The following is a 93,170-nucleotide window of genomic DNA, read 5'->3' as shown; positions in this document are numbered from 1 at the left end:
GTTCGAAGGTCTGGTTGCCCGGTGCGGGCAGCGAGCCCGCCCAGTGGCGCCAGGCATCGAGCGGGGAGCCGTCGGACGGGTGGTTGAACCAGCCCTGATACCCCGCGTAGACGTGGCCCTTGAGGGTGGGGGGTGCGGCGGTGGGGCTCGCCGCTCCCGCCTGGGTGCCGAGTGCGGTGGCCAGGAGAGTGAGAGTCGCCGCGGTGGCGAGGGAGAGACGGGTACGGCGTCTGGGCATGGGGGGTCCTCGGTTCCGTAGAGGTCCTGAGGCGTCCGGGGACGCCGGGAGAGGGAGCTTCGGGGACGTGCGCGGCACCGGTGGGGTGCCGCCATGAAAATCCCTCGGATGTACCTCGTCAACCGGTAGGACGAAAGCGATTTCCGTGCGGGGCAAGGGAGATGGGGCGGCGTACGCGCCACATCCTTCCCGCCTGGCCGGTTAGTTCTTTGCCCGCCTGCCGGTCTTCAGGCTGGGCGTGAAGGTGGCGTGGAAGACGCTCGAAGCGGCGCCGACAGCGGCCGCCTCCTCGCCGAGGTGCGAGGGCGCGACGTGGACCGTGCGGACGTGGTGGGCGAGCGGGAAGGTGTTGACGGCCGCGGTGAGGAGGTCGAGGTAGCGGCCGCGGACGCCGGGGAGCACCGCGGGGCCGCCGACGATGAGGAGTTCGGTGTCGAAGAGCCCGACGAGCCCTGCGGCGCCCCTGGCGAGGACGCGCGCGACGCCGTCGACGACCTCGCACACGACGGGATCGCCCTCGGCCGCACGGGCGCAGACCCACGGGTAGGCGTCCTCGCCCGGCGGCACGGGGAGCCCGGCAGCGCGGACGCGGGCGAGGGTCGTGGAGATGGGGGCGCACTCCTCGGCGGAGCGCGGGACGTCGTCCTCGCCGGGGGTACGGGGGCGCGCGCACAGCTCGCCCAGCTCGCCCGCGTTGCCCGTGGCGCCCCGGTGCACGTCACCGCCGAGGAAGGCGCCGCTGCCCGCGCCCGCGCCGAGGTAGAGGTAGACGAAGTCCTCGGCGCGTTCGGCGGCGCCGAGCCAGCGTTCGCCGATCGCCGCCGCTGTCGCGTCCTTCTCGACGACGACGGCGCTGCCGAGCAGGGCGCTGAGCCCGGCGCCGACCTCGACGCGTTCCCAGCCGTCGAAGAGCGGCGGGTCGAGCAGGACGCCCGCGCGCCGGTCGAGCGGTCCCGGCAGGGCGACTCCGTACCCCAGCACCGGTCCCCCGTCCGGGACTTCGGCCGCCGCCTCGCGGGCGAGCGCGGCCATCTCGGCGAGGCACCAGGCGGGGTCGCGGGGGGCTTCGAGCGGCATCCTGCGGCGGGCGACGACCTGCCCGCACAGGTCTACCGCGACGGCCGTGATCATCCACGGGTCGAGGTGGACGCCGACCGCGTATCCGGCGTCGGGCCGCAGGCGCAGCGGGATGCGGGGCTTGCCCGCGCCCGCCGAACGGCCCTCGTCCTGCACGATGAGGCCCGAGGTCAGCAGGTTGCGGGTGATGCGCGAGACGGCTTGCGGGGTGAGCCCGGTCGACGTGGCGATCTCGACGCGGCTGAGGGTGCCCGCCTCGCGGATGCTCTCGATGACGAGCTTCTCGTTGTACGAGCCGAGCGCGAGCTGGTTGAAGGCGCGCGGGGCGGGACGGGGCGCCGAGCGCGCGGTGGGCGGCGCCGCGGGACGTATCCAGCGCAGGGAACCTTCCGCCCGCGCGCCGGGGGCGGGGAGTTCCGCCAGCGCGGCCGCCAACGCGACCGGGTCGCGGGCGAGTTCGGCGAGGAGGAGAACGCGCAGGAGGGAGGTCGCGCGGGTCGCGGCGGGGAGCGTGTGGGGCTCGGCGCCTTCGAGGTCGGGGGCGGGGCCGAGGGTCAGGGCGTGGAGGGTGCGGCCGGGGTGGCGGGCGCGTACGGCTTCGTACAGCTCCCGGTACGGGAGCGGGGCGGGCTCCTGCCGGGAGCCGGGCGCTTCGGGGGCCGTTCGCCCGGGGGCGGGCGCTTCGGCGGGGTCCGTGCCGAGCGCGTCGAGCGCCCCGTACACGTACGCCGTCGCGTCGCGGACGAGAGCGGTGGCGCGGCGCGAGGGGCGGGGGCGGCCTTCGAGGGGTGCGCCGAGGAGGAAGAGGGCGCGTTCGCCCCCCTCGTGGACCGGGCTCGCGTGGACGGCGAGGAGGTCCAGGTCGCGCAGGGGGCAGGGCGGGTCGGCGGGGACGGTGAGACCGGCGACGCCTGGGCCCGCGCCGAGGCCCCAGCGGCGGCGGACGGCGGCGAGGGTCGTGTGCGAGACGCCGGTGCGGGCGGCGAGCGCGCGGACCGAGAGGGGGGCCTCGCCGTCGGGGGCCGGGAGGAGCGAGCGGGCGACGAGCGCGGCTTCGTCGACGCGTGAGGGGCGGCCGCTGCGGGGGCGGTGTTCGAGTCCGGCGAGCCCTTCGGCCGCGTAGCGGCGGCGCCAGGTGGTGACGGTGGGCCGGGAGACGCCGAGGCGGCGGGCGCTGTCGACGACGCCGGTACCCGCCGCCGCGTCGAGGACGATCTGCGCGCGCAGGGCGCGGGCGCCCGAGCCGCGTGCCCAGCCACGCAGGCGGGTGCGGTCGGCGGGGGTGAGGGCGAAGGCGGCTCCCGCTGCCCGGCCCGGCGTCGTATACGTACGTTGCCCGCTCATCGTGCTCCTGCCTCCGTACCGTCACGATCCGCGCCCGGCAGCCGTAAAAGAACTTTGCTGCCATCATCGGCCCCCGTACACCCTCCAGCCAAGGGATGCGGCGCGTGTGCCGTCGAAAATCCCTTGCGGCAGTGGACAGAAAGCGCTGTCGGACGCATTGACTCCACGCAATCCATTGATTTTACATAGCGGCCCGAGGGGCCCACTCAGCGAAGGCCGGGCCCGCCCTCCGCCGTTGAAGGGCTTCGCCCATGTCCCAGCTCACAGGACCACGGAAGAAACGCCGCGTCGACCGCGGCCTCTTCTGGTTCACCGTGCCCGGCATCGCCGTGGTGCTGCTCTTCCACTACGTGCCGCTGCTCGGCAACGTCATCGCCTTCCAGGACTACCAGCCGTTCATCGGCATCATGCACAGCCGCTGGTCGGGCCTGGACAACTTCTCGGTCCTCTTCAACGGGGACTCCGCGTTCCTGCACGCGCTCTCGAACACCTTCCAACTCCTCATCATCCAGGTGGTATTCGTCTTCCCGGCGCCGATCCTGCTGGCGCTCGCGCTCAACAGCCTGGTGAGCGAGCGGGTCAAGAAGGCCGTGCAGAACGTGCTCTACCTGCCGCACTTCCTGTCGTGGGTCGTGGTGGTCGCGCTCTTCCAGCAGATGCTGGGCAGCGGCGGGCTCATCAACGTCTTCCTGCGCGCGCAGGACATGGGCACCTGGAACATCATCGGCGACCCCGATCTCTTCAAGGCCCTGCTGACCTCGCAGGTCATCTGGAAGGACACGGGGTGGGGCACGATCCTCTTCCTCGCCGCGCTCTCGCGCGTCGACACGGATCTGTACGAGGCGGCGGCGATGGACGGCGCCGGACGGCTGCGGCAGACGTGGCACGTCACGCTGCCCGCGCTGCGCGGGCTCGTCGTCCTGCTCCTGATCCTGCGGCTCGGTGACGCGCTGAGCGTCGGCTTCGAGCAGATCATCCTGCAACAGGCCGGGGTGGGGCTGCCGGCGAGCGAAGTGCTCGACACGTACGTCTACAACAACGGCCTGCTGTCCGGGCAGTGGGGTGTCTCGGCGGCCGTGGGGCTCGTCAAGGGCCTGGTGGGCGTGGTCCTGGTGCTGGGCGCGAACAAGCTCGCGCACTTCTTCGGCGAGGAAGGGATCTACCGCTCATGAGTACCGCGCGACTGCCCACGACGCCCGCTGCCGCGGAGGTGCCGGGACCCAGGGACCGGCGTCCGGCGCGCCCGCCGCGCGCGCCGGTGCGGCGCCGCATCGACGCGGGGATACCGGGGCAGACCCCGGCCTCGCCGCCGTGGCGCGTCCTCAAGTCCCTCGTCATCCTGCTGTGCTGCCTCACCGTGATCCTGCCGTTCCTCACGGTGCTCTCGACCTCGCTCGCCGACACGGCGCAGGTCAACGAGGCGGGCGGCTTCGTCCTGTGGCCGGACCATCCCTCCCTCGACTCCTACGAGGCGATCCTGCGCGGCGGGCTCGTGACCCGGGCGATGGCGGTGAGCATCGGGGTCACGGTCGTCGGTACGGCGCTGAGCCTGCTCTCCAGCGTCACGCTCGCGTACGGGCTGAGCAGGCCCGGTTCCTTCGGGCACAAGCCGGTGCTGATGATCCTGCTCTTCTCGATGCTCTTCGCGCCCGGCGTCATCCCCAGCTACCTGCTGATCAAGCAGCTCCATCTCATCAACAGCTACTGGGCGTTGATCCTGCCGACGATGGTGAACGCCTTCAACGTCATCGTCCTGCGCTCCTTCTTCCAGAGCATTCCGCGTGAACTCCTCGACGCGGCGCGGATCGACGGGGCGAACGAGCTGAACATCCTGACGAAGGTCGTGATGCCGCTCTCGCGCGCCTCCGTCGCCGTCGTCGGGCTCTTCTACGCGGTCTCGTACTGGAACGCCTTCTTCAACGCGCTGCTGTACATGAACGAATCGGCGAAGTGGCCCATGCAGCTCGTGCTGCGCACGTACGTGGTGAACAACGCGGCGATCGGCGCGGGCGAGGCCTCGGCCGCCGGGGCGCCGCTGCCGCCCTCGCAGGCGCTCCAGGCGGCGATCATCGTGCTCTCCATCGTGCCCATCGTGCTCGTGTACCCGTTCCTGCAACGGCACATGAACAAGGGCGTGATGATCGGCGCCGTCAAGGGCTGAGACCCCGGCGCCCCTCCGCACCACCCCGATTCCCCGGACACCACGAACCGGACCACCACGAGCCGGACCACCACGAAGGAGCAGCCCTATGGGACCCCTCATCTCGCGCAGGGGACTGCTGCGCGCATCGGCGGGAGCGGCGGCCGGTCTCGCGCTCGCGAGCTGCGGCGACGGCGGTCCCGCGATCCCGCTCACCGGCGGGGCGAAGGCCGACCTGCCCGACTACGTCCCGTACCAGGGCGTCGCGCCCGACCTCGCCGGTACGAAGAGCGGCGTGCTCAACGGGTACCGGCACTACCCCGCGGAGCCGGCCCCCGCCTTCCCCGACGGGCCGCCCGCGAAGGGGCCCGGGGTCAGCGTCATGACGCTGACCTTCAACCCCGTACCGCCACCGCCCGGCCGCAACCCGTACTGGCGGGCGCTCAACGAGCAGCTCGGCACGGACCTCGACATCGAGATCGTGCCCGTGGCCGACTACCCCAGCAAGTTCTCGGTCGTCGTCGCGGGCGGGGACCTGCCCGACGCGATGCTCGTGCTGCCGACGGCGAGCCAGCAGCCCGCGATGTTCAACGCGCTCTTCGAGGACCTCACCGAGCACCTGTCGGGCGCGGCGATCCGCGAGTACCCGTATCTCGCCAACATCCCCACCGACGCCTGGCGCTGGACGGTCCGCAACGGCGGGATCTACGCCCTTCCGATGCCGCGCGCGAACGCGGGCAGCATCATGTTCTACCGCTCCGACCGGTTCAAGGAGCGCCGGCTCGACCCGCACCCTGCGGACTTCAAGGAGTTCAGACAGCTGTGCAAGGACGTCTCCGACCCCAGGCACAGCAGGTACGCGCTCGGTGACCCGCTCACGACCTGCTACTTCGTGATGGAGATGCTGGGCGGGGCGAACATGTGGCGCGAGGAGAACGGCAGGTTCACGTACTGGCTGGAGACCGAGGAGGTGCGCGAGGCGCTCGACGCCGTGCGCACGCTCACCAAGGAGCAGCTGCTCCACCCGGACGCGTACAGCGTGGTCGGCAAGTTCAAGGACTGGTTCGGCAACGGGCAGATCGCGCTGCACTACGACGGCAACGCGGGCTGGAACGACTTCTACCGGCAGTACGCGCGGAACAACAAGGGCCTGGAGATCGACGGGATGCTCGCGCCCGGCTTCGGCGGCGGCGAGGGCAGCCACTGGGCCGGGTACTCCAGCTTCGCGGTGCTCGCGCTCAAGAAGGCGCCCGCGTCCCGTATCCGGCAGATACTCCGGCTCGCGAACGCGATGGCGGCGCCCTTCGGCACCGACGCGTACAAGCTGCGCAAGTACGGGCTGAAGGGGCACGACCACACGCTCCGGGGCACCGACCCGATCCTCACCCCGGACGGCACGACCGAGACCGCGCTGCCCACCGGCTTCGTCACCGACGCGCCGCTCTCGCTCTACTTCCCCGAGCGCCCCGACGTCGTGGACCGCCAGCACTCCTTCCAGCGGCGCGCCGCCGACGTCCTCGTGCGCAACCCCACCGAGGGCATCTACTCGGAGACCGCGGCCAAGGCCTCCGGGGGCCTCCAGCTCAAGACCGACGACGCCATCAAGGGCATCATGCAGGGCCGCAACCCGCTCTCCTCGCTCGACGAGACCGTCCGCTTGTGGCGGCGCGAGGGCGGCGACCGGATGCGCGCCGAGTACGAGAAGGCATGGGCCGCCGGCCCGCGCGCCTGAACCCCGCGCCGCCCGACGGCCGCCCGGCGCCCCGGACCCTGCCGGGGCCTCCCCACTCCCCCACCCCGCACCACCACCCGAGGAGCACCCTCACCATGCACGACGACCGGACAGCGACCGAGGACCGCATCGCACGGTTCGTCTCCGGCAGGCTGCGGCCCGCCCTCCACTCCGAACCGCTGCCGCTCGCCCTGGAGGTGTGGCGGGTGCCCGGCGAGCCGGTGCCCGTCGCGGAGGCGCTGCGGGCGGCGTACGAGCCCTTCGCCGCCGGGGAGTACTGGGGCTCGCCCTGGGGGACGACCTGGCTGCGTGCGAAGGGGACCGTGCCCGCGCACTGGGCGGGCAGGCGCGTCGAGGCCGTCTTCGACCTCGACTTCGACCTGACGCAGGGCCCCGGCGGACAGGCCGAGGGCTTCGTGCACACCGCCGAAGGGGAACCCCTCCAGGGCCTGCACCCCTACCACCGCACGGTACGGCTCGCGGAGCCTGCGACCGGCGGCGAGGAGATCAGCCTCCTCGTCGAACTCGCCGCCAACCCGAAGATCGCGGGCAGCGCCGCGATCGGGATGCGGTACAGCTCGCCGCGGACCGCGGGCAACGATCCCCTCTACCGGCTGCTCGCCGCCGATCTCGCGGTCCGCGAGGAGGACGTGTGGCACCTGCTCCAGGACATGACCGTCCTCGACGAACTCATGCGCCAGCTCCCGGAGTCGGCGCCCCGGCGCTGGGAGATCCTGCGGGCGCTCGACAAGGTCGTGGACGTCGTCGACCCCTGGGACGTGGCGGCGACGGCCGCGCGGGGGCGCGAGGTCCTGTCCGGCGTCCTCGCGCGGCCCGCGCACGCCTCGGCGCACACCGTGCACGCGGTCGGGCACGCGCACATCGACTCGGCGTGGCTGTGGCCGCTGCGCGAGACCGTCCGCAAGTGCGCCCGTACGTTCACGAACGTCACCGCGCTCGCCGAGGAGTACCCGGAACTCGTCTTCGCCTGCTCGTCCGCGCAGCAGTACGCGTGGATGAAGGAGCAGCGCCCGGACGTCTACGCGCGGATCAAGAAGGCTGTGGCGGACGGGAGTTTCGTGCCGGTCGGCGGCATGTGGGTGGAGGCGGACGGGAATCTCCCGGGCGGTGAGGCCCTCGCCCGTCAACTCGTCCACGGGCGGCGGTTCTTCGCCGAGGAGTTCGGCGTCGAGCAGGACGGCGTGTGGCTCCCGGACTCCTTCGGCTACAGCGCCGCGTACCCGCAGCTCGCGAAGCTCGCGGGCGCGCGCTGGTTCCTCACGCAGAAGCTCTCGTGGAACGCGGTGAACAGGCTGCCGCACCACACCTTCGACTGGGAGGGCATCGACGGGACGCGCATCCTCACCCACTTCCCGCCCGTCGACACCTACAACTGCGAGCTGACCGGGCGCGAACTCGCCCACGCCGAGGCGAACTTCGCGGAGAAGGGTGTCGCGGGGCGCTCGCTCGCGCCGTTCGGTTTCGGGGACGGGGGCGGCGGGCCCACGCGCGAGATGATGGAGCGGGCCAGGCGGCTGCGGGACCTGGAGGGCTCGCCGCGCGTCGAGGTCACGAGGCCGTCCGACTTCTTCGCGGTCGCGGACCGCGAGTACCCGCGACGGCCCGTGTGGCGCGGCGAGCTGTACCTGGAGAACCACCGCGGCACGTACACGAGTCAGGCCCGTACGAAGCGCGGCAACCGGCGTGCGGAGGCGCTGCTGCGCGAGGCCGAGCTGTGGGCGGCGACGGCGGCGGTGCGCGGCGGGCACGCGTACCCGTACGAGGAGCTGGAGGCCCTGTGGCGGCGGGTGCTGCTCCACCAGTTCCACGACATCCTGCCCGGCACGTCGATCGCCTGGGTGCACGAGCAGGCCGAGGAGATGTACCGCGCGACGCACGCGGAGCTGGAGGGGATCATCGGGGCGGCGGCGCGTGAACTCGGCACCGGTGGTAGGGGGTTCACGGTGCTGAACGCGGCCCCGCAGGAGCGTACGGAGGTCGTCGTGGTGCCCGGGGGCTGCGGTGCGGACGGGCAGGAGCTGGCGGACGGTTCGCGCGCGGTGCTCGCGCACGCCCCCGCGCTCGGCGCGGGCGCACTCGTCGCGCGCGAGGACGGCCCGCGGCCGGTCACGGCGGGCGAGGAGGGCGGGGACCTCGTCCTCGACAACGGGCTCGTACGCGTGCGGATCGACCGGGCCCACGGGCTCGTGCGCTCGGTCAGGGACCTGGGCGCCGAGCGCGAGACGCTCGCCCCGGACGAGCCCGGCAACCTGCTCCAACTGCACCACGACGACCCGACGTTGTGGAGCGCGTGGAACCTGGACGCCGCCTACCGCAACACCGTCAGCGACCTCACGGCGGCCGAATCGGTCGAGCTGGCCGCACCGGGACCGCTGCTCGCACGGGTCCGCGTGACGCGCGTCTTCGGCGCTTCGCGACTCGTACAGGATCTCGAACTGACCGCAGGCAGCAGGCGGTTGGTGGTACGGACCGATATCGACTGGCAGGAGCGGGACGCCGTGCTCAAGGCGGCGTGGCCGCTCGACGTGCACGCGGGGCACGAGAGCGCGGAGGTGCAGTTCGGGCACGTCGAGCGGCCGACGCACGAGAACACGAGCTGGGACGCGGCCCGCTTCGAGGTCTGGCAGCACCGGTGGGTGCACGTCGGCGAGCACGGTTTCGGCGCCGCGCTGCTCACGGACTCGACGTACGGGCACGACGTGCGGCGGCACACGCGGGCGGACGGCGGTACGACGACGACGCTGCGGCTCTCGCTCCTGCGCGCCCCGCACAGCCCCGACCCGGAGGCGGACAGGGGACGGCACGCCTTCGCGTACGCGCTGGAGGCGGGCGCGGACATCGGGGAAGCAGCGGCGGGCGGGTACGCGCTCAACCTGCCGCTGCGGGTCGTGCCGGGCGGCGGGGCCCGGGACGGGGCGGGGGACGGGACAGCGGCGCCGGCCGGGGCGGCTCCGCTGGTGACCGTCTCGCACCCGGACGTGCTCGTGGAGGCGGTGAAGCTCGCCGACGACCGCTCGGGGGACGTGGTCGTGCGGCTCTACGAGTCGCGGGGCGGTTCCGCGCGGGCCTCGCTGGGCGCGGGCTTCACGGTGGGCTCGGCGGCGGTGACGGATCTGCTGGAGGAGCCGGTGACGGAGCTGGACGTGGTGGAGGGGCGGGTGGCGCTCGCGCTGCGGCCGTTCCAGATCCTGACGGTGAGGCTGCGCAGGGGCTGACCGGCGGGTGACGAGGGGGCGGCCGTGCGCGGGCCGTCCCCTTTCGTCATTCCCCGGGCTCCGGCGGGAACTCGTTCGGCGGGGACTCCAGGTCCTCCAGCTCGATCCCGGGGGCGGCGAGTACGACGTCCCCGGCCACGTGGACCTCGTGCCTGTCGCCCGTCTCCAGGTCGCTGACCTGGTACGAGTCCACGCGCAGGGGCCCGTTGTCAGTGGCGTGTGTTTGGGTGTCCGTCAGTTGCCAGGACTGGTCGGCCGTCCTGGCGGCGAGCACCGGTGCGCCGAAGGAGACCAGCCGGATACGGGTGGGGGGTGATTGCGGGGTGAGGCGGAGGAGTCGCGCGGTGGCGACGTAGAAGGCGGGGGACGTGCCGCCGAAGGCGTGGGCGCGCACGTTGCCCTCGGTGGCGTGGTTCCCCTCCGGGTCCGACCTGACCCAGGTGAGCCCTTCGAGAGCGCCACCGCGGACCTGCCAGCCGCCCGCGCGCAGTTCGAGTCGCAGGGGACGCCCGCGCGAGTCGAGCGTGAGGTCGACGGTGCCGGCGTCCGGCTCGCCCACGGGGGTGGTGAGCCGGGCGACGTACCGCCAGCCGGAGGGCCCGGGCGCGCACTGGAAGTGCTCCTCAGCGAGGAGGCTGCCGTCATGCGGGTCGTGGAGGGAGTAGCGGCCTCGGGGCATCGGGGGGTGTCCTGATGGGTTGCTGCCGGAAGGGGGGAAGCGGGACGGCCCGGAAGCGCGGGGGCTTCCGGGCCGTCACACCGTCACGTCGCCACGTCGTCGTACGCGTCACCCACCCGCGTACGGGCTACGGAGCGTACGGGCTACGGGGGCTCAGTAGCGGTAGTGGTCCGACTTGTACGGGCCCTCGACCTTGACGCCGATGTACTCGGCCTGCTCCGGCCGGAGCGTCGTGAGCTTCACGCCGAGCGCGGCGAGGTGGAGCCGGGCGACCTTCTCGTCGAGCGCCTTCGGCAGCACGTACACGCCCACCGGGTACTCCTCCGGCTTCGTGAACAGCTCGATCTGCGCGATCGTCTGGTCCGCGAAGCTGTTCGACATCACGAACGACGGGTGCCCGGTCGCGTTGCCGAGGTTCAGCAGACGGCCCTCGGACAGCACGATGATCTTCTTGCCGTCCGGGAACGTCCACGTGTGGACCTGCGGCTTGACCTCGTCCTTCACGATCCCGGGGATCTTCGCGAGCCCGGCCATGTCGATCTCGTTGTCGAAGTGGCCGATGTTCCCGACGATCGCCTGGTGCTTCATCCTGGCCATGTCCCCGGCCATGATGATGTCCTTGTTGCCGGTCGTCGTGACGAAGATGTCGCCCTTGTCGATGACCTCGTCGAGCGTCGTGACCTGGTAGCCGTCCATCGCCGCCTGGAGGGCGCAGATGGGGTCGATCTCGGTGATGATGACGCGGGCGCCCTGGCCGCGCAGCGACTCCGCGCACCCCTTGCCGACATCGCCGTAGCCGCAGACCACGGCCGTCTTGCCGCCGATGAGGACGTCGGTGGCGCGGTTGATCCCGTCGATCAGCGAGTGGCGGCAGCCGTACTTGTTGTCGAACTTCGACTTCGTCACGGCGTCGTTCACGTTCATCGCCGGGAAGAGGAGCGAGCCCTCGCGCTGCATCTCGTAGAGGCGGTGGACACCCGTCGTGGTCTCCTCCGTCACCCCGCGGATCTCCGAAGCGAGCTTCGTCCACTTCTGCGAGCCCGCGGCGATCGTGCGCGTGAGGAGTTCGAGGATGACCCGGTGCTCGTCGTTCTCGGCCTCGGTCGCCGGGTCGGGAACGCGCCCCTCCTTCTCGTAGCGCACCCCCTGGTGCACGAGCAGCGTCGCGTCACCGCCATCGTCGAGGATCATGTTCGGGCCGCCCGTGGGGGCATCGGCCCAGGTGAGCGCCTGCTCGGTGCACCACCAGTACTCCTCCAGGCTCTCGCCCTTCCAGGCGTAGACCGGAACACCCTGCGGGTTGTCCGGGGTGCCGTGCGGGCCCACCGCGATCGCCGCAGCCGCGTGGTCCTGCGTGGAGAAGATGTTGCACGAGGCCCACCGCACTCGCGCACCGAGCGCGACGAGGGTCTCGATCAGGACGGCGGTCTGCACCGTCATGTGCAGGGACCCGGTGATCCGGGCGCCCTTCAGCGGCTGCGACTCGGCGTACTCGGCGCGCAACGCCATCAGGCCGGGCATCTCGTGCTCGGCCAGCGTGATCTCCTTGCGGCCGAAATCGGCGAGGGAGAGGTCGGCGACCTTGAAGTCCTGCGGAGTGGTTGCGGACGTCATGCTCTGCTGCTCCTCGGGTTGGGGCGAGGTGTACGGGTGTGCTGGCCGCGCGTGAGCGGGTACGGGGCGCCCGCCCGTACCGGCCCGTGGCCTCGTACTCGTACGCGTACGAGACGTGCCGGACCGGACGCGGGCACACGTGTCCCGTTCCCTTGCGCGGCGCAGTCCGTCGGAGGCCCTCTCTCCCTCGGCCGGTCCCCTCGCGGAGCCCGCCCGACCGCCATCAGCAGCGACGTCTGGCTGTCCCCAAGCTACCAGTACCGCCCGGAAGAGACAGGGGCCCCGGGAGGGATGGTGCCTCTCCGGGGCCCCCGCGCGGCGCGGTGCCGTGACGGTCAGTGATCCTCGCCGTGCCGCGGTACGGGGCCGCCCGGGGTGGCCTCGGGGTGCGGGCCCGCCGCCGCCTCCGCGTCGGTGTAGATGTCCGGCTCCAGGTAGATCACGCGGGCGATGGGGACGGCCTCGCGGACGCGGGACTCGCCCCCGTCGATGGCCTCGGTGATCTCCGTACCGGTCGCGTCGGGGCGGACGGCGATCTTCGCGGCGACCAGGAGTTCCTCCGGGCCGAGGTGGAGCGTGCGCATGTGGATGACGCGCGTGACCTGCGTCCCGTCGACGAGCGAGGCGGCGATGGTCTCCTCGATCTCGGGACCGGCGGCCTCGCCGACGAGGAGCGACTTCGTCTCGGCTGCCAGGACGAGCGCGATGAGGATGAGCAGGACGCCGATGCACAGCGTGCCGATGCCGTCCCACACGCCGTCGTCCGTGGCGAGCGAGAGGCCGACGCCGCCGAGCGCGAGGACGAGACCGATGAGCGCGCCGAAGTCCTCCAGGAGGACGACGGGCAGTTCGGGGGCCTTGGCCCGGCGGATGTACTCGACCCACGACATCGTGCCGCGCGTCGTGTTCGACTCCTTCACGGCGGTGCGGAAGGACATGCCCTCCGCGATGATCGCGAAGACGAGGACCCCGACCGGCCAGTACCAGTGCTCCAGCGCGTGCGGGTGCTTGATCTTCTCGTAGCCCTCGTACAGCGCGAACATGCCACCGACCGAGAACAGGACGATGGAGACGAGGAAGGCGTAGAGGAAGCGCTCGCGGCCGTAGCCGAAGGGGTGCTGGGGCGTGGCGGCGCGCTCCGAGCGCTTCTTGCCGAGGAGGAGCAGGGCCTGGTTGCCCGAGTCAGCGACGGAGTGCACGCCTTCGGCGAGCATGGACGAGGAACCGCTGAAGGCGAAGGCCACGAATTTCGACACGGCGATGGCGAGGTTGGCGGACAGGGCCGCCACGATCGCCTTGGTGCCGCCTGACGCACTCATCTCTGCTCGTCTCCCCTGTGGGTGGGCTGGTCGTCCGGTTCGTCCCGGTCGTCGGTCCCGGCCGGTGTTCCGGGACGCGTCATTCTCCCGTACGGGGGGACGGGTGCCCCGGCGCGGGAGGCGGAATCCCGCGCCGGGCGCGGCCTCAGACCCGTACCCCCGCGCGGAACAGCGTGCCGTCGCCGCGCGCCGTGACGCGCTCACCCGCGGGGACGAAGACCGCCTCGCCCGGGCGGAGCGTCTCGCTGCCCGCCGTGACCTGCCCGGCCGTGCACAGGAGGAGCTGCGGGCCGGGTGAGGTGAGGTCAGGGGTCGTGGCGTCGGGGACGAGGACGTAGCGCGAGAGGCGGAACTCGTCGATGGGGGTCGCGTAGACCTCCTCGCCGTCGGGCGCCGCCTCGGGGCGCTGGACGCCGGGGTCCGTCGCGGCGAAGCGGACGACGCGCAGGAGTTCGGGGACGTCGACGTGCTTGGGCGTGAGACCGCAGCGCAGGACGTTGTCCGAGTTGGCCATGATCTCGACGCCGAGGCCGCTGAGGTAGGCGTGCGGGACGCCTGCGCCGAGGTAGAGGGCCTGACCCGGCTGGAGGCGGACGAAGTTGAGGAGCATCGCCGCGAGGACACCGGGGTCGCCCGGGTAGTCGCGGGCGATCCGCGCGTAGGGCTCGTACGGGCCGCCCGCGCGCTCGCAGGCGAGCGCGGTCTCCTCGACGGTCGCGGCCACGGCCTGCGGCTCGGCGGTGAGGATCGCGGTGAGGACCTCGCGCAGCGCGGCCTCCTCGGGGTGGGCGCGCAGCAGGTCCACGTACGGCTTGAGGCTGTCGACGTCGAGCCCGGCGAGGAGCGCCGCTGCCGCGGTCGGCTCGCGGAAGCCGCACAGGCCGTCGAAGGGCGTGAGCGCGCAGATGAGTTCGGGCTTGTGGTTGGCGTCCTTGTAGTTGCGCGCGGGCGCGTCGATCGGCACGCCGCGCCGCTCCTCGTCGGCGAAACCCGCCTCGGCCTGCGCGCGGTCGGGGTGGACCTGGAGCGAGAGCGGCGATCCTGCGGCGAGGATCTTGAGGAGGAAGGGGAGGCGCGGGCCGAACTTCTCGACGGCGGGGGCACCCAGTTCGCGTACCGGGTCGGCGTCGACGACGGCGGAGAGCGCCGTGCCGCCCTGCCCGCGGTCGAGGTGCGAGGGGGCCCCGGGGTGCGCGCCGATCCACATCTCGGCCTGCGGTTCCCCGCTGGGCTCGACGCCGAGAAGCTCGGGAATGGCGGTGAGCGAGCCCCAGGCGTAGGGGCGGATGGTGTTGCTGAGGCGGTCCATGATTCCTTCAACGGGCGGACGGACGGGTGGAGGTCGGCGGCCGGTGTCGAGCGTACGGGCCCTGCCGCGCTCCCCCTGCTCAGGTCCGTCCGCGCGCCTTCCCCGGGCTGTGCTCAGCCCCGGCCCGCCAGGGACAGGTAGGCGGCCGTGTACTCGGTGAGGGCGAGGAGTTCGGCCAGGACGTCGAGGTCCTGGCCTTCGGGGAGGGCCAGTTCGGTGAGCGGGACCCGGTGGGCGTGGGCGAGTTCGCGCACGGCGGGGCCCGCGGTGAGGCCCTCGGGGGTGCGGGTGCGGAGCAGGACGAGGCGGGGGCGCGGGCCCGTGGTGTCCTCGACGCGGTCGCGGAAGAAGTCGTCGATGTCGTCGTCGCCGCTGTCCGTCTCGGCGGGGCGGCTGAGCAGCGCCGCGTGCGCGGTGAGGGCCTCGGGGAGCGCCGCGGTGAGCGCGGCGCGGCCGGCGCGGGCGGCGAGGAGCCGTACGAGGCGGCGCGCGACGGCGTCCGCGGCGGGGCCCTCGGTCCACAGGAGCGGCAGCGACTCGTCGAGTTCGAGTGCGAGGGACTTGGCCGGGTTCGCGCCGGTCGGCGTGACGGGGCCGCAGCGCTCGGCGGTCGCGTCGAGACGGTCGGCGATGCGATGGATCGCCTCCTCGTCGGCGGCGACGAGGCCCGTACGGTCCAGGAGGCCGAGCAGCGGGACGAGGAAGGGCCAGGGCGAGACCGTGCCTTGCTGCTCGGGCGGGGTCGCGAGCGGGAGCGGCAGTCCGCGCGAGCCGTCCACGATCTCGCCGAGCGCGCTGCGGCGCGGCAGCACGGCGACGACGGTGAGGCCGCGCCGGTACGCCTGCTCGGCGAGGAGGCGCAGGCCGGGCTCGGAGCCGTCGGGTGTGGCGATGAGCAGCAGGTCGACAGGGCCCGCCCAGCCGGGGAGCGCCCAGCGCAGGGCGCCGGGCGCCGCGGCGACGCCCGTGGGGGCGAGGCGGACCACGGGGCAGCCGGGGGCGGCGAGCGCGCGCGTGACGTCGGCGGCGGTCTCGGCGGCGGGCCCCGAGGTCGCGAGCAGGATCGAGCGGGGCCGTCCCTCGGGCTTGAGCGAGGTGAGCCCGGCCTCGGCGGCGAGCCGCTGGGCGGTGCGGACCAGGGCTCCGGCCGCCGCGGCCCCCGGCAGGAGTCCGTACGGGTCCGCCTGCGCGAGCGCGGCGGGGTCGTCGAGCAGGAGATCGTCGAGCATGGCGGCAACTCCGGGGTCCGGGGGCGGGGGGTGGCGGGCCGGGGGCGTGGGCCTCGCGCTCACCGGGGCGGGCGCTCGCGGGGCTCCGCCCCGGGCCGGGCCCTCGGACGCCGGACGGGCCGGACGGGGTGCGGGCTTGGTCCGGCGGGAGGGTGCGAGGGGAGCGCCCCGTTCGTCACGCCGGCTTGCGGGCCTCGTCGACGAGGAGCACGGGGATGCTGTCGCGGACCGGGTAGATCAGGCCGCAGTCGCTGCCGGTGCAGACGAGTTCCTCGGCGTCCTCGGTCGTGCGCTCCTCCAGCGGGGAGTGGCAGGCGGGGCAGGCGAGGATCTCCAGGAGGCCGGATTCGAGGGGCATGAGGGGTCCTTTCGCGGGCGGTGGCGGGTACGGCGCAAGCCTAGCCCGCCCGGGTCGGGGGCGGACGGGGCGGACGCGGGCGGGCGCGGGCGGGCGCGGCCGGTGAGCGGCGAGGGCGGGCGGTGAGCGGCGAGGGCGGGCGGTGAGCGGCCGGGGGAACGGGAGGGGCTGGACGAACGGGAGGAACAGGGACGCCTGGCGCTCGCGGGGCCGGCGTCACGGGACCCGTACGAGTGCGAGCACCTCGTCCCGTACCTTCGCCATCGTCCCCGCGTCCCTGGCCTCCACGTTGAGCCGCAGCAGGGGCTCCGTGTTGGAGGGGCGGAGGTTGAACCACCAGTCGGCGGCGGTGACGGTGAGGCCGTCGAGGGTGTCGATCGTGACGTCGGGGGACGCGAAGGCCCCGCGGACGCGTGCGGTCACCCCGGCCTGGTCCTCGACCGTCGAGTTGACCTCGCCGGAGCCCACGTACCTGTCGTACTGCGCGGTCAGCGCCGAGAGCGGCCCCGGCTGCTCGCCGAGCGCGGCGAGGACGTGGAGGGCCGCGAGCATCCCCGTATCGGCGTTCCAGAAGTCGCGGAAGTAGTAGTGCGCCGAGTGCTCGCCGCCGAAGATCGCGCCGGTGCGCGCCATCTCGGCCTTGATGAAGGAGTGCCCGACGCGCGTGCGCACGGGGGTGCCCCCGTGCTCGCGGACGACCTCGGGGACGGACCAGGAGGTGATCAGGTTGTGGATCACGGTGCCTTCGCCACCGTTGCGCGCGAGTTCGCGGGCCGCGACGAGCGCGGTGATCGCGGACGGCGGGACCGGTGCGCCGCGCTCGTCGACGACGAAGCAGCGGTCGGCGTCGCCGTCGAAGGCGAGCCCGATGTCGGCGTGCTCGGCCCGTACCCGGTCCTGGAGGTCCACGAGGTTCGCCGGGTCCAGCGGATTGGCCTCGTGGTTGGGGAAGGAGCCGTCCAGCTCGAAGTACATCGGCACGAGGTCGAGCGGGAGCCCCGCGAGGACGGTGGGCACGGTGTGGCCCCCCATGCCGTTGCCCGCGTCGACGACGACCTTGAGGGGGCGGAGGGAGCCGAGGTCGACGAGGGTGCGCAGGTGGCGCGCGTAGTCGCCCAGCGTGTCCCGCGTGGACAGCGTGCCGGTACGGGCCACGGGGGCGGGCGCGCCCTCCTCCATCCAGCTCTCGACGAGGGCGCGGACGTCGGCGAGCCCGGTGTCCTGCCCGACGGGCGCGGCGCCCGCGCGGCACAGCTTGATGCCGTTGTACTGGGCCGGGTTGTGCGAGGCGGTGAACATCGCGCCGGGCAGGTGGAGCGCGCCCGACGCGTAGTAGAGCTGGTCGGTCGAGCAGAGCCCGATCGCGGTGACGGAGGCGCCGCGCCCGCGCGCGCCCGCGCCGAAGGCGGCGGCGAGCCCCGGCGACGAGGGCCGCATGTCGTGTCCGACGACGAGCGCTTCGGCGCCCGTCACCTCGGCGAAGGCGGCGCCGAACAGCTCGGCGAGGTGTTCGTCCCACTGCCCGGGGACGGTCCCGCGGATGTCGTACGCCTTCACGATCTGCGACAGATCGGCCACAGCCTGCCTCCCGATGCCTGGTTCCCGATTGCCGGCCCCGCGCCCACCGTCCGCCGGTCCCCCGGGCAGGTACGCGGTCGCTCCGGTACGCACCACAACCTACCCGGCCACGCCCCCGCCCCACGGCCACGGACGGCCGTCCCCGGGCCGCCACAGCCTTTCGCGGCGCGCGGCGAGTCCCGGAGGCGGTGACACCGCTCACGGCCCGTCACCCGTCACGGGGAGGTACGAGGACGTGATCGCCACGGCGCCCGAAGGGGCCTGCCGCCCCGGTCGAGGCCGTCTCGCCCGCCCCGGCCTGCCGGGACGGTGGGGCGGCCGCTGTCCTCCTCCGGGGCACGGCCTCAAGGGGGCATCCGCTCAAGGAAGCATCCACTCCAGGACCGTGCTCTGCCCGACGACGATGAGGCACATGACCAGCAGCAGGCCGAGGCTCCAGGGCAGGACGCGCCGCAGCAGGTCGCCCTCGCGCCCCGCGAGCCCGACGGCGGCGCAGGCGATCGTGAGGTTCTGCGGGGAGATCATCTTGCCGAGGACTCCCCCTGAGGAGTTGGCGGCGGCCAGGAGTTGGGGCGAGAGCCCGGATTCACCCGCCGCGGTGACCTGGAGTGCGCCGAAGAGGGCGTTCGCCGAGGTGTCGGACCCGGTGACGGCGACGCCGAACCAGCCGAGCACGGGCGAGAGGAAGGCGAGTCCGGCCCCGGCGGCGGCCACGAAGTAGCCGATGGTCGCCGCCTGCCCGGACAGGTTCATGACATAGGCGAGGGCGAGTACGGAGACGACGGTGAGGATCGCGTACCTCAACTCGTGGACCGTGGCGCCCCATTCGCGTACCACCGCGCCGGCGCGCACCCGCAGCACGACGGCGGTGAGCACCCCGGCGACGAGGACGAGCGTGCCGCCCGTGGAGACGAGCGGCAGCGAGAAGACGTTCGCCGATACGGCCTTGCCCGCCGGGTTCGCGACGTCGAGGAACGGCCAGTCGAAGACGCGGGTCGCGCGGTCGAAGAGGTCCTTGACCGGGGGTATCTGCGCGATCGAGAACACGGCGACGATGAGGGCGTACGGGGCGTAGGCGCGGACGACGTCGGGGCGCGGGTCGGCCTGGTCGAGGTCGGCCGAGCGGGCACCGGTGAGGACCGAGGCCCGTACGTCCTCGGCGGCCGGCCTGCGCGCGGTGGGCAGCGCGACCAGGACGGCGGCGCCGACGAGCGCCGCGATGATGTCGGCGAGCTGGACGGTGAGGAAGTTCGACGCGGCGAACTGCGCGATGCCGAAGCCGAGTCCGCAGGCGAGCGCGGGCACCCACGTCTCGCGCAGGCCGCGCCGCCCGTCGACGAGCACGACGAGCAGGAGCGGTACGACGACGGCGAGCAGCGGGGTCTGGCGGCCCACGACCGAGGCGACGTCGTCGAGCGGGACGCCCGTGACGTTGGCGAGGGTCACGACCGGCGTGCCCATCGCGCCGAAGGCGACGGGCGCGGTGTTGGCGACGAGCGCGACGACGGCGGCGCGCACCGGGTCGAAGCCGAGCGCGACGAGCATGACCGAGCAGATCGCGACGGGCGCGCCGAAACCGGCGAGCGCTTCGAGGAGCGCGCCGAAGCAGAAGGCGATGACGAGCGCCTGGATGCGCGGGTCGTCGGAGAGCCGTCCGAAGGAGCGGCGCAGCACGTCGAAGTGCCGCGTGCGGACCGTCATCCGGTACACCCACAGCGCGTTGACGACGATCCACATGATCGGGAAAAGACCGAAAAGCGCGCCTTGGGCGGCGCTGGAGAGCGTCTGCCCGACGGGCATCCCGTACGCGGCGACCGCGACGACGGCGGCGGCGAGCAGCCCGATGAGCCCGGCGATGTGCGCTTTCATCCGGACGACGCCGAGCAGCACGAGCACGGCGAGAAGGGGGAGAGCGGCGACAAGGGCGGAGAGGCCGAGCGAGTCGGCTACGGGCCGCAGGTCCTGGACGTACACGTGGGTCCTCCTTGAGCCGGGGGCCGGGGCACGGCGGGGCTACAGGGAGGCACGGCGGGGAGGCGGAGGCGGTTCAGGCCGGGTGGCTCGGGGGGGCGGGGGGCGGGGGGCTCCGCCCGGGTGGTGCGGCGCGCGTGCTCCGGCGCGCATGGTCCGGCGCGGGTCAGTTGTCCGGGGAGCGGAGGATGCGGAGGTGGCCCCTGCGGGCGACCTCCATCGGGTCGGCGGCGCGCGGTGCCTCGCGTTCGGCGGGGCGGTCCTGGGGGCGGGCGGCCTCGCGGACCGCGTTGGCGAGCGCTTCGAGGTCGTCGCCGGAGGGGCGCGGGGGCGCGGAGGCGTCGGCGAGGCGGACGACCTCCCAGCCGCGCGGCGCGGTGAGCCGTTCCGAGTGCTCGGCGCACAGGTCGTAGCAGTGCGGTTCGGCGTAGGTGGCGAGAGGCCCGAGAACGGCCGTCGAGTCGGCGTAGACGTACGTCAGCGTGGCGACGGCAGGGCTGCCGCACGCGGTGCGAGAACAACGACGTACAGGGCTCACGGTCCTGGACGGTACCGCACTCTTGAACGGGCCGCGACGACGCCCATCAGCCGGTACGCGCCGTGTCGTGGCCGGAAATCGCCGCTTCGTCCCAAGCCGGGCAGACGGACGGAAACCCCCTTCAGGTCCCCGCTCGTGCCCGTTTGGCACCGCTCGGGGGCAGACCGGTCGTCGTATGTCCGCCGAAGTCGGTACGGTCCGGACAGCGAGCGGTGCGGGGCCCGCGCGGCGGACCGGGGTGCCCGAGAAGCCCGGGCGTCCGAAAAACCTCCCCAGGGGTGTCCGGAAACGGATGCCGAATGCGCCTGTCGCATACGTGTGCCGCATGTGTCGGGGGCGGCCGCCGGAGCGCGGCCGCGGGGCGCGGGGCGGGCCCGTACGGTCCGGTGGGGAGCACAGGTACCCGCCCCGTCCGGCCCGCCTACGCATCCCGTCCGCGTCACCGCCCCCGCACGGAGCGTGCCGCCGCATCCTCTCGGCGGGCCCCGAGGACTACCCTTCACGCGTGATGGACAGCTCTTTTCCGCCCTCGCCCGCCCCCCGGGGCCCGCGCCGCCGTGATCGCCACGGGCGGGGGATGCGCGGTCCCGTCGCGCCGCCGCAGGTGCCGATCTCGGCGAGCAGGGCGGAGAGCTTCGCCGACCTCGTCCAGGACTCGGTGGACCGCCTCGAACGCCGCTGGCCGCAGCTCGCCGACGTCGATTTCATGGTCCTGGACGTCCCCGGGGCCGGTCCCGAATCCTGGCAGGACGAGCCGGTCCCGCTCGGCACCGCGGTGAGCGCGAAGGACGGCCGCCCGCCGGTCGTCGTCGTCTACCGCCGCCCGGTCGAGATCCGCAGCAAGGGCCGCGAGGAGCGCGCCCTCCTCGTCCACGAGGTCGTCGTCGAACAGGTCGCCGAGCTGCTCGGCCTCACCCCGGAATCGGTGGACCCGAGGTACGGGGAGGAGTGAGGGGCGGGCCCCCGGGCGGGCCGGTGGACGTGCCCCGAGCGGCGGGACCGCGTGGGCCGCGACAGGGCGAGCCCGGGGACGCCCCCGTAGCGTCGTGGGCCGCGCGACAGGGCGCCGCGGGGACGTCCCCGCAGGGCCCCCGTTCGCTGGCTCCGCTCCCCCGCCCCGCCCCCTCAGTCCTCCGTCACGCGCAGGTCCTCCACCGTTCTCGGTACCCGGACCATGCCCTTGTCGTCCTCCAGGGGCTGGATGGTGAAGAGGGACGTGCCCGAGTCGGACTCGGCCGTCAGCTGGCGGGTGGCGTGGACGGGGCCGCTGCCCTGCCGGGGGGTGAGGGTCAGGGACCACTCGCCCTTCGTGCCCTTGCCTGGCGTGATGTCGAGCGCCTGCGAGGTGGCCTTGGCGACGGTGTACGTCTTCGTGGCCGGGCTGCCGCCCTTCGTGCCCGCCGAGGTCGTGACCTCGACCTTGGCCGCGGCCTCGGGCGCGGAGAGGGTCAGCCGGACGCTCTTGCCCGTGTTGCCCGTGACCGAGGCGCGCTGGCCGACGGGGGACGTCGCGGGGATGAAGGCCGTCTCCTGGTTCGCGCCCTTGCCGCGCGTGACGGCGAGCGCGGCGACGACCGGGGTCGCCGCCTTGGGGTCCTCGGGGCTCAGCACGAGGCTGCCCGGTTCGCCGTGTGTGATGCCGTCGAGGTCGAGCGAGGCGGTCATCCCGGACTTGACCAGCAGGTTCTCGTGCCCGGCCGGGACGATCGTGCTCGTCTTCTGCGCGAACTGCACCTTCAGGCTCGCGTCGTCGGAGCCGGGCGCGAAGGCGACGAGCCGGAGCTTCGTGGCGTCCCCGGGGATGCCGGGGAGCACGAGCCGCGCGGCCGGGTCGGTGGCGGGGACGAGCCAGTCGCCGCCCGCGTCCTGCGTGCTCGCGTCCACGGCCGCCGCGATCCGGCCCGTGGTCGCGGTGACGTGCGCGGTGAGGTCGCTCTCGGGGGAGCCGCTGAGCGTCGAGAGCAGGACGGGCACGGTCGAGAGCGGCGGGATCTGGATGCCCTCGCCGACCTCGGACTTCAGCTCGCCCTTCGGCCCGTACAGCGCGATGTCCACGACGGCGGCGGTGTCGTCGGGGTTGGTCAGGTGCACGTAGTCGGAGCGGTCCTTCGCCGTGCTCACGCCGGGCAGCCAGAAATCCGTGTCCGGCGCGCCGCAGGAGATCCCGCGCAGCGCGCGGTCGCCGCCCGCGTCGACGAGGGTCGTCTGCTGCACGGTCCACCCGGGCGCGAGCGGCCCACTGGCCTCGCCGACGAGCGAGGGCGTCTTCGACGAGTCGGGTTCCTCGGTCACCGGGGTGCCCTGCTTCTTCGCCGTGAGCAGCGGCTTGCCCGCCTTCGGCGCCTGCTCGGCGTTCTTGCCGTCGCGCACCTCGGTGGGCGAGGGCCGCAGAACCGCCTCGCCGCCGCCGCTCGTGCCGCTCGTCGTCGGCGTGTAGGACGTGTACGTGGTCTCGGCGAGCGCCGAGTCGCCCGGCGCCGGGCACAGCAGGCTCGACCGCTGGACGGGCTGCGCGGCGGCCCGCGCGGGCTTCGCCTCCGTACCGGAGCCGGGCGCCGTCGCGGTCGCGACGCCGGTGAGGACGGCGAGCGCGCCGACGGCGCCGAGCAGGGACATCGTGCTGCGGTTCACTGGTCGCTCCCGTGCTCGCGCCCGTCACGGCCCGGCTGCGGACCGTAGGGGCCGGTCTCGTCCTCGTAGGGCTGCTGCTGGTACGGCTGCGGGGGTGGGTACGGGCTGTCGTAGCCGCCGTCCCGCGCGTAGCCGTCCCCGTCCCGCGCGGGCGGGTAGCCGTAGCCGTAGTCCTGCCCCTGCCCCTGCCCCTGGTACGGCGGGAACTGCCCGGTGTCGGGGCCGCTCGGGTCGTACGGGGGAAGCTGCCCCGTGTCCGGGCCGCTCGGATCGTACGGCGGGAACTGCCCCGTGTCCGGGCCGCTCGGATCGTACGGGGGGAGCTGCCCGGTGTCGGGGCCGTTGCCGTCGTCGTTCGGCCCGTACGGCGGGTCCTGGGCGTCCTGCCGCCCGTACGAGGCCGCTTCCGCGTTCTCGTACCCGCCGCCGTTCCCGTAGCCGTCGTACCCGCCGCCCGAGCCGTACCCGTACGGGTCGTACTCGGCCGTGCCCGCGTAGGCGGGGACGGCCGCCGGGTCCCGCGCGGCCTCGACGCCCTGCTCCTCCTGGGCATCGGCCTCGGCGGCCGCGCGCAGGCGCCGGGCGCGGCGGCCCTCGCCGTCGACGGGCTGCGCGGGCACGGCGATCTCCTCGTCCGGCAGGTCGTCGTCGATGTCGCGGCGGCGGCCCGGGAGGGCGAGGACGACGAGGACGAGGCCGAGCAGGCCCTGCGCGCCGACCCACAGGGTGCGCGTGAAGGGCTGGTCGTAGGTGACGTCGAGGTGCCCGCCGCTCGCGGGGAGCGTGAAGCCCTGCGCCCAGCCGTCCACCGTCGTACGGCTGAGCGGCTTGCCGTCGAGGCGCGCGGTCCAGCCCGGGTCGGCGCTGTCGGCGAGACGCAGGACGCGGCCCTCGGCCCCCGCAGGGATGCGGGTGTGGACGTCGACGGGCCCGGCCGCGACGGGTTTCGGCGGCCGCTGCTTGTCGGTGAGCATGACGCGCGCGACCTCGCGGTCCACGCGCCACAGCGCGAGCCCGTCCTGCCTGCTGACGCGCATGAGCCCGGGCGTCGCGTCGAGCACGCGGCCCATCGCGCTCGACGAGCGGCCCTCGCGGAGCAGGACGTAGCGGATCGCGTACGAGCCGAGCTGCCCGGCCTGGTCGGCGCCCGAGCCGGCGACGAGGCGGCCCACGGTCTCGCCGAGCGCGGCGTTGGGTCCCGCGGCGGCGAACTGCTCGGCGTCGCCGAGGTGGTTGCCCGCGCCGCGGATGAGGAAGTAGCGGACCTCGGAGGCGCTGTCGCCGTCGAGCACGAGGGTGCGGGCGCGGTCCTGCGTACCGCTGTCGGCGGCGACGAAGGCGGGCACCTGGGCCGGGGAGCGGCGCTCCAGGGGGCCGTCGGCGCCCGCGGCCATCCAGCCGAGCGCGGCGGCGAGCGGGCCGAGCGCGGCGGCGATGCCGACGAGCGCGGCGAGCGGCTGGCGCCAGCCGAAGCTCTGCTCGGCGACGCGGAAGCGGGCGCCCTGTGCGCCGATGAGCGCGGCGCCGAGCAGGCCCGCGCCCTGCACGAGGGTCGCCGGGCCCGCCCAGCCGTCGCGGTTGGTGAGCACGGCGAGGGCGAGGCCGACGAGGGCGACGCTCCACGCGGTGAGCACGGCGGTGCGGCGCTCGGTGCGCAGGAGGGCGCCGAGCGCGGCGAGGACGATGCCGATGAGGAGCAGCCCGGTCATCGTGCCGGGGCCGCCCGGGCTCATGCCGAGCAGGTCCGTCGCGCTCGCGGTGCCCGCACGGTCGTCGAGCCCCGCCTCGCCGAGCAGCCGCCCGCCGGAGAAGAGCGTGAGCGACCAGGGCGCCAGGAGGAGCAGCGGCGTGAGGAGCACGGCGATGAGCCGGGGCCCGTAGGCGGGCAGCTCGGTGCGGCGCACGGCGAGCACGAGGGCGCCGAGTACGAGCGCGAAGAGCCACACGACGGGCGTGAAGGCCGTCGTGAGCGTGAGGAGCAGCGCGAGCGCCCAGGCGGCTCGCCACGTACCGCGCCTGCCGAGGAACCCGCCCGCGGAGAGCGCGGCGCGGGCCATGAGCGGCAGGAGCACGGCGAGCAGCGCGGTGCCGATGCGGCCGTCCGCGAGCGCCCCGGTCGTGGCGGGCAGGAAGGCGTACGCGATGGCGGCCCACGCGCGCAGGAGGCGCGACTCGACGAGCGGCCGGGTCGCGAAGTACGCGGTGACGCCCGCGAGCGGCACCGAGCACACGAGGAGCACGGTCATCGCGGTCGACGTGGAGCCGAGGAAGAGCGTCGCGAGGCTCGCGACGAGCGCGAGGTAGGGCGGCGCGGACTCCGTCGAGCCCGCGCCCACCGCGTGCCAGGCGTCGATGTACGAGGACCACAGCTCGCCCGCGCGCTCCGGCGCGGGCAGCAGCGCGCCACCCATGAGCGAGCCCGTGCCGAGCAGGTTCCGGCAGGCGATGAGCGCGAAGAGGAGGAGGACGGCGAAGAGCACGGGGCCCGGCTTGCGGCTGAGCCGCTTGATCCGGGCGAACTGCTCGACCTCCATGTAGTCGGCGTCGTCCCCGCCGGGGCCGGACTCGACGACACCGTGCCGCCCGCCGCTGCTCTCCTCCTGCGCGGTGCGCCCGGCGAGTGAGCCCGCGATCTGTTCGACGGTGAGGCGCAGGGTCGCGCCGGGTGGCGGGAAGAGGGGGCGCAGTTCGGCGGGCTCGACGGCGGACCGGCCGCGCGCGCGGCGGGCCTTGAGGAGGCGGCCGGGGCGCAGCAGGACGGACAGGAGCCCGGTGATCTCGTCGACGGCCTGGCCCGGGGTCTTGCCGACGAGGTAGGCGAGGGTGCGCAGGACGGTGCCGAGGAGGATGCGGAAGGCGGTCCAGGGCAGCGCGGCGGCGCGGGTGTTGACGAGGAGGGTGCGGACCGCTCCTGCCTTGTCGACGCGGTGCGGGCTGCTCGCCGTGCGGCCGACGCAGTCGACGGTACGGCGCTCGCGCGAGGCGGCCTCGGCGTGCCGGACGACGGCGCCGGGGGCGATCAGCACGCGGTGGCCCGCCGCGTTGGCGCGCCAGCACAGGTCGACGTCGTCGCGCATGAGGGGCAGGCCGCGGTCGAGGCCGCCCAGCTCCTCGTACACGTCGCGGCGGATGAGCATCCCGGCGGTGGAGACGGAGAGGACGGGGCGGACCGAGTCGTGCTGGCCCTGGTCCTGCTCGCGGCGGTCGATGCCGGTCCAGCGGCGGCCGCTGGGCGCGATCGAGACACCCACTTCGAGGAGCTGGCGGCGGTCGTACCAGCCGCGCAGCTTGGGCCCGACGATCGCGACGTCGTTGCCCACCTCCGCCTCGCTCTCGACCGCGCGCAGGAGTTCGGCGAGCGCGGTGGGCGTGGGGGCGCAGTCGTCGTGCAGGAGCCACAGCCACTGCACGGGCTCGCCGTGGGGCAGCTCGGGGAGGTCGTAGGTCTCGTCGCGCCACGTCCGGCTGACGGGGTCCCAGCCGCTGGGGCGCTTGAGGTACGGGAGTTCTTCGGGGCCGAGCGGGGGCGCGATGCGGCTCGCCTCGTCGACGGCCGCGCCGAAGCCGGAGCGGCGGGCGAGGTGGAGCACGCAGGGGTCGCCGAGCGTCTCGCCCAGCAGGCGCGCGGAGTCGTCGGCGCTGCCGGTGTCGGCGGCGACCGCGTTCTGCACGGGGCGCTCCTGGGCGGCGAGCCCCGCGAGGGCCTCGGGCAGCCAGCGGGCGCCGTCGTGGGCGACGAGCACCGCCGTGACGACGTGGCGCGGGAACTCGGGTGGACGGCTCGGGTCGACCGCGGCCCAGCGCGCGGGGGCAGCGGTGCTGTCCCCGTAACCGGGGCTGGCGGCGAAGTCTGCCGGGTGATTGTGCACGGACATCGAGGTACGGGCCCCGGTTCGGTGGACTGCGGTGGACCCCTCGCCACTCCGTGGGGAAGTGGGGGTGTCTCGGACGGGGCCCCACACTAGCCGTTACGGGGGTGACGCCTCGGCCGCCTGTCCACAGGCGGGGTGCGACGAACCGATCGTCATATCGACCTATGTGCGGGTGTGTCGGGGCGAATCCTCATGGGGGCGGGGGCGGGGGCGAGGGAGAGGACGAGGGGGCAGAGGCGAGGGGGGCGGAGGGAAGGGCCGGGGCGAGGGCGGAGGAAGGGGCGGGGTGTTCGCCCGTGGGCCCGGCATGCGGAACGGGCCCGCTTGCGCGAGCCCGTGCGTTCGCGAGGGCGGTCCTTGGCGGGCCGCCCGGCGGTCCGGTCAGACCGCCGCCTTCTTCAGCCGGCGCCGCTCCCGCTCCGACAGCCCGCCCCAGATCCCGAAGCGCTCGTCGTTGGCGAGGGCGTACTCCAGGCACTCGGAGCGGACCTCGCAGGCGAGGCAGACCTTCTTCGCCTCTCGCGTGGAGCCGCCCTTCTCGGGGAAGAAGGATTCGGGATCGGTCTGCGCGCACAGCGCGCGCTCCTGCCAGCCCAGTTCCTCCTCGGCGTCCAACGCGTCGCCGACCAGCAGTTCCTGAAACAGCTCGGTCATCTGCGCCCCTCGTCTGTCTTTACATCCCCGTGATGCCGCCGTTACCGATGGCGACCAAACGACACGAGTGAAATTACAAGTGTGCCGATCCGAGGCAGTCAAGCCGGGATCTGCTATTGAGCCCCTTATTCACTCTGCGGAACCAAGGGGGTGCGGAAAGTGTTCAAATCGGCCTAAACCCCGCCACACTCTCTGCACCGCTTCCGCACGGACCCCGCCACGGTCACCGACAACCGAGGAGACGTCACCGCGTCCGCGCCCGTTCCGCGGAGGGCCCGTTCTGCGAGCCTGATCACAGAGAGGTCACGAGCAGGCAACGACGCCCCGCGGAGGGACTGCTGCCCCATGTGTCCCGTAAACGAGGTGCACAAACCTTTCAGCACTGCGGGCAACCCGAAGGGGTGAATCACTCGGCGGGCCCCCGACCTCAGTTGACATCTCAGGTGTGAACCGCTTGCCTTGTGGGCATGTTCGCGTCTTACGCCTCCGCCCGGATGATCCGCTCCCGCAGCGCATCCGCGTGCGCGTGTCCGCGTACGGCGCCCGGCGTGCTGTGTACCGCCGCCCCGTGTACCGCCTGAGCCGCGCCGCCTCGTACCGACCGAGCCGCGCCGCCGCGTGAACGCCGCCGCCTGAGCGCCGTTCCCCACCGCCCCGCGCCGCCGACCGCACCCTTCCGGTCCGCGCGGGCGCCCCGCGCCCACCCCCGCCCGGCCCCACCCCGCCGCACGGACGGCGCCCCGCCCCCGTACCTCCCTCGCGGCCCTCCAGCGGCCCGTACCCCGAGGAAGAACGCCTCCCCATGAACGACGACAGCGACCTCCAGATCGCCGGCGACCTCCTGGAGGTCCCGCACCTGCTCCAGCCCCCGCGCCCCCACCCGCTCACCGTCGCCGAGTTCGCCGGGCTCGCCCGCACCCTCGCCGCCGCGCACGAGGAGTGGCGCCCCCTCGTCCGCTTCGACGCCACGGCCCGCTGGTACCACCGGCTGCGCACCGGGCCCGGCTATGAGGTGTGGCTCCTGTCCTGGCTGCCCGGGCAGGGCAGCGGGCTCCACGACCACGGCCCGTCCAGCGGCGTACTGACCGTTCTCGACGGGGAGTTGACCGAACGCACCCCGCGCGCGGAACGCCGCCTGGCGCCCGGCGCGCAGCGCGTCTTCGCGCCCGGCTACGTCCACGAGGTCGTCAACGACGCGCTCGAACCCGCCGTGAGCCTGCACGTCTACTACCCGGGCCTGACCGAGATGCCGATGCACACCGGGGACGAGCGGCGGCGCGCGGCGCGCTGCGCGGCGGCGCACGCCTGACCCCCCGCAGGAGCGGCGCCCGTCCGCCCGTACCGCCCCCTGAATCCCCCCGCGCCCGGCCTGCGAGAGACTGTCCCCATGCGCATTGTGGTTCTGGCCGGCGGCATCGGCGGCGCCCGATTCCTGCGGGGCCTTCAGCAGGCCGTACCCGAGGGCACGGACATCACCGTCGTCGGCAACACCGGGGACGACATCCACTTGTTCGGGCTGAAGGTGTGCCCGGACCTCGACACCGTCATGTACACGCTCGGCGGCGGCATCAACGAGGAGCAGGGCTGGGGGCGCAGCGAGGAATCCTTCCGGGTGAAGGAGGAACTCGCCGCGTACGGCGTCGGGCCCGACTGGTTCGGGCTCGGTGACAGGGACTTCGCGACGCACATCGTGCGCACGCAGATGCTCGCGGCCGGTTACCCGCTGAGCGCCGTCACCGAGGCCCTGTGCGAACGCTGGCAGCCCGGCGTGCGGCTCCTGCCCATGTCGGACGACCGCGTCGAGACGCACGTCGCCGTCGAGGTGGACGGCGAGCGCAAGGCCGTCCACTTCCAGGAGTACTGGGTCCGCCTGCGGGCCTCCGTGCCCGCGCTCGCCGTCGTGCCCGTCGGGGCCGAGCAGGCGAAGCCCGCGCCGGGTGTCCTGGAGGCGATCGGGCAGGCCGACGTCATCCTCTTCCCGCCGTCCAACCCGGTCGTCTCGATCGGCACGATCCTCGCCGTGCCCGGCATCAGGGAGGCGATCGCCGAGGCGGGCGTGCCCGTCGTCGGGCTCTCGCCGATCATCGGGGACGCGCCCGTGCGCGGCATGGCCGACAAGGTCCTCGCCGCCGTCGGCGTCGAGTCGCACGCGGCCGCCGTCGCCGAGCACTACGGCGCGGGGCTGCTCGACGGCTGGCTCGTCGACACCGTGGACGAGGCGGCCGTCGCGCGCGTCGAGGCGGAGGGCATCCGCTGCCGCGCCGTACCGCTGCTCATGACGGACATCGACGCGAGCGCGCGCATGGCACGCGCGGCGCTCGACCTCGCCGAGGAGGTACGGGCGTGAGCGCCACCCCCGCGCCGTCCTTCTCCGTACGGGCGCTGCCCGGCATCCCCGAGGTCGCCGCGGGCGACGACATCGCCGCGCTCATCGCGGCCGCGCGGCCGGGGCTCGTGGACGGGGACCTCGTCGTCGTCACCTCGAAGATCGTCTCCAAGGCCGAGGGGCGGATCATGGCCGCCGACTCGCGCGAGGAGGCGATCGACGCGGAGACCGTGCGGGTCGTGGCCAGGCGCGGCCCGCTGCGCATCGTCGAGAACAGGCAGGGCCTCGTCATGGCGGCCGCCGGGGTCGACGCGTCGAACACGGCGCCCGGGACCGTGCTCCTCCTGCCCGAGGACCCCGACGCCTCCGCCGCGCGCGTCCGCGAGGGGCTGCGCGCCGCGCTCGGCGTGCGGGTCGGCGTGCTCGTCACGGACACCTTCGGGCGGCCGTGGCGCGCCGGGCTCACCGACGTCGCGATCGGCGCGGCGGGCGTGCGGGTCGTCGACGACCTGCGCGGCGGCACGGACGCGCACGGCAACCCGCTCAGCGCGACCGTCGTCGCGCTCGCCGACGAGATCGCGGCGGCGGGCGACCTCGCCAAGGGCAAGGCGGGCGGATACCCGGTCGCTGTCGTGAGCGGCCTCGGGCACCTGGTCGCCGACGAGGCCGAGGGCGCGCGGGCGCTCGTGCGCGCCGCGCGCGACGACATGTTCCGGCTCGGGACCTCGGAGGCGGTGCGCGAGGCGGTCGCCCAGCGCCGCACGGTACGGGCCTTCACGGACGAGCCCGTCGACCCCGGGGCCGTGCGCAGGGCCGTGGCCGCCGCCGTCACCGCGCCCGCGCCGCACCACACGACGCCGTGGCGCTTCGTCCTCCTGGAGTCGGAGTCGGCGCGCACCGGTCTGCTCGACGCGATGCGCGAGGCGTGGATCGCGGACCTGCGGCGCGATGGAAAGAGCGAGGAGTCGATCGCGAAGCGCGTGCGGCGCGGCGACGTGCTGCGCAAGGCCCCGTACCTCGCCGTCCCGTGCCTCGTGACCGACGGCGCGCACCACTACGGCGACGTGCGGCGCGACGCGGCCGAGCGGGAGATGTTCGTCGTGGCGACGGGCGCGGGGGTGCAGAACTTCCTCGTGGCGCTGGCCGGTGAACGGCTCGGCTCGGCGTGGGTGTCGTCGACGATGTTCTGCCGCGACGTGGTGCGCGAGGTGCTGAAGCTGCCGGAGGGCTGGGACCCGATGGGGGCCGTCGCCATCGGGCACCCCGAGGAGGTGCCCGCGCCGAGGGCGGGCCGGGACCCGGAGGACTTCCTGACCGTCCGCTGACCCGGAGCGGCTACCAGCGCGCGATGTCCGTCCTGCGCATCTTCGGGGCGCGGCGGGGCGGGACGGAGCCGACCGTGAGGAGGTAGCGGACGGCGCGGTGGCGGTGGCCCTCGTAGGGGGCGAGCAGTTCGAGCATGCGGGCGTCGTCGGCGTCCCGCTCCCCCGCGAGTGACCAGCCGACGATGCGCGGCAGGTGCAGGTCGCCCGTCGTGACCTCGTCGGGCGCGCCGTGTGTGCGCTGGACGACCTCGGCGGAGGTCCAGGGGCCGATCCCCGGGATCTTCTCCAGGCGGGTACGGGCGTCGGCGGGCGTCATCGCCGCCGCCTCCTCCATGCGCTCGGCGACCCGCACCGCCCGCAGGATCGTCGACGCGCGCTTGTTGTCCACGCCCGCGCGGTGCCACTCCCAGGAGGGGACGAGCGCCCAGTCGCGAGGGGCGAGCGGTACGGCCATCCCGGCGGGCGCGGGCCCTGGCGCGGGCTCGCCGAAGCGCGTGAGCAGGCGCCGCCAGGCCCGGTACGCCTCGTCGGCGGTGACCTTCTGCTCCAGGACGGAGGGGATGAGCGATTCGAGGACGAGCCCGGTGCGCGTGAGCCGCAGCCCCGGCGCCCGCCGGTGTCCCTCGGCGACGAGCCGGTGCCGCGGCGCGAACCCCTCGGGGCGGTCGCCGGAGCCGAGCAGCGCGGGCAGCCGGTCGATGAACCACTCGGCGCCCGGCCCCCAGGCGTCGCCGCGGACGGTGTCCCCCGCGGCGGTGACGCGGAGCGTGGCCGGGCCTTCGGGCGTACGGCTCGCGCGCCAGAAGGCCCCGCTCGCGTCGACGCGGAAAGCGGGGTCGCCGGGGCCTCTGCGGAGGCAGCCGAGTACCTGCGGGAGGCTCAGCGGGCCGTCGGGGGCCCACTCGCGGCTGTGGGGAGCGTGTGGCCGGGGGGCACCCGAGGGTGCGGGGATACGGAGGGGGAAACGGCCGGCCACGCATCGAGGCTACGGCACGACGCCACCGGGCCCCTCCGGTGGTCGACGAGCGGGGGAACCCGCGGTCACTGGTCCGAGGAGAACCGCACCGCGCCGTCCGGCAGGACGGCCTCGCACCACACCCGCACGCCCTGCCTGAGTTCGTTGTCCGCCCCGACCACGGCGCCGTCCCCGATGACAGCGCCGTCGAGAACGGTCCGCCGCCCCACCCTGGCGGCCACCCCCACAAGCGAGTCCGTGACGACCGCTCCCGGCGCGATCACCGCGCCGTCCAGGACCGTGGAGCCGCTGACGCGCGCGCCCTCGCCGATCACCGCGCCCTCGCCGACCACCGTGCCGCCCGTGAGCTTGGCGTCCTCGGCGACCTCGGCCGTGGGCAGGACGAGGTGTTCGCCGCAGCGGCCGGGCACCGCGGGCGAGGGGGCGTGGCCGAGTACGAGGTCGGCGGAGCCCCGTACGAAGGCCTGCGGGGTGCCGAGGTCGAGCCAGTACGTGGAGTCGACCATGCCCTGGAGGTGGGCGCCGGTCGCGAGGAGCCCGGGGAAGGTCTCGCGTTCGACGGAGACGGGGCGCCCGGTGGGGATGGAGTCGATGACGCGGCGGCGGAAGACGTAGGCGCCCGCGTTGATCTGGTCCGTGACGATCTCCTCGGGCGTCTGCGGCTTCTCCAGGAAGGCGAGGACGCGGCCGGAGCCGTCGGTGGGCACGAGGCCGAAGGCGCGCGGGTCGTCGACGCGGCTGAGGTGGAGCGAGACGTCGGCCCCCGTCGTGACGTGGGTGGCGACGAGGGCGCCGATGTCGAGTCCGGTGAGGATGTCGCCGTTGAAGATCAGGACGGGGTCGTCCGGCCCCGACTCCAGCCGGGAGGCGACGTTGCGGATCGCGCCACCGGTGCCGAGCGGCTCGCGTTCGGTGACGTAGTCGATGCGCAGGCCGAGCGCGGAGCCGTCCCCGAAGTACGGCTCGAAGACCTCGGCGAGGTACGAGGTCGCGAGCACGATGTGCTCGACACCGGCGGCCCTGGCCCTGGCCAGCTGGTGCGCGAGGAAGGGCACACCCGCCGCAGGGACCATCGGCTTGGGGGTGTTGACCGTGAGGGGGCGCAGCCTCGTGCCCTTGCCGCCCACCAGGAGGATCGCTTCCGGTGCTGAAGTCACGCTGGCTTCTCTGCTTCCTGCTGGGGCCGGCCGATTGTCTTTCGGCCGGACAGTTTATGCAGATGAGGATCTTTGCGGGGAAGCCGGAACCCTCCCTGAGCGGGAGGGTCCGGTGGCGGGGCCGGGTTACCTGCCCTGGAGTGCCGCCGCTTTGCTGCGGAGGGTGCCGAGTTTCTCGTAGAGCAGCTTCCCCGGGCATTCCGTGGCAAATCCGTCGCGGTGCCCGGAAATGACGTTGAGGCTGACTTTCGCCCCCTTCTCGTACAGGTTGCCGCCGTCCGAGACGAGCGTGACCTTTCCTTCCGGGTCCATGTTGTTCAGGCCGAGTTTCCAGGCGGTGAGCTTGGCGATGCCGTCGAGCGCGGCGGCGGAGGGCGCGGTGTCGGTATACGTGCCGATCAGTGCGATTCCTGTGCTGTCGGTGTTGAAACCGAGGGTATGGGCGCCCATGACGGGTTTGGCGACGCCTCCCGCACGGCCTTCGTAGACGGTGCCGCATTTGTCGACGAGGAAGTTGTAGCCGAGATCGCGCCAGCCGTTGCTCTCCACGTGATAGCGGTAAATACCGCGAATGACGGAGGGGGCCTCCGCACACGTGTAGTCGTTGCCGCTCGCGGTGTGGTGGACGAATGCGGCGCGTACGGGGCCGGTGTAGCCGAATTCCGGTTCGCGCAGATTCTCGTCGGCGCCCCAGCCCGCCCGGTCGACGATGGCGGGCTGGGGCGCGCGGCCGCGCGGGAGCGTCCCTGGGCCGACCGGGGGCCTGGGGGCCGCGGGGGGTGTCCGCGCGTCGGTGCCCGGGTCGACGAGGTCGAGGCGGAGCCCTTCGGGCAGGGGCGCGGGGCCGCTCACGCGGGCCTCGACGGCGTCGGCGGCGCCGGTCCACAGCGGTGCGGTGGCGCCGTGGACGCGGGGGCCGCGGGCCTCGCGGCTCGTCCGGTCCGCCGCGTGCTCGGCGTTGTGCGTCTCCAGGGTCCGCCAGTCGCCCCACGCCCCGGTGGCGGCGTCCCGTACCCGCACCTCGGCCGTGCCGGTGAGCGTGCGGGCGGGGTCGTCCCAGACGATGCCGACGAGCGAGAAGGGGCGGGTGGTGCGGCGGGACAGGGTGGCGTCGTAGCGGTCGCGGCCGTCCGCGCGGGCGGCGGGCAGGCGGGTGAGCGGGAGCGAGGCCGTGGAGCCGGGGACCGGGGCGGGGGTGGGGCGCGCGGGCGCGGTGGTGCGGGCGTGCGCGGGCTGACCGGGGTGCGCGGCGGCGGCCGGGGCGAGCGGCAGTGTGAGGAGGGCCGCGCAGGTGACACCTGCCGAAGAGGCGAGAAATGTACGCATATTCACGATATTGGGCACACCTTCCGGCGCTGTCCACGGGAGTTGAGGGTCTGTCCGCCACCCCGGTGACACGGGAGCGGCGGCGGGTACGCGAGGGGTCCCCGGCCCCGCGTAGCCTGGGGCGCGTGACCGCTCTCGACCGCACCCCCGCCGACCTGCTGCGTTCCGCGCTCGCCACGGACCCGGCCCGCCCCTTCGTCACGTACTACGACGACGCGACCGGCGAACGCGTGGAACTCTCGGTCGCCACCTTCGCCAATTGGGTGGCCAAGACCTCGAACCTCATCCAGGGCGAGCTGTCCCTGAGCGCGGGCGACCGGCTCGCGCTGCACCTGCCCGCGCACTGGCAGTCGGCCGTCTGGCTCGTCGCCGCCTCGTCGACGGGGCTGCTCGTGGATCTCGCGGGCGACCCCGCGCGGGCGGACCTCGTCGTGGCGGGGCCCGAGGCCCTGGAGGCGGCCCGCGCCTGCACGGGCGAGCGCGTCGCGCTCAGCCTGCGGCCGCTCGGCGTGCGGTTCCCCGTGACGCCGGAGGGTTTCGTCGACTACGCGGTGGAGGTCCCGGCGCAGGGCGACCGCTTCGCCCCGTTCGCCCCCGTCGACCCGGAGGAACCCGCGCTCGTGGTGGGCGGCGAGGAACTGACGAGCACGCAGCTCGTGGAGCGGGCGCAGGGGGACGCGGAGCGGCTGGGGGTCGGGCCGGGCGAGCGCATCCTGAGCGGTCTCGGCTTCGCCGACTGGGCGGGGCTGGCCGCGGGGCTGTACGCGCCGCTGGCGGTCGGGGCGTCCGTGGTGCTGTGCCGGAACCAGGACCGGCTCGCGCCGGAGGCGCTGGAGCGGCGGATCGCGGACGAGCGGGTGACCGTGTCCGCCGGACAGCCCCCGCGATGACGCCCCCGCCATTCGTTCGGCCCCCCGCCGCGCGCGCCCGCGCTCCTCAGCCCTCATCGTCGTCACAGGAGTGATCTGACGACGAGCGCCGGAGGACCCGTGAACATCGCGCACGCCCTCCGCCCGCACTGGGTCCGCTGGGCCGCCTTCGGGCTCGCGTTCCTGCTGCTCGCTCTCACCGCCGTCGTCTGGGGCTTCTACCGCAAGCTCGACCGGAACATCAAGGAGGACACCTCCGCCGCCGCCGAGCTGCGCAAGTACGACCGCGACCGGCCTTCGGCCGTCGCGAAGGGCGCGCAGAACATCCTCCTCATCGGCTCGGACTCGCGGGCGGGCAAGAACAAGGAGTACGGGCGCGACGGCGGCACCCAGCGCTCGGACACCACGATCCTGCTGCACGTCTCGCGCGACAGGAAGCGCGCGACGGCCGTCTCGGTGCCGCGCGACCTGATGGTCCCGATCCCCTCCTGCCGGGGCGCGGACGGCAAGCGCGTCGACGAGCGGCTCGCGCAGTTCAACTGGGCCTTCGAAAGCGGCGGCACGGCGTGCACCGTGCGGACGGTCGAGAAGATGACCAACGTGCGGATCGATCACTACGTCGTGGTCGACTTCGAGGGCTTCAAGAAGATGGTCGACGCGGTCGGCGGCGTGAAGGTGTGCGTCGAGCGGCCCATCGACGACAAGGACGCGCACCTCAAGCTCGCCGCGGGGAACCAGAGGCTCAACGGCGAGGAGGCGCTCGGGTACGTACGGGTGCGCAAGACGCTCGGGAACGGCTCGGACACCGACCGGATCGACCGCCAGCAGAGGTTTCTGGCCGCGCTCGTGTCGAAGATGAGCGGCGGCGACGTCCTCTACAACCCGGCGAAGCTCTACCCCGTGCTCGACGCGGCGACGTCGGCGCTCACCACCGACCCGGGCCTGGCGAGCCTGCGCGACCTCTACGGGCTGGTCCGCGACGTGCGCTCCGTGCCGACGAAGAACGTCCGCTTCCTGACGGTCCCGCGCGAGGCGTACGCGGCCGACCCGAACCGGGACCAACTGGTGCAGCCCGCCGCGGAGCGCCTCTTCGCGCAGTTGCGCAACGATTCACCGGTCAGGGTGGACCCCGATCCCGAGACCTCGCCGTCGCCGCGGGCGAGCGAGAGCGGCGCACCCGACCGCACCGAGGCCGGACGTGAGGGCGCGGAGGCCGGCGCGGGACGCGATCCGGCGGGTGCGGGCGGCGACGCGGCGGGCACAGGGAGCGAGCGGACACGCACGGGCCGTGACGCGGCCGGTACCGGGAACGAGGGCAGCTACCGGGGGACGACCGCCGCGGACACGGGCTGCCCGGGCACGTAAGTGAGCGAGCTGTCGGGGGCCTGTGCGCCGAAAGGCGCCGTCAAGTAAAGGAATGACCGTCCACGGTTCAATCACTTCCGCAATTGCCACGGAATGCCCGGTTGTAAGGGAAGTGGAATGTGTCACCGCCGTCGTCGCGTGGGGCAGTGGGCGGCTAATGTGAGCGATCCCGGTGGCCGCGACCGTACGCATCGCGGCGCGTCACCGACTGACCGAGTGCCTCCCGCCGCGTCTCCAACCCACCTGGAGGGCGGGGTCGGCGCCGCGTGCCCCGTGACGGAGGATTTGAACAACCGTGGACGCGCAAGGCCGTGGGCGGGGGGAAGAATTCGACCCCGCAGACCAGTGGGTACTCAATCCGCAGACCGGCGAATACGAACTGCGACTCGGCGGTTCCGCTGAGCAGTCGCCGGGCGCGGGCGCGGGGACGTGGGACCACGTCGACGGGTCCGCGCGTCCGCGCAGGACCGACCCGTACCGCTCCGGGCCCCGGGTCCCCGAACAGGGCGGATCGCCGCCCGAGGAGAGCACTCCCCGCGAGGGCGGCCGCGCCGCCGCGCGGCAGGAGGCGGCGAGCGGGGGGCGGGCCGCGGCGAGCGGGGGCCGGGCGGCGGCCCGTAAGCAGGCCGGCGGCCGGGCCGCCTCGCGCAAGGCGCGCAAGGGCGGCGGCAAGAAGAAGGCACTGCTGTGGACGGCGGGGGGCCTCGGTTTCGTACTCGTCGCCGTCGCGGGCAGCGGTTACGCCTACTACCGGCATCTCGACGGCAACATCGACAAGGTCGACATCGGGAACGCGGGCAGCAAGGAGGCCGCCCCCGACGGGCCGATGAACATCCTGATCATCGGCACCGACAAACGCACCGGCAAGGGCAACGAGGGGTACGGGGACGCGGGCAGCCCGGGCCACGCGGACACCAACATCCTGCTGCACGTCTCGGCCGACCGCACCAACGCGACCGGGCTGAGCATCCCGCGCGACCTCATCACGAACATCCCGGACTGCCCGACCAAGCAGGACGACGGCTCGATGAAGACGGTCCCCGGCACGCAGTCCGTCCGTTTCAACACGAGCCTGGGGCAGAGCGGGCGCGACCCGGGCTGCACGATGCGCACGGTGACGGAGCTGACCGGGCTCAAGGTCGACCACTTCATGATGGCCGACTTCAACGCGGTCAAGAACCTGACGACGGCGGTCAACGGCGTCGAGGTGTGCCTCGCGAAGGACGTCGACGACCCCGACTCGCACCTCAAGCTCTCGGCGGGGACGCACAAGGTGCAGGGCGAGCAGGCGCTCGCCTTCGTCCGCACCCGGCACAGCTTCGGCAACCAGGGCGACCTGGACCGCATCAAGGTTCAGCAGCAGTTCCTCGGTTCGCTCGCGCGTCAGCTCAAGTCCGAGGACACGCTGACGAGTCCGACGAAGCTCTACAAGGTCGCCGAGGCGGCGACCGACGCGCTGACCGTGGACTCGGGCATCGGCAGCATCAAGAAACTGATGTCGCTGGCCAAGGAGTTGCGGCACGTCGACCCGAAGAACATCACCTTCGTGACGCTCCCGGTGCTCGACAACCCCGACGAGGACCCGCCGGTGACCGTCGTCCTCGACAAGGCCAAGGCCGACCCGGTCTTCGCCATGATGAAGGACGACGTCTCGCTCACCGAGGTCAACAGCAAGAAGAAGGCGGCCGAGAGCAAGAAGAAGAAGGCCGAGGAGGCGCGGCTCAAGGGCAGCAAGTCCGAGGCCGCGGACATCCGCGTGGAGATCTTCAACGGCGGTGCGGCGACCGGGATGGCGCAGGGCGAGCTGACCTGGCTCCAGACCAACCAGGGCGTCAACAAGTCGAGTCAGCAGGGCGACGCGCCGAAGCAGAAGGGCACGACGCTGGAGTACGCGGCCGACCAGGCCCCGCAGGCACGCAAGCTCGCCGAGATCATGGGGCTGCCGGGCTCCGCGCTCAAGCCGGGCAAGGGCATCGAGAACGACCAGGGGCTGCCGGCGATGAAGCTGGTGCTCGGCCCCGACTTCAAGGGGCCCGGCATCGCGATCACCGCGCCGAAGAAGGCGCCCACGGGTATCCAGCGTCAGGGCGCGGACAAGAAGCTCTGCGCGTCCTGAACGGGCCCGGCCGGACAGGGACAAAGGGGGCAGGCGGGAGGCAAGGGAGCCTCCCGCCCGGCATGTTGGCGCAGCCGAAGGCCGAACAGCACAACCGTTCGCGGTGTTCGCGGGTCTGAGGGTGGGAGCCACGGCCCGGCACCGAGGGGTGCCGGACAGGCATGGGGCGGGAAGGCGGGACGAGATGACGGGTGAGACGGCGGGCGGAAAGCTGCCCGGACCCGGTCAGGGGGAGTCCGTACGGGCCGCGGAACCGGCCCAGGAGCCCGCGGCGGGCGACGCCTCCGACACCCAGGACGGGGGCATACCCGGGCAGGGCCCGGAAGCGGCCGTACCCGGGCAGGGCCCGGAGGACGCGGCGGCTCCCGCACCCGCTCCCCCTGCCGCACCCGCTCCCCCTGCCCCGCCCTCGCCCGGCGCCGCCGCCACGCCCCCTGCCGCGCCCGCCCCCGCCCCCGGCGCGGCCTCCGCTCACGCGCCCGAGCCCGCCGCCGATGCCGCCTCCGGCCCCGGTGCCGCCCCCGCGCCCGCCTCCGCTCCGCCCGCCAAGCGGCGCAGGGCGCGACGGGTGCTCGCCTGGTCGGCGTTCTCGCTCGCGGTCCTGATCGCCGGTACGGCGACGGCCGGCTACCTCTACTACCAGCACCTCAACGACAACATCGTCAAGGCCGAACTCACCCCCGTGGCCCCCGAGAAGCGCCCGCCGGCGCCGACGCCGAACACGGCGGGGCAGACGCCGCTCAACATCCTCGTGATCGGCTCCGACAGCCGGAACACGAAAGAGAACCTGAAGCTCGGCGGCGCGAAGAACACGGTGGGCGGCAAACCGCTCGCCGACGTGCAGATGCTCGTGCACGTCTCCGCCGACCGCAGCAACATGTCGGTCGTGAGCATGCCGCGCGACACGCTGCTCAAGCTCCCGGAGTGCGAGGACCCCGAGACCGGCGAGACCTACCCGGCCACGGTCAACCGGCGCATGGTCAACGAGACCCTCGGGCGCGGCGGCCCCGGCTGCACCGTCGCCACGTGGGAGGAGACGACCGGTATCCACATCGACCACTTCATGATGGTCGACTTCTCCGGCGTCGTCTCGATGGCCGACGCGGTGGGCGGCGTCCCCGTCTGCGTGGACCGCAACATCTACTCGCACACCTCCACGGGCAAGGGCTCCGGCCTCAAGCTGGAGAAGGGCACGCACCCGGTCAAGGGCAAGCAGGCCCTCCAGTGGCTGCGCACCCGCTACGGCTTCGGCGACGGCACCGACATCGGGCGCGCGCAGGCCCAGCACATGTACATGAGCGCGATGGTGCGGCAGCTGCGCGAGAACGCGACGCTCACCAACCCCGGCAGGCTGCGCGCGCTCGCCGAGGCGGCGACGAAGGCGCTCACGGTCGACGAGGGCCTCGGCAGCGTCAAGAAGATCTACGACCTGAGCAACGACCTGCGCGCGGTGCCGCCCGAGCGCATCACGCTGACAACGATGCCGTTCGTGTACGAGGGGCCGCGCGTCGCGCCGAAGACCGGGGACGCCGAGCAGTTGTGGCGGCTCGTGCGCGAGGACATCGCGCTCGACGGCAAGGACAAGAAGAAGCCGAAGGTCAAGGACATCAGTGACCAGGCGGCCGCGCCCGGCGATGTGGCGGTGTCCGTGCGCAACGCCACGGCGACCGGGCAGCTCGCCCTCGTACCGGAGCGCGCGGGCGCGATCGCGCAGCGGCTCGTGAGCAAGGACTTCACGCGCGCGAGCGCCGACCAGACGCGGACGGGCAGCGAGGACAAGACGGAGGTCCGCTACCCGGGCGGGGATGCCGAGGCGGACGCGCAGTCGGTCGCGAAGGCCCTCAAGATCCCGCTGCGCCGCGTCAAGGAGAGCGCGGACGTCACGGGTGTGACCGTCGTGATCGGCTCGGACTGGCGCGAGGGCCTGCGCTTCCCGAAGAAGGACGACGATGACGACGCGCTGCCGAAGTCGGCGCAGGCGCTCAACGGGGCGGACGACACGGCGTGCATGAAGGTGGACCCGGCGTACTCGTGGTGAGGGCGGCGGGGTGCCTCCGGCGGCGGCCTGCCGCCAAAGGGGGGATCTGAGGCGCGGCGCATCGGCCAGTACGGCGGTACGACAGTCATACCGGCTTACGGTCTGGCTCATCCCGTCGCGCCGTGCCGCCCGCGCGGCCGTGTCACCCGTGCGGAGGTCCCGTGCCCGCCCCCCTGCCGCCCAGCTCGCCGAGAACGCCTCGTCCCCGCCGCGCCCGCCGCCCCGCGGGCCGTCGCCGCCGGGTACCGCGCTGGGCGGTACGGGGACTCACCGCGTGTTCCCTCGCCGTACTGCTCGCCGCGGGGGCGGGGCACACGCTGCTCAGCGGCGTCGATCACGAGATCGGCCGGGTCGACGCCTTCAAGGGCCTCGCCGGGTCCGGGCGCCCGGCGGCGGGCCACGGCATGAACCTGCTGCTCGCGGGGACCGACGAGCGCGCGCGCCTCGACGAGGAGACACGGCAGCGGTACAAGCTCGGCGGGGCGCCCTGCCACTGCACGGACACGCTGATGATCGTCCACCTGTCGGCCGACCGCTCGCGCGCGAGCGTCGTGAGCCTGCCGCGCGACTCGTACGCGATGCTGCCGCCGCACGTCGACCGCAACTCGGGCGAGCACCACCACGCGCACCCGGTGAAGCTCAACGCGGCGTACGCGGAGGGCGGCCCCCAGCTCACCGTACGGACCGTCGAGAAGCTCACGAAAGTGAAGATCGACCACTACGTCGAGGTCGATTTCACGAGCTTCATGCGGACCGTGGACGCGCTCGGCGGCGTCGAGATCTGCACGACGAAGCCGCTCAAGGACACGTACACGGGCCTGGACCTCTCCCCCGGCTCGCACACACTCGACGGCGGGCAGGCGCTCCAGTACGTACGGGCGCGGCACGTCGACGCGGCGAGCGACCTGGGCAGGATGCAGCGGCAGCAGCGGTTCCTCGCCGCGGTCGTGGAGCGCGCGACGAGCGGCGGGACGCTGCTCAATCCCGTACGGCTGCACGAGGTCGCGGGCGCGCTCCTGTCGTCGGTACGGGCCGACAAGGGCTTCGGCACGGACGAGATCCTGGACCTGGCCCGCGCCATGCACGGTTTCGGCCCCTCCTCGTCGGAGTTCGTCTCGATGCCGCTCGCGGCCAAGGGGCGCCGTGTCCCGGGCATCGGCGACACGCTGGTGTGGGACGAGGAGCGCGCGAAGGCCCTCTTCACGGCCCTGCGCGAGGACCACCCGCTGGCCGCCCACAAGCCCTCCCCCGGCCCCGCCCCCCTCCCTGTCGACGTCCCGCCGCAGCAGATCTCGGTACGGGTCCCGCACGGCTCGGGGGACGGGAGCGAGGCGGCGCGCCTGGCGAAGGCCCTGCGGGCGACGGGCTTCGCGGCGGAGGTGGGGACGGGAGCGGCGGGGACGGTGAAACCGGCGGGCGCGGAGGCGACGCCGGGCACCGGGACGACAGGCCCGGCCCGTACGACCATCGCCTACGACCCCGGCTGGGACCGCTCGGCCCACAGCCTCGCGACGGCTCTCCCGGGAGCCGGCCTCGTCCAGCGCAAGGGCCTCGGCCCCACTCTGGAGGTCGTCCCCGGCACGGACCACCTCACGGTCGCCAAGGTCCGCGCGGAGGACCCGAACCAGGCCCCCAAGGAGAACAAGTACGGAGCGGTCCGGGGAGACGAGGTGACGTGCCCGTCGTAGCGGGCGCGCGTCTTGCCGACGGGGGCCCGCGCCCCGCCCCTTGAGGGTGATCCCACCCCCCTCCGGGAACCCACCCGCCCCGCCGCCCGTTGTGGCCCGTCGGGGGCCCAGGCATCCCCTAGGGCATCCGTTCGACCTACCCCTACGGCATCCGTTCGCCCCGCTCCCCCCTCAGCCCCCGCTCCCCCCTCAGCCCCGGCGCCTCAGGCCCCGGGCGCCTCCAACCCCCTCGGCCTCCAGCCCCCTCGGCCCCTCAGCCCCCCAGCCCCTCAGCCACCCGCTTCTCGCGCAGTTCGCGGATCGCGCGGCGGCGGGCGAGGCGGTGGGTGCGGCGGATCTGGGCTTCCTGGAAGCGGCGTTCGTCGGTCTCCGTCTCGGGGAGGACCGGGGGGACGGGGCGGGGGCGGCCCTGGGCGTCGACCGCGGTGAAGACGAGGTAGGCCGTGCCGACCTGCTGGGCGGGGGTCGACTCGTTCCAGCGCTCCGCCATGACGCGGACGCCGATCTCCATCGAGGTGCGCCCGGTCCAGTTGCACTGCGCGTGCACGTGCACGAGGTCGCCGATGCGGACCGGCTCCAGGAAGACCATCTCGTCCATCGACGCCGTCACGGCGGGCCCGCCCGAGTGCCGCCCCGCGACGGCGCCCGCGGCGTCGTCGACGAGTTTCATGATCACGCCCCCGTGGCCGGTGCCGTAGAGGTTCGTGTCGGTGGCGGTCATGATGTGCGAGAGCGTCGTACGGGATGCCGAGGTCGGCTTGCCCGGGATTTCCGGGTCCGTACGCGGTGCCGGGTCAGTCATGGCGTCCACTTTATGTCCGGCGCGTCGCGCCCGCTTTTGCATCAGCTCTGCAACAGGCCCGCCCCGATTCCTTCCCCGCCCTGTATGGCGAGCACCCGGGGACGGCAGACTTGACCCATGAACGAGAGGCCGCAGGGCTGGGGCGGGGAGCGATCCGACAGCCGGGGATACGGGCGCGGGAGCGCCGAGGCGCAGCCCGAGGGCGCCCGCTCGATGCCGCACGTGCGGCGCGGCGGGCCCGCAGGCCCCGGCGGCCCCGCTCCCGTACCCCCACAGCAGCAGTACGGGCAGCAGGGCGGCGGCGCGTACCCGCCGCAGGATCAGTACGGGCAGCCGCAGGGCCAGTACCAGGACGGTTACGGGGGGTACGACAGCGGCTACAACACGGGGCAGGTGTACGGGTCCCCCGGCGGCCCCCAGCAGCCGGGCGGGCCCGGTGGTCCCGCAGGCCCTGGCGGGCCTGGCGGGCCTGCGGGGACCCGCGCCCCGCGCCCCGCGCCGAACTGGCGCAAGCGCATCAAGTGGACCGCGATCGTCGTCGTCGCCGCGCTCGTCGTGACGACGGTCTCGACGTACTTCTGGGCGGACGGCAAGATCCGCCGCGAGGTGGACCTGTCGAAGGTCATCGACCGCCCGGCCGAGGGCAAGGGCACCAACTACCTCATCGTCGGCTCGGACAGCCGCGAGGGCATGTCCGCCGAGGACAAGAAGCGCCTGCACACCGGGTCCGCCGAGGGCAAGCGCACCGACTCGATGATGATCCTGCACACGGGCGACAACGGGACCACGATGATCTCGCTGCCCCGTGACTCGAACGTCACGATCCCCTCCTTCAAGGGCTCGGACTCGGGCAAGATGTACCCGGCGCGCGGCGCGAACAAGCTCAACGCCGCCTACGCCTACGACGGCCCCGAACTCCTCGTGCGCACCGTCGAGTACAACACCGGTCTGCACATCGACCACTACGCGGAGATCGGCTTCGGCGGCTTCGCGAGCATCGTGGACGCGGTCGGGGGCGTCGAGCTGGACATCCCGAAGGGCTTCAAGGACAAGAAGTCCGGTGCCGACTTCAAGGCCGGGAAGCAGACCCTCAACGGGGAGCAGGCCCTCGCCTTCGTCCGCACCCGCTACGCGCTGCCCGGCAGCGACCTCGACCGCACGAAGAATCAGCAGAAGTTCCTCGCGGCGCTCGCCCACCAGGTCGCGACCCCCACGACGGTCCTGAACCCCTTCAAGCTCTACCCGGTGATGGGCTCGGGCCTCGACTCGCTCATCGTCGACAAGGACATGAGCCTGTGGAACCTCGCGTCGATGTTCTGGGCGATGAAGGGCGTCACGGGCGGCGACGGCAAGCAGATGAACATGCCGATCGCCGGAAGCGTCGGCGGCAACCTGGCCTGGGACATGCCCAAGGTCAAGCAACTCGTCAACGAGCTGAAGAACGACGACAAGGTCACGGTCTCGGGCAACTGAACGGCCTCCCGCCGACGGGGCGTTCCGGACGCGACACGGGTCCGGGGCGCCCCGCCGCCGTATGCGATACGGGTACGCGGCGCCCCGCCGCCGAATGCGATACGGGTACAGGGCGCCCCGCCCCCGAATGCGATACGGGCCGGAACACTCCACCCCCGCCTGCGGGGCGGCCCCCTCCCACGAGCGGTGGAGGTCCCGATGGTGAGGGTCGTACCCAGCCAGCACGTGCCGGGGTGCCTGTACTCCTTGTGGTGTGGACAGGTGAACCGGGTGAGCAGGTGACCTGCCACCCGCACGAGCGGGCGGAACGGCGTCAGGTCTTCCCCCAAAGCGCCCGCAGGTGAAGCAGCAACGGGGCGCCTCCCCCTTGTCCACGGCTACGGGGCGAGGCCGTGGGCCACGCGCCTGCGGACGCGGCACGTCCGAGGGCGCCCCTGCCCTGCCGCCGGGCGGTTGCGGAGGGTCACGCCGCGCTCCCCTGGCCGCTCGGCGACACCCGTGGTAGCTGGAGGACGGTCACGGGAGGCCGAAGACGGCCGCGCGCAGCGCCGGGCAGCGCCGGGCAGCGCCGGGTCGTGGGGAGCCGCTTGCGTCCTCGGCAGGCGAGGTGGCGCAGTCGGCAGCCGAAGCCATCCCTCAGGGGACAGTTGCTCGGAGGCTGGTGCCCTGCCCACGTCACCGGCCCCGTTCGGTGACCCGACCTCTGTCCACTCACATGGTCTTCGGGTACTTCATCGCCAGCCCCAGCGCGGATTCCCTGTTCTTCTCCGCGACCTTGGCGCTCAACTCGTCCGAGCCGTTGAGCTCTTCAAGATCCGCCGGGTCCGCGTCCCATTCGCGCCCGCCCCTGACCGGGCGCAACTGCGTGTACGGCCCTACGTGCCCCATCACGCGTCCCACGAGGTTGGCCTTACGGTCACGGGCGTACCGCCCGACGCCGAGTCGTCCGAAGCCCTCACCAGGGGGCTGATGAGCCGTCATTCAGAGCCACCGTGCACGTCCGCGCGGTGCCGCCTGAGCATGACGCGACAGTCGGTCGCCCGCGAGTGGTCCCGTTCCGCTTCCGCTGCCCTCTCCTTCGTCGACCACGCATGGCAGGTGGCACAGGGCTCTGTGTTGCTCGGCGAGGTACATGCCACTTCCGGCTGGGGTTCGTTCGCCATACCCGGTCTCCCTCTGTAGCGACTCCATCACCCGGGGGGACCAAACTGGCCTACAGTCGGAACTACTTCAACTTGTCGAAGGCGAAGGGGGAATCATGAATGAAGCGCTTCTGGATGCCGACCGAGGGCCCCGTGAAGCCCTCGGGGTCAAGCTGCGCCAGCTACGCAAGGCGCATGGGTGGACCCAAGAGGAGCTGGCAGACCGAAGCGCATATTCAGCCACGCATATTTCAGCGATTGAAACTGGTCGCAAACCTCCGACTCTTCGCCTTTCGAGGGATCTGGACCGGATCTTCGGATTGAGCGAGGACACGTTCGAACGGGACTTCTACAGCCTTCGTGATGGTGCCCTGCTGGAGGGCTTCGCCGCCTACGTGAAAGAGGAGGAACGCGCCGTCGAAATACGGCTCTTCCAGATCGGCCTGGTACCCGGACTGCTGCAAACCCCGGAGTACGCACGCGCATTGGCCGAGGCGGACGTGTGGCGTGGTCTCATCAGCGAGGATCAGGCAGCACACAGACTCGCGTACCTGGCCAAACGCCAGGCCTCATTGCAGCGACAGCGTCCTCCCATGATGCTGGTGGTCATGGATGAGAGCTGTCTACGTCACCAGGTCGGCGGGGATGGCGTGATGCGCGACCAGTTCGAGGCCCTTTCGGCCTTCGCCGCACGTCCGAACTCCGTCCTCCAGGTAGCGCCACACACACTGGGAGAGGCTCGCCCCTTCAACCTTCCCGTCAACCTGCTGACGATGACGGACGGTACCCAAGTGGCCTATGAAGAATCGCAAATTCAAGGACATGTAGAACGGGAACCGTCCAGGCTGCTGGGCATTCGGGCGGCCTATCATCACCTCATGGCGGAAGCGCTCTCGGCGTCAGCTACGGTGGCGCTGATCAATCAGGCACGAAAGGGCAAGCTGTGACAACTCTTCACTGGCAAAAGTCGTCCTACAGCTCCAATGGCGGTGACTGCGTGGAGTGCAGCGCGGATCTGCTGAGCGGCGGTCTCGTGCCTGTGCGGGACAGCAAGCTCCCCAACGGCCCGGTTCTGACGCTGACATCGGCAGCCTGGGCGGACCTCGTCAGCATGGCGAGGCACTCCGAGTCACATTGACTGACACAGCGCGGCGGCCCCTTCCAGCCCCGGAAGGGGCCGCCGCGCTGTGCAGCCAGATCATTCGGGCGATCCGAGCCCGTGAACGGCCGAAGAACGACCACAGGGTCACGGTCCGGGCCACTGAACGGGCCCTCGGCAGCTGGGCCTTCGGGACGCGATACGGGTCCGGGGCGCCCCGCCGTCGTGTGCGACACCGGTCCGGGGCGCCCCGCCCCGTCCGTCCCGCCTCCCCCGGCCCCCTCCTGCGCGTCCGCGTCAACTCGCATACGCTCAGCGGCACATGGTTTCTTCCGGTTTCTTCATGACGGCACCTGGGGGCCCGACATGACCGCAGCACAGCCCGAAGAAGGCAAGCCCGGCATCGACACGACCCGCCCGCACCCGGCGCGGATGTATGACTGGTTCCTCGGCGGCAAGGACAACTACCCCGTCGACGAGGAGATGGGCCGCAAAGTCCTCGCCATCGAGCCCAACGTCCCCGTACTCGCCCGCATGAACCGGGAATTCATGCGACGCGCCACACGATGGCTCGCCTCCCGGGGGATACGGCAGTTCCTCGACATCGGCACCGGCATCCCCACCGCACCCAACCTCCACCAGATCGCCCAGGGAGTCGCCCCCGACGCCCGGATCGTCTACTGCGACAACGACCCGATCGTCCTCGCCCACGCCGAAGCACTCCTGCGCAGCACCCCCGAGGGCGCCGTCGACTACGTCCAGGCCGACATACGCGACAGCGCGACCATCATCGAACGCGCCTCGAAGACACTGGACTTCGGCAAGCCGGTCGCCCTCTCGCTCATCGCCCTGCTCCACTTTCTCAGCGACGAGGACGGGGCGCACGACATCGTCTCCGGACTCCTCTCCCGCCTGGTGCCCGGCAGTTATCTGGTGATCACGCACGGCACCCACGACTTCCAGCCGAAGGACGCCCAACAGGTCGGCTCCCTCTACAAGTCGGGCTCCGCCTCACTCCACACCCGCACGCGCGCCGATTACGAGAAGTTCTTCGCGGGCCTCGAATTCGTCGAGCCCGGCATCGTCACGGGCGACAACTGGCACCCGGAGATGGGCACCCCCGTCCCGGGTGCCGAGAACGCCGTCAAGGCCGGCTACCTCGCGGTGGCCCGCAAGCCGTGACGGCGCACTCCGTACGCATCACGAACCACCGTCCACCGCGAGCGCCTGGAGCCCGGCATGACCGAACCCACCCCCTCCCCCTACATCGACACGACCCGCCCGCACCCGGCGCGGATGTATGACTGGTTCCTCGGCGGGAAGGACAACTACCCCGTCGACGAGGAGATGGGCCGCAAAGTCCTCGCCATCGAGCCCAACGTCCCCGTACTCGCCCGCATGAACCGGGAATTCATGCGACGCGCCACACGATGGCTCGCCTCCCGGGGGATACGGCAGTTCCTCGACATCGGCACCGGCATCCCCACCGCACCCAACCTCCACCAGATCGCCCAGGGAGTCGCCCCCGACGCCCGGATCGTCTACTGCGACAACGACCCGATCGTCCTCGCCCACGCCGAAGCACTCCTGCGCAGCACCCCCGAGGGCGCCGTCGACTACGTCCAGGCCGACATACGCGACAGCGCGACCATCATCGAACGCGCCTCGAAGACACTGGACTTCGGCAAGCCGGTCGCCCTCTCGCTCATCGCCCTGCTGCACTTCGTCGGGGACGGGAACAGCGGCGGCGAGGCCGGTGCCCACGAGATCGTGTCGGGGCTCCTCGGCCTTCTGGCACCCGGGAGTTACCTCGTGCTCTCGCACGTGACCGCCGACTTCCAGCCGGAGAAGGCCGAACAGGTCGGCAGCCTCTACCGGTCCGGCGCGGCCTCGCTCCACCCGCGCCCGCGCGCGGAGTTCGTGAGGTTCTTCGAGGGCCTGGAATTCGTGGAACCCGGCATCGTCTCCGAGGGCGAGTGGCATCCCGAACTCGGCGAGCCGGTCCCCGGCGAGGAGAACGCCGGCAAGGCCGGCTACTCGGCAGTGGCCCGCAAGCCCTGATCCCGCGCCACCACCGAGCGACCTTCGCGAACCCGCCCGCATTCCGTACGCACCTGGAGACCCCGTATGCCCGAAGCCGCCCCGGCCTCCCCCGCCCCCTCCACCTCCACCTCCACCACCGCTCCCTCCACCTCCACCTCCCCCTCCCCCCGCATCGACACGACCCGCCCGCACCCCGCCCGCCTCTATGACTGGTACCTCGGCGGCAAGGACAACTACCCGGTGGACGAGGAGCTGGGGCGCAAGCTGCTCGCCGTCGCGCCCGGCATTCCGCTCGCGGCCCGGCAGAACCGTGCGTTCATGCACCGGTCGACGCGCTGGCTCGCGGAGCGCGGAGTGCGCCAGTACCTGGACATCGGCACGGGGATACCCACCGAGCCGAACCTCCACCGCATCGCCCAGGAGTCCGTGCCCGGCGCGCGCGTCGTGTACTGCGACAACGACCCGATTGTGCTCGCGCACGCGGGCGCGCTGCTCGACAGCACCCCCGAGGGGGCCGTCGACTTCGTCCAGGCCGACGCGCGGGACACGGACACGATCCTCGAACAGGCCGCGAGGACACTGGACTTCGGCGAGCCGGTCGCGCTCTCGCTCATCGCCCTGCTGCACTTCATCAGCGACGAGGACGGGGCCCGCGAGCTGGTCGAGCGGCTCGTCGCCGCGCTCGCGCCGGGGAGCTACCTGACGCTCTCGAACCTCACCGCCGACTTCGCGCCCGAGGACATGGCCAACGGCGTCACCGGCTTCTACAAGTCCGGTGCCATGACGATGGAGTTGCGCGACCGGGCCCGCTTCGGCGCCTTCTTCGCCGGTCTGGAGCTGGTCGAACCCGGCGTCGTGGTGCTGGAGGACTGGCACCCCGAGCTGGGCGCGGTGGTCCCCGTGGGCGAGGGCACGTTCAGCTCCGGGTACGCGGCGACGGCCCGCAAGCCCTGAGGCGCCCTCACCGCCTCCACAGCACGACGGTCGTCATGTCCCCCGCCGCGGCGAGCGGGTGGCCGAGCAGCGACACAGGGCCCGCCGGTGGCGGCCCGGGCGCCCAGGCCGCCGCGAGCCGCGCGCGCGTGCCGGGGTCGGCGGGGACGCGGCCTGTCGTGAGGAGCAACGCGCCGCCCGGGTGCGGGCCTTCGAGGAGGCGGGCCGTGGTCGCCGGGGTCTCGTACCAGTCGCCGCCCGGGCGCAGCACCGCCGTACCGCCGCCGGAGCCACGGGAGGTGCCCGTCCCGATGACGAGCAGCCCGCACGGTGCCCCCGGGTCGTCGACGGGGACGTGGAGCAGGCGCAGGGTGTACGCGGCGGGCGGTGTCCCGTTCCGTACCGCCGCGTCGGCGAGGAGCGTCGCGCAGGCGTGCGCGGTCTCCTCGCCGAGCCGCCGGTAGGTCTCCGCCTCGCGCGTGCGCAACGCCTCGCGGAGCGCGGGCGCGGTGCGCAGGGTGTGCCGGTAGGCGGCCGCGCAGGCCTCGTCGGCCCCGGGTCCGCTCGCGAGGGCGAGGAGGAGTCCCGGGCCGTAGGGGGCGAGGGCGAGCGCGTCGGTGCGGGGCGGGCCCGCCGCCGTACGCGTACTGACCCCGTACGCGGTCCAGGGGCCTGCCGAGGCCGAGTCGAGCACGGTCTCAGGGCGCAGGGCCGCACGCCAGTCGGCGGGCGGGGCGCTCGCCCGCGCCGGTTCGGCCTGCGCTTCCAGTGCGGGGGGCGGGCCGAGGCGCAGGTCCAGGTCGACCTCCTGGCCCGGTACGGGGCGCACGACGGCCATCGCGGACTCGGCGAAGTCGTCGAGGCTGAGCGCGCGGGCACGCGGGCCGGGCACCGAAGGGGTCCCGCCGGGGTGCGGGCGGGGCGGGACGAGCGCGTCGGTGGGGCGCGGGCGGCGTACGGCCGCGGGGCGGCACGCCTCCGCCGCGGCGCGCCGTATGGCGGCGGCACGTACCTCGCGCCGACGGCGCTCCTCGTGGCGCAGCCGCTCCTCGTGCCGGGCGAGGGCGGCGTACCGGGCGGAGGGGTCGTCCACGGGGGGACCTCCAGGCGGACGGGACGTCGTACGCGCGACGTACGGGGCCGGGCGTACGGGAGGACGAGGGCCCCGCCCGTCCGGTGCGGGCCGGAGGGCGGGGCGTGCCGCGGGGCGGGACTCAGCCGAGGGGCAGACCGCCGACGGGGAGACCGCCGAGGAGACCGCCGACGGGCAGCCCGCCGAGGAGACCGGCGACGGGAAGAGCGCCGACCATCGGGGCGTTGCCCTCGCCCTGGCCGCCCGCGCGGGCCTGCTGGACCTGACCGGCGAGCTGACCGCCGGTCTGCTCGACGGAGTGGACGGCGCCGCCGACCGTCTCGTTGTCGAGCGGGTTCTGGGTGATCTCGCCCGCGGCGGCCTGGCCGGCCACATCGCCGACGGGGAGCGCGCCGGTCACGCCGCCGAGCGCGTCGGTGGGGGCCGCGGAGGCGGTGCCGGTGGCGGCGGCACCTGCGGCGAGGACGGCACCGACGGCGAAGGCGGCCTTGGCGAGCTTGTCGTGCTTCATGTGTCTGTGTCCCTCTCAGGGGTGGGGGGTGGACGCAGAGCACAACGGGTGGGAGCGGGTGGGGGTCACGGGTCGGGGCGGGACTCGGGGGCGCGAGGGGGGCGCGGGGCAGGGGCGCGGGGCGGGGGCGCCCGGCCTGGCTCCGTACCCTCGCGCCCTGCGCGTTACGGCAGGTTGCGGGCCATGACGATGCGCTGGACCTGGTTGGTGCCCTCGTAGATCTGGGTGATCTTGGCGTCGCGCATCATGCGCTCGACCGGGTAGTCACGCGTGTAGCCGTAGCCGCCGAGGAGCTGGACGGCGTCCGTCGTGACCTCCATCGCGACGTCGGAGGCGAAGCACTTGGCGGCCGCGCCCTGGTAGGTGAGGTCGGCGTCGCCGCGCTCGGAGGCCGCGGCCGCCTGGTAGGTGAGGGCGCGCGCGGCGGAGATCTTCATGGCCATGTCCGCGAGCATGAACTGGATGCCCTGGAAGTCGGCGATGGCCTTGCCGAACTGCTTGCGCTCCTGGACGTAGCCCTTGGCGTAGTCGAGTGCGCCCTGCGCGATGCCGAGGGCCTGCGCGGCGATGGTGATACGGGTGTGGTCGAGCGTCTTCATCGCGGTCGCGAAGCCCGTGCCCTCGGCGCCGATCATGCGGTCGGCCGGGATGCGGACGTTGTCGAAGTAGACCTCACGCGTGGGCGAGCCCTTGATGCCGAGCTTCTTCTCGGGCGCGCCGAAGGAGACGCCCTCGTCGCTCTTCTCGACGACGAAGGCGGAGATGCCCTTGCTGCGCTTGCTCGGGTCGGTGACGGCCATGACCGTGTAGAAGTCGGAGACGCCCGCGTTGGTGATCCAGCGCTTGACGCCGTTGAGGACCCAGAAGTCCCCGTCGCGCACGGCCTTCGTCTTCATGCCGGCCGCGTCGGAGCCCGCGTCGGGCTCGCTGAGCGCGTACGAGAACATCGCGTCGCCCTTGGCGAGCGGGCCGAGGTACTTGGCCTTCAGCTCCTCGGAACCCGAGAGGACGACGGGCAGCGAGCCGAGCTTGTTGACGGCGGGGATGAGCGAGGAGGAGGCGCAGACGCGGGCGACCTCCTCGATGACGATGACGGTCGCGAGGGCGTCGGCCCCCGCGCCGCCGTAGTTCTCGGGCACGTGCACGGCGTGCAGGTCGGCGGCGGTGAGCGCGTCGCGCGCCTCCTGCGGGAAGCGGCCCTGCTCGTCCACCTCGGCGGCGTGCGGGCCGATCTTCGCCTCGGCGAGGGCGCGGACCGTCTCGCGGAGCATGTCGTGCTCCTCGGCCGGACGGTACAGGTCGAAGTCGGACACGGTGCTGGTCTCCTTCTCGAACGGCCCGGTGCGAACGCCCCCGGGGGCCCCGGGGGGCCGCGGGGGGCCCGGGGATTGCCCCGCACGCTCATTACCGGTTAGTAACCTACGGTTCCGAATGATAGGCCGCGAAGCCTGCCGCGCCTACGGAACGCGCACTCCAAGTGACCTTTCCGACAGCGCCGTGCCCGGTGAAGGCCGCCCACCTGCCGGGACGGCACCGGAGACTATGATCGGCACCGCTCGCGCGCCCGCGCGCGCCCGACATCCGCCGTACACCCGTCGCACAGGAGCCGTCCATGAGCCAGTCGCCCCGGATCACCGTCATCGGCCTCGGCTATCTGGGCGCCACCCACGCGGCCTCGATGGCGGAGCTGGGCTTCGACGTCCTCGGGATCGACGTCGTCCCCGAGAAGATCGAGTCGCTCTCGCGCGGCGAGACCCCCATGTACGAGCCGGGCCTCGAAGAGGTGCTGCGCAGGCACGTGGACGGGTTCGACGGGTCCACGAAGCGGCTGCGCTTCACCAGCTCGTGGGAGGAGATCGCGGAGTTCGGCGACGTCCACTTCGTGTGCGTCAACACCCCGCAGCGGCAGGGCGATCTCGCCGCGGACCTGAGCTACGTGAACAGCGCCGTCGACGCGCTGGCGCCGCTGCTCACCCGCCCCACGCTCGTCGTCGGCAAGTCGACGGTGCCGGTGGGCACGGCCGCGCGCCTCGCCGAGCGCCTCGCCGAGCTGGCCCCGGCCGGTGCCGACGCGCGGCTCGCGTGGAACCCGGAGTTCCTGCGCGAGGGCTTCGCCGTCGAGGACACCCTCCACCCGGACCGGCTCGTCGTCGGCGTCGACGACGAGGAGTCCGAGCAGCTGCTCCGCACGGTGTACGCGGGCCCGGTCGCCGAGGGCACGCCCTTCCTCGTCACGGACTACGCGACCGCCGAACTGGTGAAGGTCTCGGCGAACTCCTTCCTCGCCACGAAGATCTCCTTCATCAACGCGATGGCCGAGGTCTGCGAGGCGGCGGGCGGCGACGTCTCGCAGCTCGCCGAGGCCATCGGCTACGACAGCCGCATCGGCAAGAAGTTCCTGCGCGCGGGGATCGGCTTCGGCGGCGGCTGCCTCCCCAAGGACATCCGCGCCTTCATGGCCCGCGCGGGCGAACTCGGCGCCGACCAGGCGCTCACCTTCCTGCGCGAGATCGACTCGATCAACATGCGCCGCCGCGGGCAGATGGTGGACCTCGCGCGCGAGAGCGTGGGCGGTTCCTTCCTCGGGGTCAGGGTCGCCGTGCTCGGCGCGGCCTTCAAGCCGGACTCCGACGACGTACGGGACTCGCCCGCGCTCAACGTCGCGGGGCAGATCCACCTCCAGGGCGGCCAGGTCACGGTCCACGACCCGCGCGCGATGAAGAACGCGGCGCGCGTCTTCCCGACGCTGGGGTACGCGGACACGGCTCTGGACGCGGTGCGGGGCGCCGATGTGGTGCTGCACCTCACGGAGTGGAGCGAGTACCGCGAGATCGACCCGGCACAGCTGGGGGAGGTCGTGAAGCAGAAGGTCCTGCTCGACGGCCGGAACATCCTCGACGCCGGGAAGTGGCGCGAGGCCGGGTGGACCTACCGGGCGATGGGGCGGCCGAACGCCTGAGCGGGCCGGTGCGGGCCGGGTTCCCGGCCCGCCCGTCACAGCCCCAGCCCCGGCACCGGCTTCGGTGTCAGTTCGTCCCTGTCCTCCAGCCGCGCCGTGCTCGGGCCCCGTCGCGCGCTCGTCTCCCGCGCCGTCTCGTCCGCCTCCTTCAGGACGCGGACCACGTTGTGCCAGGTCAGGGCGGCGAGTTCGGCATCGCTCCAGCCCCGGGCGCGCAGTTCGGCGAGGAGCGGCGGGTAGCCGGTGGGGTCGGTGAGGCCCTCGGGGTGGACCTCACCCGTGTCGTGCGCGCCGCACAGCGCGACCGACTCGGGGCCCGCCACCGCGCGGACGTGGTCGATGTGGTCGGCCGCGTCCGTGAGCGCGGGGCCGCACACGGGCTCGGTGAGCGGGACGAGGCACAGGCCGCGCGCGGCGCCGAGCGCGGCGAGCACGGGGTCGGGCGCGTTGCCCGCGTGGTCCCGTACGGCGGCGGCCCCGGCCCGCAGCAGCGCGGGCGCGCGCGAGATGTCGAGGACGCGCGCGACGACGGCGGGCGGCGCGGCGGTGAGGTCGAGCAGCATTCCGAGGCGGTTCGTCTCCCGTACGACCTCGGTCCCGAAGACGCTCAGCCCCTCCGCGGCCGCCCAGCGCGCGCCCGCGAGGGTCAGCGAGCGGACGCCGAGTTCGGCGAGGGTGCGGAGCCCCGCGAGCGAGTCGTCGATGCCGCGCGCGTCGGCGGGTCCCGGCACGACGGCGATACGGCCCCGGGCCTGCGCGTCGGCGACGTCGTAGGCGGTGCGGGCGAGGCGCAGCGCACCGGGGTGCGCGGCGACGACGGCGCGCGCGAAGTCGAGTTGTTCGAGGGTACGGGTGAGGCTCGCGCCCTGGTCGTCCGGGACCTTCAGCGACCAGAACTGCGCGCCGACCCCGCCGGCCCGCAGCCGGGGTATGTCGGCGCCGAGCGCGCTGTCGCCGAGTTCCATCTCGCACCAGGGCAGGTGGCGCAGCGTCCAGGCGAGCCCGCTGTAGCCGTCGGCGACCGGGTGCGTGGCGAGCAGTTCCGCGAGGTCCGCGGCGGCGGGCAGCGGCGCGGTGGCATCCCCGCCGAGCGGGTCGGTGCCCTCGGGGAAGGGGTCGTCGGGCAGGGCGTCTTCCCGCAGGTGCGCCATGAAGGGGCTCCGGTGCTGGCTCGGGTACGGGGACAGTGCGCCCACCGTGCCACGGGCCCCGACGGCCGACACGCCGGAGCGGCCGTTCGGGTGAAGCGGGGGCTGTGAGAAGCGGGGACTGTGAGAAGCGGGGGCTGTGAGCAGGGAGCCGGGGGCCGGGAGGCAGGAGCCGAGGGCGGCGCGGCAGCGGTACGGGGCGAGGAGGACCGGCCGCCTCCGCCCGGCAGCGGTACGGGGCGAGGGGGACCGGCCGCCTCCGCCCGGCAGCGGTACGGGGCGGGGGTCACCGGCCGCCCCCGCCCCGTACCGCCGCCCGTGCCCGGGCTCAGCGTGTCACGCGGTGACGAGCGTCAGCCCGTACCTGCCGAGGATCTCGTTGACCGGCTGGAACCACGTCTCGCCGCCGCCCGTGCAGTCGCCGAAGCCGCCGGAGGTCACGCCCTGCGCCTGGTCGCCACTGATGAACGCGCCGCCGGAGTCGCCGGGTTCGGCGCAGGCGTTGGTGTGCGTGGCCTCGTAGACGGGGCCGTCCGCGTAGTTGATGGTCTCGTTGAGGCCGAGGACGGTGCCGCAGTGCCAGTGCGAGGTGGACCCCGAGCGGCAGATCGAGCTGCCGACCGGGGCGACGTTGGAGCCGCGCACGAGCTGGTCGGAGACGGTGCCCCAGCCGAGCACGACGGGTTCCGTCCACCAGCCGCTGCCGACGTTGACCCAGGCCATGTCGTCGCCGGGGAAGGTCGAACCCTGGATGTCGCCGATGTAGCTGTTGTCCCAGCCGTAGACGGCCTGTCCCGGCTGTCCGCAGTGCCCGGCGGTGACGAAGCCGCCGACGACGGAGAAGCCGATGGAGCAGCGGACGTTGCCGGTGTAGAAGGGGTCGCCGCCCACCGTTCCCGCGGCGAGCGGGCGCGGCTGCTCGGGGGCGCCGTCGACGGCGTGGACGGTGACGGGCCCGGCCTTCTCGGCCTTGGCGAGGAAGGCGCGGACGTCCTTGTCGGTGCGGTCCTCGGCCAGGACGTCCACGACGACGCGGTTCGCGCGCGGGTCGACGCGCCAGCCGGTCACGGATGCGGGGGCCTTGATGCGGTCGATCTCGTGCTTGACGGCGGTGAGCCGGGCCTCGCTGTGCCGGGCGTCGGTGCGCACGACCGCCCCCGTGGAGCGGACCGCATCGGCGGTACGGGTGCCGGTGAGCGCGACGGTGAGCGTGCCCTTCTTCGCGTCGAACCAGGAGCCCGCGAACGCGGAACCGGCGGCCTCGCGCGCCGCGCGGTCGGTCTTCGCCGCCTGCTTCTCCGCGGCGAGGCGGTCCTGCGCCTGCCGCGCCGTGAGGTGGAAGTCCTTTTGCAGGGCGGTCAACAGCTCGGCCGAGGCGGGCTGTTCGGGGGTACTGTCCGCCTGGGCCGTGCCGGTCCCCGCGGCGACCGCGAGACCTCCCAGGAGGGCGAGCGTGGACAGGGCGGTACGCATGACGGGTCTGCGATGCATGGGGTGACGGCCTCTCGTTGTTCCAGAAGTGGGGGTGGAACAACGACGCCCCGACGCTGTGGGGGCGCCGCGACAACGAGATTAGGCGCGCCCAACAGGCCAGGCATAGACCAATGTTCGCCAGTGTTGCTTCGTGTCCGCTTCGGCAACAGGATTCAACAAGAAGCCAAAGAGCGGGAGTTGGGGCATTATCGACCCCAACTCCCGCCCCTTTGCCTTTACTTGCCGCCGTCCGACCCTGCGGTCTTCGGGCCGTCCAGCTCCTCGATCGTCGCGTTGGACGGGCCCCGCCCGCGCTGGATCTCCTTCGCCGCGATCTCCGCCTCGCGCAGCACGCGGACCGCGTTGGACCACGTGAGCTTGGCGAGGTCGGCCTCGGACCAGTTGCGGTCGAGGAGTTCGGCGACGAGGTTCGGGTAGCCCGCGACGTCGTCGAGGTCCTTCGGCGTGAAGGCCGTGCCGTCGTAGTCGCCGCCGACGCCGAGGTGGTCGATCCCGGCGACCTCGCGCATGTGGTCGAGGTGGTCGGCGACGGTCGAAGCGGTCGCGAAGGGGCGCGGGTTGGCCTCCTCGAAGGCCCGGTGCGCCGCCATCGCCGCGGGGGTCGTGTCGAGGTGGTGGAAGCCCTGGGCGCGCAGGTTCTCGTCGGCCCGCAGGGTCCACTCCCCCGCCTCGGGGAGGATGAACTTCGGGACGAAGGTGGCCATCGCGATGCCGCCGTTGGCGGGCAGCCGCTCCAGGACGTCGTCGGGGATGTTGCGCACGTGGTCGCAGACGGCGAGCGAGGAGGAGTGCGAGAAGATCACCGGGGCCTCGCTCGCGTCGAGCGCGGCGCGCATCGTCGCGGGGGCGACGTGCGAGAGGTCGACGAGCATCCCGAGCCGGTTCATCTCGCGCACGACCTCGACACCGAAGCGCGTGAGTCCGTCGTGCGCGCTCTCGTCGGTCGCGGAGTCGGCCCAGTCGGTGTTGCTGTTGTGCGTGAGCGTCATGTAGCGGACGCCGAGCGCGTACAGGGCGCGCAGCGTGCCGAGCGAGTTGGCGATCGAGTGGCCGCCCTCGGCACCCTTGAGCGAGGCGATGCGGCCCGAGGCGCGCGCGGCCTCCATGTCGTCGGCGGTACGGGCCTCGGCGAGCCGTTCGGGGTAGCGGGCGATGAGCTGGTCCACGCAGTCGATCTGTTCGAGCGTCGCGGCGACGGCCGCGTCCCCGGCCAGCTCGGCCGGCACGTACACGGACCAGAACTGCCCGCCGACGCCGCCCGCAGCGAGCCGCGCGAGGTCGGTGTGGAGGCTGCCGCGCTGGTCCTCGGCGATGTCGAGCCGCCCGAGGTCGTACCGCGCCTGCTCGCGCAGGGCCCACGGCAGGTCGTTGTGCCCGTCGACGACGGGCGCCCCTGCGAGCAGCGCGCGGGCTTCTTCGAGTCGGGCGGGGGACGGCTGGGGCGTGGCCAAGACGGGACCTCTTCCATGAGCGGGACGGGCGAAGGGGGCGACCCCGCGCGGAACGCGGCGCCACCCCCGTGACGTACGAAGAAGAACGTACGCCGCGCCTCAGCCCCCGAAGCCGAAGCCCCCGCTCGCGTTCTCGACCTTCGTGCGCAGCCGCTGGCCCTTCTCCGTCGCCTGCGCGTTCAGGTCCTGCTGGAAGTCGCGCATGCGGGCGAGGAGTTCGGGGTCATGGGCGGCGAGGACGCGGGCGGCGAGGAGGCCCGCGTTGCGCGCGCCGCCGACCGAGACGGTCGCGACGGGCACCCCCGCGGGCATCTGCACGATGGAGAGCAGCGAGTCCATGCCGTCGAGGTACTTGAGCGGTACGGGCACGCCGATGACGGGCAGCGGCGTGACCGAGGCGAGCATCCCCGGCAGGTGGGCCGCGCCGCCCGCGCCCGCGATGATCGCCTTGAGGCCGCGATCGGCCGCGTCCTCGCCGTACGCGATCATCTCGCGCGGCATCCGGTGCGCGGAGACGACGTCGACCTCGTACGGGATCGCGAACTCGTCGAGTGCCTTCGCGGCGGCCTCCATGACGGGCCAGTCCGAGTCGGAGCCCATGACGATGCCGACGAGGGGAGAGGGGGTCGTGCTCACTCGGTGATCGTTCCTCGCAGGTAGCCGGCCGCGTGGCGGGCACGCTCCAGGACCTCGGGCAGGTCCGCGCCGTAGGTGTTGACGTGGCCGACCTTGCGGCCGGGCTTCACGCCCTTCGCGTACATGTGGATCTTGAGCCCGGGGTCGCGGGCCATGCAGTGCAGGTACGCGCTGTACATGTCGGGGAAGTCGCCGCCCAGCACGTTGACCATGACGGTCCACGGCTGGCGCGGGCGCGGGTCGCCGAGCGGGAGGTCGAGTACGGCCCGCAGGTGGTTGGCGAACTGCGAGGTCGCCGCGCCGTCCTGCGTCCAGTGGCCCGAGTTGTGCGGGCGCATGGCCAGCTCGTTGACGAGGACGCGGCCGTCGCGGGTCTCGAACAGCTCGACCGCGAGGTGCCCGATGACGCCCAGCTCGTTGGCGATCCGCAGCGCCATCTCCTGCGCGATCCCGGACAGCTCCTCGTCGAGCCCGGGCGCGGGCGCGATCACGGTGTCGCACACGCCGTCGACCTGCCGCGACTCGACGACGGGGTAGGCGACGGCCTGCCCGTGCGGGGAGCGCACGACGTTCGCGGCCAGCTCCCTCACGTAGTCGACCTTCTCCTCGGCGAGGACGCGGACTCCGGCGCGGAAGGGCTCGGCGGCCTCCTCCTCGGAGTCGACGACCCACACGCCCTTGCCGTCGTAGCCGCCGCGCGTCGTCTTGAGGACGACGGGGTAGCCCTCGCCCTCGGCGGCGAACTTCGTCACGTCCGCGGGGTCGGCGACGATGCGGTGCCGGGGGCTGGGGACGCCCAGCTCGCCGAGGCGGGCGCGCATGAGGCCCTTGTCCTGCGCGTACATGAGCGCGGCGGGCCCCGGGCGGACCGGGATGCCCTCGGCCTCCAGGGCGCGCAGGTGCTCGGTGGGGACGTGTTCGTGATCGAAGGTGATCACGTCGCAACCGCGCGCGAAGTCGCGGAGCGTGTCCAGATCGTGGTAGTCCCCGACGACGACCTCGTGCGCCACGAGGGCCGCCGAGTCCTGCGGGGTATCGCTGAGCAGCTTGAACGTGATGCCGAGCGGGATGCCCGCCTCGTGCGTCATACGCGCGAGCTGACCACCGCCGACCATGCCGACTACGGGGAATGTCACCTCCCCAGCCTATCCGTTCTCCCTGGTCCTCCCGGTGGCCGGGCGGCCGGGCCGCGCAGCGCCTAGCATGGCCGGGACCGTCCTTACTCCTTTCCCGGGGACAAACGCCTTATGACGAACGCCAGTGCCCCGCCCTCGCGGCTGAGACGCATCGTCGCGGAGCTGGCGAAATTCGGCGCTGTGGGCGGCGCTGGCGTGCTCGTGAACATGGCCGCCTACAACCTCGTACGGCACTTCACCTCGCTCGCCTACGTGCGCGCGAGCGTCATCGCCACCGTCATATCGATCGTCTTCAACTACATCGGGTTCCGCTACTTCACGTACCGCGACCGGGACAAATCGGGCCGCAAGCGGGAGCTGGGCCTCTTCGCGTTCTTCAGCGCGATCGGTCTCGTCATCGAGAACGGGGTGCTGTACACGGCGACGTACGGGCTCGGTTTCGACACCCCGCTCCAGACGAACATCGTGAAGTTCTGCGGGATCGGCGTCGCGACGCTCTTCCGCTTCTGGTCCTACCGCAGCTGGGTCTTCCGGGCGCTGCCGCCGAGGGACCAGGAGGCGGTACGCGAGGTGACGGCCGCCGTGCACGAGGCGGAGACCGTGCTCGCGCGCCCGGGCGGCCACCCCCACGGCCCGTACGCGGGCCCGCACCGCGCCCCGCAGCCGTCACCGGTCCTCGCCCACCACACGCCGGAGCACCCGCACCAGGGCCCCGGCCCCGGCTCCGGCCCCGGCAGGCACCGCAAGCCGCGCAGGGTGCACGTCGACTGAGTCCCTGCGGTACGGGGCCTGCGGTACGGGTCCTGCGGTACGGGTCCTGCGCAGCCCCTGCCTCGGCGCGGCCCGCGCCTCGGCGTGGCCCGTACCTCGGCGCAGCCCGTGCCTCCTCAGCGCACCGTCGGCTTCTCCTCGCCCTCCGCGCTCGGCTTGCGCGGGCGGGTGCGCGAGAGGAAGAGGGCGAAGACGGGCGGGTTGCCCTGGAGGAGTTCGAGGCGGCCGCCGTCCGCCTCGGCGAGGTCGCGGGCGACGGCGAGGCCGATGCCCGTCGAGTTCCGTCCCGAGATCGTGCGCTCGAAGATCCGCGCACCGAGGTCGGGCGGCACCCCGGGGCCCTCGTCGGTGACCTCGACGACGGCCTGGTTGCCGACCGCGCGGGTGCGCAGCGCGACCGTGCCGCCGCCGTGCATGAGCGAGTTCTCGATGAGCGCGGCGAGCACCTGCGCGACCGCACCGGGGGTGCCGACGGCCCGCAGGTGGCGCGGGCCCGAGCGGACGATGGCGCGGCCCGCGTTGCGGTAGGCGGGCAGCCACTCCTCGACCTGCTGCTTGACGACCTCGTCCAGTTCGAAGGGCACGGCGGAGCCGTTGCGCGGGTCGCGCGAGTTCGTGAGCAGCCGCTCGACGACGGCGGTCAGGCGCTCGACCTGGTTGATCGCGATGTTCGCCTCCTCCTGCACGGTGTCGATGTCCTCCGTGAGGGTGATCTCCTCCAGGCGCATCGAGAGCGCGGTGAGGGGGGTGCGGAGCTGGTGCGAGGCGTCCGCGGCGAGGCGGCGTTCCGCGGTGAGCATCCGCGCGATGCGCTCGGCCGAGCCGTCGAGCACCTCCGCGATCCGGTCCAGCTCGGGCACCCCGTACCGCTTGTGGCGCGGTCGCGGATCGCCCGAGCCCAGGCGCTCGGCGGTCTCGGCGAGGTCGGTGAGCGGGGCGGCGAGGCGGTTGCCCTGGCGGATGGCGAGGAGCGCGGCGGCGATGATCGCGAGGAGCGCGACGAGGCCGATGATCATGAGCGTGCGGCCGACCTCGCGCGTCACCTCCGAGCGGGGCTCCTCGACGGTCACCGACTCGCCCGCCTCGCCCCGCTCGGTCGCCTTGATGACGTCCCCGTCCGGCTTGCTGCCGATCTCGATGGGCCCGCGATTGCGCAGCCGTACGACCGCGTACCGCCCCTCCTCGACCTGATCGCGCAGGATCTCGGACGTGATCTGCTCCTCGGCGATCAGCCTGCTGTCGACGATCGACACGAGCCGCACGGCCTCGGAGTCCACCCGCTCCTGCGCGCTGTTGGTGATCGTCCGGGTCTCGACGATGACGAGCGAGAGCCCGAAGACGGCGATGACGACGAGGACGACGGCGAGGGTCGAGGTGATGAGACGGCGGCGCATGGAGCCATCCTGACAGGCGGATTCCCGCCCCCGCTGGGGGTTCCGCCCGGCCGGAGGCCGAGGGAGTCCGGGGAGCGGGGTCCTGGGCGGGCCCCGGGGGAAGTCACCCGCAGTCGCTCGGCGCCTTCGTCCCGTTGACCCGTGCGCTCAGCCACGCCGCCACGTCCTGGAAGGACGCGTTCGGCAGCTCGTCGTGGTCCGCGCGCGCGTACGCCGTGTACCGCACGTCGTCGTCGAGGCCGCACAGCTGCCCCTTCAGCTTCTCGGTGAACCGCGGGGCGATGGACGTGTCCTTGCCGCCCTGGAGCAGCAGGACGGGTCCGGCCGACTTCGCGTGGGCGGGCTGTGCCTGCGCGAAGAAGCCGCGCAGGGCCTCGCTTTCGTCCCGGTCGGCGTTGACGAGCGCGGGCGGCTGCGGGTCGAGACCTTCGAGGTGCTCGCTCAGGGCCGCGCGGCACAGCCGCCTGGCCGCGGGGATCTGCCGGACGAGGCGGGGCGGCAGCAGCGCGGAGTACGCGGCGGACGGCGTCCACCGCTGGGCGCCGACGGCGAGGTACGAGAGGTACGAGGCGGCGGAGCCCCAGCCCTGCGGGTACGGCGGCTTGAGCTTCCCGAGCGCGTCCGTCTCGTCGCGGAGGTTGCTCGCCGGGGCCATCGAGACGGTGCCGAGGTACGTGAGGTCGCCCGCCCGCTTCGCCGCGATCTCGCCCGCGCCGAGCGCGGCCGCTCCGCCCTGCCCGTGCCCGACCGCGAACCACCGCGTACCGAGCGCGGGGTCGAGACTGCGGGCCGCGCGGACGCTGTCGACGACGGAGTTGCTCTCGGGCCCGAGCTGGAGATAGCCGTGGACGCGGCCGGGGAAGCCGAGATCGGGGTAATCGGTGCCGACGACGGCGTAGCCGCCGCGCAGCAGGTTGGTGACGAGCTTCTCGTCGCGGTCGTCGCCCGGGTCGGCGGAGAGACCGGCCCGGCGCGAGGGCGCGCAGTCGGGCCCGACCCCGGCGGTCCCGTGCGCCCAGGCCACGACGGGCCAGCCGCCCTTGGGCGGGGTGCCCTTGGGGGTGAGGGTGAAGCCGGTGACGGCGATGGGCTTGTCGTCCTTGCCGTCCGAGCGGTACATGATCCGCTTCGCGCGCGCGGCGGCGTCGGCGAGCCCGGGGGTGACCCGCAGGGGCTCGCTCGCGAAGACCTCGCCCGCCTTCTTGCCCTTGATCGTCCCCGCGGCCGGATACGTGTAGAACGAGGCGATGCCGCCCGGGGCGGAGCCGCTGGGACCGGGCGAGGACGAGGGCGGGGCGGTGCCCGCGCTCGACGTCGCGGTCACCGCCCCGCACGAGGCGAGCAGCCCCGCCGCCACGCACCACCCGGCCGCCCGCACGAGCCCCTTGCTGACACCCACAGCACACCCCTTCGCCGACTAGCGCTCACGCTAGGCCGCAAAGAGCCACAGAGCGACAGAAGAGGACCAAAAGGGCCACGGAACGGCCCCACCGCACGAGCCCCCCTCGGCCCGCCGGGCGCTGGAGGACGAAAGAGGCCGAAGGCCGGGTCCCGCACCCCGCCTCCGCGGGGCTCAGCTCTTCTCGAAGCGGAACCCGACCCCGCGCACGGTGGCGATGTACCGCGGGTTCGCCGCGTCGTCGCCGAGCTTCTTCCGCAGCCACGAAATGTGCATGTCCAGCGTCTTCGTCGAGGACCACCACGTCGTGTCCCAGACCTCCCGCATGAGCTGGTCGCGTGTGACGACACGCCCCGCGTCGCGCACGAGGACCCGGAGGAGGTCGAACTCCTTGGCCGTGAGCTGGAGTTCCTCGTCCCCCATCCACGCCCGGTGCGATTCGACGTCGATGCGCACGCCGTGCGTCGCCGGGGCCTGCTGCGCCTCGCCCGCCCCGCGCCGCAGCAGGGCACGGACGCGCGCGAGGAGTTCGGCGAGACGGAAGGGCTTGGTGACGTAGTCGTCGGCACCGGCGTCCAGCCCGACGACGGTGTCGACCTCGTCGGCGCGCGCGGTGAGGATCAGGATCGGTACGGGGAGTCCCTCGGCGCGGAGCCGACGCGCCACCTCCAGGCCGTCCATGCCCGGCAGGCCGAGGTCGAGGACGACGAGGTCGATGGCGCCCTGCATCCCCGCCTCCAGGGCGGCGGGCCCGTCCTCGCGCACCTCCACCTCGTATCCCTCACGCCGCAGGGCACGGGCCAGCGGCTCTGAGATGGACGCGTCATCCTCGGCGAGCAGTACACGGGTCATGCCCTGATGGTAGACCGCGCGCGGACCCCCGGGCGGGCCCTCGCCGAAGGCCGGACGGGGCAGGGGGCGCGCCCCCTGGCACGGCTTGTGCGGGAGCTGTCGTACGACTGTGGGGGCCGCGTACGGCGCGCGGCCCCACCCCCGCGCACCCCCACCCCCTCACCCTCCGAAACGAAGCCTCTGACGACCCCTCACCTGTGATCTGCGTCTCCAGTTCCCTTCCTCACCTGTGATCGATGCCTCATCGTGTGCCGTGACCCGGGGGGAATGCCTTAGGCTGGCTCAACGTCTGACGCACGGATCACGGACCTTCGCAGGTGCCTGGCACACGCGAGGGTCCTTGTCGTATCGGTGTCCCGCACCCCACGCGGGGGCCGTTGCGATCGTCAATGACCTGCGGCCGGGCTCCGGGTGCGAGGAAGCGCCCGGGGCGTGGTTCCTGGTGCGCCCCCACTCTCTCGCCGCGCTCCCCCCAATGGGCGCGGCGGCCGCGTCGGACGTGGGAGGAGGGGTGCGTACCGGTGCCGGCCTCCCCCACGCAAGGAACGACATGGCGCCCAGCCTGACGAAGGACGCCGCCGGTTCTGTCACCGCCGGTAGCGAAAAGACCTTCTTCGGCCACCCCCGCGGACTGGCCACCCTCTTCATGACCGAGATGTGGGAGCGCTTCAGCTTCTACGGCATGCGGGCCCTGCTGCCCCTGTATCTCGTCTCCGCCGGCGGCCTGCACATGAACGCGGGCACCGCCACGGCGATCTACTCCGTCTACCTCGCGATGGTCTACCTGCTCGCGATGCCGGGCGGCTGGATAGCCGACCGCTGGTGGGGTCCGCGCAAGACGACCGCGATCGCCGCCGGCATCATCATGTGCGGACACCTGCTGCTCGCCGTACCGGGCCAGGGCGTCTTCTTCGGCGGGCTCGCGCTCGTCGCGATCGGCTCGGGGCTGCTCAAGTCCACGATCTCGACGATGGTCGGGCACCTCTACCAGGGCCCCGACGACCCGCGCCGCGACGGTGGCTTCACCGTCTTCTACATGGGCATCAACCTCGGCAGCTTCGCCGCGCCGCTCATCATCGGCACGGTCGGCGAGAATGTCTCGTGGCACCTGGGCTTCGGCCTCGCCGCGGTCGGCATGGCGCTCGGCCTCGCGCAGTTCCTGCTCGGCTCGCGGCACCTGAGCCCCGAGAGCAGCGTCGTGCCGAAGCCGCAGCCGCGCGAGGAGAAGATCGCGACGCTCCGCAAGGGCCTGCTGTGGGCGCTGCTCGCCGCGGTCGTGTACGGAGTACTCGTCGCGACCGGTGTGTACACGCTCAACTGGGCGCTGGTCCCGATCAACGTCGCGGGGCTCGTGATCCCGGTGGTGGTGCTCGCGCGGATCAAGCGGGACAAGGAGCTGGACCGCGCGGAGCGGTCGAAGATGTCCGCGTACATCTGGTTCTTCGTCGCCGCCGCGCTCTTCTGGATGATCTACGACCAGGGCGGCTCGACGCTCTCGCTCTTCGGCGACACCCGGACGACGAACAGCCTCCTCGGCTTCCACTTCCCGACCTCGTGGTACCAGTCGGTGAACCCGGTGTTCATCATGGCGCTGGCGCCCGTGACGGCGTGGATCTGGCTGGCGCTGAACCGCCGCGGCAAGGAGCCGAGCACGGTCACGAAGTTCGCCTCGGGGCTCTTCCTCGTCGGCGTCTCCTTCTTCGTCTTCCTGATCCCGCTCCTGGACACCTCGGCGAACGAGCGCGTGAGCCCGATGTGGCTCGTCGCGATCTACTTCGTGCAGACGGTCGGCGAGCTGTGCCTGTCCCCCGTGGGGCTCTCGGTCACGACGAAGATGTCCCCCGCCAAGTACAGCTCCCAGATGATGGGCGTCTGGTTCCTCGCCGTCACGGCGGGCGACAGCGTGACCAGCCTCCTTTCCCTGGCAGGCGTCAACCTCGACCGCTCCGGCATCGTGGCGGCCCAGGCAGCCCTGGCAGCCCTGGCAGGAGCGGCGATCTTCATGTACCGCCGAACGGTCCGCACGAAGATGGGCGAGGTCCACTGACAGACCCGAAAACGCCGGAGGGGCACCACCCCCAGCCCCTCCGGCATGGGGACGCCAATCCCCAGTCCCTCCGACGCTGAGGCGCCAACCCCCAGCCCCTCCCACGCTGGGACGCCAATACCCAGCCCCCAGCGTTGGGCCCAATGTCCCCACGGTGTTGGGCCCAATATCCAGCCCCCGGCATCGGGCCCAATATCCAGCCCCCCTCCGGCGTTGGGCCCAATATCCAACCCCCGGCGTGGGGGCCCCAATATCCAGCCCCTTCGACGTCGGGGCCCAAAATCCAGCTCCCCAGCGTGGGGGGCCCAATATCCAGCCCCTCCGACGTCGGGGCCCAAAATCCAACCCCCCAGCGTGGGGGCCCCAATATCCAGCCCCTCCGACGTCGGGGCCCAAAATCCAACCCCCCAGCGTGGGGGCCCCAATATCCAGCCCCTCCGGCGTTTGAGGAGCGGGGTCCGGGGCGGAGCCCCGAAACCGGGGTCCGGGGCGGAGCCCCGCATCACAGGGCCCGGGGCGGAGCCCCGAAACCGGGGTCTGGGGCGGAGCCCCAGGAGATCGGGCTTGGGGCGAAGCCCCATAAGCCCTCCCGCCTAAGCAGGCGCCGCCACCTCCGCCCACACCCGCTTCCCCGGCACGCCTTCGGCCCGGGCGACCCCCCAGTCCACCGAAAGCCTCTGCACGATGAACATCCCGTGCCCCCCTGGCCGCCCCGCCTGATGCGGCCGCCTCGGCTCCGGCTCCCCCGCTCCCAGGTCGGAGACCTCGATCCGCAGCGTCTTGCCATCCGTACCGATGACGAGTTCCTCCGGCCCCTCCGCGTGCAGGCACGCGTTGGTGACCAGTTCGGAGACGACAAGGAGCACGTCCTCGGCCGCCGCTTTGCGCTCCGCGCCGTCGGCGGGCAGCCACCCCCAGGCGTGCAGGGCCTGGCGGGCGAAATCGCGCGCCATCGGCACAACGCCGCTCTCGCCCACGAGGGAGAGGCTGCGGGTCTGCCGGCCGCCGGGAGCGGACACGCCACCGGGCACGGACGCGCGGGCGCCGGGCCCGCCCTCACCGGGGCGGTCGTCCGGCAGTTGCGGCCGGGTGGTGCTCATCAGCCCTTCACCTCACCGAATCGCCAGAATCGCCAGTTCTCAGTGCACACTTTCGACACTTCAAGTCTCTCGGGGACCCGGTGGGGAGGGTCCTGACTGCTGCGGGGGTCACGGGGGTCTCCTGCCCGAGAGCGGGCGGCGGACACCTGCGGATCACACCCCGCCCCCGTATCGTGACCGCCGCCCGCCGGACGCTCAGCCGGTGAGCGCCTCGGCGAGGGTGGGGTGCACCTCGAAGACGGCGTCGGCGCCGGTGATCTCGAAGACGCGCGAGACGACCGGACGCATCGCCGCGAGGTGGATGCCGCCGCCCGCCTCGAAGGCCCGCAGCCGGGCGCCGAGGAGCACGTTGAGGCCCGTGGAATCGCAGAATTCCAGCTCGGAGCAGTCGATGACGATCCGGTGGTGACCGGCGTCGAGCTTGCTGCCGAGCGGTTCGCGCAACAATTCGGCGGTGTGGTGATCCAGTTCACCGGCGAGCGCGACCACGACCCAGGGGCCCTCTTCGCGTACCTCGACGCGGAGCCGTCCCCTGTTCGCGCTGCCGACCGTCCCGCGGTCCATGCCGTCTGTCTCCTGAGCCTCGTCGTCCACCGGGCTTTCGCGGCGGCGGCGTGCGAAACCACGTCGCGCCTCACGGCCTCTGTGCTGACCTGGCGTTCGCCCCCACTGACCCTCCGCGACCGGAGCGCGGACGAGTTCTGGGCAGAGATACGCCGATGTTCTCGAACACTACGCCCTTACCGGCCCTCCGGGTAGCCGAACATCCGCCATAAAAGGGACATTTGACTCGTATCGGACTTGCGGTCACTGTGCGCGAGCGGGTAGGGCTAGAAGGAAGCATTCGATACAAGCCGGCTTTGGAGGCGCCGCACACCGCAGTGCACGTATTGGCATCGGCAGCCATATGCCGAGAACGATGGAGGACATCATGTCATCCCAGCTCGACGCATCGCGGGCGAATCCGGCGACGTCGACCATCCCCGCTCCTCGTCCTTCGGACGCGGCGAAGCGGGACCTCGCCCTGGACCCCTCGGCCTTCCGGTCCCCCGCCGACGTACCCGAACTGGCGGATCTCCCGGAGATCCCGCCCTTCGACGAGGTGGGGCCGCTGGACGCACGGGCCCTTTCCAAGACTCTTTTCGAACGGCTCGAAGACCTCGACGAGGGCACGCATGCCCACTCCTACGTACGCAACACGCTCGTCGAGCTGAATCTCGCCCTGGTCAAGTTCGCCGCCTCGCGGTTCCGCTCCCGCAGCGAACCGATGGAGGACATCATCCAGGTCGGCACGATCGGCCTGATCAAGGCGATCGACCGCTTCGAGCTGTCGCGCGGGGTGGAGTTCCCCACCTTCGCGATGCCGACGATCATCGGCGAGATCAAGCGTTTCTTCCGTGACACCTCGTGGTCGGTACGGGTCCCGCGCCGGCTCCAGGAGCTGCGCCTCGACCTGGCGAAGGCCGGGGACGAGCTGGCGCAGCGCCTCGACCGCGCCCCGACCCCCTCGGAGCTGGCCGACAAGCTCGGCATCGAGCGCGAGGAGGTCATCGAGGGCATGGCGGCGTCGAACGCGTACACCGCCTCCTCGCTCGACGCGCAGCCCGAGGAGGACGACAGCGAGAGCGCGCTGGCCGACCGGCTCGGTTACGAGGACCACGGCCTGGAGGGGATCGAGTACATCGAGTCCCTCAAGCCGATGATCGCGCGCCTCCCGCAGCGCGACCGCAAGATCCTCTCGCTGCGCTTCGTCGCGAACATGACGCAGTCGGAGATCGGCGAGGAACTGGGCATCTCCCAGATGCACGTCTCGCGTCTCCTCTCGCGGACCCTCGTGAAGCTCCGCAAGGGGCTGACGCTGGACGAATGAGCCCGCGCTCCCGGCTTTGATCTGAACACGTGCGCTGCGGCAGTGCGCGAGAGGCCCGTCCCGCCCCCGGGACGGGCCTCTCCGTGTTTCCCCTGCCCGCACGTGCCGAAGGCATGCGCCACGGCCCGATTCCCTTACGTGACGGCCACGTTCGGCACCGTACGGACACAGACGACCGCGCCACCGCGCCACCGCCGGGCCCGCCTCAAGCCGATACGGGCGAGAAGGCCGCGAACCAGCCATAACCCGTGACCGAGCGCCGATCGCGATCACTCGGCCGGTGAGCGATCCGAAGGCAGACCTTCATTCAACTCACCCATAAAGGTGAGCGGTTGCGCCTTCCGCAGATCATGTGGAGCTGGCGCGAAGTCGATGACACGGAAGAGGAACAAGCCAAAAGGCCACGCGAGTGACGCAGGCCACAAAACCCCCTCACGCCGCTTCCACCTATGGTGGGTCCGCACCGCGAGACCGCAGGTGAAGAGGCAACTAGACCTGTTTCGGGCCGAGTTTTCCTATGTGAGGGGCGCATGAAGGAGCTCGGAAGGTTCTTCCACACGGTGCTCATGGGCGGAGCCGCTCACAAGACGGATTCGGGCGGATTCGGCGCGTACGCGGTCCCCTGCGGCCGAGGAACCCCGGCCCCGCCCCCGCCCTCGCCCTGATGCGCTTCGCAGTCCCCGAATACGGCACGCACCCCCGTGGCCACCACGCTCGGTGACGAATTACGCGCTTCCACGCCACCGATAGACCACAGGCGCCCCGTCGCGCCTCTCATCCATCCACCCGGCCCCCGCGCAGAAACCCGAAGTGACGCTCAGCGCGACGAGAACGGCGGCGCCCCCGCCCCCGCCGAGGGGCGGCACGGCCGAACTCCCTTCTTATCCACCGCGGTTCCGGAGCCTGCCCCGGGTCTCCAGGAGAGCGACCAGCACGATCCGACGAGAAGACAGGACGACCACATGGCCGATGAGCTGGTGCTTCGCGCTCAAAAGTTCATCAACACCACCTACAACAACGGTGCGACGCTCGGGATATCCAAGCTGGACGAGAACGGGCAGACCGGCTGGCCCGTCATGTACGCGCTGACCCGTGCCTTGCAGTACGAGATGGGCATCACCGCGTTGTCGGATTCGTTCGGTCCGACGACGCTGGCCACCATCGGCGAGAAGTACGGCAAGCTCGACGACACGACCATTCCGTCGGCGAATTTCTGCCGGATCATCCAGTCCGCCCTTTACTGCAAGGGGTACGACGGCGGCGACATCGACGGAAAGTACAACGACCGGGTCAAGGCCGCCGTCGAGAAACTCCACGCGAACATGGGTGTGGCCACCACCTACCCCGGCAGTTCCCTGTGGCCGAAGACGACCAAGGGCCTGTTCAACATGGACGCCTACGTCACGGTCAACAGCGGCTCCGACACGATCCGTTCCATCCAGCAGTGGCTCAACGGCCGGTACATCCTGCGCAAGGACTTCTACGTCATTCCCTGCGACGGCCACCATTCCCGTGACGTCGCCACCTCCATGCTGTTCGCCATCCAGTACGAGCTGGGAATGGCCGACGGGACCGCGAACGGCGTCTTCGGGCCCGGCACCCAGTCCGGCCTGAAGTCCCACACCGTCGCGACGGGCACCACCGGCGTCTGGGCGCAGCTGTTCACCGCCGCGATGATCCTCAACAAGCGCGGTGTGCCGTTCGGGGACTTCACAGCCACGGTGCAATCCGGCGTGGAGACCTTCCAGTCCTTCAGCAAACTCGCTGTCACGGGCAAGGGCGACTTCCCGACGTGGGCCTCCCTCCTGGTCTCCTACGGCGACCAGACCCGCAAGGGCGCCGCCTGCGACGGCGTCACCATGATCACACCGGCGCGCGCGGACGCGCTGAAGGCGGCCGGCTACGCGTACGTCGGCCGCTACCTGTACAACCCGTCGACCACGAGCCTCCCCGAGAAGCAGATCCAGCCCGGCGAACTCGCCACCATCAAAGCCGCCGGCCTGAGCTGTTACCCCATCTACCAGACGTGGAGCCGGTCGGCGGACTACTTCGGCCCCGACCAGGGCACCGCCGACGCGTTCAACGCGATCGACTGGGCCCAGTACCACGGGTTCAAGCCAGGAACGATCATCTACTTCGCCGTCGACTACGACGCGACGGACGGTGAGGTGACCGACTACATCCTTCCGCACTTCCGCGCCATCATGCGGACCATCGGCGAAAGCTCCAGCTACGGCGTCGGCGTGTACGGCGCGCGCAATGTCTGCCAGCGCGTCGCCGACGCCGGGTACGCCGCCGTGAGCATGGTCTCCGACATGTCCAGCGGCTTCTCCGGAAATCTCGGCTACCCGCTGCCCACGAACTGGTCCTTCGACCAGATCTCCACCGTCACCGTCGGCTCCGGCACCGGTTCGCTGGAGATCGACAACAACATCGCGTCGGGCCGCGACGCCGGACAGAGCGACTTCAACGCCGGCGGCGTCGCCGAAGGTCTCGATGTGGACCTGGACAAGGCGGCCTACCGGGACCTGATGCTGAAAGACGTCCAGAACTACCTGGAGTCGATCGGTGTTCCCGAGACCGGCGGTGACGGCTGGACCGACAGCGACTGGGCCACGCTCGGCGGCATCTCCACGACGAAGGCGTTCGACCTGGTGCTCAGTGCGGACTGGTTGTTCACGGCCCTCGCACGTCAGCTCAAGCTCCGCAAGGCCCTGATTCAGGCGCCGGTGATGTGGGAGTTGCGCAAGTTGAACCCCTTGGATTTCGTCGCCGACGAGGCGGTCCAGGCGGGTCTGAAGGACGACTCGAGCACTGGGTGGGGACAGATCTTCGCCTGGGTGACCATCGAGGCCCGCAACTACTGCATGCAGCAGGGCATCATCAATGGCACACCGCTGACCAAGGACGACCTGAAATCCGTCTGGACGAATCTCCACGACGACCCGACCTACAACATCCGCTCGGTCGCCTACCTGACCATCTACAACGCCTACCAGCTGGGCCAGCTCCGCCCCGACCTGACGACCGACGTGTTCCATGTCCGGGACCTGCTCGCCCGGTACAACGGCACCGGTGACGACGCCCAGGTGTACGGGGATCAGTTGATGGGGCTGTATTACGTGCTGGAGAACTACAACAAGCTGTCGCGCTCGTCGTGATGGCCTGCCGGAAACGAGGCTAGAAAGTATGGGCAAGAGCTGGCCCGCGCCCCTCGCGGTCAACGTGCTGCTCGGCATTCCCGGCATCGTGCCGATCTGGCTGGTCTACTACATCGCCGCCAACGGGCCGCTCTCCGCGCTGCACCTGGCGGGAAGCAATCCGACGGAGAACGACGGCGTCCTGCCCTGGGTGGTGGTCGCGGGACCGGTCCTCCTCGTGTTCGTCCTGATCTGGTGGCTGGCCAATCGCCCGCTGCGACGGCGGACGTCCATGTCGGCCGGCTCGTACCGGCTGTTGAGCATCGTGGCCACTGCTCTGCCCACGCTCTTCCTCATCACCATCAGCCTGGGAGGGAACTGAACATGAGCAAGGAAAAGCAGCGCGGCACACAGGGTGTGGCGAGACGCACCGTCCTGACGCACGCCGGCGTCGTGACGGCGGCCTTCGCCCTCGGCCCGCTCGTGCCGGGCGTGGCCGCGGCCGCGCCCTCGACGTCGTCGAAGGCAGGGAGGACGGCGCGGGACGAGGCCCCGACGTCCGCCAACGGCTGGCCTGTGGAGAAGGAGGCCAATCACGTCTCCACCGTCTGGACCCGCCCTGTCCCGGGCACCGGCTTGAGCGTCGACATCCGCATCGGTGACGTGGAAGCGATCCTGCTTCACGTCATTCGCCGCTATCACTACGAGGTGGAACGGCTTCACCACGCCGACCTGGCCGGCTGGCAGCGGATCGAGGACCTGGACAGCGACGCGCCGGAGTCGAACCGCGCCTCCGGCTCGGCGGTACGGATTCGTCCGGGGGCGGCGGCCGAGGGCAGCCTCTTCCCGCTCCAGGAAGTGGTGCTGCGCGACATCCTCGCCGACTGCGAGGGAGTGGTCCGCTGGGGCGGCGACGATTCTCCCGTCGACGAGTCCCTCTTCTACATTGACCGCGGCCCGGCCGACCCCCACGTCCGCAAGCTCGCCGACGCGTTGCGCGAGGGCGAGGCACGGCCCGGCCAGGGAGCCGGGAAGGCCGTGAACGTCATGGCCGAGGCGCGGCGCACACGGGCGAACGACCTCGCCAGGAAACAGCGCGAGCGCTGACCCCTTCCGCCGACAGGCTGAGCCGAGCGGAGGTCCGTCCCGCCCCGGGACGGACCTCTTCGTATGCGCGCGGACGGCCCTGCCGTTGCCCCCGCGGCCCGCGGAGGAACACGCCGGAGCCCGCCGCGATCGCCTCAGCCCTCGCGCACACTCCCGAGGAACCGCGCGAAGGCCGCACGGCCGAACTCGATCACGGGACCGGCGTCCGCGCGTTTGCTGTCCCGCACGGGCAGGTTCCGCTCCCCGGTGGCCACTTCCACGCAGTTGCCGCCGTCAGCGCCGCTGTAGCTGCTCTTCACCCACGTGCGTGCGTTCGTCATTCGCTTTCCCTTTGCTTGGCCAGTCGTTGGAACAGCTCGGCCGACTGCGACCCCGACATGGCACTCTCGCGCAGATGATCACACAACGACACGGCGGCTTTGATCGCGTCAGCCGAACTGTCCACCGTGCCACCGCCGTTCTGGGATTCAGCGTAAACGAACTGGGACCCGTCCGGATCTGTGACCACCGTGAACGGCAAGTGCGCGGGAGGAGCCCCGTCGTCCGCCCGCAGCACCTGAAGCGTGATCCCGGGCCGCTCGCTCAGCTCGACCAAGTGCCGAAGTTGACGCGCCATCCCCGCGCTACCACCGACGCACGTGCGCACCACGCCTTCCCCGACGACGACCCACAGGCGCGGGGGATCGGCACGCGCGAGCACTTCCTGCCGCCGCACTCGGAGGTCCACGCGCGCCTGAATGTCTTCGACGCTCTCGTAAGCGAAACGGGCGCGGTAGACAGCCGCCGCGTATTCCGGAGTCTGGAGCAGGCCCATGAGCAGCACGGGGCTGTAGTCGACTATCGCGACAGCCTTCGCCTCCAGCTCCGCGTACGGCTTGAACCAGTCCGGATCGGTGGCCCCGAACAATTCCGTATGCCTGTCCTCGTACACACCGGGCGCGCCTGCCACGATGTCCATCTGCGCGGCGAACGCCGGAGTGGCCGGAACCGAACCGGTCTCGACGCGCGACACAAGCGTTTGATGGCAGAACATGCGCTTGGCGAACTCCGCTTGGCTGAGCCCCAAATGCTCGCGCAGTGCCAGGGTGTAGACACCGAACTTCTTCGACGCCTTCGCACGGCGCTCAAAATCGCTCACGCGTTCAACCTCCCTTTTCAGGTGGGGAGTTGCAGCAGCCAGGGCCCCTATTGAATACCAAACCGCCCTTTAGTGGGGCCCTCCCCGCGCTATCGCAGAGCGTCGATGGCGCGCACGATCAGGTTGCGGGCATCGGCCCCGTAGACCGCCATGCGGCGCAACTCGTCGAACGCCGCCAGGTACAGCGCCACTTCGGACGGTTGGTTGATGTTCACCTGGGCCGAGAGCAGTTCGACCGAGACGAGCGTGTCGTCGTAGACGCTGAACGTCTCCTGGACCCATGCCGGGCGGGCCGGTGTCGCCAGGGGAATGATGCCGAGCGAGACCGCGGGGAGCGCGCCCGCACTGAGCAGGTGCCCCAACTGGGCCGCCATCGCGTCCCCGTCGCCGATCTGGTACCGCAGCGCGGCCTCTTCCAGGAGGAAGACGAAACGTCGGCGTCCGGGCCGGTGCACGATCTGGGAGCGTTCCAGCCGCGCGGCCGCCGCCTCTTCGCCGTCGTCGGGAACGCCGAGCAGGCGCGCGTTCGTGCTGAGCAGGGCTTCGGCATATCCCTTGGTCTGGAGCAGGCCGGGAACGAGAAACGTGGTGTACACGCGGAAGAGGCTCGTGGCCTGGAAGAGGCTCCCGTAGCTCTCTTGCAGTTGGCGCAGCCCGGTGCGCGCCCGGCGGCGCCACTCGGTGTAGAGAGATTCGGCGTGGAGGGAGGCCGCGATCAGGTCCTCCGCCTGCGGGGCCGCGCCACAGGCCCGGCACCACAGGCGGATGTCCGTCGGCGAGGGCGGGGTCCGCGCGTTCTCGATACGGCTCGTCTTGGCGTGGTGCCAGCCGCAGGCGGCGGCCAGCCCCGTGACCGTGAGCCCCGCCTCGCGCCGCAGTTCCCGGAGCCTGCGCGCGACGTTCTGGCGCGCGGACTGGGCGGACGAGGAGGGGGACACGGGCATGCAGGGGCCTATCGGTGCTGTCAGCGGATCTTGTACTCGTCGTGAGGAAGGGCTCGCTCCCAGACGTTCTCGAAGGCGCGGACGCATGCCTCGACGACTTCGGGCTCGGTGCACAGTTCCATGTCGGGGGCGGCCCATTCGCCGTTCCCCGTGAAGTGGTTGAAGAGAACGGTACGGCCGTCGAAGACCCACAGGTCCGCGCCGGGGAGAAGGAGCGTGGCGGCCAGGGGCCGCGGAAGCCAGCGGACTTCCTCACCCGCGAGCAGGTTGACATCCGTCCCCGCATGCTCGTAGCGGATGTACTCGGTGACCGGTTCCGAGACGACGCGTGCGCGACGGACGCGCACACCGCGCGCGCGGGCCCGGGAGATCAGCTCGACCCACGGCGTCCAGTACGCCGAACCCGGGTCCGTGTCCCGCTCACCGGTCGCACGCCAGTGATCGAAGTCCTCGGCCTCGTCGCCCACCCCGTATTCGTCGCGCATCTCCAGGTGCACGGCGGAGGTGCGGGCCGAGTCCATGAGCTGCCTAAAGTCGATCTGCGGCATCGCATGCCTCCCGGAGCAGAGGGATCAGGTGGGCGGGGAAGCGAATGACCGTCTCGTGAGGCGGGATTCCCTTCGCATGTCCGGGAGCAGTCTGCTCGACGCACTCCTGGAGGGCGCTCTCGTCCGCGCGGTAGCTCTGGAGCACCACGTCGCCGGTGTCCCGGTCCACCCAGGCCGTGGGGGAGCCGTTCTGGCCGGTGTCGGGGTCGATGCCGATGAACTGTAAGGCCACGGCGGAACCTCTCTCGCATCAGGTGCGGATATGTGCGCCACGATCCCGCTGCGGGCGTTCGCGGTCAAGAGGACGACCACGCATACCACTAGGCCGAGTTAATGGATGCACATCCGTGCACTGACTCTCCCGTCCCGCGCATCGGTGCCCTACCTTCTGTGGTCTGCGAGCAACCTCGGTGTTCACCGCCGCCTCGCTCGACACGATGTCCACCCGCCGAGAGGAAGCACCCCATGACCTCCACCCAGCACCCCGCGCCCCCGTGGGGAACCACTCGCCTGCGTCCCTTTCCCACGACGACCGTCGCCCCGGCCGTCTGCACCGAAATCGACCCGCAAACTCAACTCGGCGTCTCTCGCGACCGCTTCGGCCACGTCGTGGAGATGGGCGGGCACGGGACCGGCACGGCGGTGGAGACCTCGACGATCACGAGCCCCGATGGGCAGAACGGCAACGACCAGGGCCACGACCAGTCGACCGACCAGGACTGAAGGGCCCCTCCATGACCGAGGAGAGCGCGGTACTGGTCGTCACCGCGCCGGGCGACGCCACCGCCGACATGGTGATCGTCCGGCTGAACCAACAAGGAGTACCGGTGGTCCGGTTCGACCCCGCCGACATCGCGTCCGGTGCCCTCGCGCTCTCCGCGCGGTTCGGCGCCTGCTCGTCCCCGATGGCCGGGCAGGTCCGTACCCCTTCGAGATCCCTGGACCTGACGCACGTACGGGCGGTGTACTGGCGGCGCCCGACGTGGCCCACGTACGGGGGACTCGGGCACGGCGACGCGCGCTACGCCGCCGCACACGTCCGGTACGGGCTCGGCGGCGTTCTCCACGCGCTACACCGGCCGTTGTGGGTCAACCACCCCTCGCGCGAGGCCGCCGCCGACTACAAGCCGGCGCAACTCGCGCTGGCCCGACGCCTCTCTCTCGACGTGCCCTCCACGCTCGTCACCAACGACCCCGACGACGCGCGTGAGTTCATCGCCACGCACGGCCCCGTGATCCACAAGCCGCTTCGCGCCACCCCGTACGAGCGCGACGGCGTCCCACTCGTCGGCTGGGCCGAGCCCGTCACCGCCGAGGAGATCGACGACAGCCTCCGCAGCTCCCCGCACCTCTTCCAGGCGCGGGTACGGAAGGTGGCGGACGTACGGGTTTTCGTCGTCGGCCGACGTCTCTTCGCGGTGCGCATCGACTCCGGCCTGCTCGACTGGCGCCGCGACTACTCCGCCCTCACCTACACCACGATTGATCTCCCGCCCGCCCTCGCCTCGGCACTGCGCGATTTCCTGGAGTGCTGCGGGCTGGAGTCCGGCAGCTTCGACCTCACGCTCGACGCCGAGGGCCGCTACCAGTTCCTCGAACTCAATCCGAACGGGCAATGGGGCTGGCTGGAGGACGCCACGGGGCTGCCTCTGTCCGCCGCCCTCGCCGACTTCCTGGCCCGAGGAGAACCCTCATGAGCGACATGACCTCCGAGCGCCTGGCGCTCGCCGCCCGCATGGACGAGGCGGGAGTCTTCGCCCACCCCGAGTGGCGGCGCGCCGTGGAGGCCGTTCCGCGTGAACTGTTCCTCCGGCCCGGCGTGTTCGTTCCGGACGAGGTCGGCCGCTGGAGCCCGGTCCCCGCCGACCGTATCGACCCGGCGCTCGCGTACAGCGACCAGTCCCTCGTCACCCAGCTCGACGACACGATCACGGCGGAGGATGTCCCGGAAGCGGTGTGGGGCACGCCCACGTCCTCGTCCACCGTCCCCTCCCTGGTCGTCGACATGCTCGGGAAGGCCGGCGTCTCGCGCGGGCACGAGGTGCTGGAGATCGGCACGGGGACGGGATACTCCACGGCCCTGATGTGCCACTGGCTCGGGGCGGAGGCCGTCACCACGGTGGAGGTCGACCCGGGGGTGGCCCGGCGCGCCCGCGGCGCGCTCGGGAAGGCCGGGTACGCGCCGGGGAGCGTGACCGGGGACGGCCTCCTCGGCTGCGCCGAGCGGGGCCCGTACGACCGGATCATCGCCACGTGCGCCGTACGCCGCGTCCCGCCGAGCTGGCTCCGGCAGACCCGGCCGGGGGGCGTCGTCCTCGCGACGCTCGGCTCCTGGCCCAACGGCTCGGGGCTGCTGCGCCTCACCGTCGGAGAGGACGGCGGCGGGGACGGGGAGTTCCTGGGGCACACCTCGTTCATGCAGGCCCGCGCGCAGGTGCCGCCGTCCGTCGCGGGGGACCTCGCGGGCCTTGTGGCCGACGCGGACCGCGACCGTACGACGGACCTGAGTCCGTCGCTGCTCCTGGGCGGCGGGATGCCCGCCTTCCTCGCCCAGCTCACCCTTCCCGGGTCGCGGGTGATCCAGGCGGACGGGGTCGGCACCGTTCTTGTCGACGCGGAGCGCGAGAGCTTCGCCCAGTTCCTGCCGGCCGGCGGGAAGTGGCGGGTACGGCAGGGTGGTTCCGCGGCGCCGTGGGACGAGGTCGAGAGGAGAATCCGGGCGTGGCAGGCGGCCGGGAGGCCGGGGGTCGAGTCCGTGGGGCTTCGTGTCAACGCCGAGGCGCACGTCTACCGGATCGGTGAGAGTTCCGGCCTGCGGTGGCGCCACCCGGTCAGCTGACCCGCGCCCCCGCCCGCCACACCTCCCCCACCAGCGGTACCCCAGGCCGGTACGCGAAGTGGACGTGGCTGGGGGCGTCCAGGATCTGGAGGTCGGCACGCGCGCCCGGCGTCAGGGCGCCCACGTCCGTGCGGCGCAGCGCCTTCGCTCCTCCCGCTGTCGCGGACCACACCGCCTCGTCGGGGGTCATGCCCATGTCGCGGACCGCGAGGGCGAGGCAGAAGGGCATCGAGGAGGTGTAGGAGGAGCCGGGGTTGCAGTCCGTCGACAGGGCCACCGTCGCTCCCGCGTCCAGCAGGCGGCGGGCGTCCGGCCACTCCGCGCGCGTCGAGAACTCCGCGCCCGGGAGCAGGGTCGCCACCGTGTCCGAGGCGGCGAGGGCCGCCACGTCCTCGTCCGTCAGGTGCGTGCAGTGGTCGGCGCTCGCCGCGCCCAGTTCGACGGCCAGTTGGACGCCGGGGCCGTACGTGAGCTGGTTGGCGTGGACGCGGGGGGTCAGCCCGCGCGCCGCGCCCGCCGTGAGGATCGCGCGGGCCTGGTCGCCGTCGAAGGCGCCCTTCTCGCAGAAAACGTCGACCCAGCGGGCGTGCGGGGCACAGGCGTCGAGCATCGGGCCGGTCACGAGCGCCACGTACGCCGCCGGGTCGTCCGCGTACTCCGGGGCCACGATGTGCGCGCCCAGGTACGTGACCTCGTCCGTGTGGCGCGCGGCGAGCGCGAGCGCGCGGGCCTCGTCGTCGACCGTCAGGCCGTACCCGGACTTCGTCTCCTGCGTCGTCGTGCCCTGCCGCAGGCCCTCGGCGAGGTGCCGCACGAGGTTCGCTTCGAGGTCCTCGTCGCTCGCCGCGCGCGTCGCCGCGACCGTCGTGCGGATACCGCCCGCCTCGTAGGCCCGCCCTGACATACGGGCGTTGAACTCGCGTGTGCGGTCGCCCGCGAAGACGAGGTGGGAGTGCGAGTCGACGAAGCCGGGGAGGACCGCGCGCCCGCCCACGTCGTGCCGTACGTCCGCGTCAGGGGCCGCGCTCGCGGGCCCGGTCCACGCGATCCGCTCGCCGTCCACGACGAGCGCGGCGTCCTCGATCAGTCCCAACGGGCCACCGTGGACAGGGTCGTTGGTGACGAGGGAGCCGATGCCGGTGAGCAGGGTGCTGGTCATGCGCGCGCGTCCGTTCCTTCGGTGTGCAGGGCCGCGATGGTCTCCGCGAGGAGGGCGGCGGGGTCGGCGACGCGGGTGTGCCGTCCGTCCCGTACGACATGCTCGCCGCCGACGACCGTGTGGCGCACGTCCGCCGCGCTGCCCGCGAACACGGCGGTCTCCGCGCCGAGTCCGGGACCGTGCCCGGCGGTGCGCACGGTGTCGAGCGCGAGCGTCGTGAAGTCGGCGGGCGCGCCCGGCACGAGGCGGCCCGCCTCGGGGCGGCCGAGCGCGGCGTGGCCTCCGGGGCTCGCCGCGTCCAGGAGGGCGGCGGCCGTCCAGTGGCCGCGCGTGCGGGTGCGCAGGCGCTCGTCGAGTTCCAGCGCGCGGGCCTCCTCGAACAGATCGAGCACGGCGTGGCTGTCGCTGCCGAGCGAGAGCGGGCTGCCCGCCTCCTGGAGGGCGACGGCGGGCCCGATGCCGTCCGCGAGGTCGCGCTCGGTGGTCGGGCACATGCACGTACCGGTGCCGGAGGAGCCGATGAGGCGGATGTCCTCCTCGGTGAGGTGGGTGTTGTGCACGCCGGTCGTGCGCGGGCCCAGCACACCGTGCTCGTGGAGGAGTTGGGTCGGTGTCATGCCGTGCGCGGCGAGGCACGCCTCGTTCTCGGCGGGCTGCTCGGAGAGGTGGACGTGCAGGGGCGCCTCGCGGTCGCGCGCCCAGGCGGCGACGGTCGCGAGCTGGTCGGCCGGTACGGCGCGCACCGAGTGGATCGCCGCGCCGATGACGGTGTTGTCGTCGCCGCGCAGCCGGTCCGCGCGGCGCGCCCAGGCGTCCGCGTCGCCGTCGCCGAAGCGGAGCTGGTGCGGCTCGGGCGCGGCGCCGAAGCCGGAGGAGAGGTACGCGGTGTCAAGCAGCGTGAGGCGGATTCCGGCCTCGCGCGCGGCCTCGATCAGCGCCTCGCCCATCGCGTTGGGGTCCGCGTACGGGGTCCCGTCGGGCTGGTGGTGCACGTAGTGGAACTCGCCCACGGCCGTGATGCCGCCGAGGGCCATCTCGGCGTACACCGCGCGCGCGAGCCGGTGGTACACGTCCGGGGTGAGGCGCGCGGCGACCCCGTACATCGTCTCGCGCCAGGTCCAGAACGTGCCGCGCGCCCGCTGAGTCGCCGCGCGCAGAGCGCGGTGGAAGGCGTGCGAGTGCGCGTTGGCGAGGCCCGGCAGGGTGAGGCCGCGCAGGACCTCGGCGCCGGGCGGCGGGCCCGGGACGCCCTCGGTGAGCGAGGCGATCCGGCCGTCCGCGCCCGCCGTCAGGACGAGTCCCGAGGCGGTGCGGGCGCCGAGCCACGCGTGTTCGAGCCAGTACGTCAGCGGCACGCCGCCTCCTTCCGTCCGTCGCACGCCAGCTCCTCCAGTACGTCCGCGAGGGCGGTGACCCCCGCGTGGCAGTCGGCGCGCTCCGCGTGCTCTGCGGGGGCGTGCGAGACGCCGGTCGGGTTGCGTACGAACAGCATGGCGGTCGGGACGGCGGCGGAGAGGATTCCCGCGTCGTGTCCCGCGCCGGTGGGCAGGACGGGGACCTCGCCCTTGTCCGTACGGAGCACGCGGCCCAGTTCCTCGCGCAGCGCGTGGCCGAACTCGACGACGGGCGTGAAGGACTCGCGTACGACGGCGAGGTCGACGCCCTCGCGCGCGGCGGCGTCCCGCGCGGCCTCCTCGATCGCGCGCACGACGGTGTCCAGGGTCTCCTGGTCGGCGGCGCGCGAGTCGAGCCAGCCGCGCACGAGCGAGGGGATCGCGTTGACGCCGCCGGGCACGACGTGGAGCTTGCCGAAGGTCGCGACGGCCTGCGCGAGCGCGGCCTCGCGGCGCGCGGCGAGGACCGTCTCGGCGTACGGGAGCATCGGGTCGTGCCGGTCCACGAGCCGGGTGGTGCCCGCGTGGTTGGCCTCGCCGCGCCAGTCGAAGCGCCAGCGGCCGTGCGGCCAGATCGCGCTGGCGATACCGACCGGGTCGCCCGTGAGGTCGAGCGCGCGGCCCTGCTCGACGTGGAGTTCGACGTACGCGGAGACGCGGTCGAGGCGCGCGTGGTCGGCGCCGATCGCCTCGGGGTCGAAACCGGCGCGTTCCATCGCCTGCGGGAGGCTGATGCCCTCGGCGTCGCGCAGCGCGAAGGCGGCCTCCTTCGACAGCGCGCCCGCGCTGAGCCGTGAGCCGACGCAGGCGAGGCCGAAGCGGGCGCCCTCCTCGTCGGCGAAGTTGGTGAGTGCGAGGGGCTTGCGGGGGCTCACGCCGCGCGCGCGGAGTTCGTCGAGCGCGGCGAAGGCGGTGACGACGCCGAGGGGGCCGTCGAAGGCGCCGCCGTCGGGTACGGAGTCGAGGTGCGAACCGGTGACGACGGCGTCCTCGCCCTCGGGGTCGCCGAGCCAGGCCCACTGGTTGCCGTTGCGGTCCTCCTCGTAGACGAGCCCCCGGTCCGCCGCCTGGTCCTTGAACCAGTCGCGCACGTCGCGGTCGGCACCCGTCCAGGCGAAGCGCCGGTAGCCGCCGCTGTCCTTGTCGCGCCCGAGCGGGGCGAGGGTGTCCCACATGCGGTCGAAGTCGTCGGGGACGCGCTTGGCGGTACGGGCTGAGGCGGCCGTACGGGACGGGGCGGGCCCGGCGGCCGGGGCGGATGCCGCCCCGGCCGTGCCTTCGCGCGTGCTGCGCTCGCTCACGCGTCGCCACCCTCGCGCATCGGGATGCGGACGCCCTTCGCCTCGGCGACGGCCTCCGCCTCCTCGTAGCCCGCGTCGACGTGCCGGATGACACCCATGCCGGGGTCGTTGGTGAGGACCCGGCGGATCTTCTCGGCGGCGAGCGGCGTGCCGTCGGCGACCGTGACCTGACCGGCGTGCAGCGAGCGGCCCATGCCGACGCCGCCGCCGTGGTGGATCGAGACCCAGGAGGCGCCGGACGCGACGTTGACCATCGCGTTGAGCAGCGGCCAGTCGGCGATCGCGTCCGAGCCGTCCTTCATGGCCTCGGTCTCGCGGTACGGGGAGGCGACGGAGCCGGTGTCGAGGTGGTCGCGCCCGATGACGATCGGGGCCTGCAACTCGCCGGAGGCGACCATCTCGTTGAAGCGCACGCCCGCCTTGTCGCGCTCGCCCTGCCCGAGCCAGCAGATACGCGCGGGGAGCCCCTGGAAGTGGACGCGCTCCTGCGCCATCTTGATCCAGCGGTGCAGCGACTCGTTCTCGGGGAAGAGGTCGAGGAGCGCCTGGTCGGTCTTGTGGATGTCGCTCGCCTCGCCGGAGAGCGCGGCCCAGCGGAAGGGGCCCTTGCCCTCGCAGAAGAGCGGGCGGATGTAGGCGGGGACGAAGCCGGGGAAGGCGAAGGCGCGCTCGTACCCGGCGAGCTGGGCCTCGCCGCGGATCGAGTTGCCGTAGTCGAAGACCTCGGCGCCCGCGTCCTGGAAGCCGACCATCGCCTCGACGTGCTTCGCCATCGCCTCGCGGGAGCGCCGCGTGAACTCGGCGGGGTTCTCCTTCGCGTACGCCGCCATGTCGGCGAACTCGACGCCGATGGGGAGGTAGGCGAGCGGGTCGTGGGCGGAGGTCTGGTCGGTGACGATGTCGATGGGGGCGCCGTCGGCGAGGAGCTGCGGGACGATCTCGGCCGCGTTGCCGAGCAGGCCGATGGAGAGGGGCTCGCGGCGGTCGCGCGCCTCGGTGGCGAGTGCGAGCGCGTGCGCGACGCTGTCGGCCTTGACGTCGAGGTAGCGGTGCTCGATGCGGCGCTCGATGGCGCGCGGGTCGCAGTCGACGCAGATCGCGACGCCGTCGTTCATCGTCACGGCGAGCGGCTGCGCGCCGCCCATGCCGCCGAGCCCGGCGGTGAGCGTGATGGTCCCGGCGAGGGTGCCGCCGAAGCGCTTCGCCGCGACGGCCGAGAAGGTCTCGTACGTGCCCTGGAGGATGCCCTGCGTGCCGATGTAGATCCACGAACCGGCCGTCATCTGGCCGTACATCGTGAGGCCCAGCTCCTCCAGGCGGCGGAACTCGTCCCAGTTCGCCCAGTCGCCCACGAGGTTGGAGTTGGCGATGAGGACGCGGGGCGCCCACTCGTGCGTGCGCATGACGCCGACGGGGCGGCCCGACTGCACGAGCATCGTCTCGTCGTTCTTCAGGGTGCGCAGGGTGCGGATCATCGCGTCGAAGGAGTTCCAGTCGCGGGCCGCCTTCCCGGAGCCGCCGTAGACGACGAGCGCGTCGGGGTGCTCGGCGACCTCCGGGTCCAGGTTGTTCTGGAGCATCCGCAGCGCGGCCTCCTGCTGCCAGCCGAGGGCACTCAGCTCGGTGCCGCGAGGGGCGCGGACGGGGCGGGGACCGGACATGGGCTGCCTCCTGTGACTCGATTGATTCACATACTCCACTTCTGAATAGCCCTAGTCAATGGCGACGGGGCGGGGCGGGGGGCAGGAGGGGGTGCGGCGCGGCGCGGCGGGAGGGGGGTGCGGCGGGAGGGGGTGCGGCGGGAGGGGGTGCGGCGGCGCGGCGCGGGGAGGGTGCGGCTTCGCGCGGCACAGGGGCACGGCCTCGTACGGCGCGGGGCACGACTTCGCGCGGCACGGGGGCACGGCTTCGCACGGCGCGGGGATGCGACCTCGCACCGCACGAGGGCACGACTTCGCGCGGCACCGGGATACGACTGGGTACGGCCTCGTACCGCGCGGGGGGGGACGACGGAGCGGCGCCTCACGCCTCCGGGGAGCCCGCCACCTCCGGCAGGGGCTCATTCTCGGCCACGAGCCGGAGCAGGCCGGGGAAACGCCGCTCGATGTCCTCGCGACGCAGCCGGGCGGCCCGACTGTTGCCCCGGTCCACCTGCCGCACCAGTCCGGCCTCACGCAGGACGCGGAAGTGGTGCGTGCGCGTCGACTTGCTCACGGGCAGCCCGAAGGACGTACACGTGCGCTCGACGTCCTCCGACTGGCGGACGAGGGTCGCGACGACGTGGTAGCGCAGCGGGTCGGAGAGGGCCTTGAGCACCGCCTGGAAGTCGAACTCCTCGACGCTCGGGTGACCTTCGGCATCGGGCATGGGTGCGTCTCCTCGGCTCGGCGACGGAACGGGGCCACGGGGATCACGCCGCCCTGCGGCCAAGGTACTACTTGTGTGAAACCTTGCGCTCGTGCCAGGGTGAGGTTCGATGACGGCCGTACCTATGCGGCCGGTGCCGCCATCGCCCCGACCCCTTTCCGGAGTTCCCCGTGGCCTCACCCACCGCCGACCCCGCCCGCCCCGCAGGGGCGCCGCCAGGACCGCACGCGGGGGACACCCCCGCAGGCCCTGGGAAACTGACCCTGTTCGCCGTCCTGCTCGCCGTCTTCGTCGTCCCCACATCCATCTCGGGGACGGCCGTCGCGCTCCCCGACATCGGCGCGGGCACCGGCACCGCGCAGGGCTCGGCCTCCCTCCAATGGGTCGTCAACGCCTTCAACCTCGCCTTCGCCTGCTTCACCCTCGTGTGGGGCAGCCTCGCCGACCTCATCGGCCGCGTCCGGGCCTTCGCGCTCGGCGCCGCCGTCTTCGCCCTCGCCTCGCTGGCATGCGCGCTCGCGCCGAACGTGTACGTGCTCGACGGGGCCCGCGCCCTCGCGGGGCTCGGCGGCGCGGCGGTCTTCGCCTGCGGCAGCGCGATCCTGTCCTCCGCCTTCGAAGGCCCGGCCAGGGCAAAGGCGTTCGCGCTCTTCGGCACGGTCGCCGGAGTCGGCGTGGCCCTCGGCCCGACGGTCTCGGGCCCGGCCGTGGACGCGCTCGGCTGGCGCTGGATCTTCGGGCTCCAGGCGATCGTCCTGGCCGTCGTGCTCGGCTGCGTACCCGCCATCGCGCGCGGCGTGCGCGAGCCGCTGCGCGGCGCGGGCCGCCTCGACGTGCGCGGCGCGGTCGTCTTCGTCCTCGCGATGGCCGCGCTGACGTACACCATCGTGCAGGGCTCGGCGTGGGGCTGGGCATCGGCGGGCACCCTCGGCCTGCTGCTCGCCTCACTCGTCCTCTTCGGCGTCTTCGGCGCGCTCGCCCGGCGGACCGATGCCCCGCTCCTGGACCTCTCGGCCGTACGCGACCGCCGCTTCCTCGCCTACACCCTGGTGCCCGTCGCCGCGTCCTTCGGCTTCGTCACGCAGCTCACCTACCTGCCGTCCTACCTCTCGACGGTCGCCGGGTACAGCGCGTCGGCCGCCGGGACGACGATGCTCCTGCTGACCCTGCCCGTCCTGGTCCTGCCGCTCGCGGGCGCCAAGCTCGTGGAGCGCGGCACCTCGCCGCTCGCCGTCGTCTTCGCCTCGCTCGTGTGCCTCGTCATCGGCGACCTCGCGCTGCTGCTGCTCGGCCCCGACACCTCGCTCGCCGTCATGGCGCCCGCGATGCTCGTCACCGGCGCGGGGATGGGTCTGTCGGCCGGGCTCGTCGACGGGCAGGCCCTCGCCATGATCGAGCCCGCCAAGGCCGGGATGGCCGCCGGTTTCCTCAACACGCTCCGGCTCGGCAGCGAGGCGATCGCCGTCGCGGTCTTCGGTTCGGTCCTGGCCTCGCTCATCGCCTCGCACGGCTCGGGCTCCGGTCCCGGCGCCTCCTCGTACGACGACGCCTTCCACGTCCTGCTGTGGGTCATGGCCGGGGTGTGCCTCCTGCTCGGCGCGCTCGTCGTGTCACTCGCGCGCGAGGGCCGTGGCGACGGGGCGGAAGGGGCCGAAAGGGCGGAAGGGGCTGAAGAAGCCCGGGCGAGGTGAGCGACAAGGCGTACGGCTGTCGCGCCCTGCCGCGCGATCGTCCCTGCCGGGGCTCGGCTCAGCGACGGGGCTGTGCCTGCCTACGGCCCTCCCCCCGTCCCGGACACGGGGCAGGGGGCGGGGGGGGGCAAGGCGCTCGCGCCCCGCGCGCGGGCCGTCGCTCCCGTCACGGCGCCGTGCGGAACCGCACTCCCCGTTCCCCCGCCCCGACGGCTGCCTCGCGTGCGGGGAGGACGAGAGCGGGGGCGGGGTGGGGGGCGGGACGGGGGGGCGCGGGTGCCGGGACGGCGACGCGGGGGGTGCCGGGACGGCGGCGCGGGGCGGGGGGCCGCGCGGGTGCCGGGATGGCGGGGCGGGGGGCCGCGCGGAACGGGGGGCCACACAGCTGCCGGGACGGGGGCTCGCGGGTGCCGGGATGGCGGGGCGGGGCGGGGGGAGCCGCGCCCTGCCGCGCGATCGTCCCTGCCGGGGCTCGGCTCAGCAACGGGGCTGTGCCTGCCTGCGGCCATGCCCCCCGTCCCGGACCACGGAGCAGCGGACGCGCCACGCAAGGCGCTCGCGCCCCGCGCGCGGGCCGTCGCTCTCGTCACAGTGCCGTGCGGAACCGCACTTCCCGTTCCCCCGCCGCACTCCCCCGCCCCGACGACTGCCCCGCGTGCGGGGAGGACGAGAGCGGGGGCGGGGCGGGGGGCGGGACGGCGGCGCGGCGCGGGGGGCCGCGCGGGTGCCGGGACGGGGGCGCGCGGGTGCCGGGACGGCGGGGCGGGGGGCCGCGCGGGACGGGGGGCCGCGCGGGACGGGGGGCCGCGCGGGACGGGGGGCCACACAGCTGCCGGGACGGGGGCGCGCGGGTGCCGGGACGGCGGCGCGGGGCGGGGGGGGGAGCCGCGCCCCGCCGCGCGATCGTCCCTGCCGGGGCTCGGCTCAGCGACGGGGCTGTGCCTGCCTGCGGCCCTGCCCCCCCGTCCCGGACCACGGGACAGCGAACGCGCCGCGCAAGGCGCTCGCGCCCCGCGCGCGGGCCGTCGCTCTCGTCACGGCGCCGTGCGGAACCGCATTCCGCGTGCGGGGAGGACGAGAGCCGGGGGCGGGACGGGTGCCGGGACGGGGCCGCGCGGGTGCCGGGATGGCGGGGCGGGTGCCGGGACAGCGGTGCGGGGCGGGGGGCCGCGCGGGTGCCGGGACAGCGGCGCGGGGGGTGCCGGGACGGCGGCGCGGGGGGTGCCGGGACGGCGGCGCGGGGCGGGGGGCCGCGCGGGTGCCGGGATGGCGGGGGTCGCGCGGGTGCCGGGACAGCGGCGCGGGTGCCGGGAGGGGTGCCGCGCCGCCGTCGCTCACGCGCAGCCCAGTGCGCGCAGCCGCAGCTCCGTCGCCCGCTCCCCCGTCGTGACGCGCGGCGGGGCCGCCTGCCCGCGCGGTACCTCCACGAGGACACGCTGCCCGGCCTCGTACCCGCCCTCGGCCGGGGCGGGTACGTCGAACCGCGCGGTCGGCTCGCCGCTCGGGGGCCGCAGCCAGTCGCTCACGCGGACGGTGACCCGTAGCCGCCCGTCCGGCAGCGCCCGTACGGCGGTCACCTCGCCGCGCACGAGAGTGCGGTCGGCTGCGCAGCGCTGGGCGCTCCCGCCGGCCGCGCTGTCCCGCGCGCCGCTCTTGGCGCCGTCGGCACGATTGGCGTCCGGGTCGCCGGTACGGATCGCGACGGTGAAGAGCGTGACGCAGGCGGCGAGCGCGACGAGCCCGGACCCGATGGCACGGGCGCGACGCCAGGCGGGACGGGAGAGCCGGGGCCGGTGCGAGAGGCGGGCCGGGACGGGGAGTCCGGGGGCACGGGCGGACGTGGCGCCCTCACGGGGAGCGACGCCCTCACGGGGAGCGACGCCCTCACGGAAAGCGACGCCCTCACGGAAAGCGACGCCCTCACGGAAAGCGACGCCCTCACGGGGAGCGACGTAGGCTCCTCGCACCGCTTCTCGTCCCCCCTCGGCCTCCTGCTCCCCCTCGGGCTCCGCCGGGACCTCGGCCGATGCCTCCGCCGCGATGAGGGCGAAGGCGTGGCGGAGGCAGTCCTCCTCGTACGCGGTCGCTCCGGTCTCGGGGGACCGCCTCTGGTCGTCGTCAGTCGGTCCGGTCACCGGAATCCCCCTCCGTCTCGCTCAGCAGGGCCCGCATGCGGGCGGTGGCCGTGTGCAGCCTGCTCTTCACCGTGCCCTCGGGGACGCCGAGTTCCCGCGCGATGGCGGCCACCGGCAGGTCCACGTAGAAGCGGAGCACGAGCAGGCGGCGCTGCTCGGGCGTCAGACGGGCGAGGGCCTCGGCGACGGTGAGCGCGAGGGTACGGTCCTCGTCGAGCGGCCGTACGGCCTCGGGCCGCGCCCACCGCGCCGCGAGCCGCGCCCGCAAGCCGTCCTCGCGCGCCCCCGCGCGATGCCGGTCCACGGCGACGCGCGCGGCCACGACGCCGCTCCACGCGGAGGGGTTCCGTATCCCGGGACGCCCCGGATCGGCCTGTTGCTCAAGGAGCTTGAGCCGCACCTCCTGCACCCCGTCGTCCAGCTCCCCCCACGGCACGCCCCCCAGCACGAGCACGGCCCGCACCCGCGACACGTCCACGTCCACGGCATCACCCGGGGCCGCGTCCCCGCCCCGCCCGAGCCCACGCCCTGCGGCCATTCCCCCACCCTCCACTCCCGGCTGAGGCTGAGACGCGGGAAGGGGGTGAAACGTTCAGGGGATGTACGCTCGCCCCCCTCGCCCGACCCGGAGGACTTCATGCCGCGCCGCCCGCAGTTCACCGCTTACGACGTCTCCTCGGGCGGCACGGGCCCGTACTCCCTCGCGACCGGACCGGGGCCGGGCGGCGGGGCGCTGTGGTTCACGTACGCCGGGGACGGCCGGATCGGCCGCTTCGTGCCGGGCGGCGGCGGGCTCACGAGCTTCGCCCTCGCGCCGGACAGCCGCCCGACCGTCCTCACCCCGGGCCCGGACGCGGCGCTGTGGTGCACGCTCAACGGCGCGGGCCGGATCGGGCGGATCTCGGGGGACGGCGAGGTCCGGGAGTACGCGCCGCCCACGGCGGACTCGGGCCCGTACGGGATCGCGACGGGCCCCGACGGCGCGCTGTGGTTCACCGAGATGCCCCCCGGCCGGATCGGACGGCTCACGCCGGAGGGGGAGTTCACCGAGTTCCCGCTCGCCGTCCCGGGCGCGTTCCCCTCGATGCTCGTCGCGGGCGCGGACGGACGGGCGCTGTGGTGCACGCTCAACCAGGCGCACGCCGTGGCCCGCGTGGCGCTCGACGGCACGGTGACCGCGCACCCCCTGCCGACGCCGGGCGCCGCTCCGGTCGGCATCGCGGTGAGCCCGGACGGCTCGGTGTGGTGCACCGAGATCGCCGCCGGGGCGCTCGCCCGCCTCGCCCCGGACGGCCGCGTCACGGAACACCCGCTCCCGGACCGCGAGACGGCCCGCCCGCACGCGGTCACGGTCGCGCCGGACGGCACGGTGTGGTGCACGGCCTGGGGCACGGGCCGCGTCTGCGCCCTCGCCCCGGACGGCACGGTGCTCGCGTACGAACAGCTCCCGGGCGAGGCGCCGGAACCGCACGGCATCACAACGGGCCCGGACGGCGCGGTGTGGACGGCGCTGGAGCGGGGAGAGCTGGTACGGGTCGACTGAACCGGCCCCGCCCGCGCCCAGCCGCCGCACCTCCGCCTGTCCGCACGCGCTCAGCCCACCACGGCCTCACCTCAGCGCTCCCCGCCTCACCTCACCGCGCTCCCCGCCTCACCGCGCTCCCCGCCTCACCGCGCTCCCCGCCTCGCCGCGCTCCCCGCCTCGCCGCGCCCGCAGGCCGACCGGCTCTCCGCCCGCCCCGGCCCGGGTCACCCTCACCCTTCCTTGCGCGCCACCGCGCACCACATCGGCAAGCTGTCGTTCGGCACGTCGCCCGCGCGCGGGTGCCAGCGGGTGAGGGGGACGACGCCGGGGTCGAGGAGGTCGAGGCCGGTGGTGAAGTCGCCGACGCGGGCGCGGGTGCGCGGGGTCGCCGCCGCGTGTTCGGCCGCGCGTTCGTTGTAGACGCGCATGGACTCGGCGACCTCGTCCGCGCCGATGTCGCTCGCGGGGTGCGAGAGCACGAGGAAGCTGCCGGGCGCGAGCGGCGCGAGGAGCCGCCGTACGACGTCCCAGGGGTCCTCCGCATCGCGCAGGTACTGGAGCACCGCGATGAGCATCAGCCCCACCGGCTCGGCGAAGTCGAGGGTGCGGGCGGCCTCTTCGAGGATCTTCTCCGGCTCGCGGAGGTCGACCTGCACGTAGTCGGTGGCGCCCTCGGGGGAGCTGACGAGGAGCGCACGGGCGTGCGCGAGGACGACGGGGTCGTTGTCCACGTAGACGATCCGCGACTCGGGCGCGACGCGCTGCGCGACCTCGTGCGTGTTGTCGGCGGCGGGGATGCCCGTACCGACGTCGAGGAACTGCCGGACGCCCTGCGCGGCGAGGTGTTCCACCGCGCGCCCGAGGAAGGCGCGGTTGGCGCGGACCGAGGGGACGATGCCGGGGTTGGCGCGGGCGGCCAGCTCGGCCGCCTCCTGGTCCACCGGGTAGTGGTCCTTGCCGCCGAGCCAGACGTTGTAGACGCGGGCCGGGTGGGCCACGGCGGGGGACGAGGACAGGGGCGGACGGTCACTCATGGCGGTCACCTCGTACGGAACGGGGGCGACACCGGGCCCGTACGCGCGGGGGCCCGGCGGGGGTCAGTGATCACGGTAACCGGCGGACGGGCGGCGGGCTCCCGGCCGTCGGCCGAAAATGATCACGCCTCGCGCGGTCCGCGCACCGCGACCGTGCTCACGGTGCCGTCACCCCACACGGTCGTGTTCATGAGGAGGTGGCCGTCGCCGGCGAGGACGGTGAACTCCGGTACGTACCGCTCGGTGAAGAGCCCGGCCATCGCGCTCCTGAACTGCTCCACCTCACTGCGTACGAAGTCCCATTCCTCGCCGAGCCGCACCCGCGCCCAGCCGTGGTGCGTCCCGTCGAAGCGCTCGCCGGGGGTGGCCGCGTAGTCGACGCCGATGACGAACTCGTCCCCCGCGTCGAGGAGCTGGAACTCCTTGGCCATCCGGAACCAGCCCGCGTTGACCTTGTCCGCGAGGTCCGGCGCGTCCACGGCGGAGACCTCGTGGGCGCGCGCGTCGTGCCGCCCCTGCGCGGGCAGCGCGGACGCGGCTCCGCCCGCGGGCAGCGGCGGCATGGGCGGCTCGCCTCGTACGCGTGCGAGGAAGCGCAGCCCGGCAGGGGCGAGGAGCGCGGCCAACTCCGTGTCGTTGAGGGGCACGAAGCCGACCTTACGGGACGTTCGCACCCCTGGCGCGCGAACACCGTGACCGCCCCCGGCCCGCCCCGCACCCCGTCCCCGTACCGCCTCGCCCCTGCGACCCGCCGCCGCATCTCACCCCGACAAGGCCTCACGCCGCCCGT

Annotated in this window: 77 protein-coding genes (1 of these 77 cut by a window edge); 31 read left to right on the top strand and 46 right to left on the bottom strand. The window is 72.9% G+C overall.

The genetic code is table 11. The features are described 5' to 3' along the window. On the bottom strand, positions 1-238 hold the start of the coding sequence (locus tag ACQYWQ_RS19280; RefSeq protein ID WP_431036157.1) for a glycoside hydrolase family 71/99-like protein. The gene continues 1,463 nt to the left of window position 1, outside the view; only the first 238 of its 1,701 coding nucleotides appear in the window; the start codon lies at positions 236-238; its stop codon lies beyond the left edge, outside the window. A 201-nt stretch (positions 239-439) separates the two neighbouring features. Further along, on the bottom strand, positions 440-2,659 hold the full coding sequence (locus ACQYWQ_RS19275; protein ID WP_431036156.1) for an ROK family protein: 2,220 nt from the start codon (positions 2,657-2,659) through the stop codon (positions 440-442). 251 nt (positions 2,660-2,910) lie between these two features. Here ACQYWQ_RS19275 and ACQYWQ_RS19270 point away from each other — a divergent pair, with 251 nt between their 5' ends. The 4 genes from ACQYWQ_RS19270 (at position 2,911) to ACQYWQ_RS19255 (ending at position 9,767) form a co-directional block, all read left to right on the top strand. Next, entirely contained in the window at positions 2,911-3,831 is a 921-nt protein-coding gene (locus ACQYWQ_RS19270; protein WP_431036154.1) for an ABC transporter permease, read from the top strand. Beyond that, positions 3,828-4,820, top strand: coding sequence for a carbohydrate ABC transporter permease (locus ACQYWQ_RS19265; protein ID WP_431036152.1), 993 nt, complete (start codon positions 3,828-3,830; stop codon positions 4,818-4,820). The genes ACQYWQ_RS19270 and ACQYWQ_RS19265 overlap by 4 nt, the downstream gene beginning before the upstream one ends. 88 nt (positions 4,821-4,908) lie before the next feature. Then, the gene (locus ACQYWQ_RS19260) at positions 4,909-6,531 is read left to right on the top strand and encodes an extracellular solute-binding protein (protein ID WP_431036151.1); all 1,623 of its coding nucleotides are present in this window, start codon (positions 4,909-4,911) and stop codon (positions 6,529-6,531) included. A gap of 95 nt (positions 6,532-6,626) precedes the next feature. Next, positions 6,627-9,767 carry an alpha-mannosidase gene (locus tag ACQYWQ_RS19255; RefSeq protein ID WP_431036150.1) on the top strand — a complete coding sequence of 1,047 codons (3,141 nt, stop codon included), beginning with the start codon at positions 6,627-6,629 and terminating at the stop codon, positions 9,765-9,767. 46 nt (positions 9,768-9,813) lie between these two features. Here the strand turns inward: ACQYWQ_RS19255 and ACQYWQ_RS19250 are convergent, their stop codons facing one another. From ACQYWQ_RS19250 to ACQYWQ_RS19210, 9 genes are all read right to left on the bottom strand, one after another. Further along, complete coding sequence (locus ACQYWQ_RS19250) at positions 9,814-10,446, bottom strand: hypothetical protein (RefSeq protein WP_431036149.1); 633 nt, start codon at positions 10,444-10,446, stop codon at positions 9,814-9,816. A gap of 153 nt (positions 10,447-10,599) precedes the next feature. Then, the gene (gene ahcY, locus ACQYWQ_RS19245; RefSeq protein WP_431036147.1) at positions 10,600-12,060 is read right to left on the bottom strand and encodes an adenosylhomocysteinase; all 1,461 of its coding nucleotides are present in this window, start codon (positions 12,058-12,060) and stop codon (positions 10,600-10,602) included. Positions 12,061-12,395: 335 nt separating this feature from the next. Continuing rightward, positions 12,396-13,379 (bottom strand): cation diffusion facilitator family transporter, encoded by a 984-nt coding sequence (locus tag ACQYWQ_RS19240; RefSeq protein ID WP_431036146.1) that lies wholly within the window; start codon positions 13,377-13,379, stop codon positions 12,396-12,398. A gap of 145 nt (positions 13,380-13,524) precedes the next feature. Next, entirely contained in the window at positions 13,525-14,688 is a 1,164-nt protein-coding gene (gene manA, locus ACQYWQ_RS19235; RefSeq protein ID WP_431036145.1) for a mannose-6-phosphate isomerase, class I, read from the bottom strand. A gap of 113 nt (positions 14,689-14,801) precedes the next feature. After that, positions 14,802-15,917 carry an SIS domain-containing protein gene (locus ACQYWQ_RS19230; protein WP_431036143.1) on the bottom strand — a complete coding sequence of 372 codons (1,116 nt, stop codon included), beginning with the start codon at positions 15,915-15,917 and terminating at the stop codon, positions 14,802-14,804. 175 nt (positions 15,918-16,092) lie between these two features. Continuing rightward, positions 16,093-16,275 carry a Trm112 family protein gene (locus ACQYWQ_RS19225; RefSeq protein ID WP_431036141.1) on the bottom strand — a complete coding sequence of 61 codons (183 nt, stop codon included), beginning with the start codon at positions 16,273-16,275 and terminating at the stop codon, positions 16,093-16,095. 216 nt (positions 16,276-16,491) lie between these two features. After that, positions 16,492-17,853, bottom strand: a complete 1,362-nt coding sequence (locus ACQYWQ_RS19220; protein ID WP_431036139.1) for a phosphomannomutase/phosphoglucomutase — start codon at positions 17,851-17,853, stop codon at positions 16,492-16,494. Positions 17,854-18,213: 360 nt separating this feature from the next. Continuing rightward, a complete protein-coding gene (locus ACQYWQ_RS19215; protein ID WP_431036138.1) occupies positions 18,214-19,827 on the bottom strand; it encodes an L-lactate permease in 1,614 nt (537 codons plus the stop codon). 163 nt (positions 19,828-19,990) lie between these two features. Continuing rightward, positions 19,991-20,362, bottom strand: a complete 372-nt coding sequence (locus tag ACQYWQ_RS19210) for a DUF3499 domain-containing protein (RefSeq protein ID WP_431036136.1) — start codon at positions 20,360-20,362, stop codon at positions 19,991-19,993. A gap of 508 nt (positions 20,363-20,870) precedes the next feature. Here ACQYWQ_RS19210 and ACQYWQ_RS19205 point away from each other — a divergent pair. Then, positions 20,871-21,314, top strand: a complete 444-nt coding sequence (locus ACQYWQ_RS19205) for a metallopeptidase family protein (RefSeq protein ID WP_431039252.1) — start codon at positions 20,871-20,873, stop codon at positions 21,312-21,314. Positions 21,315-21,487: 173 nt separating this feature from the next. Here the strand turns inward: ACQYWQ_RS19205 and ACQYWQ_RS19200 are convergent, their stop codons facing one another. The 3 genes from ACQYWQ_RS19200 to ACQYWQ_RS19190 form a co-directional block, all read right to left on the bottom strand. After that, on the bottom strand, positions 21,488-22,993 hold the full coding sequence (locus tag ACQYWQ_RS19200; RefSeq protein WP_431036134.1) for a DUF5719 family protein: 1,506 nt from the start codon (positions 22,991-22,993) through the stop codon (positions 21,488-21,490). Next, a complete protein-coding gene (locus tag ACQYWQ_RS19195) occupies positions 22,990-26,868 on the bottom strand; it encodes a glycosyltransferase (protein WP_431036133.1) in 3,879 nt (1,292 codons plus the stop codon). Before ACQYWQ_RS19195 ends, ACQYWQ_RS19200 begins: the two co-directional genes overlap by 4 nt. Positions 26,869-27,246: 378 nt before the next feature. After that, positions 27,247-27,519, bottom strand: coding sequence for a WhiB family transcriptional regulator (locus tag ACQYWQ_RS19190; protein ID WP_007822987.1), 273 nt, complete (start codon positions 27,517-27,519; stop codon positions 27,247-27,249). An 802-nt stretch (positions 27,520-28,321) separates the two neighbouring features. Between ACQYWQ_RS19190 and ACQYWQ_RS19185 the strand changes: the two genes are divergently transcribed. The 3 genes from ACQYWQ_RS19185 to ACQYWQ_RS19175 all read left to right on the top strand — a co-directional run bounded on the left by ACQYWQ_RS19185 (position 28,322) and on the right by ACQYWQ_RS19175 (position 31,170). Then, positions 28,322-28,828, top strand: coding sequence for a cysteine dioxygenase (locus ACQYWQ_RS19185; RefSeq protein WP_431036130.1), 507 nt, complete (start codon positions 28,322-28,324; stop codon positions 28,826-28,828). Between the two features lie 78 nt (positions 28,829-28,906). Further along, entirely contained in the window at positions 28,907-29,866 is a 960-nt protein-coding gene (gene cofD, locus ACQYWQ_RS19180) for a 2-phospho-L-lactate transferase (RefSeq protein ID WP_431036129.1), read from the top strand. After that, complete coding sequence (locus ACQYWQ_RS19175) at positions 29,863-31,170, top strand: coenzyme F420-0:L-glutamate ligase (protein ID WP_431036128.1); 1,308 nt, start codon at positions 29,863-29,865, stop codon at positions 31,168-31,170. Before cofD ends, ACQYWQ_RS19175 begins: the two co-directional genes overlap by 4 nt. 10 nt (positions 31,171-31,180) lie before the next feature. On the opposite strand, the gene ACQYWQ_RS19170 is transcribed toward ACQYWQ_RS19175, so the two are convergent. The 3 genes from ACQYWQ_RS19170 to ACQYWQ_RS19160 all read right to left on the bottom strand — a co-directional run bounded on the left by ACQYWQ_RS19170 (position 31,181) and on the right by ACQYWQ_RS19160 (position 34,629). Continuing rightward, positions 31,181-32,146 (bottom strand): DNA-3-methyladenine glycosylase family protein, encoded by a 966-nt coding sequence (locus ACQYWQ_RS19170; RefSeq protein WP_431036127.1) that lies wholly within the window; start codon positions 32,144-32,146, stop codon positions 31,181-31,183. A 65-nt stretch (positions 32,147-32,211) separates the two neighbouring features. Next, on the bottom strand, positions 32,212-33,303 hold the full coding sequence (locus ACQYWQ_RS19165) for a sugar phosphate nucleotidyltransferase (RefSeq protein WP_431036125.1): 1,092 nt from the start codon (positions 33,301-33,303) through the stop codon (positions 32,212-32,214). Positions 33,304-33,429: 126 nt separating this feature from the next. Beyond that, entirely contained in the window at positions 33,430-34,629 is a 1,200-nt protein-coding gene (locus tag ACQYWQ_RS19160) for a peptidoglycan recognition protein family protein (RefSeq protein WP_431036124.1), read from the bottom strand. A 125-nt stretch (positions 34,630-34,754) separates the two neighbouring features. Between ACQYWQ_RS19160 and ACQYWQ_RS19155 the strand changes: the two genes are divergently transcribed. From ACQYWQ_RS19155 to ACQYWQ_RS19135, 5 genes are all read left to right on the top strand, one after another. Beyond that, entirely contained in the window at positions 34,755-35,519 is a 765-nt protein-coding gene (locus ACQYWQ_RS19155; protein WP_431036123.1) for a TIGR03089 family protein, read from the top strand. A gap of 99 nt (positions 35,520-35,618) precedes the next feature. Next, complete coding sequence (locus ACQYWQ_RS19150; RefSeq protein WP_431036122.1) at positions 35,619-36,863, top strand: LCP family protein; 1,245 nt, start codon at positions 35,619-35,621, stop codon at positions 36,861-36,863. 295 nt (positions 36,864-37,158) lie between these two features. After that, a complete protein-coding gene (locus ACQYWQ_RS19145) occupies positions 37,159-38,979 on the top strand; it encodes an LCP family protein (RefSeq protein ID WP_431036121.1) in 1,821 nt (606 codons plus the stop codon). Positions 38,980-39,163: 184 nt separating this feature from the next. Then, entirely contained in the window at positions 39,164-41,017 is a 1,854-nt protein-coding gene (locus ACQYWQ_RS19140) for an LCP family protein (protein WP_431036120.1), read from the top strand. A gap of 161 nt (positions 41,018-41,178) precedes the next feature. Continuing rightward, positions 41,179-42,705, top strand: a complete 1,527-nt coding sequence (locus tag ACQYWQ_RS19135; protein WP_431036119.1) for an LCP family protein — start codon at positions 41,179-41,181, stop codon at positions 42,703-42,705. Positions 42,706-42,958: 253 nt separating this feature from the next. Here ACQYWQ_RS19135 and ACQYWQ_RS19130 read toward each other — a convergent pair whose 3' ends face one another. Continuing rightward, entirely contained in the window at positions 42,959-43,507 is a 549-nt protein-coding gene (locus ACQYWQ_RS19130; protein WP_431036117.1) for an acyl-CoA thioesterase, read from the bottom strand. A gap of 117 nt (positions 43,508-43,624) precedes the next feature. Between ACQYWQ_RS19130 and ACQYWQ_RS19125 the strand changes: the two genes are divergently transcribed. Then, positions 43,625-44,980: an LCP family protein gene (locus tag ACQYWQ_RS19125; protein ID WP_431036116.1), complete on the top strand. Its 1,356-nt coding sequence runs from the start codon at positions 43,625-43,627 to the stop codon at positions 44,978-44,980. Between the two features lie 711 nt (positions 44,981-45,691). On the opposite strand, the gene ACQYWQ_RS19120 is transcribed toward ACQYWQ_RS19125, so the two are convergent. Further along, positions 45,692-45,961, bottom strand: coding sequence for a hypothetical protein (locus ACQYWQ_RS19120; protein ID WP_431036115.1), 270 nt, complete (start codon positions 45,959-45,961; stop codon positions 45,692-45,694). 277 nt (positions 45,962-46,238) lie between these two features. On the opposite strand from ACQYWQ_RS19120, the gene ACQYWQ_RS19115 reads away from it, so the two are divergent. The 5 genes from ACQYWQ_RS19115 to ACQYWQ_RS19095 all read left to right on the top strand — a co-directional run bounded on the left by ACQYWQ_RS19115 (position 46,239) and on the right by ACQYWQ_RS19095 (position 50,218). Then, entirely contained in the window at positions 46,239-47,069 is an 831-nt protein-coding gene (locus ACQYWQ_RS19115) for a helix-turn-helix domain-containing protein (RefSeq protein ID WP_431036114.1), read from the top strand. After that, positions 47,066-47,260 (top strand): DUF397 domain-containing protein, encoded by a 195-nt coding sequence (locus ACQYWQ_RS19110; protein WP_431036112.1) that lies wholly within the window; start codon positions 47,066-47,068, stop codon positions 47,258-47,260. The genes ACQYWQ_RS19115 and ACQYWQ_RS19110 overlap by 4 nt, the downstream gene beginning before the upstream one ends. Before the next feature lie 327 nt (positions 47,261-47,587). Further along, the gene (locus tag ACQYWQ_RS19105) at positions 47,588-48,403 is read left to right on the top strand and encodes an SAM-dependent methyltransferase (protein ID WP_431036111.1); all 816 of its coding nucleotides are present in this window, start codon (positions 47,588-47,590) and stop codon (positions 48,401-48,403) included. Positions 48,404-48,460: 57 nt separating this feature from the next. After that, positions 48,461-49,282, top strand: coding sequence for an SAM-dependent methyltransferase (locus ACQYWQ_RS19100; protein WP_431036109.1), 822 nt, complete (start codon positions 48,461-48,463; stop codon positions 49,280-49,282). A gap of 66 nt (positions 49,283-49,348) precedes the next feature. Continuing rightward, complete coding sequence (locus ACQYWQ_RS19095) at positions 49,349-50,218, top strand: SAM-dependent methyltransferase (RefSeq protein WP_431036108.1); 870 nt, start codon at positions 49,349-49,351, stop codon at positions 50,216-50,218. Between the two features lie 7 nt (positions 50,219-50,225). Here the strand turns inward: ACQYWQ_RS19095 and ACQYWQ_RS19090 are convergent, their stop codons facing one another. The 3 genes from ACQYWQ_RS19090 to ACQYWQ_RS19080 all read right to left on the bottom strand — a co-directional run bounded on the left by ACQYWQ_RS19090 (position 50,226) and on the right by ACQYWQ_RS19080 (position 53,072). Continuing rightward, positions 50,226-51,290 (bottom strand): hypothetical protein, encoded by a 1,065-nt coding sequence (locus ACQYWQ_RS19090; RefSeq protein ID WP_431036106.1) that lies wholly within the window; start codon positions 51,288-51,290, stop codon positions 50,226-50,228. Positions 51,291-51,411: 121 nt separating this feature from the next. Further along, on the bottom strand, positions 51,412-51,801 hold the full coding sequence (locus ACQYWQ_RS19085; protein ID WP_431036104.1) for a hypothetical protein: 390 nt from the start codon (positions 51,799-51,801) through the stop codon (positions 51,412-51,414). A gap of 164 nt (positions 51,802-51,965) precedes the next feature. Continuing rightward, complete coding sequence (locus ACQYWQ_RS19080) at positions 51,966-53,072, bottom strand: acyl-CoA dehydrogenase family protein (protein WP_431039251.1); 1,107 nt, start codon at positions 53,070-53,072, stop codon at positions 51,966-51,968. A gap of 341 nt (positions 53,073-53,413) precedes the next feature. Between ACQYWQ_RS19080 and ACQYWQ_RS19075 the strand changes: the two genes are divergently transcribed. Then, a complete protein-coding gene (locus ACQYWQ_RS19075; RefSeq protein WP_431036103.1) occupies positions 53,414-54,760 on the top strand; it encodes a UDP-glucose dehydrogenase family protein in 1,347 nt (448 codons plus the stop codon). A 35-nt stretch (positions 54,761-54,795) separates the two neighbouring features. On the opposite strand, the gene ACQYWQ_RS19070 is transcribed toward ACQYWQ_RS19075, so the two are convergent. The 5 genes from ACQYWQ_RS19070 to ACQYWQ_RS19050 all read right to left on the bottom strand — a co-directional run bounded on the left by ACQYWQ_RS19070 (position 54,796) and on the right by ACQYWQ_RS19050 (position 60,625). Next, positions 54,796-55,911, bottom strand: coding sequence for a membrane dipeptidase (locus ACQYWQ_RS19070; RefSeq protein WP_431036102.1), 1,116 nt, complete (start codon positions 55,909-55,911; stop codon positions 54,796-54,798). Positions 55,912-56,244: 333 nt separating this feature from the next. After that, a complete protein-coding gene (locus ACQYWQ_RS19065) occupies positions 56,245-57,399 on the bottom strand; it encodes a S1 family peptidase (protein WP_431036101.1) in 1,155 nt (384 codons plus the stop codon). Between the two features lie 218 nt (positions 57,400-57,617). After that, entirely contained in the window at positions 57,618-58,853 is a 1,236-nt protein-coding gene (locus ACQYWQ_RS19060) for a dipeptidase (RefSeq protein ID WP_431036100.1), read from the bottom strand. Positions 58,854-58,952: 99 nt separating this feature from the next. Then, the gene (purE, locus tag ACQYWQ_RS19055) at positions 58,953-59,453 is read right to left on the bottom strand and encodes a 5-(carboxyamino)imidazole ribonucleotide mutase (RefSeq protein WP_431039250.1); all 501 of its coding nucleotides are present in this window, start codon (positions 59,451-59,453) and stop codon (positions 58,953-58,955) included. Between the two features lie 32 nt (positions 59,454-59,485). Further along, complete coding sequence (locus ACQYWQ_RS19050; RefSeq protein WP_431036099.1) at positions 59,486-60,625, bottom strand: 5-(carboxyamino)imidazole ribonucleotide synthase; 1,140 nt, start codon at positions 60,623-60,625, stop codon at positions 59,486-59,488. 111 nt (positions 60,626-60,736) lie between these two features. On the opposite strand from ACQYWQ_RS19050, the gene ACQYWQ_RS19045 reads away from it, so the two are divergent. Further along, positions 60,737-61,396 carry a GtrA family protein gene (locus ACQYWQ_RS19045; RefSeq protein ID WP_431036098.1) on the top strand — a complete coding sequence of 220 codons (660 nt, stop codon included), beginning with the start codon at positions 60,737-60,739 and terminating at the stop codon, positions 61,394-61,396. Positions 61,397-61,512: 116 nt separating this feature from the next. Here the strand turns inward: ACQYWQ_RS19045 and ACQYWQ_RS19040 are convergent, their stop codons facing one another. From ACQYWQ_RS19040 to ACQYWQ_RS19030, 3 genes are all read right to left on the bottom strand, one after another. Next, positions 61,513-62,790: an ATP-binding protein gene (locus ACQYWQ_RS19040; protein ID WP_431036096.1), complete on the bottom strand. Its 1,278-nt coding sequence runs from the start codon at positions 62,788-62,790 to the stop codon at positions 61,513-61,515. Positions 62,791-62,893: 103 nt separating this feature from the next. Then, positions 62,894-64,189 carry a lipase family protein gene (locus ACQYWQ_RS19035; protein WP_431036095.1) on the bottom strand — a complete coding sequence of 432 codons (1,296 nt, stop codon included), beginning with the start codon at positions 64,187-64,189 and terminating at the stop codon, positions 62,894-62,896. Positions 64,190-64,363: 174 nt separating this feature from the next. Next, on the bottom strand, positions 64,364-65,041 hold the full coding sequence (locus tag ACQYWQ_RS19030; RefSeq protein WP_431036094.1) for a response regulator transcription factor: 678 nt from the start codon (positions 65,039-65,041) through the stop codon (positions 64,364-64,366). Positions 65,042-65,591: 550 nt separating this feature from the next. Between ACQYWQ_RS19030 and ACQYWQ_RS19025 the strand changes: the two genes are divergently transcribed. Then, complete coding sequence (locus ACQYWQ_RS19025; RefSeq protein ID WP_431036092.1) at positions 65,592-67,088, top strand: peptide MFS transporter; 1,497 nt, start codon at positions 65,592-65,594, stop codon at positions 67,086-67,088. A 593-nt stretch (positions 67,089-67,681) separates the two neighbouring features. Here the strand turns inward: ACQYWQ_RS19025 and ACQYWQ_RS19020 are convergent. Next, the gene (locus tag ACQYWQ_RS19020) at positions 67,682-68,188 is read right to left on the bottom strand and encodes an ATP-binding protein (RefSeq protein WP_431036091.1); all 507 of its coding nucleotides are present in this window, start codon (positions 68,186-68,188) and stop codon (positions 67,682-67,684) included. Between the two features lie 195 nt (positions 68,189-68,383). Beyond that, a complete protein-coding gene (locus tag ACQYWQ_RS19015) occupies positions 68,384-68,752 on the bottom strand; it encodes an STAS domain-containing protein (RefSeq protein ID WP_431036089.1) in 369 nt (122 codons plus the stop codon). Positions 68,753-69,107: 355 nt separating this feature from the next. On the opposite strand from ACQYWQ_RS19015, the gene ACQYWQ_RS19010 reads away from it, so the two are divergent. The 4 genes from ACQYWQ_RS19010 (at position 69,108) to ACQYWQ_RS18995 (ending at position 74,305) form a co-directional block, all read left to right on the top strand. Continuing rightward, positions 69,108-70,058 carry an RNA polymerase sigma factor SigF gene (locus ACQYWQ_RS19010; protein ID WP_431036088.1) on the top strand — a complete coding sequence of 317 codons (951 nt, stop codon included), beginning with the start codon at positions 69,108-69,110 and terminating at the stop codon, positions 70,056-70,058. A gap of 962 nt (positions 70,059-71,020) precedes the next feature. Next, on the top strand, positions 71,021-73,219 hold the full coding sequence (locus ACQYWQ_RS19005; protein WP_431036087.1) for a glycoside hydrolase domain-containing protein: 2,199 nt from the start codon (positions 71,021-71,023) through the stop codon (positions 73,217-73,219). A 28-nt stretch (positions 73,220-73,247) separates the two neighbouring features. Then, the gene (locus ACQYWQ_RS19000; protein WP_431036086.1) at positions 73,248-73,580 is read left to right on the top strand and encodes a hypothetical protein; all 333 of its coding nucleotides are present in this window, start codon (positions 73,248-73,250) and stop codon (positions 73,578-73,580) included. Positions 73,581-73,582: 2 nt separating this feature from the next. Next, entirely contained in the window at positions 73,583-74,305 is a 723-nt protein-coding gene (locus ACQYWQ_RS18995; protein WP_431036085.1) for a hypothetical protein, read from the top strand. A 134-nt stretch (positions 74,306-74,439) separates the two neighbouring features. Here the strand turns inward: ACQYWQ_RS18995 and ACQYWQ_RS18990 are convergent, their stop codons facing one another. The 5 genes from ACQYWQ_RS18990 to ACQYWQ_RS18970 form a co-directional block, all read right to left on the bottom strand. Continuing rightward, complete coding sequence (locus ACQYWQ_RS18990; RefSeq protein WP_431036083.1) at positions 74,440-74,625, bottom strand: DUF397 domain-containing protein; 186 nt, start codon at positions 74,623-74,625, stop codon at positions 74,440-74,442. Continuing rightward, positions 74,622-75,443 carry a helix-turn-helix domain-containing protein gene (locus ACQYWQ_RS18985; protein WP_431036081.1) on the bottom strand — a complete coding sequence of 274 codons (822 nt, stop codon included), beginning with the start codon at positions 75,441-75,443 and terminating at the stop codon, positions 74,622-74,624. Before ACQYWQ_RS18985 ends, ACQYWQ_RS18990 begins: the two co-directional genes overlap by 4 nt. 89 nt (positions 75,444-75,532) lie before the next feature. Continuing rightward, on the bottom strand, positions 75,533-76,387 hold the full coding sequence (locus tag ACQYWQ_RS18980; RefSeq protein ID WP_431036079.1) for a helix-turn-helix domain-containing protein: 855 nt from the start codon (positions 76,385-76,387) through the stop codon (positions 75,533-75,535). A 20-nt stretch (positions 76,388-76,407) separates the two neighbouring features. Continuing rightward, positions 76,408-76,935, bottom strand: coding sequence for a DUF6879 family protein (locus ACQYWQ_RS18975; RefSeq protein ID WP_431036077.1), 528 nt, complete (start codon positions 76,933-76,935; stop codon positions 76,408-76,410). Next, positions 76,916-77,167: a hypothetical protein gene (locus tag ACQYWQ_RS18970; protein WP_431036076.1), complete on the bottom strand. Its 252-nt coding sequence runs from the start codon at positions 77,165-77,167 to the stop codon at positions 76,916-76,918. The genes ACQYWQ_RS18975 and ACQYWQ_RS18970 overlap by 20 nt, the downstream gene beginning before the upstream one ends. A 233-nt stretch (positions 77,168-77,400) precedes the next feature. Between ACQYWQ_RS18970 and tgmA the strand changes: the two genes are divergently transcribed. From tgmA to tgmC, 3 genes are read left to right on the top strand one after another with little or no spacing between them, the layout of a single operon-like run. Next, on the top strand, positions 77,401-77,658 hold the full coding sequence (gene tgmA / locus ACQYWQ_RS18965; protein WP_431036075.1) for a putative ATP-grasp-modified RiPP: 258 nt from the start codon (positions 77,401-77,403) through the stop codon (positions 77,656-77,658). 11 nt (positions 77,659-77,669) lie between these two features. Next, entirely contained in the window at positions 77,670-78,632 is a 963-nt protein-coding gene (tgmB, locus tag ACQYWQ_RS18960) for an ATP-grasp ribosomal peptide maturase (protein ID WP_431036074.1), read from the top strand. Continuing rightward, the gene (gene tgmC, locus ACQYWQ_RS18955; RefSeq protein ID WP_431036072.1) at positions 78,629-79,774 is read left to right on the top strand and encodes an ATP-grasp peptide maturase system methyltransferase; all 1,146 of its coding nucleotides are present in this window, start codon (positions 78,629-78,631) and stop codon (positions 79,772-79,774) included. The genes tgmB and tgmC overlap by 4 nt, the downstream gene beginning before the upstream one ends. Here the strand turns inward: tgmC and hutI are convergent. The 5 genes from hutI to ACQYWQ_RS18930 all read right to left on the bottom strand — a co-directional run bounded on the left by hutI (position 79,767) and on the right by ACQYWQ_RS18930 (position 85,995). Next, positions 79,767-80,933, bottom strand: coding sequence for an imidazolonepropionase (gene hutI / locus ACQYWQ_RS18950; protein WP_431036070.1), 1,167 nt, complete (start codon positions 80,931-80,933; stop codon positions 79,767-79,769). The genes tgmC and hutI overlap by 8 nt on opposite strands. After that, positions 80,930-82,288 (bottom strand): formimidoylglutamate deiminase, encoded by a 1,359-nt coding sequence (locus tag ACQYWQ_RS18945; protein ID WP_431036069.1) that lies wholly within the window; start codon positions 82,286-82,288, stop codon positions 80,930-80,932. The genes hutI and ACQYWQ_RS18945 overlap by 4 nt, the downstream gene beginning before the upstream one ends. Next, entirely contained in the window at positions 82,279-83,502 is a 1,224-nt protein-coding gene (locus ACQYWQ_RS18940; RefSeq protein WP_431039249.1) for an allantoate amidohydrolase, read from the bottom strand. The genes ACQYWQ_RS18945 and ACQYWQ_RS18940 overlap by 10 nt, the downstream gene beginning before the upstream one ends. A 122-nt stretch (positions 83,503-83,624) precedes the next feature. Then, positions 83,625-85,289: a urocanate hydratase gene (gene hutU, locus ACQYWQ_RS18935; protein WP_431036067.1), complete on the bottom strand. Its 1,665-nt coding sequence runs from the start codon at positions 85,287-85,289 to the stop codon at positions 83,625-83,627. Positions 85,290-85,650: 361 nt separating this feature from the next. Then, positions 85,651-85,995, bottom strand: a complete 345-nt coding sequence (locus ACQYWQ_RS18930; protein ID WP_431036066.1) for an ArsR/SmtB family transcription factor — start codon at positions 85,993-85,995, stop codon at positions 85,651-85,653. Positions 85,996-86,165: 170 nt separating this feature from the next. Here ACQYWQ_RS18930 and ACQYWQ_RS18925 point away from each other — a divergent pair, with 170 nt between their 5' ends. Further along, positions 86,166-87,686, top strand: a complete 1,521-nt coding sequence (locus ACQYWQ_RS18925) for an MFS transporter (RefSeq protein WP_431036064.1) — start codon at positions 86,166-86,168, stop codon at positions 87,684-87,686. Between the two features lie 1,334 nt (positions 87,687-89,020). Here ACQYWQ_RS18925 and ACQYWQ_RS18920 read toward each other — a convergent pair. Both ACQYWQ_RS18920 and ACQYWQ_RS18915 read right to left on the bottom strand, forming a co-directional pair. Continuing rightward, entirely contained in the window at positions 89,021-89,821 is an 801-nt protein-coding gene (locus tag ACQYWQ_RS18920) for a translation initiation factor IF-2 (RefSeq protein WP_431036063.1), read from the bottom strand. Then, the gene (locus ACQYWQ_RS18915) at positions 89,805-90,359 is read right to left on the bottom strand and encodes an RNA polymerase sigma factor (RefSeq protein WP_431036062.1); all 555 of its coding nucleotides are present in this window, start codon (positions 90,357-90,359) and stop codon (positions 89,805-89,807) included. The genes ACQYWQ_RS18920 and ACQYWQ_RS18915 overlap by 17 nt, the downstream gene beginning before the upstream one ends. A 99-nt stretch (positions 90,360-90,458) precedes the next feature. Here ACQYWQ_RS18915 and ACQYWQ_RS18910 point away from each other — a divergent pair, with 99 nt between their 5' ends. Further along, the gene (locus tag ACQYWQ_RS18910) at positions 90,459-91,364 is read left to right on the top strand and encodes a virginiamycin B lyase family protein (RefSeq protein ID WP_431036061.1); all 906 of its coding nucleotides are present in this window, start codon (positions 90,459-90,461) and stop codon (positions 91,362-91,364) included. A gap of 212 nt (positions 91,365-91,576) precedes the next feature. On the opposite strand, the gene ACQYWQ_RS18905 is transcribed toward ACQYWQ_RS18910, so the two are convergent. Beyond that, positions 91,577-92,380: an SAM-dependent methyltransferase gene (locus ACQYWQ_RS18905; protein WP_431036060.1), complete on the bottom strand. Its 804-nt coding sequence runs from the start codon at positions 92,378-92,380 to the stop codon at positions 91,577-91,579. Positions 92,381-92,502: 122 nt separating this feature from the next. Further along, a complete protein-coding gene (locus ACQYWQ_RS18900; RefSeq protein ID WP_431036059.1) occupies positions 92,503-93,027 on the bottom strand; it encodes a hypothetical protein in 525 nt (174 codons plus the stop codon). Positions 93,028-93,170: the final 143 nt, after the last annotated feature.

The organism is Streptomyces sp. P6-2-1 (assembly GCF_050613165.1).
Taxonomy (GTDB): Bacteria; Actinomycetota; Actinomycetes; order Streptomycetales; family Streptomycetaceae; genus Streptomyces.
The sequence above is the reverse complement of the archived record's forward strand: the minus strand, read 5'-3'. Positions and strand labels throughout refer to the sequence as shown.

Excerpts from the sequence above, each read along its gene's own strand:
- ACQYWQ_RS18990 (WP_431036083.1), bottom strand. The coding sequence starts at position 74,625 with ATGACGAACGCACGCACGTGGGTGAAGAGCAGCTACAGCGGCGCTGAC.
- ACQYWQ_RS19100 (WP_431036109.1), top strand. The coding sequence starts at position 48,461 with ATGACCGAACCCACCCCCTCCCCCTACATCGACACGACCCGCCCGCAC.
- tgmC (WP_431036072.1), top strand. The coding sequence starts at position 78,629 with ATGAGCGACATGACCTCCGAGCGCCTGGCGCTCGCCGCCCGCATGGAC.
- ACQYWQ_RS19140 (WP_431036120.1), top strand. The coding sequence starts at position 39,164 with ATGACGGGTGAGACGGCGGGCGGAAAGCTGCCCGGACCCGGTCAGGGG.
- ACQYWQ_RS18930 (WP_431036066.1), bottom strand. The coding sequence starts at position 85,995 with ATGCCCGATGCCGAAGGTCACCCGAGCGTCGAGGAGTTCGACTTCCAG.
- ACQYWQ_RS19005 (WP_431036087.1), top strand. The coding sequence starts at position 71,021 with ATGGCCGATGAGCTGGTGCTTCGCGCTCAAAAGTTCATCAACACCACC.
- tgmA (WP_431036075.1), top strand. The coding sequence starts at position 77,401 with ATGACCTCCACCCAGCACCCCGCGCCCCCGTGGGGAACCACTCGCCTG.
- ACQYWQ_RS19225 (WP_431036141.1), bottom strand. The coding sequence starts at position 16,275 with ATGCCCCTCGAATCCGGCCTCCTGGAGATCCTCGCCTGCCCCGCCTGC.
- ACQYWQ_RS18940 (WP_431039249.1), bottom strand. The coding sequence starts at position 83,502 with ATGTGGGACACCCTCGCCCCGCTCGGGCGCGACAAGGACAGCGGCGGC.
- ACQYWQ_RS19120 (WP_431036115.1), bottom strand. The coding sequence starts at position 45,961 with ATGACGGCTCATCAGCCCCCTGGTGAGGGCTTCGGACGACTCGGCGTC.
- ACQYWQ_RS18905 (WP_431036060.1), bottom strand. The coding sequence starts at position 92,380 with ATGAGTGACCGTCCGCCCCTGTCCTCGTCCCCCGCCGTGGCCCACCCG.
- ACQYWQ_RS19085 (WP_431036104.1), bottom strand. The coding sequence starts at position 51,801 with ATGAAGCACGACAAGCTCGCCAAGGCCGCCTTCGCCGTCGGTGCCGTC.
- ACQYWQ_RS19075 (WP_431036103.1), top strand. The coding sequence starts at position 53,414 with ATGAGCCAGTCGCCCCGGATCACCGTCATCGGCCTCGGCTATCTGGGC.
- ACQYWQ_RS19185 (WP_431036130.1), top strand. The coding sequence starts at position 28,322 with ATGAACGACGACAGCGACCTCCAGATCGCCGGCGACCTCCTGGAGGTC.
- ACQYWQ_RS19205 (WP_431039252.1), top strand. The coding sequence starts at position 20,871 with ATGGACAGCTCTTTTCCGCCCTCGCCCGCCCCCCGGGGCCCGCGCCGC.
- ACQYWQ_RS19040 (WP_431036096.1), bottom strand. The coding sequence starts at position 62,790 with ATGCGCCGCCGTCTCATCACCTCGACCCTCGCCGTCGTCCTCGTCGTC.
- ACQYWQ_RS19270 (WP_431036154.1), top strand. The coding sequence starts at position 2,911 with ATGTCCCAGCTCACAGGACCACGGAAGAAACGCCGCGTCGACCGCGGC.
- ACQYWQ_RS19240 (WP_431036146.1), bottom strand. The coding sequence starts at position 13,379 with ATGAGTGCGTCAGGCGGCACCAAGGCGATCGTGGCGGCCCTGTCCGCC.
- ACQYWQ_RS19260 (WP_431036151.1), top strand. The coding sequence starts at position 4,909 with ATGGGACCCCTCATCTCGCGCAGGGGACTGCTGCGCGCATCGGCGGGA.
- cofD (WP_431036129.1), top strand. The coding sequence starts at position 28,907 with ATGCGCATTGTGGTTCTGGCCGGCGGCATCGGCGGCGCCCGATTCCTG.
- ACQYWQ_RS19265 (WP_431036152.1), top strand. The coding sequence starts at position 3,828 with ATGAGTACCGCGCGACTGCCCACGACGCCCGCTGCCGCGGAGGTGCCG.
- ahcY (WP_431036147.1), bottom strand. The coding sequence starts at position 12,060 with ATGACGTCCGCAACCACTCCGCAGGACTTCAAGGTCGCCGACCTCTCC.
- ACQYWQ_RS19105 (WP_431036111.1), top strand. The coding sequence starts at position 47,588 with ATGACCGCAGCACAGCCCGAAGAAGGCAAGCCCGGCATCGACACGACC.
- ACQYWQ_RS19230 (WP_431036143.1), bottom strand. The coding sequence starts at position 15,917 with ATGCTCGACGATCTCCTGCTCGACGACCCCGCCGCGCTCGCGCAGGCG.
- ACQYWQ_RS18910 (WP_431036061.1), top strand. The coding sequence starts at position 90,459 with ATGCCGCGCCGCCCGCAGTTCACCGCTTACGACGTCTCCTCGGGCGGC.
- ACQYWQ_RS19275 (WP_431036156.1), bottom strand. The coding sequence starts at position 2,659 with ATGAGCGGGCAACGTACGTATACGACGCCGGGCCGGGCAGCGGGAGCC.
- ACQYWQ_RS19125 (WP_431036116.1), top strand. The coding sequence starts at position 43,625 with ATGAACGAGAGGCCGCAGGGCTGGGGCGGGGAGCGATCCGACAGCCGG.
- ACQYWQ_RS19030 (WP_431036094.1), bottom strand. The coding sequence starts at position 65,041 with ATGACCCGTGTACTGCTCGCCGAGGATGACGCGTCCATCTCAGAGCCG.
- ACQYWQ_RS19045 (WP_431036098.1), top strand. The coding sequence starts at position 60,737 with ATGACGAACGCCAGTGCCCCGCCCTCGCGGCTGAGACGCATCGTCGCG.
- ACQYWQ_RS19250 (WP_431036149.1), bottom strand. The coding sequence starts at position 10,446 with ATGCCCCGAGGCCGCTACTCCCTCCACGACCCGCATGACGGCAGCCTC.
- ACQYWQ_RS19015 (WP_431036089.1), bottom strand. The coding sequence starts at position 68,752 with ATGGACCGCGGGACGGTCGGCAGCGCGAACAGGGGACGGCTCCGCGTC.
- ACQYWQ_RS18975 (WP_431036077.1), bottom strand. The coding sequence starts at position 76,935 with ATGCCGCAGATCGACTTTAGGCAGCTCATGGACTCGGCCCGCACCTCC.
- hutI (WP_431036070.1), bottom strand. The coding sequence starts at position 80,933 with ATGACCAGCACCCTGCTCACCGGCATCGGCTCCCTCGTCACCAACGAC.
- hutU (WP_431036067.1), bottom strand. The coding sequence starts at position 85,289 with ATGTCCGGTCCCCGCCCCGTCCGCGCCCCTCGCGGCACCGAGCTGAGT.
- ACQYWQ_RS19095 (WP_431036108.1), top strand. The coding sequence starts at position 49,349 with ATGCCCGAAGCCGCCCCGGCCTCCCCCGCCCCCTCCACCTCCACCTCC.
- ACQYWQ_RS19130 (WP_431036117.1), bottom strand. The coding sequence starts at position 43,507 with ATGACTGACCCGGCACCGCGTACGGACCCGGAAATCCCGGGCAAGCCG.
- ACQYWQ_RS19020 (WP_431036091.1), bottom strand. The coding sequence starts at position 68,188 with ATGAGCACCACCCGGCCGCAACTGCCGGACGACCGCCCCGGTGAGGGC.
- ACQYWQ_RS19160 (WP_431036124.1), bottom strand. The coding sequence starts at position 34,629 with ATGCGTACATTTCTCGCCTCTTCGGCAGGTGTCACCTGCGCGGCCCTC.
- ACQYWQ_RS19025 (WP_431036092.1), top strand. The coding sequence starts at position 65,592 with ATGGCGCCCAGCCTGACGAAGGACGCCGCCGGTTCTGTCACCGCCGGT.
- ACQYWQ_RS18995 (WP_431036085.1), top strand. The coding sequence starts at position 73,583 with ATGAGCAAGGAAAAGCAGCGCGGCACACAGGGTGTGGCGAGACGCACC.
- ACQYWQ_RS19070 (WP_431036102.1), bottom strand. The coding sequence starts at position 55,911 with ATGGCGCACCTGCGGGAAGACGCCCTGCCCGACGACCCCTTCCCCGAG.
- purE (WP_431039250.1), bottom strand. The coding sequence starts at position 59,453 with ATGGGCTCCGACTCGGACTGGCCCGTCATGGAGGCCGCCGCGAAGGCA.
- ACQYWQ_RS19255 (WP_431036150.1), top strand. The coding sequence starts at position 6,627 with ATGCACGACGACCGGACAGCGACCGAGGACCGCATCGCACGGTTCGTC.
- ACQYWQ_RS19000 (WP_431036086.1), top strand. The coding sequence starts at position 73,248 with ATGGGCAAGAGCTGGCCCGCGCCCCTCGCGGTCAACGTGCTGCTCGGC.
- ACQYWQ_RS19010 (WP_431036088.1), top strand. The coding sequence starts at position 69,108 with ATGGAGGACATCATGTCATCCCAGCTCGACGCATCGCGGGCGAATCCG.
- manA (WP_431036145.1), bottom strand. The coding sequence starts at position 14,688 with ATGGACCGCCTCAGCAACACCATCCGCCCCTACGCCTGGGGCTCGCTC.
- ACQYWQ_RS19065 (WP_431036101.1), bottom strand. The coding sequence starts at position 57,399 with ATGCATCGCAGACCCGTCATGCGTACCGCCCTGTCCACGCTCGCCCTC.
- ACQYWQ_RS18980 (WP_431036079.1), bottom strand. The coding sequence starts at position 76,387 with ATGCCCGTGTCCCCCTCCTCGTCCGCCCAGTCCGCGCGCCAGAACGTC.
- ACQYWQ_RS19115 (WP_431036114.1), top strand. The coding sequence starts at position 46,239 with ATGAATGAAGCGCTTCTGGATGCCGACCGAGGGCCCCGTGAAGCCCTC.
- ACQYWQ_RS19195 (WP_431036133.1), bottom strand. The coding sequence starts at position 26,868 with ATGTCCGTGCACAATCACCCGGCAGACTTCGCCGCCAGCCCCGGTTAC.
- ACQYWQ_RS19080 (WP_431039251.1), bottom strand. The coding sequence starts at position 53,072 with ATGCTCCGCGAGACGGTCCGCGCCCTCGCCGAGGCGAAGATCGGCCCG.
- ACQYWQ_RS19190 (WP_007822987.1), bottom strand. The coding sequence starts at position 27,519 with ATGACCGAGCTGTTTCAGGAACTGCTGGTCGGCGACGCGTTGGACGCC.
- tgmB (WP_431036074.1), top strand. The coding sequence starts at position 77,670 with ATGACCGAGGAGAGCGCGGTACTGGTCGTCACCGCGCCGGGCGACGCC.
- ACQYWQ_RS18915 (WP_431036062.1), bottom strand. The coding sequence starts at position 90,359 with ATGGCCGCAGGGCGTGGGCTCGGGCGGGGCGGGGACGCGGCCCCGGGT.